Consider the following 115,343-nt stretch of genomic DNA (forward strand, 5'->3'; position numbering starts at 1 on the left):
CGATCGAGAACGAGACGTCGGCGAGCGCCCGCTTCAGACCATAGGAATGGCCGACACCGGCAATTTCGAGCGCCGCCACCCCATCTCCTGGTCCGCTTGTCCTCACATGCTGCACGCCGGCTCGCTCCTTGTCGTCGAGGATAGTCTAGCACACCGAAAATCTGGCACACCGGAAGTCTGGCGCACCGGGAGTCTGGCGCCACCGACACTCTGGCGCACCGGCCCGATCGCGCAGATCCCCGCTTTCCGGTCATCCTACTTGATCGTGATCGTGCCTTTCATGCCTTTGTCGGCGAGGTCGGGCACCGACCATGTGTAGATGCCGGGTCGCACCGTGGTGAACTGTACCTGGATGGTGCCGTCGGCATCGAATTCGAGCCATGCGGGCGCGCCGTTCATGTGCACTTCGAGATCGTTGATGACGATCTGGTTGTTCCACACATTGCGGAACAGGTCGGTATGGAACTTGTACTCCAGCCCGCCCGCCGCGGTGATCTTCCAGCGATAGCCCTGGCCGGCGATCAGCTGGAAATCCTTCTGGTTGGCGGTGAACTGGTCTTCCTTGGTGCCGAGGATAAGTTCCGGCACGTCCTTGCTGGCCCGGGTTGCCTTCTCGGCTTCGGGGCTGGCCTCTGTTTTGGTCGCCGTGGCGGCTGCTGCGTCATCGTCATCGCCGTCGTTGTCTTGCGCCCAGACCTGGCCCTGCGTGAGTGCCATGCCCACCAATGCCGCGAAAGCGACTGCCCGAAATTTCCGCATGATTTCCTGCCCTTCTGCTGCTTTTCTGTCTGTTTGATTCAATTAGGTTGATTCAATCGGGTGAGTTGCTTCAATTAGGCGAGACGACGACGCCCCACGGCAGCGCGCCGACGGTGACCGACTGCACCGGCTCGTCCGTCGCCACGTCGATGAAGGTGATGTCGTTCGACACGCCGTTGGTCGAGATGATGGTTTTCTGGTCCGGGGTGAAGGCGAGCTGCCAGACGCGTTGGCCGACCAGCACGTATTTCTCGACCTCGTACGTCTGCGTATTGATCACCGCGACGCGATTGGCCGGCCCGAGCGCCACATAGGCTTTCTTGCCGTCGGCGGTGATGCGCACACCGACCGGCTGGATGGATTCGGCCCTCAGGCCTGATATCTCGAAGGTGATCTTCTGGACGACTTCGCGCGTTTGATTGTCGATCACCGAAACCGTGCCACCGATCTCGGCACTCACCCAGGCCTGCTTGCCGTCGGGCGTGAACTCGACGAAGCGCGGACGCGCATCCACCAGCACGTTGTCGGTGATCTCGTGGGACGACGTATCGATGAAATGCGCCATGTTCGTCGTTTCCGACGTGTTGACCATGGTCTTTCCGTCCGGGCTGATGCCCATGCCTTCCGGCTCGACGCCGACCGGGATTTCGGCCAGCACCTTCTTGCCTTCTATGTCGATGACGGTGACGAGATTGTCGTCCTCATTGGCGACGTAGAGCGTCTTGCCGTCAGGCGAGAGCACGAAGAGCTCCGGGTCGGGCCCGGAAGGCAAGGTATCGACGATCTCCAGGGTTGCCGTGTCGATCACCTCGATCGAATCATCGTCGCTGGCGCAGAGATAAATGTGCTTGCCGTCATGCGAGATGGTGATGCCGCGCGGACGCTGCCCGACATTGACGGTCTTGACCACTTGCATCGTCGCGGTGTCGACGACGGTCATCGTGTTGTCTTTCTCGTTGGAAATATAGGCCATGTAGGCCGACGCCGGACCGGCCATGAAGCCAGTGGCCAGAATGGCGAGCGCGTAAGCTCCTCTGTGCACTGAAATTCCCTCCCAATTGGTTCTACTTAAGCACGCATTTCGTTTCCGGCTCATCGACCCCGAGCGTATCGAGCTCGGATACCTGGTGCAAAAAACCTTCCTGCGGCGATGTCGAGACGACCGACCTGTTGTCGCCAAGGAAGATCGGCTGCCGCAACTGCTGGTTCCACTTGCGGAAGGTCAGTTTCTGCCCCTTGAAAGCAGCGATCGAAAAACCGTCGGAGCGGATGAAGTCGGCCATCTTCTTGGGGTCGGCGCCCTGTGTGCGGGTCGCCGCCTCGCCGAGGATGCGCACCGCGGTCCACGCCGCCATATCCTTCGACACCATGCGGCGGCCATTTGCCTTGGCGAAGCGGTTCTGGATCTGGGTGCCGCCCCATTGCTCGCTGGCCGGATGCCAGGCCGACGGGGCGAGGCCGGCAGTGCCGGCGACCGGCCGCGGAATCCAGGTGCGGAACGGCACGTAGGTGCCGAACACCTCGCTTTCGTCGGCGACCAGCAACACATCGTGCTCCGGCAGGTCCTGGGTGAAGACAGGCATCTGCCGCTGGATCTGGACGACGCCGGAATCGGTCCGCCGTGCCGTGCCGGTATCCTTGAATTCCTTTTCGCCGACGATCTCGCCGCCGAAGCGCGTTGCCGCACGGCGCAGCGCCTCGGCAAAGAGCTGGTCGCGCTCGTGCGAGCCGTAGATCAGCACCCAGCGCCGCCATTGCTTCCAGATGAGATATTGCGCCAGCCCGTCGGCCAGCATGCTGCGCGTCGGGATGGTGTGGAAGATGTTGGCGCGGCATTCCTCCTCGCGAAGACTGTCGTCGGTGGCGCCGGCATTGAAGATCAACACGCCGTTGTCGCGGGCAAGATCGGCGATCGACAGCAATTGCCTGGCCGAGAGGTCCGCGACCACATAGCGGTCGCCCTTGGCGATCATGTCCTTAAAGGCCGGAACGACATCCGCGTCCGGCTTTACCTCGGCCACGTCGAGGCTGAATTTCTGGCCGAGGAAGCTGCCGGTCGTGTTGTTGTCGGCAATCGCCACATTGCCGCCGGCAACGCCCTCATCGCGCGGCGGGACATCGAGCACCGACAAGGCCAGCTGCGGCGCATAAGCGCGCAAATAGCCTATCCTGATTTCGGTTATCTTTTTTTCCGGCTTGGCCTTTGCGGCCGGCTGCTCGCCGGTCGCCTCCTGGGCCAGCGCCCCCGGAACGTTGACGGTCAGGGAAAAAAAGCACAAAAAGGCCGCGAGAGTGCCCGGCACCGCGCTCGTCATCGATAAAAATTACCCGTTCTTGCGCTAAAGTCCGATTGTTGTCGGACCGGCGCGAAGTCAAGGTGCCCGTGATGAGCTTAGCTGACCGGCAAAATTTATCAAACCCCGAAAGTGGACTTCCCGCGTCTGCTTTAATGCCATGCCTTGTCGCCCGAACGGCGACCGGGCGGATTTCGGTATTCGGGCCCGAGAGCGTCCTGTCCCTCCTGCCGGAGAAAATCCAATGACCAGAATGCTGGGCAGCGTCACCGGCGTCGACGAGGCGGAGATCGCGCTTTCAGGCGGCGTCGACATCGTCGACCTGAAGAATCCAAAGGCGGGAGCGCTGGGTGCGGTATCCACCCAAACCATCAGCCGGACGATTTCGCTGATTGCCGGCCGGGCGCCGATCAGCGCGGTCTGCGGCGACCTGCCGATGGAACCCGAAACGATCCGCGCCAAGGCCGAAGAGATCGCTGCCACCGGCGTCGATTACGTCAAGATAGGCTTCTTTCCGTCGGCAAATGCCGCCGCTTGTGCGGAGGCGCTCGAGCCGCTCGCCGCGCGAACGAAGCTGATCGCCGTGCTTTTCGCCGATCTGGCGCCGGATTTCGAGCTTTTGCCGCTGTTTGCCAAACATCGCTTCCATGGCGCCATGGTCGACACCGCGAACAAGGCAAACGGCCGGCTGCTCGACCATCTGCCGCCCGAGCATATCCCTGCATTCGTCGATCGAGCCAAATCGCTCGGTCTGATGGTTGGCCTGAGCGGATCGCTGGAAGCCCCCGATATTCCGCGGCTTTTGCCTTTCGCTCCCGATTTTCTCGGTTTTCGCGGGGCGCTGTGCGGCCAATCCGGTCGCGCGGGCTCGATCAGCGCCGAGGCGGTTGCGCAGATCCGCGAATTGGTTCCGGAAGAATCCCGTGCCGGCGGGCCGTCGAGCGTCGACTACCGGCTGCTGGCGGCGAGGGGCTATTCGCCGGGCACCGATCCGACACTGGGCACCGACAAAATCTTCGTGCGGGATTTTGTCCTGCCGGTCCAGATCGGCGCTTACAGCTTCGAGCACGGCCATACGCAGAAGGTGCGTTTCGATGTGACCGCCGACGTGCTGCAGGTCACCGACCATCCCGAAGACATGCGCCATGTGTTCTCCTACGACATCATCATGGACGGCATTCGCACCATCGTCGCGCGGGGCCACGTCCAGCTTAGCGAGGCTCTGGCCGAGCAGGTGGCGACGTACATTCTGGAGAACCCGCGTGTCGTGCGCGTCACGGTCAGGGTTGAAAAACTCGAACTCGGCCCGGGCGGCGTCGGCGTCGAGATCGAACGCAAGCGCCAATCGGCAGGCCGCGGCGTTGCTTCCGGCCCCGCCGGTCGAAAAGACCAAAGCGCTGTTTCCCAGCCGCGACAGGAAAGGCCCGAGGCCAGGCGCGCCGTGGTCAAGCCGATCGTCGTCAAACTGGGCGGCAGCACGGTCCATGCGGCGGAAATGGCGCGCTGGATCGCGGCGCTGGCGGGGTCCACGCTGCCGATCGTCATCGTGCCCGGCGGCGGCTTCTTCGCCGACCAGGTGCGCGAGACGCAGATGCGCATGGATTTTTCCGACACCGCCGCCCACGCGATGGCGATCCTCGCCATGGAGCAGTTCGGCCAAATCATCCTCGACCGGGACGATAGGCTGGTGCCGGCTCGGTCGCTGGAAGAACTGTTGCAAGCCTTGGGGGCCGGGAAGGTCCCGGTGTGGCTGCCGTCATCCTTGGCCCTGCCGGCGCCGGACATTCCGGCCTCCTGGGACATTACCTCCGATTCCCTAGCCGCATGGCTTGCCGGCAAGCTCGGCGCGAAGGCGCTGCTGCTGATCAAGCAGACCGGCGCATTCTTCGGCAGCGACACGATCGACAGCCTGGCAGTCAGAGGCATCGTCGACGCTGGCTTTGCCGCCATGCTGCCCGACGGCGTCGATGTCCATCTCGCCGGTCCGAAAGATGCAGCCGAAGCCGGGGCGCTGCTCACGGCGGGCAAGCTGCCCGGCATCGCGATCGCGGCCCCGACCCGGCCGGCAAGAAAAGCAGGGTAGGCGATGGCGAAGCTGCATACGCCGCGCTGGGCATGGGTTCTGACCGGTTCCGGTCATTTTTTTACGGAGAGCTTCGCGCTCATTCACCAACTCGAACATTGCGATGTCTTCGTCTCGAGAGCCGCCAACGAAGTGCTGCGCATGTACAAGCTCAAGCTCGATTTTCCGGAGACGACGCGCGTGCTGCATGACAAGACGGCGAGCGCGATCCCGGTCGGCGAATTCTATCACGGCGTCTATCACACGGTCGTGGTGGCGCCGGCCAGTTCCAACACGGTCGCCAAATGCGTGCACGGCATTTCCGACACGCTCGCCACCAATGTCTTTGCCCAGGCGGGGAAATGCCGGGTGCCGGCCATCGTCTTTGCCTGCGACACCGCGCCGGAACTCGAAACCATGGCGCCGCACGGTCTGGTCAAGGTCTATCCGCGCAGGATCGACCTGGAGAATACCAGACAGCTGAAGAGCTTCGAGCGAACCGAGGTGGTCGAGTCGCTCGCCGAACTCGAAGCCTCGGTCAGACGGCGCCACGCCGAACTTGCAAGCCATGGCTGAGCGGCTGGCGTTTCTTACCGGCCATCTGGCCAAGGTCCGGCTGGAAAGGCTGCTGGCCGGGTTGGGCGAAACCGAATTTGCGTGGGAGATCATCGACATCGGCGTCAAGGTCGCGGCGCTGATGAGCGAAGACATCATCAAGCGGCGGCTCAGCCTGACGGACGGCACCGACCGCGTCATCCTGCCCGGCCGCTATCGCGGGGACATCGAGCATCTGTCGAGCCATTTCGGCGTGCCCTTCGTACGCGGGCCCGACGAGATCGCCGATCTGCCGGCCTTTCTCGGCCGGGCGGGCGAGCCGCCCGATCTTTCGCGTCACGACATGCGCATCTTTGCCGAAATCGTCGATGCGCCGATGTTGTCGATCGAGGCGCTGGTGGCGAGGGCACGGACGCTGGCTGCGGCCGGCGCCGACGTCATCGATCTCGGCTGCCTGCCGGAAACGCCGTTTCCATTGCTGGAACAGGCCGTGCGCGAGCTGAAGGCGCAGGGATTTCTGGTCAGTGTCGATTCGGCCAGCACGGACGAACTGTCGATCGGCGCCCGCGCCGGCGCGGACTATCTGCTCAGCCTCGATGAGAACACGCTGCCGCTAGCCTTCGACCACAAGGCGGTACCGGTGCTGATCCCGTCTACCCCAGGCGATTTGGATTCGCTCGGCCGGGCCGTCGAAGCGGCGCAAAAGGCCGGCATCGCCTTCATCGCCGATCCCGTGCTCGACCCGATCCATTTCGGCTTTGCCGCCTCACTCGGGCGCTTCATCGAGGCGCGCCGCCGCTGGCCCGAGGTCGAACTGCTGATGGGCACCGGCAATCTCACCGAATTGACCGACGCCGACAGTTCCGGCGTTACCGCCGTTCTGGCCGGGCTCTGCTCGGAACTTCAGATCCGGAACGTGCTTGCCGTGCATGTCAGCCCACACACGCTGCGAACGATCGAGGAGCACGATATTGCCCGCCGTATCCTGTTTGCCGCGAAGAACGACGGTGCGCCGCCGCGGAGTTATCATCCGGGGCTCCTGCAGGTTCACGACCGCAAGCCCTTCACGGCCTCGACCGGGGATATCGATGCATTGGCGGCCGAGGTGCGCGACGCCAACTTCCGCATCATGACCGCCGAAGACGGCATCCATGTCTTCAACAGCAAGGGGCATGCGGTTGCCACGGATGCATTCGAACTTTTTGCCGGGCTTGGCGTTGAGGCGGACGGCGCGCACGCGTTCTATCTCGGCGCTGAACTGATGAAGGCCGAGATCGCGTGGCGCCTCGGCAAGCGCTATGTGCAGGACGAGCCGCTCGCATGGGGCGTGGCCGTGCCGGCTCCGGAAACCGACCGCACCCGTCTTGCGGAGGCGGGCCACACGCTTCGCGCGAAGAAAGAGCGCTAAACCATGCCGTACATTCGCGAATCGATCATCACCACCGTCAACAAGGCCGGCGACGTCCACATCGCGCCGATCGGCATTATCGCCGAGAAGGACGGCTGGGTCATCGCGCCGTTCCGGCCGTCGGTGACGCTCGACAATCTCGCCGAAGTGCCGTTCGCCATCGCCAATTACACCGACGACGTGCGCATCTTTGCCGGCTGCCTGACCGGCCGCAAGCATTGGCCAACGGTTGCGGTTGACGGGTTTGCGGTGCCGCGGCTCGAGGCGGCGCTGGGGCATTCGGTCCTCGAAGTCGAAACTGTCGATGACGATGCTATGCGACCCCGCCATTTCTGCCGCGTGGTGCAGGAGGAAACGCATGCGCCGTTCACCGGCCTCAACCGCGCCAAGGCGGCGGTGCTGGAACTGGCCATACTGGTCAGCCGGCTCGGCATGCTGCCGCGCGACAAGATCGAGGCGGAAATCGCCTATCTTTCGATCGCCGTGGAAAAGACCGCAGGCGAGGGCGAAAAGGAAGCCTGGGGCTGGCTGATGCAGCGCGTCGGCGATCACTTGGCGAGCGAGGATGCCAGCGGCGAGGATGCGCGGGGGTGAGCCGGATAGGCTGAACCTGGGTAAGCGTCCGGACTGACGCGTTTTAGGACACGGTGGCGGTGGCGCTGATCTCAAACGGCGGTGTTCGACCCCTTGCGGTCATCGAGCCCGGTATGCACGATGACCGGAGTAGGCCGGATGAGGTCCGTCCGTTTATGGCGTCCAGGGGAGCGATAGCGGACGTTCAACCTGCGAAGCCCAATGTCTCGGCTGTGCTCTTTCGAGACCTTCGACATGGCTTCAAGTGCTATCACTTCCGGCCCATAGCCGACATTGACCGTTTCCCTCTTGTACAGCGCTTCGCCTAGCCAAAGCGGCCATTCGCGTCTACATTTGGCAAGAAAATGCCACGACACGCCGAAGCGACGGGTGTGCCTCCTGCATCAAGGAAACGAAAGCCGGCGCCATCAACAGGTTGGTGGCTGCGCCCCCAGTGCCGAAGGCTTCCGCCATCGTATCCAGCAGTTGCGAACGGATGATGCAGCCGGCCCGCCAGATCTCGGCGATGACCGGCATCGGCAGGTTCCAGTTGAATTCTTTCGACGCGCCGCTCATCACCGCGAAGCCTTGCGCATAGGCGGCGATCTTGCCGGCAAACAGCGCCAACTCGAGATCCCCGAACAGGGCGTCCCTGTCGCCGGAGATTTTGCCCACGCCGCCGCCATAGGCCTTTTCGGCGACCAGCCGCTCGTCCTTGATCGACGACAGCACGCGCGCCGCCACCGCCGCCTCAGAACCTGACCGACCATCGCTGCGCGCCAACTACCGCAACCCTGCCGCTGGAGACCTTTATGGCTGGGAGTTGAAAGGATGGGAGAGAGCTGAGTGTCCGGGTGGATGGTCCGCTCGCATGCTCTCGGCGCTGAAAGTTGCAGGCTGCCGCTCCGATAGCGGAGATTGCTGACAGGAGATTCGCCAGATCAGAATCAAGCTCGCCTTCCGTCATCCACTCTTTGGATGATAAAAGGTGCTGGGAGACGAGAAGGTCAGTTAACAAGGCGAACTGAAATTCGCCGAAGATCGGAGAATGTGCATGTCGAAGACCGATACAGTCAACGCATGCGGTGAAGTCGCCAAATGATAGGCGGTTGTTTCAGGCCGGGGGCGGGCGGTTGGCTTGCCATTGCGCTCCTGGCCCTCTTGCCTGACGGTCCGGCCTTCGCTTTTGAAAGCCCGGATGAAATTAGCGCAGCGAATCCCCTGAACTGCGGAGCACCTGACGATTATTCCGGGTCGAGCGAATGGGTCAGCAACTTCAGCATCAGCGACAAGCGTCAAACCGTCGGTCCGGTCTTTCAGCAAACTAGAAGCAACGTTCTTGATCGTAGGGTTGCGCTTCTACAGAGCGTACTCACGGACAAATCTGTTTACGCCTCAGCGATTGATGGAGTGTTTGGTTCGCAGACAGCAAGCGCTGTGAAGTCCTTCCAGAGCACATATGGGATACCCGTTGACGGCACAGTGGGGATGCAGACCGGTAATGCACTCGGGCTGCCATTTTGGGAGGCGAACAAAGCGCGCAGTCTAGCCCCGCCATTTCGCGACGATGCGAAATATCCTGAAGGTACTGAATTCAACTTCAGAAGTCTGGTCGGGATTGGCAATTTCTTTAGCAGCCTGCCGGACGCTGACTATAGTTCCTCAAATGCGCTTACTCGGAGGGCCCTTCGAACAAACAATCCCGGCGCCATCAACATCTCGAAATGGCAGCGAGACAGCATGAGAGGATATGTGGGTTGCACTCTGCCAGACCGGTACGGCAACCAAACTGCCATTTATGAAACCCCAGAGCATGGAGTAGCTGCTTGGGGTTTTCTCCTCCGCAAGATTTATTTCCAGGGAAACAAGGCTAAGGTCACCGTCGGCGACATTGTGGATAAGTATAGAGGCGACAATTCCCGCGATCCTTATATTGACGGATATAAGAAATATTCGGATGGCAAATTGGTCGAAGATTATGAAGTCGACCTGTATAGCAATCGTGAACTGGCGCGGCTGGCCATTGCCGCCTACTCGCACGAACTCGGCTCCTGGTATCCTCTCACGGACAAACAGCTTCTGGCAGGCTTTTCAATTACCGATGATTATATTGACTCGGGCGTCAATGACGAAGTCATCGTGTCTTCTGAAGAGATGGATCCGGATCTCTATGTAAAACGTCCTGATAGCGAAGGTCCGGCACAGTCGACGGGCTTAACCGCGGCTCAGTTGAGAACGGCCGATGCAAAGGTACAGGCCGGCCTACAGGAGCTCGTCGATACAGAAGATGGACCTCCCGGCGCGATCGCCACGCTCTACCGCGACGGTCGCATGACCGTACTCACAGCGGGGCGCGCCGATGTCATATCGGGTGAGGCGCTGGGGGTCGACCAATATATGCGCATCGCCAGCATCTCAAAAGCATTCAACGGCGCCATTGCCCTGCACCTCGTCCAGAAGGGCCGGCTCGGCCTCGACGACACCATCGGCCAGCACCTGCCTGATCTGCCGGCGGCATGGTCGGCCGTCACGGTCCGCCAGATGCTGAACCACACCAGCGGCCTGCCCGACTACTTGCAGTCCAAGGGCTTGGCCGAGCAGGTCGCGACAAATCCTCAAGGCTACGTGCAGCCCATTGAGATCATCGGCTGGGTCCGCAACGACCCGCTCGAGTTTACGCCCGGCACCCAGTATACCTACTCCAACACGGACAACGTCGTCGTCGGGCTGATCGCCGAGGCGGTCACAGGAACGCCCTACGGGACGCTGCTGAAGAACATCGCGTTTGGTCCTGCCGCCCTCGCCCGGACGAGTTTCCCGACGCGCGACATCGCGCTGCCTGCGCCCGCCATCCACGGCTATATCGTCGCGCCCGGATCCGAGCCGAAAGACGTCACGACCTTCGTCAGCCCAAGCGGTGCGTGGGCGTCGGGCGCGATCGTGTCGACGCCTGATGATTTGTCGACGTTCATACGGGCAGAACTCGGACTGAAGTTCTTCGGCGCTGTCGAGCAGATTGAACAGATGAAGTTCGTGGCCGGCAATTCCAGTCCGCCCGGACCCGGGACGAACGAGGCCGGTCTCGGACTGTTCCGCTACACCACGCCGTGCGGTGTCGTTTATGGCCACACCGGCAGTTTCCCGGGCTACACGCAGTGGGCGGCGTCAACCGCCGACGGGACGCGCTCGGTCACCACCACGCTGAACATCGCTGAGCCGGCTGGCGCTTTGATCGAACGCTTGCGGGAGGTTCAGGCTCAGGCGGTCTGCGCTTTGTTGGGGCACTGACGGGTATGCTATCGCGGGATGACGGACCCCAACATATTTGCTAATTTGCTAAATTGAGTTTCGAGCAATCGTTGATTTTCCCTACCACGACATGTCAGCGAGTTTGATTGATGCCTCTTCGTAAGGCGCTGTCCCAGTGGTTCGACGCAGTACGTCGCGTGTCCATCTGTCTTGCAATCAGTGCCTTCATGGTCGGACCGAGCCTTAGCCAGACGATCCCCGAGCAGATCGATTCGGTGGTTTCGGATCAGAACGAGATCATCCGACGCTATTCCGCTCCGAGGAAGCCCGGCACGATGGACCTGTCAGTTCCGGATGCACGCAAGGCAACGACCTCGGAACAAGCCGAAAAAACAATGTTCACCTTGAGGTCGATAACCGTTCGAGGCGCGGTGACGGTGTCTAGCGCTACGCTGGAGCAAGCGTGGGCCGCGCAGCTGAACAAAAAGATAAGCGCCGCCGACCTTTACGCCATCGCCGAGCGGATCGACGAGATCTACCAGAAGGCCGGATATTTCTCGTGGGCCGTCGTTCCCGAGCAGGACTTTTCATCCGGCAACGTCGTCATCGTTCTCTACGAATCCTATGTGCGCCGGGTCACCATCAACAGCGCCATCCCTGATATCGAGCGGCGTTTGAAACCTTACATCGATCGCATCGTCGCCATGCGGCCAATCCGGATCAAGGAGGCCGAGCGCGTGCTGTTGCTGATGAGCGATCTTGGCGGCCTGACCATCGAAGGCACTTTCATTCGGCCCGAAACGCCCTCCGCCGGCGGTGATCTGAAACTCGACATTGGCTTCAAGCGGGCCGGTGCAAACGCTATAGTCGATAATCTCGGCAGCGATGCCGTCGGCCCATATCAGCTGGCCGGCACCGGCACCTTCAACGATGCGCTCAGGCTGTTCGATGTGGCGAACATCGCCGTGGTGACCATTCCGGACAGTCCCGAGGAGTTGAAGTTCGTGCTGGCTTCGCACGATGTCCCGATCGGGTATGACGGACTGCATGTAGGATACAGCGTGGGTTACGTCTCTTCCCAGCCGGGCGCCGACCTCAAGCCGCTCGATCTCGACATAGCCTCTACGTTCGGCAGCGCGTATGCCAACTACCCACTGCTGCGGACAATCGATCACAGTCTATTTGGCCGCCTTGAATTGAACTTCAAGAACAACTCGCTGGCTTTGGGCGGCGTAACGCAGACGGACGAGGACCTCCGATGGCTGGCGGCGTCCTTTAAGTATGTCGGCGAGCTGGAGAACGGCGCCGTCGCGCTGACAGGTACTTTCGGCCAAGGCCTCGACGGCCTTGGCGCGAGCAGCAGCACCGATCCGCTCGCACCGCGTCCAGGCGTTCCTGATGACTACAGGTATTTTCGGGGCGACCTCGACCTTACCAAGGAGATCGCTTCGCTGGCCGTCGCCCACCTCCGAGTGGCAGCCCAATATGCGCCGACGGCGGTGCCATCGTCAGTCCAGTTGGTGCTCGGCGGCGATCCCTATGGCCTGGCTTTCGATGGCTCGGCGGCTTCAGGCGATAGCGGGATAGCGGCCTCGCTAGAATTGGGACGCAACATCGAACTCCCGGAGGCTTTGCCGATCTCAAATCTAAACGTGTTTGCTTTTGTCGATTACGGTGCGGTCTGGAACCACGATACGGGCGTGGATTACATCGAGGCGGAACTCGGCTCGGCCGGAATAGGGGCGAGGGCTGCGTTCGGGCAACACCTCAATGCAAGGGCGCTTGTTGCGGTACCGTTCAGAGATAACCAGGGTCTGACTGATACCGGCACGCGTTTTTTGTTCCAGCTAATCAGCTCGTATTAGAGCAATTCCAAGAAAAGTGTGAAACGGTTTTCCGTCCGGAATTGCGCTCTAGGTGGCGTAGCTCCCGCCTGAACTGCCCTTATCTCGGCGCGAGTTGCGCGACGAGACCATTCGTTGCTGCGACCATCGCTGTGAACCCGCCGACACTGAACTGATTGATCGACGCGAAGACACCGACACCGCGCGTTGGCGCCAACACCACGTAACTGAACTGCCCCTGCAGGCCGCCGGTCTTGTTGAGCATCATGGGTTTGTCCTTGTCGGCCAGCACTCCGACCCAGCCAAGCGTCATCGTTCCCATCGGCCCCGCATCGTCGATCCCGATGACCGGCGAGAGACCGTCGCGCCAGAGCCAGCCCGCATGGTCGACGGTACGCTCTGCATCGCTGGCCGCATCCTTGCCAAGGTGCCAGGCCATGAACTTCATCATGTCGGCGGCGGAGGTGTAGAGCCCGCCCGCGCATCCGATCGTTTCCGGCGAAGGAACGAGGGGCAACGGCGTGCCGTCGAAGAAATGGCCCTGCATGGTCCGCGCCGCATCGCCTTCCGCCAGGTTGAGCTTGGTGTCGGTCAGCTGGCGGGGCGTGAGCACCCGCTCGGCCAGCAGATCGCCGTAGGACTTGCCACCGGCATTGGCGAGCGCGAGGCCGAGCAGATCGTAACCCCAGTTCGAGTAAAAGGCACCCGTGCCCGGAGGGAAAAGATAGGGGTCTGGCTTCGCAAGCTCAGCGCGGCTGAGGTCGAAGGTATTGCCGCCGAACGGGTCGTCCGGCGTGCCGCCTGTCTGGTTCGGCACCTCGCGCGGCAGGCCGGATGCCTGCGTCACCAGATCGATGAGCCTGAGCGTTCGTCCCTCGCGCTCAGGCACGGTCCAGTCCTTCCCGAGGTGTTTGGCAAGGGGATCGGCCGCGCCGATGGTGCCATCCACGATCATCGAGCCCATCAGATCGCCGCAGAAGGTCTTGGAGATCGAGGCTATCCGCATCAGCGTATGTTCGTCGGGCGCCTGCCCCGAGCCCTTGCGGATTTCGCCGAAGCCGGCGAAGGCCGTCTCGCCGTTGCGAACCGCGGCGATAACGAGGCCAGGAGCGCCCGAGCCGAGGAAGGCGATACCGCCGGCAAATCCCACGGCTTCCTCAAGCAGACGATCTTCGGCGGTTGCGACATGAGGAGCCGCAAGGACGCAGGCGGCCGTGAAGCAGGGGATGAGCAAGCGCCTGTAGCCTGAACCGGTCATTGGGATGTCCTCGATGAGAAATCTGATTGTGAAAATGATAGACGCGGTCAGCGGGGCGCGAGCTGGTAGATCAGTTGGTTTACTGCATGCACCATTGCTTCAAAGCCCCCGGCGCTGAACTGGTTGATCGCCGCAAAGACGCCGACGCCGCGCGTCGGCGCGATGGCAACATATGTAAACATGCCTTGTCGTCCTCCGGATTTGTGAAGCACCAGCGGATGATTGCCGGCGGCCTCCACGACAACCCAACCCAGTGCCATTGCATCCATCGGCGCGCCGCCGTCGTCGAGGCCCAGCGCCGGAGAGAGCCCATCCCTCCGAACCAGGCTGGCGTGGTCGATGACGCGGCGTGCATCGTCCTCAGACCCGCCTTGAGCCAGGTGCCAGGCGATCCACTTCAGCATATCGTTGGGCGTCGTATAGAGCCCCGAGGCGCATTCCATCGTCATCGGTGTCGGCACGAACGGAAGCGGCGTGCCGTCGAAGTTATGCCCCTGCATCAGCCGGCCCTCGTCACCAGGTCGCGGATTGAAGACCGTGTCCACCATCCCGCGTGGCCGCAACACGCGCTCCTCCAAGACGGTAGCGTATGGCTTGCCAGCCGCTCCGCCGATCGCCAGTCCCAGGAGGTCGAAGCCCAGGTTCGAATAGAGCGCGCCGGTTCCGGGAGGAAACAGAAACGGCTTCCCGTTCATGGCGGCGATCATCGCTTCCTTCGTGTGGCCGGCGTAGGGATCGTTGGGTGTTCCACCTGCCTGCGCCATCTCGCGCGGCAGGCCGGAGGTCTGCGTCGCGAGGTCGATGATCCTTAGGGTCCGCCCATCCTTCTCCGGCACTACGAATCCGTCAGGCAGGTGCGTCTGAACCGCGTCGGTCAGGCCGATCTCTCCTTTTACCAACAAACTGGCGAGAGCGTCTCCGCAAAAGGCCTTCGAAATGGACGCCACTCGCATCATTGTGTCGGCAGTCGGCTCTGTGCCGGATCCGCGGACCGTTTCGCCGAAACCGGCAAACGCCGTCTCGCCGTTGCGAACGCCGGCGATCACCAGACCCGGCGCGCCTGAACTCACAAAAGCGAATGTACCGGTGAATTCGACCGATTCGTCCAGCAGCCGATCGGCGTTTGCAGGACTTGCGCAGGTAAGGACGGCAGCGGCAAGGAAAAGACGTAAGGGTATTGTGCGGGTGGCGGTCATCGGCTTCGAGCTCACCATTTCGGAAATCAGGGCGGACCGTCCACCGCCTTTTTACAAGGCGATCACTGTGGCCAGTCAACGACGGAAAGGTCAAGCGGCAGCACGTTTTCCAGCTTCTGGGGCGGGACGCGCGGCGTAAGCGTCAGCGGCGATCCGGTCGCTTCCGCCTTGTCGAAATCTTCGGTCCCTGCCTCGTCGACCGCGGTGATGGTAAAGCTGTCGAATACGTAGGGGAGGCCGTCCGAGGCCAACGGAGAAGCGCTGTCCATGACATGCAGGTGCAAATGCGGCGCCTGACTGTTCCCGGTATTGCCGACTTCGCCAATCTGATCGCCGCGGCGCACCTTGTCGCCGATCTTCACCTTCACGCTGCCCGGCCGCATGTGGGCGTAGTTGACGAACAAGCCCGAGCCGATGTCGAGCACGACGAAGTTTCCGTCGGCCTCGTCAATCGGCAGGTTGGCGGGCAGCGCACCGGGCACTTGGTCCTGCAAGTCGTCGCGCGTCCCGACCACGGTGCCGTCGGCAACGGCAAGGATGGGCTTGCCATAGATGTGGTAGTTCGCAGGAACCTTAAGGTCGCCCACGACCAGCGTGTTGTTGTCGTCGATTTGCTCCCAGTCGATAGCGAAACGCTGGGCAAGGTAGAACTTGCCGTCGAGCGACAGCAGGGCGCGGACATGACGGATGGAATCGCAGCAGCCGTCAGCCGCGACATAACCCTTGCCGCGCAAAGGCGGCCCAAGAGCCACTGGCGCCGTCGCAACCACGGCACCCTCGCCAATCGTCACCGTCATGTCGGCGCCGATGACCGCGAAAAACGCCGTGATCTCGTGGGTGATGCGAGCCGGAACCGCCGCGCCGTCCGCAAGCACGACATGCAGAAAGATGACGGCGAACTGATAGGCGGCCAGCTCGCCGGTTTCGTTGCCGCGGCTTGCGCCCGGCGTGACGCGCGTGGCCAATTCATCCGGGCCGAGTTCTGCAAGCGGTGCTCCGCTGTCGGCCTCGACGACCTCGAGCTTCTCGAAACGGACATTGCCGCCGGTGACGTTCGTCACTGCAAGTTCGTAGACGATGTGAAGCCTGCCGTCGGAGCCTGGAACCACATGCGGGGGAGCGATGATCTCCGCAACGAGCGGCGTGAGCTTCGGATTGTCGCTGGCAGCGTGCACTCCGGATGGAAATGTTGCCAACAACAGTACAAAGGTCGAAAAGAACCAAATCGGAACCCGCATTCGAACGCGCCCTCCTCTGCACACGTTGACGTTGCGACGTGAGGTTACGACAATGAAGGCCGGGAGCCAAGGTGGCGTGCGGCACATGGAAGTTTCGCGGACCTGGGGCAACCGCGGCCTCAAGTGCTATCGCCGGCATGTCTGCTTTACGGGGACAAAGCTGCCTACGGTCTCCGCAATAAAGATGTCGGCTTTTTGGTGAATGGACGGACCGCATGAACGACTATCTTCGGCGCGAACCGGACATGCGCCGAGCGGGTGCCGAACGTCGGGTTCCACCCTGTTGCGAGCTTGCGCGGGGTCCGATTTTGGATGCGCTGGTACGGGTTGAGACCTTCAAGCCGGGGCAGTATCTCGTCTCCCGATTGATCGGATGGCCACAGCGCCTACAATTGAGATCCCGCCAACAGCGCCACCGCTGACGCGGGTGCTACGCTGCTCGCTTCGCCGCGAACGGCGTCATCTGCGGGAATGATCTCGGCAAAATCGACGAAGCGGCGTTCCATGCGTTCGGCCAGCCGCCTGATCTGCCAGCGGCCGGTTCCGGCGCCGACGATCGGCGCGTTCGGAGCAAGGGGGCCGGCAACCAGGGATGCCGCATCGTGGATCTTGCGCAACTGCTGCTCGCTGAACCAGCGCGCGACTTCACGCCATTCCGGCGGCGTCAGGTCGCCGGCGTCGCGGCCGATCATGCGCGCCAGCCGCGCGGTCGAACCGTCGACCGTCTTTTCCTTACCGTCGGCGGTAGCGTGCCTGTCGTCCTTCTCGTCGAGCACCCCCAGGATGCGGTGCGCGTCGGCGATCGAGGCGAAATATTCGTTCATCAGCGGTGTCAGCCTGCCGCGGACGGGGGCCGACGAGGCCACACCGAACAGGAACGTCCTGGTGAAGCCGGTGTAGACCAGTTCGCCGGTCAGCAGCCGTCCGGCATCGGTGTAGCCGTCATTGGCGATGGCGCCATTCTTGACGGCGAGAATGTCGGTGGTGGTGGAGCCCATATCGACGAACAGGGCATCGCCGGCGCGTTTGGCCACCAGCGACGCTGTCGCGTGCCAGTTGGCGGAGGCGACATCGGTGCTCAGCTGCGCTGCCTGCTCGACTCCAACAAAGCCGAACGGCCCGGCATAGATCAGTTTCTCGCCTGGGAACCGGCTTGAAATTTCATCCAGTAGAGCTGCGACGCCGGCATCGCGGGACGGAAAGATGTCAGCCAGTTCGCCGGTCATGGTGAATGCGTTGAGATCGGCGCCCGCATAAATCGGAGCCGCTTCCTCGAATGCCGAGGCCAGCTTGTCGAGCCCGAGCCAAAGCGGCGTGGCGATCGTTACGGCCTTGACGATGCGGCCGTCTTGCGCGCGCGTCACCTTCAGATGCGCGCCACCGATATCGAAGCCGGCAACGATGCTCTTTCTTTTTTCCACACTTCAAGCTTTCATCACAGTTGGACAGGGCAGTTGGTCAGCGAGAAAAGCGTTGCGTATCATTCCGGTTCTCGACCTGAAAGGCGGCGAAGTGGTCCGCGCCCAACAAGGAAAACGCGATCGCTACAGGCCGATCGTTACGCCGCTCAGCCAAAGTTCGGATGTCGTCGCGGTCGCCGAGGGCCTGCGCGGACTTTATCCTTTTCCGACCTTCTATATCGCCGACCTCGATGCCATCGAAGGCGGAACGCCAAACAGCGGCGCGCTTGCCCGGCTGAAGGCGATGGCGGAGCCGCCGGAGCTTTGGGTCGATGCCGGCATCGCCGACGAGAAAACCCTTGCGGCAGCACTCGCCGAGCCCTGGCTTTACCCGGTCCTGGGTTCCGAATCGCAGCGAGACGACGCGCTGTTCCGGCGTTTTCGCGATCATCCCGACCTTATCCTGTCGCTGGATTTCTTCGACGACGGATTTCGCGGTCCGGCATCATTTCTCGACGAGCCGGAGTTTTGGCCGCAAAAGGTGATCGTCATGACTTTGGCCAGGGTCGGCTCCGCCTCCGGTCCCGATTTCACGCGGCTCGAGGCGATCAAGGCGAAGGCCGGAAGCCGCTCCGTGATCGCGGCCGGCGGGGTGCGCAACGAGGCTGACATTCGCGCCCTTTCGTCACTCGGTATCACTGCTGCGCTGGTCGCGACCTCGCTGCATGACGGCACGCTTACGCCGAAGCACCTCGCAACGCTTGGCGCCTGACATTTGCATGACCTCTGACTTCGGCCTCGGAAACTGGGCCTTGGATCTAGAGCGGCGGACTCTCAGTCGATCGTCGCGCCGCTCTATCTCTTTGTTTTTGCGCAATTCCCCAAGGAAAGCGCTACGCGTTTTTCCTGGGAAAACCGTTTCACACTTTTCCTGGAATTGCTCTAAAAGCCCAGTAGCTTTTTCAGTCGGCGCAACAGACCATCCGGCTCCGCGGAGGGTTTTGCCTGTGCGGGGCTGTCTCTTGTCTAAGCCGCGAACGGATGCTTCACCTGGTCCCGCTTGGCCGTGGCCTCGGCGGCCGTCGGCGTTCCCGAGACCGCGCGCTGGATGGCTTCCTTCGTCGCTTCGTAATTGTACTTCTGGATCTTGGCGTCGTCCGCCGCGTCCCAATGGATGAAAACGCCGACGCAGATGAACAGATCGTCCGCCTCGCTGGCGGGAATGATGTCCTCGGCGACGGCGTCCTGCACGGCCTTCGCAACCGCATGCTGGGCCGGGCCGAACATCTGCACCGCCTGCTTGGCGCCTTTGATCGTGACCTTGTTGAACATCACGGTGTTGGGCTTGCACTGAAGATTGGGTGCGATCACCGCCAAAAGGGAGGTAAAGCCGTCCTTGTTGTTGGTAAGTGCGTTGCAAAATGCCGTTTCGACCGCGCTCCCCCGCGGGCCGATGAGCAGGTCGACATGCGCCACTTCGTTGCCGTCTCCTACCAGCGATTCACCGACCATTACTTTCGAGATCTTTGCCATGCCAATTTTCCTCCAAGACACAGTTAAGGTGTCCAAAGACGCCGCAACCGAGCGAGCGCTCGATGGACAGCTATCCTTGTTGGCAGCGTCCGGATTGTCCGGACCGGTTGGCTGGATAGCCGCGGAAGCCCAGCTCCCGCTCATAGAAGTCAACCACCAACGCTGCGATTATGCAAGGCGAACGCCGAGGAGGTGGACTAAAAGAGTAGCCACGGTCAGATCGGCCGAGGTGCCGGGGTTGAGCTTGCCCGCCTTCAGCCGGCGATCGAGCTCCATGAGCAGATGAATGCGTGATGCTTCGTCGTCGTTGGCATGGAGCGCCGCCTGAACGGCAAGCGCCTCTTGCCGCGCCTGATTTGCGGCTTCGGCTCCGTGGTTGCGCACGACATGGCTATCGGGGAAGCCGGCGAGAAACGCCATATAGGCGAACACCGTCGGCCACATGCCGCCTTCCCCGCGGGCCAACGCCGCTTCGAGAGCCGCAAGCCCGACGTCGAACACGTCGCCGAAACCGGTGACATACTGGCGGGCGATCATGTCGCGGTCGGCCGCCTCCCGCATGGCTTCGAGCAGATGAACCTTCGGCTCCTGGCGCACGTCGTTCGCGGCCTCGCCAAGGCCGCCCGGCGCGGCCGCGACGATCGCTTCGAACACGGCCCTGGTGTCATCCATGCTCATCGCGCGCAGCACCGCGTCGAGATTGTCGTGCAGCCGACCGTCGTGCAGTGGGGCGCCCGTCATTTCGGCGGCGTATAGCAGAGGTCCTGACAGAAGGATGATACCGAGATTGGTGTTGGTCGCGACCGCCAGACGTGTCGCGCGGACCGCTTCCAGCATGCGCTGTCCGACCGGCAGGCGAGGATCGGTCAGCGGCCCGGACGAAACCTCTGCGCTCATCATGAACTGGGCGGCGGACATGCCGTGCCCGTCGGCGAACAGATGGACATTGCCGGGCTTCAGCGCCTCGATCTCCATCCGGCAGGCATCCTTGTAGGCAGCCCGGAGGCGTTCTCGCAAAAGCGCCATGCTACCGGCTCGTCACGAATTCGCCGGCGCGGTGAGGCGATAGGGGCGCGCCGCCGCCGTTTCGGTGCGATCAGCCAGGAATTTCAGCAGTGCGTCGGCAATCGCATCGGCGATGTTCACCGCGACGACCGATTGCAGCCCGGACCAGGCCGGCATGCTGTTGACCTCCAGCACGAACAGCTTGCCGTCGGCCGCCGGCACGATATCGACGCCGGCGAAATCCGCTGACATAGCGGCGGCGGCGGCGCTTGCCAGCGCCGCCAGTTCAGTTTCGCCATGCCCCGAGATTTGCTCGGGCACTGCCCCGCGATTGATATTGGTGATCCAGTCGTCGCCACGGCGGCTCATCATCGCCAGGACTTCGCCGGCGCAGACGAAAACCCGAAAATCGCGGAAAGGGGGGCCGGGACGCGGCACGTAATGCTGGAGATAGTAGACGCTGTTCACCTCGTCCTCGGCGGGGAGATCGGACAGTGTTTCGATCAGCCTGATGCCGCGGCCCTGCGCGCCGAAAAGCGGCTTCAGCACCAGCGGCGTGAACGGCAGTTCGCGTTCAGCGATCGCTTCGGCCTGGGCACGTCCCTCGACCGCGAATGTCGGCGGCGTCGGCAGGCCGGCATTCTTCAGGAGGAAGGTCGTCATCGACTTGTCGACGCAGCGTTCTATCGCCTGTGCGGAATTCCACACCGGTACAGAGAGTTTGGCGAATGCGTGCAGCACGCCGAGGCGCCGGGTGACCGCTTCGAACGATCCGGCGGCGATCGAACGGACCAGCACGGCGTCCGGCAGTGCGCCGTCGAAGCCGGGGATCGACAATCCGCTCGGGCTGCCGGTGTCGAATTCGATCGCCGCCAGCGGCACGGTTGCGACCACGGCGCCCCGCCGGTCCAGCCTTGCCGCCAAGCCCTTGGCGCGGGTGTCCGAAACATCGCTGACGATCAGGATGCGGGGGATCATGTGGCGCCTCGGATAACGATATACCAAAAGCCCGGGCGAGCGGCCTGGCAAGCGGATGCCAGATGGGTCCGTTGTACAGCCATGGCCTAACCGAGGCTCCGTTCGAGCATCTGCAGGTCACGCTCGCCGGCGCGAAACGTATCGCCCGTGTCGATCGCCGTGACGATCACTTCGGCCGGGCTGAACAGCAGCGGATCGATGGCATAGAAATCACCGTTGAACCGCTTGAAGATCTCGGCGAAGGGGTGGCCGTGATCCCGCGAGGCGCGGCTCGGCAGTCGCTCCGCGAGTTCGCTGGCGTCTTTCGACGAGCCTTTTACGAAGAGCTGAACGCTGCCGCCATAGATGATGGCGTCGTTGGTTCTGCCCATGGCGGTCAGGAAATCCGGATGCGGGGCGGGGATCGGGGCGGTGCCGATGCCGTCGACGATGTGGTCCAGCGGAAATTTGAGATCGTTGCTCTTGTGCAAGGCGACTTCGAGCGCGCGTGCAACGATCTGCACGCTGCCGGCAAGGCTCTGTGTCGGCGCATAGAGGAAGGTGAGCTTTTCGGTCGGCAGTCCGGTCGCCTTGCCGACCTTCTCGACGATCGCCTGGGGCGGCGGTTCGGCCGTCTCCAGGATAAGCACGGCGGATGACGCGGTGTCGCGATAGGAAAGCACTTCGAACAGCGGTTCGACGCGGGCGCGCGCCCGCGCCGGTCCCGATCCCATGGCGAAATAGCCCTGGCTCGACAGGTTCCAGCCCGCATACTGGCTGCCCAGGCAGGCAAGCACCGGCTGCGAAGACCGTACTTCGATGGTGAGCGGCCATTTCTGCGACGCGCGGTCCATGCAGACCGAAATGCTGCCGAGACCGCCCATCGCGGCCTCCGCCATGCGCAGTCCGGCCTCGACGCCGCCGGCGGCCTTGGCGCCGGCATCGATCAGGCACTCGCCCAGAGGGCCTCTGGACACGGCGATACGCAGGCGTTCGGCGTCGCCGATCATGCCGTCGACGATGCGTTGCGCATTGTCGTTCAGGAATGCCGAACCATCTTTCATGTCCGGTCTCCTTCCCATTGATGTTGCAATCGGTTGGCTTGGTCCTTGATGAGCCGCCTGGTCAAATCGGCACTCGGACCGCGCGCGAAGATGGTGCAGACAGGATCCCCGGCGATCAGACGGGTGCCGGGCGACTGATGGTCCGCAGTCCATTCAGGCCAGGCAATCGATGGAAACTGGGCGATCGGCGCCGCCGCGTAGGTCACCATCGACGCCATCGAATCGACGAAGCGTGGCAGGCGGTAAGCCTTGCCTGCCGCGGCGCGCAGATGCGCTTCGATCAGAGGCGCGTCGGCATCGTCGAAAATGTCGAGCGTGGCGCCTGGTCTTGGATTGATCTCGATAAGCTTGTAGCCGTCCGCTGCGCGAATGAGATCGGCGCTGCACAATCCAGCCAGGCCGGCGCGGCGCGTCAGACCTGAAAGCCAGTCGCCGATCATCGCCGCCTGCGTGCGGTCGAAGCGTCGCAACCGCACGGCGCCGCCATAGCGATAGGGCGCTGCCGGGGCAGGCGACGCCCACTGTTGGCTGAAGCCGACGATATCAGCGGTTTGGCCGTTGGCGACGAACAGGGCCGAGATGCTGCGGCCGGCAACGAAACGCTGGAAATAACGGCCGCCAGGAGCCTCGCTCTGTAATACCGGGCTTTCCCCGGTGGCCCGCCTGATATGCGTGCCGCCCGCGGCTCCCGCGGTCTTGACCACCCAATTCTCAGGATCCGGCGGCCGGTCCCACCGGAATTCCGGATGCGGGATGCCGAGTTCGGAGCAATCGGCGGCCAACAATTGCGGGTCCTTGATCCTGCTGATCGCGGCACCGCTATTGCCGGCGAGGGGAAAATGGCGCGCGACCTCGTCTACGGTCTGCGTCATCCGCTCGAAGCCCGAGCCCAGGACAATGGCGGCCGGTTGGTCGTCTCCAGCCAATTGCCGAAGCGTCTCGATGATGCGCTCGCCGTCGATGCCGCCTTGCAGGTCGCCCGGCAGCAACGTCGCGCGTTCGGCGAGCGCGACGGTGTCGGTGTCGCAAAAGAAATCGGCGACCAGCGGACGATAGCCGGCCTGGCGCGCGGCGGCAGCCAGCGCCCGGCCTGAAATCGCCGCGATCAAGAGAGATCCGGCGTTATTTGGCAATCTCGCGTGCAAGGGAAAACGCTTCCTGGAAATCGAGCGTGATGGTTTTTTCGGCTTCGATCATTCGTTTGAAGAGGCCGAATTCGACCTTATATTTCACGTTGCCGATGGCAAGCGGACCAATGCCGACAGCGTTTGTCGCTTCGATCGGATCGCCATTGGCGTTGACGGCTACGCCTTCGATGCCGGCCGGCGGGACCGCATTGACGTCGGCGGCAATAAGCAGGCCGTCGCCTTTCAACTGGGCTTTCGAGACCACCTGGACGCCGGCCTTGGCGCAAGCCAGGATTACTTCGCTCGCCTCGACCAGCTTGATCTTGCGGGCGTCGCTCGACCCGTCAGCCGCGTCTACGTCGATCTTGAATCGGCTTTTGATCTCTGCCGCGATCTGCTCGACCCTTTCGATGCCGTCATGGCCGACAAGCGTGACCCGGGCGCCCTCCCTGGCGGCGATGACGGCGGTGCAGAAGCCGACGACACCGGTGGCGCCGAAAACCGCGATCCTGGTGTCTTTCAGCCCACGCTCGAATTTTTTCTCCAGCGCTTTTTCGACCTTGGCCACCATCGCCGCGGCGGTGGTGAACGAGCCGGCCGGGTCAGCGAATACCGAAACCTGGAAGGGCGGCACCATCGCCTTTCCAGCTGCGTCGAACATGTCGAGCGCCAGCGAGGCATCCTTGCCGGCGATGAAGATGCCGGTATCGACGCCCGCATCGGGCGGCCGCGAAAAGATCGCGTCCTGCACGAGGCCTGTCACCTCGCCGAGGCTTACATCGACATAAGGGACGACGGCGTCGAAGCCTGCATCGAGCGCCATATTCACGTCGAAAGGGCTCATGTGTTTCAACGGCGTCAGCATATGCAGGATATGTTTGCGGGCCATTTCTCGCCTTTCTGCCATTTCTCGCCTGTCAGCTTGAACGTGATCGCGTTGCCGACCCGTCAGCTGCCGACGAGATCAAGTCTGGTCGAATTGATCTTCGCGCCGGAATTCCTGCCCTTGACGATCCTGATCTCGATGCCGTCTTCAACCGTCTGCTGAACGGTGCTGACGAACCCGACTGCTGCCTCCTGCGATGGGGCAAAGGCAAATCCTGTCGGTCCCCACGAGCTCTGGCCGATGCCGACGGCGCCTGATTCATTGAGAGCATGGGCCACCCTCTCGACCCGCTTGGAGGTGAAAACGCCGCCTTGCGCCGGGGCGAAATGGGTGCCGATCAGCATCTGGATCGCGGCCACGGCGGCGCCGAAGGCTGGAAGGTCGTGTTCGACCAGAGCCGGCATGATGCCCATCAGCACCCGCCGGCAGATCTCGCCGCTGCCGGCAGCCGGGAAGGGCGGCAGCGAACGAAACGCCGCGATTTCGTCATCGCCGTGCAGTCCATGCCCGGCATGGTCGAGGATCAGGATGACGCGCCACTCTTCCGGAAACGGCAATCGCGCCACGACCGGCGGCGGCCTGCCGCTGTCGTCCTTGCCGGCGTCGACAATGACACCGCCGCTGTCGAAACTGGCGATGCCGATGCCGGATCGTCCGCCGCGATCGAGCAGGGTCGCGTCGCCGCCGACATCGAGAGGCAGTTTGTGGAGCGTGCGCAGCGCCGAGGCGACGGCAAGGGCAATCTGCGTGCCGGAGCCCAGGCCGGCATGGCTCGGGATCGACTGCTCGACCACCAGACGATGTTGGCTGCGAATGCCAAGATGGCTGCAGAGCGTCGACAAATGCTGGCTGGCGCGACGGCTCTCGGTGCCTTCGACAATGGTCTCGCTGGACCGCGACAGGGTAACGACTGTTTCGGGTTCGCTTAGAGGTAGCCCGACGCTGCCAAAGCGGCGGCCGGTATCGCCGTTGAGATCGAGGAAACCAAGGTGCAGGCGGGCGGGCACTCGTATGGTAACAGAATTCGACATCTACCCCCCGATGGGTGCATCATAGACGCATCATGGAAGTTTAGGTGCCCATCGCCATGATAGCTGTTTTCGTCGAAGGGGCAAGCCGGAGAGAGTGCATTCGTTTTATCTTCTTTGGCCCTGGTGCGAAAACGGACCGGGCAATTCGCGGAGATCGAGATGAGCGAGACGCTTAAGGAAAAGGTCTATTCTGAAGCCGAGATTGCCGAGCGGCTCGAGAAGGAGCTGCCGAAATGGTGCTACGAGAACGGCTGGATCCGACGCAAATACAAAACCCACAGCTGGAAATCGACGCTGATGGTCATCAACACGGTCGGCCATCTCGCCGAGGCGGCGTGGCACCATCCCGACATCACGGCGTCCTATGCCTGGGTCGAGGTGCGCCTGATGAACCACGCAGCCAAGGGCATCACCGACAAAGACTTCGAGTTGGCCAAGAAGATCGAGGATGTCGTCCAGTGGCAGCCGGCCAAGGAAGGCGGCGCGCTGGAAGGCACTCCGCCGACCGATCAGCGCTTCGCTTACATCAAATATGATTAAGCGCGGTCGGAATTTGTTGATAGCATATGAAAAACATTCGCTAATCTGCCGACAGGCGGGGTTCACGGCCAATTCAGTTTCGTCTAGGATCAGGCCGGCACCAGAAAGTAGCGTAGTGAATGGCGGTTGCTTGGATCGGCAACCGGGAAACGCTGGTCGAGCGCGCGGCTGCACATGCCGCCGCGCTGTTGGGGTCAAGCCGGTGCCCGGTCTTCAGCTTGGATACGGATATACACGGCACCAGGGCGGCAATCGCGCTGGCTGAGCGGGTTGGCGCGGCATACGATCATGCCGACGGCGCGGCAGTTTCCCGGGAGACCGCGCTTTTTACCGACAAAGGCGCGATGACGGTTGCACCCGGCGAGACGCGCCGGCGCGCCGATGTCGTGGTGATTGTGGGCGAACTCCCGCAGATCCATCATGAATTTGTCGGCGAACTCTCGGCCACGGTTCCCGATCTCTCGGCCCCCGATCTCTCGGCCAAGAATCAGCGCGAATTCTTTCTGGTCGGGTCGAACGGGACGTCTGCGCCGCCGTTGAGTAACGGGCGGGCGGCGACGCTCCTGTCCTGCGGCGAGGCAAGCCTCGGCGCGACGCTGGCAGCGCTGAGGACGCAGTGCAGGGGACGTCAGACATCGCAACCGGTGTCTAATTTCGACGATTTCGCCAAAGCCCTGGAGGGTGCGCATTTTCCCGTCTTTCTATTTTCTGGCGACGCGACCGAAGGCCTGGCGCTGGAGATGCTGCAAGGACTGATCACTGACCTCAACCGCAAGTCGCGCGCATCCGGCCTTCATCTGCCGGCGAGTGAAAACGGCTGGGGAAGCGCGCTCGCCTCGACCTGGATGACGGGTTTTCCGTTGCGCACGGGCTTTGCGCGCGGCTTCCCGGAATTCGACCCCTGGCGTTACGATGTCGGCCGCATGATCGCTGCCGGCGAAGCCGACCTGCACCTGCGGATCTCCTCCTCGATCGTCCAGCCGCAGAAGAAAAAGAACCGCATGGCGCTGATCGCCTTGGCGAAGACACAGGAGCCGGTCGCGGGCGCTGCGGTCACCATTGCCATCGGCGAAGCGGGCGTCGACCACGAGGCGGTGGTCTATTCCAGCCGCACCGGTTCGCTGCGGTCGGTCGATGCGCGAGCGGCGTCCGAACTGCCTTCTGTTGCGACTGTTATCCGCCTGGTTGCCAGTCATGTCTCCGCCGGGACGGCATTGCCATGCTGACGAAAATTGCGGGCGGCGACATCATCGATCCCGTCAATGGGCGTCTCGGCAAGGGCGACCTCTGGATCGGGGACGACAAGATCGTTGCGGCGCCGGCGGGGGGCACTGCCGACCGGACCATCGACGCTGCCGGCTGCATCGTGATGGCGGGCGCCATCGACATCCATTCCCACATCGGCGGCGGCAACGTGAATACAGCACGGCTGCTCCTGCCCGAGCAGCATGCCGCGCATCAGGCGCGGCCAGCAACGACGCCGCTCTCCAATGCCGGCTGGTCGACGTTCCAGACCGGCTGTCTCTACGCCAAAATGGGTTTCACCACGGTCGTCGAGCCGGCGATGTCGCCGGGAGCCGCCCTTCACACCCATCTCGAACTGGCCGACATCCCGATCATCGACAAGGCGACGCTCGCCATTCTCGGCAACGACGATTTCCTGCTGTCGATGATCCGCGACGACGCTTCCTCTCAAATGATCGAGGACTATGTCGCCTGGACCGTCTCCTCGACGCGGGCGCTTGGGGTCAAGGTGATCAACGCCGGTGCGGCGGCGGCCTTCAAGGAAAACGTCCGCACCTTCTCGCTGGACGATGTGGTGCCTTCCTATGGCGTCAGCTCGCGCAAGATCGTCAAGACGCTGCAGGCGGCCGTCGATAGTCTTGGCGTCCCACATCCTCTGCATGTCCATTGCAACAATCTGGGCAGCCCAGGATCGGCGGATACTGCGGCAGCGACGATCGCGGCGGCGGAAGGGTTGCCGATGCACCTCGCCCATCTCCAGTTCTACGGCTACGGCACGGAAGGCAAGCGCAGGTTTTCCTCGGCCGCGGCGCGTCTTGCTGAACTGGTCAACGCGACGCCGGAGGTCACCATCGACATTGGCCAGGTTATGTTCGGTCAGACGGTCACTGTCTCCTCCGACGTGATGCGGCAGTTTTCGGCGCGTGGCAGTGCGAGCCCGAAGAAATCCGTCATTCATGACGGCGACGGTAACGGCGGCGGCGTCGTGCCCTACAGCTATGGCAAGGATTTCTATGGCGCGATGCAGTGGGCGATCGGGCTCGAGCTTTTTCTCCTGATCGACGATCCCTGGCGTGTCTTCTTCACCACCGATCATCCCAATGGCGCGCCGTTTACCGCCTATCCGGCCCTGTTCGAGCTGCTGATGAGCCGGGAAGCGCGCGCCGAAGCGATTGCCGGACTTCCAAAATCCGTCATGGCGCGTTCCACCCTGGCCACAATCGATCGCGAATACACGTTCGAGGACATTGCCATCATGACGCGCGCGGCCCCAGCCAAGCTGCTCGGGCTGACAGACCGGGGCCATCTCGGCGCCGGCGCCATAGCCGATATCGCTGTCTACCGCAGGGACGGAAACATAGCGAAAATGCTCGGGCAGGCGGCGTATGTGTTCAAGGATGGCGATCTCGTCGTGCAGGATGGGGAAATCACCCATTACCGTTGGGGCAAGGCGCTCAGGCTCAAACCGTCGCCGGACAAGGCCATGGTGCGGCGGCTGGAAGACTATCACCAGCAACGCTATGGCCTGTCGCTGGACTGGTTCAATTTCCCAGAGTCCGCGATCGCGCGCGAACAGCCATTCGGCGAGGTTTCATGCCGAACGTAAGCGTAAATGGCATCGTGATCGACGATACCTTTGCCGAGGCGTTCGGTATGCGCGCGACCGCCATCATCATCACGGCGCCGAACCGGAAATGGGCGCGCCAGGCGGCGATCACCATGACCGGCTTTGCCACTTCGGTGATCGGCTGCGGCTGCGAAGCGGCAATCGATGTCGAACTGCCGCCATCGGCCACACCGGATGGCCGGCCCGGCTGCCGCGTGATGATTTTTGCGATGGGAACCGACGAACTGCAGAAACAACTGCTCAATCGCGTCGGCCAATGTGTCTTGACTTCGCCGGGTTCGGCCTGCTTCGCCGGGTTGGAGGGCAGCGCCGAGCTGAAGCTCGGTTCGGCGCTGCGTTATTTCGGCGACGGCTGGCAGATTTCCAAGAAACTCGGCGGCAGGCATTTTTGGCGCGTTCCCGTCATGGACGGCGAATTCCTGTGCGAAGCGACGACCGGGCTGACGAAGGATGCCGTCGGCGGCGGTAATTTCTTTGTCATGGCTGAAAGCAGCGCCAAGGCCTTGCTTGCCGCCGAGGCCGCGGTTGCCGCGATAGGCCTGGTGCCCGGCGCGATCGTGCCATTTCCGGGCGGCATTGCCCGTTCGGGTTCCAAGATCGGCGGTAAATACAAGGGCATGATCGCCTCGGCCAACGAAGCCTACGCGCCGACGCTGCGCGGCGTCGTCAGGAGCGAGCTCGGTCCCGACATCAACGCCGTCCTGGAGATCGTCATCGACGGCGAGACCAACGATGCCGTTGCCGCCGCGATGAAGGCCGGCATCAAGGCGGTCATCGAGCTGGGGCCGAAGAGCGGCGCGGTTCGCATCGGCGCCGGTAATTACGGCGGCAAGCTCGGCAAATTCATCTATTCGCTGAAGGATATGCTGCCATGAAGGCGCTGACCTTCACCCTTGTCGCCGAACCGCCCGAGCGCCTCGACCTGTCGCTGCTGACGCCGGAGCGGCTTGCCGGGATCGAAAGGCGCGACATCGAAAGAATCCAGATCGGCATGTCGAAGCATGGATCGAAGGTCGGCGATATTTTTCGCGTCGCCGGCAACGATCCGCTGGACATCGTGTTCGAAGGCGGCAGCGCGCGCCTTGATCGGGTGGCGGAAGGCATGCGAGGCGGTTCGGTTCGCGTCATCGGCAATGCCGGCGCCCAGGCCGGGCGCGTCATGCGCGGCGGCAAGCTGACGATCGAAGGCAATGCGGGGCCGCATGCCGGCTCCGGCATGCGCGGCGGCAGGCTTGAAATAACAGGCAACGCCGGCGATCACCTCGCTGCGCCGCTTGCCGGGGAGCTGGCCGGCATGAATGGCGGCGTGCTGATCGTCAGGGGCAAAGCCGGCGCTTTTGCCGCTGACCGCATGCGGCGTGGCCTGATCGCGGTGCTGAAAGGCTCGGGCGACAATGCCGGCAGCCGCATGATCGCCGGCACGCTGGTGGTGGCCGGCGGCACCGGCGAGATGCCCGGCTATCTGATGCGTCGCGGTTCGATCCTGCTCGATCGCGCGCCGAAAAGCCTGTCGCCGAGCTTCGTCGAATGCGGCGCGCCGGAGAGCGTCTTCGCCGCCGTCATCGATCGCCATCTGATCGCGGAAGGTATTTTGAAACGGCCGCTTCTGGGCAATGCCCCGCAAAAATATGGCGGCGATAATTCGGTGCTTGGAATGGGTGAGGTTCTTTTCCCTCGCTGAGGCGTACAGCTACGATCGATCGCCTATCTTGATCGGCTCCGTCCCGCCACAGGATTTCGCTCATCTAGTTCTGCTTACCTTCTACCTGCCCCGCCGCCAAAATCCGGGTTTCGCTTTTGCAGTTCCTAGACTTCTACATTTTCGGATATGATCAGATCGACCGGACACCCACTTGTTCCGGTCGGGAGGCAATTCTTGGGGAACCTAGGCAACCCGAACAGGGCCACCGACGGCGTTCCGATCACACGGCGTGATCTGATTGCGGCCGCTGTTTCGGGTGCGGCGATCGTATTCGCCCCCGTTGCCCTCGGCGCCGAAGAAGAGAGTTTCAAATTCGGCCTGACGCCGGTCTTCCTCTCGAACGATCTCGAATTGCTTGGCCATCTGCGCAGCTATCTGGGCGCCAGGATCGGTGGCCGGATCGAGCTCGTCACGCGCCGCACATATCAGGAAATCACAGCGCTGCTGGTTTCCGGGCAGATTCAGTCGGCGTGGATCTGCGGCTATCCATACGTGCAGTTCAAGGCCGATCTCGACCTTGTCGCAACTCCGGTCTGGCACGGCGAGCCGCTCTACCAGTCGTACCTGATCTCTTCGGCTGGTCGTGACGTGGATGACTGGATCGGGTTGAAGGGCGACGTCCATGCGTTCTCGGATCCTGATTCAAATTCGGGGTTTCTGGTGACGCGGGCACTGCTTGCGGAGAACCGCCAGCTGCCCGGCAGTTTCTTCGCGCGAAGCTTCTTCACTTACGGACATCGAAACGTCATCAGGGCGGTCGCCTCGGGCCTCGCTCAGTCGGGCAGCGTAGACGGCTACGTCTACGAGGTCATGCGCGAGACCGAGCCGGATCTGGTGAAGCAGACAAGGATCGTCCGCAAGTCGGAATGGCTGGGCTTTCCGCCAATAGCGTCGCCGAAGTCCGCCTCCAACGATCGACGCGTCAAGGCATTGCAGCAGGCTTTGATTTCCATGCAGGATGACGCCGAAGGTCGGAAAGTCCTTGCCCTGCTTCGTCTGGACGGATTCGTGGCAACCGATCCGTCGCTCTTCGACGCGATTGCGGACAAAGTGGAAACCGTGAGGCAGTTTGGATGAAACTGCTCCGGCGTTTCCGATCGATTCCCGTCTCGTACCGCGTGCCGGTCTTTGTCGCTTTGCTTATGGTGGTCATCAGTGCAGCCATTTCCGAGCGAGTGCTCGACCGGCTGTCGCGGACACAGGAAAGCTTCCTCAACGGCCTTGCCGAAACATATCTGGATGGTCTTTCATCGGCGGTCGTGCCGGCCGTGTTGCGGGCGGACGTCTGGGAGGTGTTCGACGCGCTCGACAGATCCTCGGCGTCCTATGAATCCCTCGCTCCGATCGAAACCGTGGTGACCGGCTCAGATGGCAAGGTACTCGCAGCGAGCGATCCGAACCGGATCGCGACTTTTTCCGAGTTGTCGGCGGATTACCTCAATCGCTATGGTCCCGATGTCGTGACGATCAACAAGGCCAAGTTGACCGGGTTCGCCCACCGCGATCTCGTCTATCAGGGTCAGCCAATAGGGACGATCCACGCCACATTCGACGTTTCGCACCTCTTTGCCGAGCGGCGTGAGATTCTGGTCACGCTGCTCATTACCAATGGCGTGCTTGCGGCTTCGTTTGCGCTGGGCGGGTTCATGCTGGTGAGACAGATGATCGGCCCTATGCGGGTGCTGGAGGATCACATGCGCTCCGCAGCGCATGGCGCTGCCGAACCAATCTCATCCAGGGAAATCCCGGCCTGGGATTCCGAAGTCGCGGGCCTGTTCCGCGGCTATAACGCCCTCGTTCATGCCGAGCGTGAGCGCGCGAACTTCGCCATGCAGCTCGCCGAGGAAGAGAAGCTGTCGAGCCTCGGGCGCCTCGCTTCCGGCATGGCGCATGAGATCAACAATCCGCTTGGCGGCCTGTTCAACGCATTGGACACGTTGAAGACCCATGGCGAAACCCCCGGTGTTCGCGACACATCGATCAGCTTGATAGAGCGCGGCCTTGCGGGCATTCGGGACGTGGTGGAGGCCGCGCTCGCGACTTATCGGCCAGAACGATCGCAGCGCCCCATGACTGCTACCGATCTGGATGATGTCCGTCTGTTGCTCAAGCCGGAATTGCGCCGGAAGCGGCAGCGGCTTGATTGGGGCGTCGAATGGAACGGCGAGCCGGAACTGCCCATCCGAGGCGGTCCGGTCCGTCAGGCGGTCCTCAATCTCCTCCTCAACGCAAGCGCCGTCACTCCTGAAGACGGGGTGGTTTCGCTGAAGGCGACGAGCTGGGAAGACCGGTTGCATATCGAAATTGGCGACCAGGGCTCCGGAATGCCGTCCGACATCGCGGGGATTCTCATCGATCAGGATCCCGGTCCCGCCTTACGCTCGGGGCGTGGGCTCGGCCTCTGGATGATCCGCCGCGTGGTTGACGACCTCGGCGGACGTGCCAGTATCGCACCCAAAAGAGGCGGAGGGACGGCGGTCACGCTCACAATTCCCTTCGACAGAAAGGACGCTCAAGCCCATGCCGCCTGACCGCGCCCGGATAGGCCTTGTCGAGGACGATCCCGTCATGGGAGGCTCGATCGTCCAGCGCCTCGAGCTCGAGGGCTGGCGAGTGACGTGGTGGCAGTCGGGGCGAGATGCCATCTCCGGAATTGAGGGCCTCCGCGATTCCCTCGATCTGGTGATTTGTGACGTCCGCCTCCCGGATATTTCCGGCGAAGTGGTTTTCGGCGAGCTTGCCAATTTGCCGAATTCCCCACCCTTTATCTTCGTGACCGGCCATGGCGAGATTGACCAAGCTGTCCGGTTGATGCGATCCGGCGCGGTCGATTTCATGACCAAGCCGTTCGCGATGGATGAATTCCTGCGACGCATCGATGCCGGGCGGCGGACGACGCATAACCAGCTTCGCCTCAAGGGCTATTTCCTCGGCGAGTCCCCGGCCATCCAGCATGCTGAAGATCTGCTGCGTCGTTACGCGGGCCACGATCTGCCTGTGCTGATCACCGGCGAGACCGGATCCGGGAAAGAGGTCGCGGCCCGCCTGCTTCATGAGGTTTCGGCTCGGCGCCTGGAGCCGTTCATCGCCGTGAACTGTGCGGCTATTCCCGCCGAACTGCTCGAAAGCGAGATTTTCGGCCACGAAAAAGGGGCGTTTACCGGTGCGCAACAGCGGCACCTCGGATACGCCGAGCGGGCCGGAAAGGGCACGTTGTTCCTGGATGAGATCGGCGATATGCCAATCCCGCTCCAGGCAAAACTGCTCAGGCTCATAGAGGATGGCAGTTTCAATCGCGTAGGGGGCGAGACGCCCTGCACGTTTCGAGCACGGGTCGTTTCGGCCACTCATCGCGACCTTGGCCAACGCGAGGGGGACCAACGCGACGGGCCGTCGCGCTTCCGCGAAGATCTCTATTTTCGACTTGCGGTCCTGCCGGTGACGATTCCACCGCTGCGCGAGCGGCATGAGGACATCACCTGGCTTCTCGACAAGTTCCTCGAGAATGCAGCAACCCGTTCCGATACCCGGATCCGAGGCTTCAGCGCGCTGGCCGAGGAGGCTGCACTTGCCTATCCCTGGCCCGGAAATGTGCGGGAGCTTAGAAACCGCGTTGAGCGGGCGGTGGCGTTGTCGACCAGTGAATGGATCATGCCCGGTGACCTGTTCCCGGAACGGACAACAAAGCCCGGAAGCGCCGCATTCGCCCCGCTGGCCGACGTTCGCGATGCCGCGGAGCGGCGGCAGATAGAGCGCGCGCTGGACGAAACCGGCGGTCAAATCGCAAAGGCAGCCGGGCTGCTGGCGATCTCCCGAACGACGCTTTGGGAGAAGATGACGCGGCTAGGCGTCGCCGATCGGGCGCGTTCGACTTCCTGAACCTTCGGCGTGCAGCATGTCCGAATTCCCGAACGTGCAGGCTCCATGGCGCTGCCTTTCCAGCAGTTTCTCGAATGAAATCGGCGGCTTCTGGGTTGGCACGGGCGTTGCCAGGCCGCTTGCGACGATTTCGCCAAGGGGAGGAATGCATGGATCGCTGCAACAAGCTGGTCGACGTCGGCCGCCGTCAATTTCTAAGAGGAGGAGCGTTCGCCGCCGCCGGCGTGGCCACCGCTGTGGCGCTGCCGGCGCAAGCTCAGGTCAAGGCTGCACCCGGCCTGGCACTGGTCGAATACCCGTCGAACAAATTGGCCAATATAGCCGATTTAAAACCAAACGAGCCTTTCGATGTCGGCTATCCCGATGAGAACGCGCCCGGTGTGCTGCTGAAACTTGGAATGAAAGTGGAAGGTGGCGCCGGTCCTGACGGCGACATCGTCGGGTTCTCGACCACATGTCCTCACAAGGGCTTCCCGCTCAACTACAACGCCGACGACCACTCGTTCAATTGCCCTGGCCACTATTCGCGCTTCGATGCCGATGCCGGCGGGCAACAGATATGGGGGCAGTCGACCGCTAACCTGCCGCAATACGCGCTCCGCATCGACGACAAGGGCGACATCTATGCCGAGGGCGTGGATGAGCTGCTCTACGGCCGTCTGAGTAACGTACTTTAAGGGAGGATCGGATCATGGCTTACAAACGTCACATCGACCGCCTGCCGATCATTCCGGCGGATGCGAAGAAACACAACGTCACCTGCCACTATTGCATCGTCGGCTGCGGCTATCACGCCTACACCTGGCCGACCAACAAGCAGGGCGGCACTGATGCCACGTCAAACGTATTCGGCGTCAATCTCGCCGAGCAGCAGGCCGCCGAAACCGACGCCTGGTACGCGCCTTCGATGTACAACATCGTCAAACAGGACGGTAAGGACGTCCACATCGTCATCAAGCCGGATCACGAATGCGAAGTGAACTCCGGCCTCGGTTCGGTGCGCGGCGCCCGCATGGGCGAGCTGCGCTACTCGACGGCCCGCGGGTCGCAGCAGCAACGGCTGACCGACCCGATGGTCTGGCGGTACGGCCAGATGCAACCGACCTCATGGGAGGATGCCCTCGATCTCGTTGCGCGTGTCACGGCTGCAGTCGTCAAGGAACAGGGCGAAGATGGGCTGTTCGTCTCCGTCTTCGATCACGGCGGCTCGGCCGGCGGCTACGAAAACACCTGGGGCACTGGAAAACTCTATTTCGGCTCCATGAAGGTGAAGAACATCCGCATCCACAACAGGCCGGCCTACAATTCCGAGGTCCATGCGACCCGCGATATGGGCGTCGGTGAGCTGAACAACTGCTACGAGGACGCAGAGCTGGCCGATACGCTCGTCTCGGTCGGCAACAATCCGCTGGAGACGCAGACCAACTATTTCCTGAACCACTGGGTGCCGAACCTGCGTGGCACTTCGATGCAGAAAAAACAGGCGCAGCTTCCGGACGAACCGCATGCCAACGGGCGCATCATCTTCGTCGATCCGCGCCGCACCGTATCGGTCAACGCGGCCGAAGCCGAAGCGGGCAAGGAAAACGTCATGCACCTTGCCATCAATTCCGGCACGGACATGGTGCTGTTCAATGCCTGGCTGACCGAGATTGCGGACAAGGGCTGGGTCGACAGGGCCTTTATCGACGCATCGACCACCGATTTCGACAAGGCGCTCGCCGCCAACAAAACCACGCTCGAGGACGCGGCGAAAATCACCGGGCTGACTGTCGAGCAGATCCGTCAGTCGGCGGCATGGATCGCCGAGCCCAAGGAAGGTAAGCGTCGACGCACCATGTTTGCCTACGAGAAGGGCCTGATCTGGGGCAACGACAACTATCGCACCAACGCCGCGCTGGTGAACGTCGCGCTCGCCACCGGCAATGTCGGTCGCGAGGGTGGCGGTTGCGTGCGCATGGGCGGTCACCAGGAAGGCTATGTGCGTCCCTCCGATGCGCATGTCGGCCGGCCCGCCGCCTATGTCGACAAGCTCCTGATCGAGGGCAAGGGCGGCGTCCATCACATCTGGGCCTGCGACCACTACAAGACCACGCTGAACGCCCACCAGTTCAACATGGTCTACAAGATGCGCACGGACATCGTGAAGGATGCGATGAGCAAGGTGCCGTATGGCGACCGGCAGGCGATGGTCGACGCCATTCTGGCTGCCATCAAGGCCGGCGGCCTGTTCTCGGTCGATGTCGACATCATCCCTTCGAAGATCGGGGCAGCGAGCCATGTCTGGCTGCCGGCTGCGGAATCAGGCGAGATGAACCTGACGTCGATGAACGGTGAACGTCGAATGCGTCTCGTCGAGCGCTATATGGACCCGCCCGGCAATGCCAGGCCGGACTGCCTCATCGCGGCCGGGCTTGCCCAGCATATGGAGAAGGCCCTGCGTGACATGGGCGACAATGCCTATGCCGACCAATTCAAGGGCTACGACTGGAAGACCGAGGAAGACGCCTTCATGGACGGCTACAACAAAAATGCCGGAGGAGGCGAGTTCGTCACCTATGAGCGCCTGAAGGCCATGGGCAATAACGGGTTTCAGGAGCCCGCCACAGGTTTTGAAGGCGGAAAGATCATCGGCACCAAGCGTCTCTATACCGACGGCAAGTTCGGGACAAAGGACGGCAAGGCGACCTTCATGGAGGCGCAATGGCGCGGCCTGCAGGCGCCGGGCAAGGAGGAGCAGAAGAAGAACAATAAATACCTCATCAACAACGGGCGCGCGAACCAGGTCTGGCAGAACGCCTTCCTCGACCAGGAGAGCGAATTCGTGATGGATCGCTGGCCTTATCCGTTCATCGAGATGAGCCCGGACGACATGAGCGAACTCGGCGTGAAGAATGGCGACCTCGTCGAGGTTTACAATGAGAGCGGCTCAACCCAGGCGATGGTCTACCCGACGCCGACCGCCAGAAAGGGCGAGACTTTCATGCTGTTCGGATTCCCGACCGGCGTGCAGGGCAACGTCATCAACGCCGGCACGAATGAGCTGATCCTGCCGAACTACAAGCAGACCTGGGCAAACATCCGGAAAATCTCGGATGCGCCGGAAGGCGTGAAGCACCTGTCGTTCAAGTCGCAGGAATATCAGTCCGTCTGAGGCGGCTCGCGCACGCATCAGGCTGTCGATGCCGCCGACCAACGCCATGAGGCAGCGGGGGGTCTCGAGCTTCCGTCGAGCGCCACGGCGGAGCCTCCGAGGCGCGCAAAACCCAGTGCGATCGCCAGGCCGACCGCAGACCTCACGGCTGCGTCGGCCGCGTGGCGGCGGCCAGCGCGTCGATGTCGTCGTGGAGCGCCTGGCTGTGGTGGTAGAGCCGGTCGAAAACGGGTTGGGTGCCGACAAATCGGCGCATTACGATATGGAAGAGCCGATCGGCGTCCCGTTCCAGGAAACCGCCGTCTTTCTGGAAACCGGCGGCCGCATCGGCGGTCGCATCCGTAGAGAGCCGTCCGCGTGACTTTCGCTAATTCTCCTCGACGAACACCTCTTCGCGCTTCTTCTTGATCCCGGGCAGGAAGACGATGACGAGCACGGCGAGTGCGACGAAGAGCAGGCCGGCGCTGATCGGTCTCGTGAGGAAGGTGCTCGGGTCGCCGCGCGAGAGAATCATGGCACGGCGCAGGTTTTCCTCGAGCAGCGGGCCGAGCACGAAGCCGAGCAGCAGCGGCGCCGGTTCGCAGCGCAGCTTGGTCAGGAGGTAGCCGAGGAAGCCGAAGAAGGCGACGGCGTAGAGGTCGTAGATGTTGGTGTTGACGCTGTAAACGCCGATCGAGCAGAACGCCATGATGATCGGGAAGAGCACGTAGTAGGGGATCGTCAGCAGCTTCACCCAAAGCCCGATCAGCGGCAGGTTCAAGACGATCAGCATCAGATTGCCGATCCACATCGAGGCTATGATGCCCCAAAACAGCGCCGGCTGTTCGGTCGCGACATTGGGGCCGGGCACGATGCCCTGGATGATCATCGCGCCGATCATCAGCGCCATGACCGGGTTGGCCGGAATGCCGAGCGTCAGCATCGGGATGAAGGAGGTCTGGGCGCCGGCATTGTTGGCCGATTCCGGTCCGGCGACGCCTTCGATGGCGCCCTTGCCGAATTCCCCCGGGTTTTTCGACACGCGCTTTTCGACCGTGTAGGAGGCAAAGGCTGCAAGGATCGCGCCGCCTCCCGGCAGGATGCCGAGCGCCGAACCGATGATGGTTCCGCGCACGATGGGCGCCGCCATGCGCCGGAAGTCCTCGCGGGTCGGCATCAGGCCGGAGACCTTTCGGATCATCACGGAGCGCTCGTGCTCGTTTTCGAGGTTGCGCAATATCTCGGCGACGCCGAAGACGCCGACCGCCACCGCGACGAAATTCAGCCCGTCGGCATATTCGCGGATGCCGAGCGTGAAGCGCGGCGCGCCGGTGTAGATGTCGGTGCCGACAAGGCCGAGCAGCAGGCCGAGCACGACCATCGCCAGCGCTTTGACAATCGAGCCGTGGGCGAGCGCGACGGACGAGACGAGGCCGACGACCATCAGCGAAAAATACTCGGCGGCGCCGAATTGCAGCGCGATCGCCGTCAGCGGCGGAGCGAAGATGGCGACGAGGAAGGTCGACACGGTACCGGCGAAGAACGAGCCTATTGCAGCGATCGCGAGCGCCGCCCCGGCGCGGCCGTTCCTGGCCATCTGATAGCCGTCGATTGCGGTGACGGCGGAGGAGGATTCGCCGGGCATGTTGATGAGGATGGCGGTGGTCGAGCCGCCATATTGCGCGCCGTAATAGATGCCGGCGAGCATGATGAGGGAGGAAACCGGGTCGCCGATCTGAAAGGTGATCGGCAACAGCATGGCGATGGTCGCGGTGGCGCCAATGCCGGGCAGGACGCCGATCAATGTGCCGAGAAGGACGCCGATCAGGCAGAAACCCAGGTTTGCCAGCGTCGTTGCCGTCGAAAAGCCAAGCGCCAGGTTGTCGAGGAGTTCCATATTCATCGCCTCACAATACGAGCCATGGCGGCAGCCATGGGCCGAAGCGCCGGAACGGCAGGCCGAGCGCGTAGCTGAAGACGAGGAACGCAAACAGGGTGAGGCTGGCGGACAGTACGAGCGCGGTCAGCGGCCTCATGCGGCCGCTGGCAAAGGATGCGATCAGCGCCGTCAGGAAGATCGAAGGGATGAAGCCGAGGCCTCGCACTGTCAGGCCGAAGAAGATCGGGGCAGGCAGGATGAACAGCATGCCGCGCCAAGCTATATGCCCGATCGGCTCGCTCTCGAAGCGCACCGCGTCGACGAGGATGACGGCGCCGAGCAGGATAAGCACGATCGCCAGGACCAGCGGGAAATAGCCCGGCCCCATGCGGAAGGCGGTGCCGATTTCGAGACCGAGCGACTGAGCTGCGAAAAATCCGCCGAGAAAGATGAACAGCACAGCGCATACGCCGTTGGTCGTGTCGATCGTGAAAGGCTTCATGACGTCCTCCCAGGCCGGCGCCGCGGGCACGCCGGTACAGTGCGAAAGCGGGCCGAAGCGGAAACGGGGCGCTGGTGGCGCCCCGCTCAAATCTCAGTCGGCGTACTGGCCGGCGGCTTCGATAATCGGCTTCCAGCGCGCAATCTCGCTTTCCAGCTTGGCCTTCAATGCGGCCGGTGTCGCGTCCGCGTCGGACGACGGCTTGGTGCCGAGCTCGGCGAAGCGGGCGACGACATTCTGGTCTTTCAGCGCGACCTGAAGCGATTTCGACAGGCGATCGGTGACCTCGGCCGGCGTGCCCTTGGGCGCGTAGAGGCCGTGCCAGATGCCGACCTGCACCTCCGGGAGACCGGCTTCCGTCGTCGTCGGCAAATCTGGCAGCACATCGAGGCGTTGCGGCGAGGTGACGGCGTAGGCCTTGATCGTGCCGCCCTGGATTTGCTTGGTGGTGTTGGTCGTCTGGTCGCACATGATGTCGACCTGGCCGCCGAGGAGATCGGTCATGGCCGGACCGGTGCCCTTGTAGGGCACGGTGACCAGCGGCGTGCCGATCGCGCTCATGAACAGCATGCCGCACAGGTGCGAAGCCGCACCTATGCCGGCATTGGCGACGGTGACGGTATCCTTATTGGCCTTGGCGTAGTCGACCAGCCCTTTCAGATCCGTCGGCTCGAGGTCCTTGCGGGCGACGATGGTCATCGGCACATCTGTGACGAGGCCGACATATTCGAAGCCGTTCAGCGTGTCGTATGCGAGCTTTCGGTATAGCGTAGCACTGGTCGCCATGCCGATGTGATGGAGGAGCAGCGTATAGCCGTCCGGCTCCGCGTTGGCGACGCGACCGGCGCCCAGTGTGCCGCCGGCGCCGCCGACATTCTCGACGATGACCTGCTGGCCGAGATCCTTCGACATGGCCTCAGCGACGAGGCGCGTGACCGTGTCGGTCGGTCCGCCGGCCGAAAACGGCACCACGACGGTGATGGTGCGTTCGGGATAGGTCTGCGCGCCCGCGGCGAACGGATAGAGCGTGACGGCTGCGGCGGCGGCCAGAGCGACGGCGAATTTTCTCATCGTGATTTCCTCCCAGGATATAAATTCCGGCGTCTAGAGTTCCTCTCAATACCGGCTGTGGATTGAGCAATAACTAGCGCAAGCTAGCGGATTGCAATCGGACTCAAACCGCAAACTGCGATTTATGCACAATCGGAGGCGCAAAATGGGTGGAAAGCTGACATCGTGCCGTAGGCGGTTGCCCGATGGTCGAAAGCCGATAGCCATGCCCGGCGTGCTGCGAATCAAGCCGACGTCGACTTGCGAATGGCATGTTCGACGCCGCGGAGTTCGGCCAATCCCTTAAGCCGGCCGATCGCCGGATAGCCGGGTTGGGCGCCTCGCGTCAGGTCGTCGAGGATATCCTGGCCATGGTCGGGGCGCATCGGGATGATGGCGTCCGCGCGGCCTTCCTTCTTGCGCCGCGCTTCCTCTTGGAGCAGCGCCGCCACCACCGCGACCATGTCGGTGTCGCCGGCAAGATGCTCATCCTCGTGGAACGAGCAGGGGGTGCCGGCTACTTCCTTGCGCACATTGCGCAGATGCGCGAAGTGGATTTTTGGCCCGATCCGCCCGATCATGCCGGGGAGATCATTGTCGGGTCTTGCGCCGAGTGATCCCGTGCACAGTGTCGCCCCGTTGGCCGGGCTATCGACTGCGTCCAGAATGTACCTGTAGTCGGCCTCGGCCGACATGACGCGCGGCAGGCCCAGCAGCGGAAACGGCGGATCGTCCGGATGGCAGCAGAGACGCAGGCCGAGGCGCTCTGCCGTAGGCACGACCTCCGCCAGGAAGTCGACGAAATGCCGGCGCAGGGTTGTTGCGTCGATGCGGTCATAATTTGACAGTTGAGCCGCGAGACCTTGGAGAGACGTGTCTTCGGTCGAGCCGGGCAGGCCGGAATTAACGTTTCTTGCCAGCGCCTTGCGCGCAAAATCATCCATCTGCGCGTATCGCCGCCCCGCCTCGGAGACGATCTCCGGCGTGTAATCGCCGAGCGCCCCCTGGCGTTTCAGGATATGGATGTCGAATGCGGCGAAGTCGATCAGATCGAAGCGCATGGTGGTGCCGCCGTGCGGCAGGCGCCAGGCAAGATCGGTGCGGGTCCAATCGAGGACGGGCATGAAATTATAGCAGATGACCGAAATGCCGGCCCGCGCCAGGTTTTCCAGTGATGTCCTGTAGTTTTCTATGTGGCTGCGCCATTCGCCGACCTGCGTCTTGATCGCTTCGGAAACCGGCAGGCTCTCGACAATCTCCCAACTGAGATCACTTGCGCTTCCATCCGGCAAAGACGCGACTTCGCGCTGACGCCTTTCGATTTCGGCGGGCAGCCAGACGGCGCCATGAGGAACGTGGTGAAGGGCCGAGACGATACCTTGCGCACCGGCTTGACGCGCGTCCGCGATGGTCACCTTGTCGACCGGGCCGAACCAACGCCATACATGTCTCATTCGAACGCTCCGTTAGAAAGAATCGCCATGCGGCTGCACGCCCGCGCTTCCCGCCGCGGCGGGGTCCGCTGCTCCTCTTTCAGAGGCTGCTATCAGATTCCGATGCGTCTGACACCCATCCTGCTCGGGCCTGTGCCGACCAATGGTGATGCATTGGTGCTGACCGGTCGGCACGAATGGCGATGCCGGCATCGACCTGGCATCAATGAGCGTCAGCGAAATTCCTGGCTAGAGCAGCGCTTCGTATAGATCGCCGATCTTTTCAACCTCGAAATCTGCTGCCCTGCTCTTCAGGAGGGCGGCGGAAGTGGGGTGGTCAAGCATCTCAGCCATCGCCTTTGCCAGCGCCTCGGAATCGCCGACCGGCACCAAGGCGCCGAAACGACCGTCATCGAGAATCTCGCGCGGGCCATGCGGCGCATCTGTGGAGACCACGGGGACCCCGGCAGCCATGGCCTCGACCAGCACATTGCCAAAGCCCTCGCTCGTGGAGGAAAGGACGAACAGATCGGCTGCGGCGTAACAGGCGGCGGGATCGTTGACGTAGCCGGCAAAGAGCACATCCGCGCCTATGCCGAGTTCCTGGGCATAGGCGCGCAGCTCGGCAGCCAACGGACCTTCGCCGAAGATGGCAAGCCGGGCGCGGCGGCCGGCGCGCAGGGTAGCGAAAGCCTGGAGCAAGGCCCGATGATCCTTGACCCGCACCAGGCGACCGGCGCTGGCAATGACCGGGCCATCGCCCATCGTCGCCAACTCTGCCTGCCAGGCATAGGATTGTCCCTGGAGCGCCGCGGCCGGCGGCAGCGGGTTGTTGATGACGACGACCTTGGATTTGGGGAAACCGCGGGCCGCAATATCGCGGCCGACGCCCACTGAGACGGCGATGGCCTTGGTTGCGCGCGCCGCAACCAGCGCGGAAAGCCAGACCGCTATTCTCGCGCCGAGGCTGCTGGAAGGCAGTGAGGCCGCGGCGTGGAAGCTTGGAAAGAACCGCGCTCGGCTTCGCGCCAGAAGAAGCGCCAGCGTCACGACCAGATTGGCAAATTCCGGCGCGCTATAGACCGCATGGGGACCAAGGCGGTTGAACAAACGTGCGCTTCGCACGATGCCTTTCAGCGTCTCCCACTTGCCGTAGCCTTCGCCCCGGATGGGAAGGTTGAAATCGACCAGATGCACGTCAGGGGAGCGCAGCGCGGCGTTGGGTCCTTCCGCGTTCCAGGTAAAAAGTGTGACATCGTGCCCACGCGACGCCAATTCATTTGCCATGAGGACGAAGACACGCTCGGCGCCGCCGCCCCTGAGGCTGGCAATGTGAAAGACAACGCGCTTCGCCATGCCTGGATTCAGGCTTGGCCGACGGCAATGCCCGGTCGGTCCGGCGGCTGGCGCATGTCGCGCCAGATGCCCATGGCAATGGCGAGCAGCATGCCCAGAGCAAAGCCGGCGAAAGCCCCCAGGCCTGCCATCAGAGGGGTGCGGGGCGGCCACGAGCGCCCGTTCGGCGGCACTGCGGTGGAAATTACCTGTACATTCGTGGTGTCGATCTGCTCGCGTTCGGCGATCTGGCGTGCGCGAGACAGGAAGCTTTCATAGACCGCCCTCTTCGAGGCGGCATCGCGTTCAAGCTCACGTAAGGCGACCTGGGACTCGCTGTCGGTGAAAACATTGCTCTTCAGATCGTTCATCTTGGCGCTGAGAGAAGCCAATGACGCGTTGGCCTTATCCAAGTTGGCTTTTGCCGTGCCGACCGTGCGGGCGAACTCCGCCCTGAGTTGAGAACTGACGGTTTCGAACTCGGTCCTGAGCCTGACGATCGTCGGGTGGCGCGGACCAAAGGTCATGGACTGTGAATCGATTTGCTGCCGCAGGCCGTTTGCCTTGTCGCGCAATGCTGCGAGTGCTGCCGAATCCGCGGGGTCAGGATTGGCTCCATTGACACCGGAGGCAATCAAGGCGTCGTAGCTTGCCTGCGCAGCGATGACGCGCGATTGCGCCTCTCCAATTTCGCTGTTGAGCTGCGTCATCGTCTGCGAACTGACGAGCTGGCCATTGCTGGAGGACAGGTTATGGCTGCGCCTGTAGTTCTCGACCTGCTCTTCGGCCGCCTGCACGTCGCGCTTGAGCTGGCCGAGCCGGGCGTCAAGAGCAGCTGCGGCGCGGCCGGCTCCGGCAGCTTCGGCCTTGGCCAATTCCTCCTGGAAAGCTTTCACTATGGCTTGCGAGATCAGGATCGCCTTGCCGGAGGTTTCTGCCGATACCGAGAGCGTCGTAACGAACGACATTTCGTCTGCAGTGACGTTGACCCGCTCCGCCAGGTTTTTCTGGGCGATAAGCTTCGGATCGGGTTTGCCGCCACTCGCTCCAACAGCAGGCGTGGAGGCGCTCTGGTCCGGGTCGAAAAACTCCGGATCGTTGGTCAGGCCGAGCTCGTCCACTACCCGCGCAAGCACGTTGCCCGAGGTCAAGATACGCTGCTTGCTGCGCGCGTTGAGCAGTTGGCTGTCGACCTGGCCCGGTTGCGAGTAGAGATCGTTTTCCACGACCTGCAAATTGGCGGGATTGATGAGGACTTCCGTCGTGACCGTATAACGTTGTTTGCTCAACAATCCATAGGCGGCGCCGACGACGCCGCCGGCCACTGCCAGCACGCATGCCAAGACGAGCCCGGCACGCAGCCAGACAAACAGGCGCCGAAAATCGAGCTCGAGGAAATCGCCGATCTTGTCAAGCGTCACCGTCGGGACGGGTTCGGGCGTGTGCGGGGTGACAGGGGCGGAGGTGCGTGCCATAACGGGGGCATCCTGTTGCAGCCTTGCCCTGCTGGCGCGCCGCGCATTGGCGATCCGCTCGAGCGCGCTGATATCGGAATCCGCTGCAGAGGGAGGGGTTGTGCCGGAAGCGGCGGACATGGTGCCAACTCTTGTTATCTTGCTATGCGGCCAGCACTACAGAAAGATCGTTAACATCTCATTTTCCAAGAATGACGATAGAATACCACCACTTGGACGGCCCGCCGAGCTTGATTTGGCTGGGATCGGAGATCTCTGCGAAGCCTTGCTTTATACCCCACGTCCTGTTGGTAGCGGCAGTCGGACGGTCGTGCCGCAGCGGGTAGCGTGTTGTTGCATGTGGCCGGCCTCAGGGCGGTCCGCATATTCGGAATGTTTTGCCGTCGCACGTTAGATTTGGCGAACGGCCAAGCGCCACTCGAAGAAATCTCACTTACCGGCCAAGTGTGAGTGATTGTCATGAAGTCGGTAACACGCACTTAACGGCCCGCCTGTATTTGAAAAGACGGTAATGCCTTTTGAAGCACTGACCGCGGCCTACAGGATGGCGTCAGTCGCCTGCGGGAGAGGAATGTGCAGAAGTTCTATTCGGTCCAGTATCTTCGCGCCTGCGCCGCGTTGCTGGTTCTGTTCGCACACGCTTTTTCTTACCAGATCGGCATAGACAATCCGATTATCGTGACTGCGGGTCGCCTTGGCGTTATTCTGTTCTTCGTCATTAGCGGCTTCATAATGGTCTACATTACGGGAAATGGCCCTTTCTCTGCGCCAACCTTCCTGAAACGCCGGGCGATCCGGATCATCCCCCTCTACTGGCTTTTCACAAGCCTCGCCGCACTTCTGGCAGCCGTTGCACCAAGTCTGTTCCAGACGACCGTCTTTACATGGCCCCACTATCTCCAGTCGCTCTTCTTCGTCGTCCACCAAGCGCCCGAACGAGATGGCGTCAGCCCAATTCTCTCACTCGGCTGGACGCTCAATTATGAGGCCTATTTCTATATCGCCTTCGCGGTGCTCGCATTCCTGTCCGTAACGTCGCGCGCATTTGTGCTGACGGTCTTTTTCATTGCGATGTGGCTGGCCGGGCTGTTGATGGCTCCCGCCAACCCTGTTCTCCAGTTCTATCTGAACGCTTCTCCGGTGGCGTTCGTCATCGGCATGTGGATAGGCCGGCGCTATCTAGACGGCGGCTTCGCTTCCGATACACGCCATGCCTGGCTACTCGGGCTTACGGCCGCGGCAGGCGTAGCGCTTGCATTCGTCGATGACGGCACGTCGCTCATGACCCAGATCAGCTTCGCGGGGCAGGTAATGTGGGCAGCCAGCCTGCTTCATCTTAGCCTCATTCTGGAACCGAAACTCAAGCACTGGAGCCTGCTCGAAGAGCTCGGCAACGCCTCCTACGCGCTCTACCTGTCGCATATCTTCGTGATTGGCGCCGTGGCCTACTTAGCCAAGCGCACCATCGGCCACGAACATCCGGCAACGGTGTTTCTGGTTTCGGTGGTCAGCATCGTGACGGCCTGCATCGCTAGCCTGGTGATCCACCATATGATCGAGAAGCCGATTCTTCTCGTTCTGAACGGCAGACGAAGGGTTAGGAACGCACCGGTTCCTTACGCTGCCACCGGTAACAAATAAGAAGACCGTGCAACGCCTGCGCTGCGTTGATATCCGGGCTGGCCGTTAACGTCTCATTTTCCAAGTTGGCATATTTTGCCGACATACGCCGCGTCCGTTCGGCGGTCCGTTGAAATGGATCTCGTTGGCCGGAATGCCGTTTGAATACCTTCACTTGGATGGGCCATGAGCTATCCCGCTGCCGTATCGGAACGGTTGTCGTCCAGCCAGACGCGCCGCCAGAACGCGCTGTCGCTTCTGTTCTTCCTATGCGCAGCCTTCGCGTTCCTGCTCCGCTTCACGGTTTCACCGCAGATTATGAACACGGTCGTCGACTATACCGCCGACGGTGGTTCGTTCTACGAGAAACTGCATTTCGGCACCTATGCTATCTTTCTGCTGCTTGCTGTCGTCCTTTTCAGCCGACCGTTTCTGCTGCGGGGCGACGAAATCGGGATATTTAAAGCGCTGCTGCGCTACTCGGTGCTGATTTTCGCGCTTGTGCCCTATCTGTTCATTACCGGTCGTGCAGGCTCTTCCGGGTTCGTCATCGATACTTATCTGGTGGCGGGCGCCGCAGGCCTTTTGATGCTGGCCTTGAATGCGGATTCGCGGCGGGCGCTGGGCGACCTCGTGCTTGGAATGGTAATCCTCAGCGCTGTGATCGGCACGATCGAGGCGGTGACCCAACATCGATTCCTGCCTTACGGTCTCAACGAACTGCAGTTCAGGCCAATAGGCCTGTCGCCGCACCCGCTGGCATTGGGCGCGCTCTGCGCCACGGTCATCGGATTCGTACCGCTGGCACGCTGGCGTATATGGGTGCGGGTGGTGTCGATCCTTGTGTTGCTCCTGGGTTGTGCCGCATCAGGCGCTCGCGCCGCCCTGATACTCGCGGCCATGGAAACCCTCATACTGCTGATGTTCGTGCCCTGGCCGCGCCTGACGCTCAAGCACCAGCGGCAAGCCAAGTCTGTCGTGCTGCTGTTCGCCGTGGCGGCTGGCGCGGTGCTGGTGGCCGTACTGTTTTCGGGCGGGCTGCTGAACCGGTTCAGCAACACGATCTTCGATGAAAATTTCATGGCGCGCGTGACGATCTACCAGGTGTTCGGACTTGTCAGTTGGAAAGACATCCTGTTCGGCATGAACGGCGACGAGCTGCTGAAGATCGTCAACGAGAAGCTGCATCTGCCCTTTATCGAGAGCGCGCCGGTGGTTATCATTATGCTCTTCGGCTTGCCGATAGCCGTGCTCTTTATCGTGCTGATATTCTGGTTCATTTTTCGGCTGCTGCGCGGCGCGCCGCTGCCGGCATGGATCGGCACCATGACTTTCCTGCTTGCTGCGCTGTCGAACAACGCGCTCTCGTCAAAATCGCCGGAGATTACGATCCTCGTCGTGCTGCTTCTTGCCTATAGGAACGCGCTGTATAGAAAGCAGCCGAACAGCACATCTTCGGCCATGCTTGCATCCGAGCCGAAACTGAATCGGCCGGGATAAGCTCGGGCTCCAGACGTATCAGCCGGCGCTATCCACAACCTCGACATTGCCTGCACGGTTGAGCGTGTGAATGCCCGCGCGGGCCCATGCCGTCCCCGGGCCGATCGGGCGGGGCGGCGCAAAACGCACATCGCGATCGTCAAGCCGGTCCAGCCGCATCAAGCCCAGACCACCGCCATAGGCTCTCGACCCGTTTTGGACCGGCAGCACCAGGGCGTCACCCTGGCGAATAAAGGCACCGCCGGGCCGAGCGGCTGAGTGATCGACGGCGATTGGATTGAGCGCATGCGCAACCCAGGGCCCGCGCAGCGAGGGCGCGGAATAGACCGTCATCGTGTCCGACGCGCTGCCATAACCGAACCGCTCCGTCCCCAACAGCCAGAAGCGGCCATCCGATTCGAGCAGCGTGGCGTCATTGAAATCCTTGTCCGTCATCAGCACGGTGTCGCGTATCCAGCGATCCGGAAATTGCGCGGCACGGTAGAGCACAAGCTCGCGCGCCGCCGCACTTTCAGGAATCATGAAAATCTCGCCGGCGTGAGCGAACACCTGCGGATAGGACAAATGGTGCGCTTCCTCCAGCACCACCCTCGGTACGCCGAAGCTGCCATCGTCACCCAGTTCGGCGACGGAAATCACGCCGCGACCGGTGGCGTAGGGAAATTCCTCGACGAACAGATAGTGGCGGCCATCGCGTTCGATGACGAATGGATCGGCGTAGAACCGCTGGCCATCGTCCGAAAGGACGGTGAACGGCGTGCCGTCGAGTTGCCCGGTTTCGGCGACGCCGGGCCCTTCGATCAGCCGATAGGCAACCTGCCAATAGAAGGGGCGCCGTCTCAGTCTGAGTTTTTGCACGGCGCGATCGACCAACCCCTTGGAGAAAAAGGGCAGATAGTGCCTGACAAAACCGCTGTTCTTCAGGATCGGCGCCGGGCTATCGGCGATTGGCACTAGTTCGCCCGCGCGAAAACGGGCGACGCTTTGCGCAACCAGCGAGATGGCCCCGGCGAGCAGGTCATTGCAGCTACGAGACAGCCAGAGCCGGTCGCCGAGCATCGGTCGCCCGCGGGCGACTACGACGCCATCGAGGCGAACGGCAAGCTCGGGCAATCGCCCGCTCGCCAGCATCTCGGCCACCCCCGCGGGAAAGGTGCTGCGGCCGCAAAATTCGAGCGTCAGAACCGGCGTGCCCGGGCGTGCAAAAGTGCCGGTGAGATCGATTACGAGGTCGGCTGGGCCAGCAACGCCGGACGGCAACGGCTCGGAGGGGCTTGCCAGCGAGGGACCGAAGCGTCGGCTCTCGATACCAAGCAGACTATCCAGTCCGCGTGCGATCGGCGCAGGCGTGGGCGCGCGGCAAGTCGAAACCACGTGACCAGCTGCGTTCAGCCGCACCAGAAGCTCATTTTCCCAGCGCCGAGATCCGGCAATGTGGCCGATGATTAAAATATTAGTCAATCGAATATGTTCTTTTTCAAGACTACTCTGCCAGAGTACCTATCGGTTTAGGCTTTCATAAGAGTTACCTAGGGAACACGGGCTTGGCTGTTAATCATATATTAAGATTTGACGTCACGAAGGCGGCTTCTGCCGCTATTATAGCTCTTGTGGCGAATAATCAGCAGGTCGCGATGCCCTCCGGCGACCAGGATCGGCAATGAACGTCCTTTCACATCCAAAACTGCCGTCCAGGCAAAAACTGCTGATCGTGTTCGGCACGAGGCCGGAGGCGCTCAAATGCTTTCCGGTGGTACGTGCCGCGCTCGCCCATCCAGGTTTTATCACCGAGACATGCATCACCGGCCAGCATCGCGAGATGGTCGACCAAGTCATCGAACTGACCGGCCTGCCGGTGCATCACGATCTCAACATCATGCAACCCGGCCAGACATTGTTCGACGTGACCTCGCGTGTCCTGCTGGGCATGGCCGACGTGCTGGAGAAGGCGAAGCCCGATATCGTCCTCGTGCAAGGCGATACGACCACGGCGATGACTGCGGCTTTGGCTGCCTTCTACAAGCGCATTCCGGTCGCCCATATCGAGGCAGGATTGCGCAGCCACGATATCAACTCTCCCTTTCCGGAGGAACTGAACCGCAAGATTGCTGGCGACATTGCCACTTGGCACTTTGCACCGACAATCCAGGCGCGCGACAACCTCGTCGCCGAAGGAAAAGCTGAAAACACCATCTTCGTGACCGGCAACACGGTGATCGACACGCTGTTGCATTTTTCAAGCGCGATCGACGCCGACAGGCTGATGAACGCGAAGCTCGCCGCCCATTTCCCCTTCCTAGACCCCGCCAAGAAAATGATCCTCGTCACCGGTCATCGGCGCGAGAATTTCGACGGCGGCATCCAGCGAATCTGCACGGCGTTGAAGGGATTGGCGGCACGCGGAGACGTGCAGATCGTCTATCCCGTCCATCCAAATCCAAATGTGCGCTCGGTGGTCAACGCGGAGCTGGAAGGGGTGCCGAACATCTATCTGGTCGAGCCGCAGGACTATCTGCCGTTTCTGTACCTGCAGAAGCACAGCTATCTGGTGCTTACGGACAGCGGCGGCGTGCAGGAAGAAGCGCCTTCGCTCGGCAAACCGGTGCTGGTGATGCGCGAAAACACCGAGCGGCCGGAGGGCATCGTGGCCGGTACCGCCCGTCTCGTCGGCACCGATGTCGAAAAAATCCTGTCCAACGCCAATCGCCTGCTCGACGATCAGGCCGCCTATCGCGGCATGGCGGAACGACATAACCCATATGGCGATGGCCGGGCCAGTAACCGGATTGTTGAGGAACTGCTGCATCATGGCTGAGATCAAGACCGTCTCCGTAATCGGCATGGGCTATATCGGCCTGCCGACCTGTGCCATTTTCGCTAGCCGCGGGCTTGATGTCATTGGCGTCGACGTCAACGAAGCGGTGGTCGAGAAGGTCAATCGCGGCGAAATCCACATCGTCGAGCCGGACCTCGATGGTTTGATCCAGAAGGTTGTGGCCAACGGCAAGCTCAGGGCTTTCGGCACGCCGCAGCCGGCGGATGCGTTTATCATCGCCGTGCCGACCCCGATGACTCATGACCATAAGCCTGATGTGAGCTATGTGCTCGCGGCGGCACGAAGCATCGCCTCCGTGCTGAAGCGGGGAGATCTCGTGGTGCTGGAATCGACGTCGCCGGTCGGCACGACGCGCGTCATGACGGCACTGCTTGCCGACTTGCGGCCCGATCTCAAATTTCCCCTCCTGCATGGCGAGGAGGCCGATGTCCTGGTCGCCTATTCGCCCGAGCGCGTGTTGCCGGGAAAGGTCCTGACCGAACTGATCAACAACGATCGCTCGATCGGCGGGCTGTCGCGCAAGTCCTCGGAACGGACCGCGGCACTCTATTCAACCTTCGTTGCCGGCGACCTGTTCATGACCCAGGCCGAAAGTGCCGAACTGGTGAAGCTGACCGAGAATGCGTTCCGCGACGTCAATATCGCCTTTGCCAACGAGCTTGCGGCAGTGTGCCAGGATCTATCGCTCAACGTCTGGGAGGTGATCGATCTCGCCAACCGGCATCCCCGCGTGAACATCCTCCAGCCGAGCCCGGGCGTCGGCGGCCACTGCATTGCGGTCGATCCGTATTTCATCATCGACGCCGCGCCTAACAGCACGCGGCTGATGGCTTCGGCACGCCGGATCAATTCCGAGCGGCCCTTGTCGGTGGTCAGGGATATCGAAGCCCTGCTGGACCCGTCCCGCAAGCAGACCATCGCCTGTCTTGGCCTCAGCTTCAAAGCCAATATCGACGATATGCGCGAGAGCCCGGCTGTCGAGGTGGTGAAGCTTCTGTCAGATATTCCCAACCTGAAGATCATCGCGGCTGAGCCCAACACGCATAGGCTGCCGCATGAGCTCGAGGGCAAAGGCATCGTCTTCACCGATGCACTTTCCGCCATCGACCAATGCGACATCGTCGTCCTGCTGGTCGACCATCGGCAGTTCAATCTGGTGGATCCCGAAGCGCTCAAGGACAAGAAGCTCATCGACACAAGAGGTTTGTGGACCTGGCGCAAGGCACGCAAGCCCGACGCCCGCATCGAAGGCAAGAAGTCGGCGATCGAACGTCTGGCACTTCCCGCAGGTGCAGAGGAGGCTGCATGAACGCGCACGACCCAGGATGGGCGCAGCATCGCCTGTTGGCGTCGCGTCGCCGGGAGTTTCTCGGCGCGCCGATCCATGCGCTGACCATGGCCGAGACGCTGGCCATCGCCGATGAGGCGATGACCCTGCGGCGGCCGCTGCATCACGTGGTCGTGAACGTCGCCAAGCTTGTCAGCATGCGCAACAATACCGAGCTGCGGGAGGATGTTGCGACGGCGGATGTGATCAACGTCGACGGCAAGGGTGTGCTTTGGGGTGCGCGTCTTTGCGGTGTGGCGCTGCCGGAGCGGGTAGCCGGCGTCGACATCATGGTCAATCTGTTGAGCCTCTGCGCGAAGCGCGGCTTCAGACCCTTCCTGCTGGGGGCCGAACAGCACGTTCTCGACGCGGTGAAAAGGCGGCTTGCCAAGGATCACCCGAGCCTGGTGCTCGCCGGCATGCGCAATGGCTATTTCAAGCCGGAAGACGAGGCCACAATCGTCGAGGCTATCAACGCCTCGGGCGCCGACTGCCTGTTGGTGGCGATGCCGACGCCGCGCAAGGAGCGCTTTCTCAAGCGCTATCGTGATGAACTCACTCCAAGTTTCGTCATGGGCGTGGGCGGCAGTTTCGACGTCTATGGCGGCAAGGTTGCCCGGGCGCCGAAGCTGGTTCAAGCGGCCGGTCTGGAGTGGTTGTTTCGCGTAGCCCAGGAGCCGCGACGCTTGTGGCGCCGCTACTACGATACCAACACTGCCTACGCAGCGCTGCTGTACCGGGAGTTCTGGGACAGTCGGGGACGCCGAAAGGCCGGCCTATAGGGAGGCATGACTGCGGCTCCGGCAAATTCAAAATGCCGTCGCCGGTCTATGCGGGCCGTAGCCGCGCCCATAATTTAGCTGCGAATTGCATCGCGGCGGCGGGATAAAACAGCCAGGTCAGCCCGAAGAAAACCGCTGCGCCGGCGGCGCCGCCTGCGACTAGCGAGACGATGGCCGGCATGTCGCCGAATAGAGCGCTGGCAAGGCTGGCGGCCAGCCCGGTGCTGACCGAGATGACGATCGAAACGCCGATGTCGCGCCATGGCACCGGCACCGGCGTGAGCCGTTCGCTGATGATGATACAGGCTACAAGGCCGACCAGCGATCCGCCCGCCAGCGCCAAAGCAGCACCGACCTCCGCCATCGAAGGGATCAACAGCACGGACAGTGCGATTGTCGCCACCGAGCCGAAGGAATTGGCTATGATCAGCAGCCACGGCCGCTTGTGCGCGTGCACCACGGTGCCATAGACGAAACTGGCGAGGTTGGCACACAGCACGCTGAAGGCGATGATCGGAAAGAGCAGGCCGAAGCGGCCGTGATATTCCGATGGCAGCAGGAGCTGCGTGATATCGCTGCTGAGTGCGACCAGCATGGCTGCAACCGGCAGGCAAAGGCGGATCATCAAGGCCATCAATTGCGACAGCAGCCGGCCCGATGCTGCAGGCCCGTCTTCATCGAACCGGCTGACCACCTCGGGAAAAGCGCCCATGTTGATGGAATTGGCGACCATATCGATCGGTTGACGGGCCAGTGCATAGGCCGCGGCAAAAATCGCCACTGCGCCGGCATCGTAGTAGATCTTGAGGAATAAACGCTCCGCGCTGTGCAGGCCGAAACCTACGAGCGCCATGATGACCAGGGGCACGCCGAGGACGAAGAACTCCTTCTGGGTGAAGCGTGGCGGACCGGCAACGACACGTCGGGATGCCATGATGCCCGCCACGATACCGGCGATCAGCACGCCAAGGCTCGAGCCGAGCGATACCGTCAGAAAGGAATCTCGAAACAGGACGACGGCGCCGATCGGCAGCGCGAGTTGCAGCACGGCGCGCAGGAACTCGAGCATCGAGTAGACCGAATGACGCTGCTGCATCTGCAGCACCGTCAACGCGAAGCGGCCGACGGAACCGGCGATCAGGTAGCTGCAGACCGCGATCGCGAACTCGACCCAGCGCTCCGGCACGATCACGGCCGACGCGGCCACGGATACGATCAGCGCCAGCGCCGTGCTGGCAAGCAACACCCGTCCGGCCAGCATCAGGCTGCCGCGACTGATGTCGCCTTTGCCGCCAAGCCTGAGCAGAGCGATGCGCAGCCAGTTGGTGACGGCGACGTCGGTCATTTCGCCGACCGTCACCACCAGGGTCAGCAGGCCGTACTCGGTCTGGTCGATCAGCCGAGTCACAATGACCAGCAGGAGCAGCGCGGAGATCCGCGTCAGCAGGATCGCCGGGGCATAGATGAGCGTGGAGCGGAGCAGCAAAGGGTTTTCCCCGGAAATTCACCTTCGATTAACCGTCGACCGGCGGAAAATCCAGCGCGATGACGGTAAAGGGTGAACAGATTCAGTTTGAACTAACGTATTCGTCGTACACCTCATCTGAAACCTTTGCTTTGTCGTTCCGAAATCGAGTCATGCTGCAGCGTCTCGTTCACAATCGAAAAGTGCATGTCCTTGTCGCGACGCCGTCGGGCGTTTCGGGGCAGGGAGGCATCGACCGCATCATGGGGGCGCTGAAGCAGGAGTTCGAACGGCAAAATACCGCCGACATCGATGTACGCTTCCTTGCCAGCCGTGGCCCGGGGCATGTCGGGCTTTCGATCTTCTACATGTTGGGCTTTTGCTTGCAGATGCTTGCGGCGCGTTTGGCGAAGCGCGTCGATGTCGTCCACATCAATTTATCGGTCTCCGGCAGCACCTACCGCAAGATGGTGATCGCCGCCTGCGCGCGGCTTCTGTCGATACCCTATGTCCTGCATTTGCACGGGGCGCAGTATGAGACATTCTGGAAAGACGATCATGGTTTCCTGAGCCGCCGCATCGAAGCTCTGTTCGAGCGTGCCGGTCGGGTGATCGTCCTGGGCGGGCTTTGGCGCGACTTCGTCGCCAGCCGGGCGCCGGGGGCGGCCGGCAATATCGTCATCGTCCCCAATGCAACGGCGGTTCCCTCCCTGGCGCATGTCGGAGGCGGCGAGAATGTGCATATCCTGTTCCTTGGTCGCATCGGCGACCGCAAGGGCGTACCGCAATTGATCGATGCGCTGCACCGCATGAAACCCATCGAGGGCTGGCGCACCACGATCGCCGGCGATGGCGAAGTCGAGGCGGCACGGGTCAGAACGGCCGAACTGGACCTTGCCGAGCGCGTTACCTTTCCAGGCTGGGTCGGGCCCGACGAGGTTGCGTCGCTGATCGCTTCGGCAGACATTCTGGTGCTGCCCTCGTTTGCCGAAAACCTGCCCGTCTCTGTCATCGAAGGCATGGCCGCAGGTCTCGCGGTCGTAACGACACCTGTCGGCGCCGTGGAGGATATCATCACCAACGAGCAATCCGGGTTGCTGGTGCCGCCCGGCGATGTTGCGGCGTTGACCGAGGCGCTGACACGGGTGGTCGAGAATCCGGCATTGAGGGCCAGGCTTGGTGCTGCCGCAATGGCGGTGCATCGCGAGCGGCTTGAGCTTGCCCCGTTTGTCGGCGCGATCTGCGACGTCTGGAGATCGGTCGCGTCAAAGGCTCAACCGGTCAAGCGCTGACGCTGTCCCGTGCAATAATGCGACGCTGATCTGTGCGCGCCGTCGCTTGAGCGCGGCGGGTAAGCCTTACGGGCAGCGGCAGCGATCCCATTGGCGTCACTGCGGCGCTCCAAGCTCGAATTCGCGGTGGAATATCTCTAAATTCAGCAGCGCCCAAATCAGTTTTTCGTGGTCTGCGGCACCGCTGGTGTGCTCCGAGACAATTCGATCTAGGTATTTCGCGCTCAAATAGCTGCGAATGACGGAACGAGAGGAGCAAAGATGGTCGTGCACGTAACTCCTCATCGACCCGCGAAACCATTCGGCGACTGGCACCTTGAACCCGATTTTGCGGCGGTTGAGAATTTTCTCGGGAAGTATGTTGGCCATACTGTTGCGCAAGATCACCTTGCCCTGCCGCCGGCCCACCTTGTAGCGATCAGGCAATGTGCTGACGAACGCAACCAGATCGCGATCGAGGAACGGCATTCTTCCTTCGATTGAACCGGCCATCATCATCCGGTCGCCCCGTTCCAACAGATTGTCGGGCAACCACGATGCCTGATCGAAAAACAGCACGCGGCGAAGATGGGACGCCGTCGCGCTCGACGAGAACGGGAAGTCGTTACGTCTATTGCGGCAGTTGGCCGGCGCACCGATAAGGCGACCGTGTTCCCGCGCCGTCATGGCACCGAACCAGGAGATCATTCGGGTGGCAAAGTCCCTTTCACCCGCGCTTCGGGCAAATGTATCGAACTTGGCCGTTGCACCAGGCATGGCGCGTATCAAAGGGGCGAGGAGATTGTTGTGGAGGAAGGCTGGAACAAGGGACCGGTAGATTCCAGCCAGCGACTCCGCACGGTGTTTGGGATACCCGCCGAGAATCTCGTCCGCCCCTTCGCCTGTGAGCACCATCTTGACGTCCTGCGAGGCTCGCTCCGACATCAGGTAAATTGGAATGTCGGAACTTTGTGAAACTGGCGCCCCCAGGTGGCGGATCAACTTGGGCAGATGGTCAATCAGGTCGTCTGCTTCGATCACCAACTCACTATGATCGGTCTTGAAATGATCGGCGACGCTTCGGGCGAATGGGAGTTCACTGTAAGCCGATTCCCTGAAACCGACCGAAAATGTACGAACGGGCCTGTCGCTGTGCCTGGTCATCAGGGCGACGATTGCCGAGGAGTCGAGCCCTCCGGAGAGAAAGGCGCCAAAGGGCGCATCGCTGCGCATTCTGATCTCGACGGAATGGTCGAGCAGTTGCAGAAATCGTCGCTTGGCGGTTTCGCCGTCGATATCCTCGGTCAGATCCGTTTGATCTGGAGGCGTATAATAGCGCGTTTCCGTCACCGTGCCTTGCGACCAGACGGCATAGCTTCCGGGGTTGAGTTTGCGGATTTGTTTGAAAAGCGTGCGCGGCCCGGGCACGTAACGCCAGTGCAGATACTCGTGCACTGCCTCCAAATCGAGCTGCTGCGCATTCGACTGCGATGACAACAACGCGTTGATCTCTGACGCAAACGACAGCAACTTTCCGCTTTGCATGAGGTAAAGGGGCTTTTTGCCGAAGGGATCCCGGCCGAGGATCAATTCGTGCTTCTCGGCATCCCAGAGCGCAAACGCGAACATGCCGCTCAATCGGTCGAACATGGATAGGTGCCACTGATCATAAGCCCTGAGCAGCACCTCCGTATCGGAGCGTGTTCGAAAATGATGGCCGAGACCGATCAGTTCCTGCCGCAACTCGACATAGTTGTATATCTCGCCGTTGAAAATAATTCGGAGACGGCCGTCGTCGACATGCATCGGCTGATTAGATTCGGGGTTCAAGTCAATAATCGCCAGGCGGCGATGCACCAATGCCAACTGGTTCTCGCCAGTGTTCAAGTCCAAGAACTCGGTGCCTTCGGCATCGGGGCCACGATGCCGCAATGTGTTGGACATTCTTGCGGCCCGATCTTGTGGATTCTTCACTTTCGGCCCGATCCAGCCGGCAATTCCACACATTGTCTCTTCCCTTGGCCGCGTAGTCGCGACGCCATTTACGACGAATGTGTTAAACACTTGATTGCCGGCGGTCCAAATCCGCGAAGAATGGTTCAGAGTCGAGCTTGACTGGCTCGATCCCGAATGAAGTGCGACCGACGGTTGCGGCGGGAGACGAAGGCAGTCCGATCCGGTCCAGTGTGGCGGTGAGAGGATTGGCGTTGCCGCCTGACTGATCCATTCGTGAAGGGGGCAATGGCAGCTATGGCAGGCCCAGTGCCCGCAGCATCTCCGAGTCTGGGACCGCAGGCCCTTCCTGCCGGATGACGCTCATTCCGTAGGGATTGGAGAATTCCCAGACGGACCATGGGATCGCAAAGCGTTCCGCCTGCTGGCGCACCGCCTTGAGATAGCGCAGGCGGTCAGCGTCGAACGCGCCCATGCGGCCGTCCGCAGACATGAGGATGGCGCCGAATTCGCCCATGAAAAGCCGTCGGCTTGGAATGCCATGGGCCCCGGCCCAGTCGACCGCCTGACGGAAGCTCGCCTCGAGTTGGCTCGGACCCCAATTCTGCTCGAAATATCGGGCGATTGCTTGACGCGCCACGACCATGTTCATCACTTGCTCGACCTGGCTCCGGCCCGCGGCGTCCATCTGCGCCTTGAGGGTTTCGGTCACCACTTCGGGCGTACTGCTGTCGGCCGGCCACGGAAGGCCCGAGGCAAAGGTGTTTTCACCGTCGGGCCGCTGATGCGTGAAACTGTGCGGCTCGTACATGTGGAAGCTGTAGTAGAGGTTCGGATCGTCAAAGTCCGGGGTGAGATTGACCAGTCCGGCAATGCTGCCGCCGCAAGCGCCCGTTGCGACGATGGTGAGCTCGCTGCTGACTGCGCGGATATCGCGGACCGTGTCCGCCATGATCCGCTGCCAGTCGTCGCTCCCGCTCGAATCGCAGGGGTAGTAGGCTGGCTCGTTGTAGGGCTCGAGCGCTACCTTGTCGGTGCCAATCTTGACGAGCATGGTGACGACCGACACGACCATTTCGCGGTAGCTGGCAACTCCTTTGCTATCGGCACCGTCATAGATCATCTCCATGCTGTAGGCCGGAACCTGGGTGACGCCGTGCAGGTCGAAAACCACCTTGAGGCCGGCCGACGTGAACCGCTCGACCGCCGCGGCAAGCAGGTCCAGCGCTTGTTGCCGTTTGGCGCCCTCGCTGGCAAGCAGAGGGCCGGGGTCGACACTCAACCGGACGAAGTCGAAGCCCATCGATCGAATGCTTGCGAACGCATCGCCATCACCCCAGTTGGTGAGCGGCCTATCTCCGGCGCGCCATTCCTTCTCGGTGCGGTAGGGCGGCCAACGGTAGGATCCATCATCCTCTATCGGCGACCAGTTGAGCCATCCATGCACGCCAACGCCGCGCTGGAGCGGGATCGGCGCAGCATTGGCTGCAATCGCCATGCCAAGCACCCACGCTGCAACAAACGCAATCCTTAGCATCGTCACCTCCGCATCCTGGTCGGAGATATTAACCGCAGGATCGGAAAAGGAGGATTGCCGTCGCGCGGCTTTTCGACAGCATGGTATATAAGCAACGAAACCTTGGCGGAGCGGGTATGAGAGTCGGCTGGTATATCAACCGGTTGCGCAGCATGGAGCCGGCCGAGGTGTTGCACCGGCTGGGCGAGCAGCGTCGAAGGATCGCTTCGCGCCGCCGCGACGACGGCTGGCAGCGTTATGCTTCGCCCCGATTGCACGCGGTGCTGCCTGGGTGGCGCGATGCTGCGCTGGCTGCGACGCCGGCACAACGGCAAGCCATAGCGTCGGCGGCGCAAAACACGCTTGGCGGCCAGTTTTCCGCACTTGGACGGACATGGCCACAGCGCGACTGCGATCGGCTGTTTCCTCCCGAGCTTTGGCGCCTTGATCCGGTGACCCGCAGGCTTTGGCCAGGCCCAGAGGCCCACACTTTCGATATCGATTTTCGCCATGGCGGCGACCGCGGCGATATAAAATACGTTTGGGAGATCAACCGGCTGCAGCAGTTGCCGCCGCTTGCCGCCCACCTGCTTCTGGCCGGCGACGACCAGTCCCGGATAGCCATCGAGGCGGCGATCGACAGCTGGCATTCAACCAACCCGCCTTTTCGGGGAGTCGGCTGGGCTTCCGGCATCGAAGTCGCGCTGCGGGCCATCAGCTTGATCGTCACCATGGACCTCGTCGGCGACCGACTGGGCGCGGCGACACGGCAGCAAGTGGGTGAAATACTGGCGGCAAGTGCCTATTGGCTGCCGCGGTTTCCCTCCCGGTTTTCCTCTGCCAACAACCATCTCGTCGCAGAACTGGCTGGCGAGTACCTGATCGGTCTGGCGCTGGGGATCAGGGCCGACGCTGCACGTGGCGCTCTCCTGGCCGAGACGCACAAGCAGATTCTCGCCGATGGCGCCGGTGCCGAGCAGACCCCGACATACGCCGCCTTCACGGCCGAACTCATCCTGCTCTGCGCCGCTGCGGCACGCCAGGCGGGGGCGCCGTTTCCTTCGCCCGTCGAAGCGCGCCTGGCCGCCTTTGCCGACTTCGTCGCCTGGCTCCCGCCGGCCGCCGGCTTTGGCGACAACGACGAAGGTCGCGTGCTGACGCTCGGGGGCGAGCGGGGCTATGTCCGATCCGTCGCCGCCGCCATCCACGGCTTTCTGCGGATGCCGGGCAACGCGGCGGAGCCAGACGATTTTCGTGGGCTTTTGTTTGGCACGCCGCCGGAACCGGCGCCGGTGTCGCTTGGGATCAAGACGTTCACGCAAGGCGGGCTCTCCGTCTGGCGCGGTGAGATGAACGGCCGCAGCATCGATCTGACATTCGACCACGGCCCGCTCGGCTATCTCTCGATTGCGGCTCACGGCCATGCCGACGCGCTGTCGCTCACCTTGTGCATCGATGGCGAGCCGGTGCTGGTCGATCCCGGCACCTGGCTCTACGGTTCGGGGGGCGTCTGGCGTGGCTGGTTCCGCTCGACGCCGGCGCATAACACGCTGAATATCGATGGCAAGAGCCAAAGCATCATCGCTGGGGAGTTCAACTGGTCGCACAAGGCAGTTGCGACATTGATGGACAGCGAGCCGGGGACCCATTGGAAGCTGCGCGCGCGGCACGACGGGTATAGAAGCCGCTTCGGTGTCGTCCACCAGCGCACCGTGACGCAGCACGGCGACGGGATTCTCGTGATCGACCAACTGCTCGGCGGCAGGCGCGTGGCCGAGATCGTCTTCCAACTCGCCGCCGGCCTCGATGCCCGCCGGGACGGAGACATGGTCATGGTGCTGCGGAGCGATGAACCGCTGATGGCCATCCGCTTTCCGGACGCTGCGATCGACATCCGCGGCGGCGGCGACGCACCGGGGCAGGGCGGCTGGGTCTCACCGCGTTTTGGCGTCAGGCAGCCAGCCGAACGTATCGCCTGGCGTGGCGAAGTGGGCGAAGACGGAGTTAAGATCCACCTCGCGGCAATCCCCCCGTCGCAAAGGTAGGCATCGGCGTCGCAGCGGAGCGGCCTATCCGGTGTTCCGGCCGTATTCGAGATAATTACGTTGGGACATTTAGCGTTTTGTTACGGTTGACCTGCTAGTCTGGCGCAAATCCGGCATGCTTTGCTCGTTCCAGCCGCAATAGCCGCCTGGTTGCAGGCAACGCGCAGTGGATTTGGCAAGCTTTTTGCTTCGCAGTTCGCCGGATCGCCATTTCACGGCCCAGGAGCCACTGCACCGATGTTTTCTGAAGTCGCCAGAGTGATTGTGGAAAAACTCTCGAACGTCAATCTGCTGACGCTCGGCCTGCTTTTTCTCACGGCGCTGGGCAGCGCGGTGATCGCTTACTGGCGAACTGTCGAGCATAAATCCCTCAGAGACTTTTTCGATTTCGCCTTCCCGGCGGAAGTCATCCTGCACCCGTCGGCGCGAGCGGATGTCCTATTTTGGGTCACGAAACGGCTGATGATGCCTTTCCTGCTCATTCCGGCCGGCGTCACCTTCGTTGCTGCCGTGGGCTATGGGACACACCAGGCAGTCGGTTGGCTGTTCGACATCCATGCCCCGCTCATCGGCGGCCCGGCCGGGCCGGTGACGATCGTCATCTTCACCGCAACCATGCTGATCGCCTACGACATTTCATACTACCTCTACCATGTCGCCCAGCACCATTTCCCGTTCCTGTGGGAATTGCACAAAGTGCACCATTCGGCCGAGGTGATGGTGGGAATAACCAAGGATCGGGTTCACCCGCTGGACGATCTGATGAACCGCATCTGGGATGGCGTTATCCCGGGAATCTGCTTCGGCATCTGGAGCCTGATCGCGCTCGATCCGGTGGAGATCGCCATCTTCGGCATCAACGTCTATGTCATCCGCAACATCCTGATGATGGACTTTGTTCGCCATACCCACTTCAAGATTTCCTTCGGGCCGTTGAACAACATCATCTTGTGTCCGCACTGGCACCAGGTGCACCACAGCATCGACCCTCGCCACTACGACAAGAATTTTGGCCTGCTTTTTTCGTTCTGGGATCGCCTTTTCGGAACGCAGTTTGTCCCGGAGCCGAATGAAGACCTTAAGTTTGGCCTGATCGATCGCGATGTGCGCGATTATCAATCGCTCTTTGGGCTTTACATCCTGCCGCTCAAGAAGATGGGGGGACATGTCGCCGGACTGTTCCAGAGGCGTCCCGATGTCATTGCACAGCCACAGGATCGTTCCCCTTCATGAACACCATTGTTTCGATTGACGCTTCGAGCGCAGAGCGCCTGGAAGTTGTCCGTTCGGCGGAGCGCCTGGCTACGATCGAAGCCGATTGGATGGATCTTTGGCATCGCACCGATGCGCTGATCTTTCAGAGCCATGCCTGGGTTTCGGCATGGTGGAATACCGTAGCGGACCGTGACCAACGCGCGCTGCGGATCGGCCTGGTCTGGAACGGCGACAGGCTCGTTGCTGTCGTTCCCCTGGCGATCGGCAGGCGCAAAGGCCTGCGGTTTCTTGAATGGGCTGCCAACAGCTATACCGATTACGGGGATATTCTGGTTGCTCCGGAATGCTCATTATCTGCCCTGCAGGACGTATGGGCGCGGATCTGTGACGCCGGCGGCTTCGATCTTGCCTTTCTCAATCGTCTCTTGCCGGGTGCGGCGGCACGCAAGATTTTCACTCCGGAGGTCTCACGCGGCATCAAGCTTCGCCCCAACCACAGAGAGGAAGTCAGTTATCGCGTCGCCGGACAGTGGGAGAGCGGAGCCGCGTGGTTCGCAGAGCAGTCGAAAAAGGCGCGGCAGAACTATCGGCGGGGCATCAAGACGTTAGAAGAAGCCGGAAAAATCAAATTTCGCCTGCTTGCGCGCGACGAGCCACTGCAGCCGGTACTGGAGCGGCTCGCTGCCCTGAAGCGCAGATGGCTGGTGCAGCACAAGCGTGAATCCCAACTTTTCGAAGAGGGAGCGCCGGTACTCGCCGCACTCGTCGACGCGCTGGCGCGCGCCGGCTTGCTGCACATTTTCGTACTTGAATGCGATGGCGTGATGGTCGCAGTCTCGATCAACTTCGTCCAGCACCACACCATGATGGCGTTCGTGACCACTTTCGATCCGGATTTCAGCCAAGCGTCGCCGGGCATGGTCCTGATGATGGACTACATAAAGTGGTCGATCGATCACGGGCTGGGTACGGTCGATTTCCTCTGTGGCGCAGAGTCGTTCAAGCACAAGTTCGCAACGCAGGGTGTTATCCTGCAATCCGTTCTTGGGACGCGCACGGCGCAAGGCACGCTCGCTTCCGTTGCTGATGGTATCCGTGAAAGGATCAGGCACGCACGCCAGCGCAAACTGGCACCATCACAAGATGCGGCTTGATTGCGCCAGGCTCGTCAGGTCACAGGCAGCACGAACCGCTCAAAGCGCCGATTGTGTCTGGGAGGGAACGACCCGCCAGACCTTGTTGCCGACATCATCCGCCACGAGCAAGGCGCCACGCCGGTCCACCGCCACTCCCACAGGGCGGCCAAGAGCCTTGTCGTCCTGGCTCAGGAAGCCGGTCAGGATGTCCTGAGGCGGGCCGGAAGGCTTGCCGCCGGTAAACGGCACGAAAATCACCTTGTAGCCGCTGCGCGGCTTGCGATTCCACGAACCATGCTGGCCGACGAAGGCGCCATTCCTGTATTCAGGACCGAACAGGTCGCCCGTGTTGAAGGTCAGTCCCAACGAAGCCGTATGCGCGCCGAGCGCATACTCCGGCTTGATCGCCTTGGCGACGAGGTCGGGCCGCTGCGGCTCGACGCGATCGTCGACATGCTGGCCGTAATAGCTGTAGGGCCAGCCGTAGAAGCCGCCATCCTTCACCGAAGTCATGTAGTCCGGCACCAGGTCGCTGCCGATCTCGTCGCGCTCGTTGACGACGACCCAGAGCTCGCCGTTTTCCGGATTCCAGGACAGGCCGTTGGGATTGCGCAGCCCGGAGGCGAAGAGACGCGTCTGTTTCGAGGCGAGATCGATCTCCAGCACGGCGGCACGGTTCTCCTCTTCCTCCAAGCCGTTCTCTGCGACATTGGAATTGGATCCGACCGTCGCATAGAGCTTCGTCCCGTCCTGCGAGGCGGTCACGTCCTTAGTCCAGTGGTGGTTCCTCCCGGCGGGCAGATCGACGATCTTCTCCGCCGGCGCGGTGATCTCGGTCGCGCCCTCCTGGTAGGGGAAGGCTACAACGGCGTCGGCGTTGGCGACGTAGAGCTTGCCGTTGAGCAGGGTCATGCCGAATGGCGAGAACAGCCCGGTGAGAAAGGCGGTTTTGGTTTCCGCCACCCCGTCGCCATCCTGATCGCGCAGCAAGGAGATGCGATTGGCGCTCGGCGTTTCCGCGCCGGCCTGGCTTTGGAAGAAATCTATGAAGAAGCGGCGTATGCTGAAGCCCTCGTCCGGCTTGGGCGGCGCTGCGCTCTCCGCCACCAGCACGTCGCCGTTCGGCAGCACGTATAGCCAGCGCGGATGGTCGAGCCCGCCAGCGAACTCGTTGACTGCAAATCCCTGGGCCGCTGTCGGCTTCGTGCCCTGCGGCCAGGGATTGGCCTTGGCGACATGGACGGTCGGCAACCACGTCGGATTGGGTTCCGGCAGGGTCGGGTTGGGGCCGTAGCCTTCCGCGACCGGAACTGTCGCCTCTTCGCGGGACAGGAAGAAGACCACTCCGCCGGCTACGACGAAAAGAACGATCAGCACGAGAAGGGCGGTAAGCAACTTTTTCACCAGAACCTCGCAACATCGAAAGAACGCAAACGCGCTTATCGCGTTCCGGTTGCGGCCGGAGCGGCCAATAGGGAGAAATAGGCGGCAAGCGCGCGGATGTCGTCATCCGTCAGCCGCTTCGCGGCATTGGCCATGAGATGGCCGAAGCGTGTTCCACCTCGCTTTCCCGCCCTGAACAGCTCGAGCTGCGCCCCGATGTAGCGCTCAGGCTGGCCAGCGATGGAGGGATAGACCGGGCTGCGGTCCTGTCTTCCATGACAGCCGAGACAGGCGGGCACGCCGGTGTCCCTCATGCCCCTCTCGGCGATTTCCCTACCGCGCCGGACAAGCGCGGGATCGCCGCCGCCGCCGGGGTGCGTCATCGGCAGGGCAGCGAAATGCCTGGCCAGGTCCGGCCAGAACTGAGGCCCCGCCTCAATGGCGGGCAGGCTCATCATCCCGCTTGCCCGGCTTCCCTCGGCGTAGGCGCGCAGGCTTTCAAGGAGATAAGCCTCGCTCTGACCGGCGAGAACGGGTATCGCGGGACCGCGCCCGCGGCCGTCCCCACCGTGGCAGCGGACGCAGTCCGCGAGCGCCTGCGGCAGGGCCGCGGCAACGCCTTCGGGAGGTTCTAGACTTCCTCCATAGGCGAGGTCACGATAGGTGGGTTCGTCCATCGACGGCAGTTCGCGCAGGAAGGCAACCATCGCCCAGACCTCGTCGTCGCGTTCCTGCGTCGGCCAGGCCGGCATGCCGGTGAAACGCACGCCGTGCTTGACGATGCGGAAAAGCTGCGCGTCGGTCCATTCGCCGACGGTTCCGGCAAGGTCGGGCGGTTGCGGCAGCATTCTCGCGACGACAGGAGATCTCGGCTCGCCCGGCGCACCGTGACAGATGGCGCAGCCGCGCGCGAAATGCCCGGCGGCCGGCTGGATCGCATGGCGCGGTAGAGAGTCCGGGACGTCGACGGCAAGCGCATAGGTGCGCACAGCCGATTGCATGGCGAAATGAAGAAACCATTCGGTAATCTTCCAGTGGCCGCTTGAGGCACCGACATTGAAAAAGCCGATCCAGGCCGCCAGCACCACGACGAAGGGCAGAATGGCAAGCGCTATGGCGAGCTTCTTCCAGCTGATATGCATCAGCCTGTCTCCCGTGACGGAGTGGCGAGCATGCGTGCGAAAAGCGTCAAGCCGCCGGCCAGATAGACCGCTGCACCAATCAGAAGCATGATGACGCCGCCAAGCTCCTGATCCTGCTGCGCGGAAAGCGCCACGCCGAAGCAGCTTACCTCGCCTGTGCCGAATAGCGGCCTTGGGGTCAGCGCCAGCAACGCGCCAAGCAAGGTCATATGGATTGAGGTGAGAAGCAGGGCGAAGGCTCCGGCGGCATTGCCTGTGGCATCCGAGCCGCGGCGCGGCAGGCAGGCCAGCCACAAGAACAGCCCAGCGGCGAGAAACGTGGCCTGCTCGATGGCGGTGGCCAACAGCGAGCTTTGCGCCAGAGCCCGCAAGGCGGGCGCGTGCCAGGACCAGACGACGATGAGTTCGACGAGGGAGGCGGGGAGGGCGAGGGCGAACGCCCGGCTTGCATCTGGTGTTTGGCTGAGCGGGAGCCCGATCGCAATCAGCGGCGCAGCAATCGCCACCACTCCCATATGCGCCAGCATGTGCGCCGAGAACGAATCCCGCCAGGTATCGAGCAGCGGTCCGAGCCAGACCAGGGCGAGGACGAAGACGCCCAGGACGAGGCAGGCTCGTCTCACCGGATACACTCCGTCAGGAACAGCGCGGGCATCGCGGTGAAGATCACGGCGATGAAGCTGAGACCCGAGAGCAGCAACGTCGCAAAGCCCTGAAACAGGGTCCGGTCTCGTCTCGTCGGATCGTCATGGGGCGGATCGTCGGCGCCGAAGCCCCATTGCCGCCAGGCGAGCCATGCGGACAGCGCTATCAGTGAGAGGGCGATCATAGTGGCGGCGGCGATTCCAGCGCGCACGGCACTGAAACCCAGTCCGACCAGCTCGGGTTTTGCGCAATAGACCGCCGCACCTATGTAGCAAACGAGGAAATGCGCAGCCCAGACCACGGGTGCGGTGAACAGCGTCCAGAGTGTCTCGATCTGTTTGGGGATGAGCCGCATCGCCGCCTCACATCGCCGCCGGAAAGAGGCCGATGATGCTGAAGGTGATGACGGCGGCGATCAGCAGGAAATGCCAGTAGAGCACCACGTTGCTTAGGTCCATATCATGCTTCTGCATCAGCCGGCCCGCCAGCGAACGTGCCAGGCAATAGGCCTGCATGACCGTGCCGACCGCAGCATGGGCGAGCACCCAGAGCACGAGAATCCACACGATGGCGGGATAGACGTGGCTCGTCGGGTCCATGGCCCACGGTCCGGCCAGGCCTGCGACGGACGCGCCAACGGTCGTTAACAGGGACAGCACCAGCAGGCCCCGCATGGCGGTCGTGGCGCCTCGCCTGTTGAACCTGCGGGCAGCCATCATCAGGCCCCATGCTGCGGCGAACAGGATGGCAGCCGCCAGCGACCAGACTGGGTCAGGCCCGGAAATCCCTGCGGTGAAGTCGGCATGGATCGTCCAGTAGAAGAAATAGCCGAAGACCAGGCTGGCGAAGGCTGTGCCGTCGCCGACCATGGTGATGAACATTGCCCACCAGCCGACCGAATCGGGGCCGGAGGCATAAAGCGGCAGGCTGAGGTCGAGGCCGACATCCTTTGTCGGCTTCTCGGGGATTTCGCCGGTTCCCGTCCAGAGCCAATAGATAACGGCGCAAAAGCAGATGATCGCGGACAGCGCCGTGGCGATCCACCAGTGAAAGGTCAGCGCGATGAAAGTAGCCCCGAGCGAAAGGGCTGAGACGATGGTGACATAGGAGGTGCCGCCGACCCGCAGCACCTGGATGGGTTCGGCGTCGAGCACAGAGGTCACCAATCCCTCGCGCCATCCCTCTTCCGCGTCGGGCAGGTAATAGCGGCCTTCGTTGACCTTGCGCACAAGGTCCTTCTGGTCCCAGAGCGGGTAGCGGCTGCGCACGATCGGTATCGAGCGGACGCCCCAGTTCTCCTCCGGCTCGGAAATCCACTCCAGCGTACCGGCGTTCCATGGGTTGAGCTCGCCGCGCGGCTGCCGGTGTTTCGGCCGGAGCGTGTCGAAGACAACCACCAGCACGCCCGCGGCGAAAACGAAGGCTCCGGCCGTCGAGATCATGTTTAGCCAATCCCAGCCGATTTCCGCCGGATAGGTGAAGACGCGTCGGGGCATGCCACGCAGGCCGCTCAGATGCATGGGGAAGAAGGCGATGTTGAAGCCGCAGAACATCAGCCAGAAGGCGAGTCGCCCCAGCCGGTCGGAGAGTTTCTTCGCGTCTATCAGCGGGTAATAGTAATAAAGGCCGGCTAGGACCGGAAAAAGCATGCCGCCGATCAGCACATAATGCAGGTGCGCGACGACGAAGTAGGTGTCGTGCGCCTGCCAGTCGAAGGGCGCGAGCGCCACCATGACGCCCGTCAGCCCGCCAATGACGAAGATGGCGAGCCCTCCGGCACCGAACAGCATCGGGGTCGAGAAAATCACCCGGCCGGCCAGCATGGTGGCGATGAAGACGAAGATCTGCACACCCGTCGGTATCGCCACCGCCTCTGAGGCAGCCGAGAAGAAAGCCAGCGAGATCTGCGGCAGGCCAGTCGCAAACATGTGATGTACCCACAGGCCGAAGGAGAGGAACCCCGTCCCCACTGCCGCGAGCACGATCCAGGAATAGCCGACGATCGGGCGCTGGGAAAAAGTCGGCACGATCATCGCCATCAGCGCGATCGCCGGCAGGAAGATGATGTAGACCTCCGGATGGCCGAAGATCCAGAACAGATGCTGCCAGAGCAACGGGTCGCCGCCGCGCGCCGCATCGAAGAACGGCCAATCGAACATCCGTTCCATCTCGAACAGGAGGTCGCCGGCGATCAGCGGCGGGAAGGCGAACAGGATCATTCCCGCCACGATCAGCAGGTACCAGGCGAAGAGCGGCATCAGGTTGACGCGCATGCCGGGCGCGCGGCATTTCATGATGCCGACGATGAGTTCGACCGCGGCAGCGATCGAGGCGACTTCGATGAAGGAAAGGCCGAGCAGCCAGATGTCGGCGCCGATGCCGGAGAATTCCTTGTCTGTGGCGAGCGGCGGATACATGAACCAGCCTGACGACGGCGCCGCACCGAAGAAGATCGAGCCGCAGACGAAGATACCGCCGAGGAAAAAGCTCCAAAAACTGAAGGCCCCGAGGCGTGGGAACGGCATCTCGCGCGCACCCAGCATGGGCGGCAGGAGGAAGATCGCGACCGCCTCGAAGATCGGCACCGCGAACAGGAACATCATCACCGTGCCGTGCAGGGTGAAAGCCTGGTTGAAGAAGTCGGCCGACAGGAAGTCGTTGTCGGGCACGGCGAGCTGCAGGCGCATGAGCAGCGCGAGCACGCCGGCGAACAGCATGAAGGCGAAGGCCGTCGAGCCGTACCAGAGGCCGACCTGGAAGTTGTTCACCGAGGCCCAGTAGCGCCAGCCGGTCGGATTGGCCCACACGGCGCGCAGCCGCTCCTCCTGCGCCTTGTATTCTTGCCGTGAACGCTCGTTGACCGCAGCGCTCATTGCAGGCCTCTCAGCCAGACGGCCATCGCGCGAATATCGTCCGGCGGCAACATGTCGAAGGCCGGCATGCTGGAACCTGGTTTGATCCGTTCGGGCCGGGCGATGAAGCGGGCGATGGCGTCTTCGGTATTGGGCAGGATGCCGGCTCCGACGGTGACGCGGGAACCGAGATGCGAGAGATCCGGGCCGATCGTGCCACGCGCATCGGTGCCCGCGACGAAATGGCAGGACCCGCAGCCATGGCGCAGGAACAGCGCGCCGCCGCCCGCGCCTGCCCGTTCCGCGGGAATTGCCTGGGCCGCCAGCCAGGACCGGAATTTGTCGGGCTCCATCGCCACAGCCGAGAATGCCATCAGCGCGTGGGACGTGCCGCAATATTCCGCGCAGGGCCCCCGGAAGACACCGGGTTTCGTGGCCATAAGCGAAAGCCTGTTGGTGCGGCCAGGAATCATGTCCATCTTGCCGCCGAGCGAGGGGATCCAGAAGGAATGGATCACATCGGCGCTTTTCAAGGTTAGTTCGACCCGCTCGCCGACCGGCAGCCTGATCTCGTTGGCGGAAGCGACCGGCGGTCCCTGAGACGGGTGATAGACAATTTCCCACCAGAACTGCTTGCCGGTTATTTCGATCCGCAGCCCGGCGGAACTCGCCTGGGCGAAGGGCCGAAGGCCAGGCATCAGCCACAGTGCATAAGCGAGCAGGGCACAAAGCGTGACCGACGGGAAGATTACGCCGCCCCAAAGGATGATCCTGCTGGCAGACCTTTCGTTCAGCACGCGGCGATTGAATAGGGCTGAATGAAGAAGCAGGCCGACCACGCCCAGCCAGATGACCGCGCCGCCGCTTAGCATTACCCAGAACAGCACGGCTATCTGCTGCGCTTCCTCTCCCGCCGGCTCAAGTGCCGACGGCACGCCGGCAAAGCCGCTCGCGAGCAATAATGACGCAGCGGTCAGGCTGAAGTATGGACCCATTTCCTACCCCTCCGCGGATAAACTGGCGAGAGGGGCGGAAGTTCCGGGCACTGAGCTTTCGAACCAAAGCTGCATTCGCGCCGCTGCTCTCTTTCGGCAATTTTTCGACGAGCGACGAAACAATTGCGCTCGATCCCCGTTTGGCCGTCATGGCGGGATTGCCCATGCCAAAGGAGGCGACGATGAGCGCAACCGGCTTGGAGGTTTTTGATAAAACCCTGCAGACGACAAACATCTGGCTGGACGAGATCATGGCCGATCACGGGCCCGACAGGCGCGTTGCCTGGCATATGCTGGGAGCCGTTTTACGCACCTTACGGGATTGGCTGCAGATCGAGCTGGCTGCCAATCTGGGGGCAGGGCTGCCGCTTCTCATACGCGGAGCCTATTATGACCGGTATCGGCCGCATGATCTGCCAGCCGACAGCCGTTCGTTGGAGGATTTCCTGCAGCGCATCGCCGAGGAGATGAAATCCAGTCGGCCCGTGAATCCCGAGGATGCGGCGAGATCCGTGTTCAAAGTTGTCGCCAGGCATGTCGACCTCGGCCAGTCGGCGAAAGTGCGAGACGCATTGCCGAAGCAGATCCAGGCGCTTTGGCCCGAGAGTGTCGGAGTCTAGCAGCAAGCGGCCTGATTCATTGCTCCGGAAACGACTTGTTCGCAGCTTGTTCGCAGCGGGCTGTTGCGCTCGGCAGGCGCTGGTGGAAGAATGGCCATTCCTTGGAAACGTCTCATTGTGCGAGCGAGTCGCTGGCCGTGTTTCAGACGTTCACGATATCTGTCTGGACCCCTAACATCCGGCCTCAGACGCACTACGTGAAGGTAGGGAACCACAAAGGCTTTCCGACAGTTGAGTGAAGAGGCGACAGCAACCAGACCGGCCGGGGCGAGGATACCATGCGCGAGAACCACTCCGACGTCTTCGATCTGTTTTCGGAGATTTATACGAACGCGGCGCAAGAGGAGATAAGCATCCAGCAATATCTCCTTGCCTGCCGCGAGGATAAATCGATGTACGCCTCGGCGCCCGAACGGATGGTCGAGGCGATTGGCGAACCCACCCTGATCGACACCAGCAAGGATGAGCGGCTCGGCCGCATTTTCGCAAACAGAACAATCAAAGTGTATCCCTCCTTCGCCGAGTTCTATGGCATGGAGGACACGATCGAGCGCATTGCCGGCTATTTCCGCTACGCCTCTCAAGGGCTCGAGGAACGCAAACAGATACTCTATTTGCTCGGCCCGGTCGGTGGCGGCAAGTCCTCGCTCGCCGAACGGCTGAAAAAGCTGATGGAGGAGCGTCCGATCTACACGCTGAAGGTTGGCGGCCAGATCAGCCCGGTTTTCGAATCGCCGCTCGGGCTTTTCCATCCCGATCGCATGGGCGACTTGCTGGAGGACAAATACGGCATCGCTCGGCGCCGGCTGAACGGCCTGATCTCGCCGTGGGCGGCCAAGCGCCTCGACGAACTATCGGGCGACATATCCAAGTTCAGCGTTGTCAAGCTGATGCCGTCGCGGCTGCGCCAGATCGGCATTGCGAAGACCGAGCCGGGCGACGAGAACAACCAGGACGTTTCGGCCCTGGTCGGCAAGGTCGACATAAGACAACTCGAGAATTTCAGCCAGTCCGATCCGGACGCCTATTCCTACAGCGGCGGCCTGAACCGGACCACCCAAGGGTTGCTTGAGTTCGTCGAGATGTTCAAGGCGCCGATCAAGGTCCTCCATCCGTTACTCACCGCTACCCAGGAGGGCAGCTACAACGGCACGGAAAACTTCGGATCTTTCCCTTATCAGGGCATCGTCGTAGCCCATTCCAACGAATCGGAATGGCTGCAGTTCAAGAACAACAAAAACAACGAGGCGTTCCTCGACCGTATCCTGGTGGTCAAGGTGCCGTACTGCCTGCGGGTCACCGAGGAAAGGCAGATCTACGAAAAGCTGCTGCGTGAAAGCGAATTGGCTTCTAGTCCATGTGCTCCGGAAGTGCTGGACATCCTCAGCCGGTTCACCGTCTCGACGCGGCTCGCCGAGCATGACAATTCGCCGCTTTACACGAAGATGCGCGTCTATGACGGCGAGAACCTCAAGGACATAGATCCCAAGGCGAAGTCGGTTCAGGAATACCGCGATGCCGCCGGTGTCGACGAAGGCATGACCGGCGTCAGCACGCGCTTTGCGTTCAAGATCCTGTCGCAGACCTTCAACTACGACACCAATGAAGTGGCCGCCGATCCTGTGCATCTGATGTACATTCTGGAAGAGGCGATCAAGCGTGAGCAGTTCCCGAAGGAAACGGAAGCCGCCTATCTCGACTTCATAAAGTCGGAACTGGCCACGCGTTACGCCGAGTTCATCGGCCATGAGATCCAGAAGGCCTATCTGGAATCCTACAGCGAATACGGCCAGAACCTGTTCGACCGCTACATCGCCTACGCCGATGCCTGGATCGAGGATCAGGACTACAAGGATCCCGATACCGGCCAGATCCTCAATCGCGAGGTGCTGGACAACGAGCTGTCGCAAGTCGAAAAGCCGGCCGGTATCGCCAATCCCAAGGACTTCCGCAACGAGGTCGTGAAATTCACGTTGCGCGCCCGGGCGAGGAACCATGGCCGCAACCCGTCATGGACAAGTTACGAGAAGCTGCGCGAAGTCATCGAGAAGCGGATGTTCGGCCAGGTCGAGGATTTGCTGCCGGTGATCAGCTTCGGCTCCAAGCAGGACAGCGTGACGGAGAAGCGTCATACCGAGTTCGTGCATCGGATGGTTGGACGCGGTTACACCGAACGTCAGGTCCGCCGGCTGGTGGATTGGTACATGCGGGTGAACAAGGCGGGTTAGTCCGGCCGGGATGGTTCCATGCCGATCTTCATCGATCGCCGACTGAACCCGAAGGACAAGAGCCTCGGCAACCGCCAGCGCTTCTTGAAGCGTGCGCGCGAGGAGCTGAAGCGAAGCATCCGCGATCAGATCCGCACCGGCAAGATCGCCGATGTGGATGCCGAGCATGCCGTGTCAATGCCAGCGAGGGGGACAGCCGAGCCAAGCTTCAGCGATGCGAAGGACAGCGGCAAGCGGCAGCATATCCTGCCGGGCAACAAGCATTTCGCCCCAGGCGACCGGGTTCCCAAGCCCGGCCAGGGCGGCGGCGGCGGGTCTCCCGGGAAAACGGTCTCGGAAGACGATTTTCGTTTCGTGCTCTCGCGCGAGGAGGTGCTCGACCTCTTCTTCGAGGACCTCGAACTTCCCGATATGGTCAAGCTCAATCTCAAGGAGATACTTGCATTCAAGCCGCGCCGGGCCGGATTCGCCGCGACCGGTGCCCCGACCAATATCAATGTCGGGCGCACGATGCGAAACAGCCATGGCCGCCGGATTGCGCTCAGGCGTCCCAAGCAAGAGGATGTCGATGCGGTTGCGGAGGAACTGGCAATCCTGGAGGCAGAGCCCCAGGGCGCGGGGATACGCCAGCGCATCACGGCGTTGCGCGAAGAGCTCGAGCGACTTGAGCGCCGCCGCAAGCGGATCGCTTATGTCGACCCCGTCGACATCCGCTTCAACCGTTTCGACAACCGGCCGGTGCCGAATGCCAACGCGGTCATGTTCTGTCTCATGGACGTATCGGGCTCGATGGGCGAACGCGAGAAGGACCTGGCCAAGCGCTTCTTCGTGCTACTGCACCTCTTCCTGAAACGGCGCTACGATCGCACCGACATCGTCTTCATCCGCCATACGCACGAGGCGCAGGAAGTCGACGAGGAAACCTTCTTCTACAATACGCAAAGCGGTGGCACGGTCGTTTCCACGGCACTCGAGGAGATGCACCGCATCATCGAGCAACGCTATCCCAGCAACGAATGGAACATCTATGCCGCCCAAGCATCGGACGGCGACAATTTCGTAACCGATTCCGAGCGCTGCATCGGCCTCATGGACGGCCAGATCATGCGCCTGTGCCAGTATTTCGCCTATGTCGAGATCCTCGACGAACGCGAGAGCCATATTTTCGGCGCCACCGATAATGGAACCTCGCTCTGGCGCGCCTACAGCGCCGTCAACCAGAGATGGCCGAATTTCCAGATGAGCCGTATCGCCAACGCAGCCGACATCTATCCGGTCTTTCGGCAGCTCTTTGCCAGGCAGCCGGCCCTGCAGAAGAGCGCTTGAGGGGACCGATGGCAAACCAGACGAGCAAATTCGGCCAGACGAGCAAATCCAGCCAAACCAGCAAATCAGGTCTGCTCTTTTCAGGGTCCGACTGGGACTTCAAGACGCTGTCGCGCGCCTACGAGACAATCGAGGCGATCGCGATCGAAGAGCTCCACCTCGACGTCTATCCGGTGCAGATGGAGATCATCTCGTCCCAGCAGATGCTCGATGCCTATTCGTCGGTAGGCATGCCGCTGATGTATCGTCACTGGTCCTTCGGCAAGCATTTCCTCTACCAGGAGTTGCTCTATCGCAAGGCGGGCCGGGGTCTGGCCTACGAACTGGTCATCAACTCCAATCCTTGCATCGTCTACCTGATGGAGGAAAACACCATGGCTCTGCAGGCCCTGGTGACGGCCCATGCGGCGCTCGGCCACAATCATTTTTTCAAGAACAATCATCTGTTTCGGCAGTGGACGGATGCCAGCGCGATCCTGAGCTATCTGGATTTCGCCAAGAGTTACATCGCTCGTTGCGAGGAGCGGCACGGCGTGGCCGCGGTGGAGGCGATCCTCGACTCGGCTCACGCGCTGATGGAGCAGGGCGTGTTCAGATATCACCGGCCGCCGAAACTGTCGTCGGAAAGGCAGCGCGAAGGCGTCCGCGAGCGCCTGGAGTATGAAGAGCGTTCCTATAATGATTTGTGGCGCACGCTCCCGCGTTCGAAGAGCGGAGACAATATTGGAGAAAAGGACCCCGGGACGGCGGAGCGGAAGAAAACGCTCAACCTGCCCGAGGAGAACCTGCTCTACTTTCTTGAAAAAAACAGCCTGGTCCTGGAGCCTTGGCAGCGTGAAATCCTCAGGATCGTCCGCATCGTGGCGCAGTACTTTTATCCGCAGCGGCAAACGCAGGTGATGAATGAAGGCTGCGCCACTTTCGTGCACTACACGCTGATGAACACGCTGTTCGATCGCGGTCTGATCAGCGAAGGCGCGATGCTGGAAATCCTGCGCAACCATTCGAACGTGATCTTTCAGCCGGCCTTCGACGATCCGCGTTTTTCCGGCATCAATCCTTATGCCTTGGGCCTCGACATGATGCAGGACATCCAGCGCATATCGACCGAGCCGACCGCCGAGGATCGCGACTGGTTCCCCGATATCGCCGGCAACGGCAATTGGCGCGAGACCCTGCTCGACGCGTGGGCGAACCATCGCGACGAATCTTTCATCCGCCAGTATCTGAGCCCGGCCCTGATGCGTAAATGGCGGTTCTTCATCCTCACCGATGCCGCCAGCGAACCGCATTACGAGGTCGCGTCGATACACGATGAGCGTGGCTACGAAAAGATACGCGCCGGGCTCGCCCACAGCTACGACATCGGCGCGAGCCGGCCGGATATCCAGGTGGTGGATGTGGATCTGCTCGGCGACCGACAGTTGCGACTGGAGCACAAGGTGAAGAACGGCATTACGCTGGAGGAGGCCAATCGCGACGCCACGCTGCGCCATATCCGTCGCCTCTGGGGCTATGAGGTCAGTCTGGCGGCGATCGATGCGCAAACGGGCGTGACGCTTAACGAACGTTCGACCAGCCAAATTGGGGAATGACCAAAACCGGGATGGCCGGCGACGGCGTCTACAGCCGATCGCGGCAAAGTCCGCGCCGTCTCGCCATGCGTCAGCCCAGCCTCTCGTGATCAAGCTTGCTGTGAGTCCGATGTTCCGGCCGTAGGGCCCGGGAAGGTCGGCTGCGTGGGAATCTCGGGTGGCGTAGTGGGAGGAATTTCGACGGGCTGCCTCTCCGGGCTGGGAACCGGATCAGGCGAAGGCGGAGGCACGCCCGGAGGCTCATCCGGCGGAGTTTCCGGTGGAGCGGGCGGCCGGGCAGGCTCAGGATTGGGATTATCCGGTATCGGCACGGGATTGTTCGGATCAGGATCAGGATCGGTCATTTCCGTTTCCTCGAGGAGGATCGCCTGGGATGTTCCCCAAGGAGGATCACCCTGGGATAACAACCATCGTGCCTAACGATGGTTCCCGGCCGTCACTTTCGTTATCTTTACGGGGCCGGGGAGCACTCTATGTACGCTGCGTATTGCGAGGCACGGTTCAGGGAGTAACGGCATGCGCACGTTCATGATTGTCACCCTTCTTCTGGTTGCAATCACAATGGCGCTCTCGCTCGCGCATGCGTTGGAGTTGCCCGGCAAGTTGCGCCTCAAGGAGGCCACCTACAAATCTGTGCAGGCGATCTACTATCCCGGCTTCACTGTCGGCGGGTTTGCCGAGATCGGCGGCATCATTGCACTCGCCATCCTGCTCTACCTGACGCCCTACGCAAGCGCTCGATTCTGGTGGACCTTGGCGGCCCTTGTCTTCTTGGTGGCGGGACATGCGACCTATTGGCTGGTCACGCATCCCGTCAACAATTTCTGGGTGCAGGATATCGCCGTGCCGAAACCAGCCGCGGCATTCTTTTCGATGTTCTCTCGTAAGCAAAGCGGCGACTGGAAAGAACTGCGCAACATCTGGGAGGCTTCGCATGTCGCCAGGGCGGGCCTGGCTATGCTGAGCCTGATCTCGGTTGCCGTCGCCGCGACATTTTTTGCTGGGAGTGAATAGCGCCGAGGAACGGCGGCGCTATTTGTTGGTCCGCATCTTCTGCCTTGGATTGATCCCGCCAAGGGCGTTCGTGTCGTTCTCGACGTCACCTTCGATCGTGTTTTCGCCGTCAAGTACGATTTCGTCGCCTTCCTTGATCGTGCCCTTGGACGTCCCTATTCCAGGATTGTTCCTCAGATCGGCATCGCTCGGTTTTTTCCATTTTGGATGTTTGGTTCCGCTCATAGCACAACTCCTTCGAAAGGGTCCTGCTCTAGAAACAGCAGGGCGCGATGAATGTTCCGGCGAAAGGCAGCCTGATACGGCTCTGATTGCGAGGCGCTAAAGCCCGAATGGATAGGTGTCGGGAACGCCGGTTCCGACATGCTCCGGCCCAAGCGGCGTCACCGCGGCGGTTTCGTCAAACCAGACGAACGCGTCAAATTGCTGGGCAAGAGAAGCATCCGCGTAATGGCTGCGCAGTTCGGTTTCCGGCCGATAGATCACGCCGATGAAGCGCTCCAGCCGCCGCTCCGACAGCCGCTTGCGGAGATCGTCGTCGCGCTTGATGTCGAGCAGGAAACGCGAGACGCCGCAGTCATGGCAAAGCCGCTCGTAGCTATCGCCATGGGAAGGCCGCACCCGTTTGATCTCCATCTCACCGTCCCAGTCGGAGGCCGCGGCGACCGTCCCCGAATGCGTGCTGAGCCCGATCAAGGCAGCCTCGTCGCCGAAACGCTGGCGGCAGAACTGGCCGATGTTCACTTCGTCCCTGACAACCCCCATCTCGGTGTAGCGGGCATCGCCGATGTGGGAATTATGCGCCCAGACGACCGCCTTGGCGTTTGGCCCGCGGGCTTCGATGAGATGCTCGAGCGTCTCGAACATGTGGGTGTCGCGCAGGTTCCAGGACTGCGCGCCGCCATAGTACATGATCCGATAGTAGCGTTCTGCGGAAGCGATCAACCGGGCATTCTGGGTGGCGTCCAGAAAATCGACGCCATCCTGCTGCGCATAGTCGAGCTGCTTGGCAAGCAGTTCGCGGCATTGTTCCAGCACCGCCTCTTCGCATTTCTCGTAGCCGGAGGTGAGTGCGACGCGGCCGTAGGTGGAGGGTTCATTTTGCCAGGGCGTCAGGCAGCCATAGCGTTCCCGTGCGATCTTTGCCGCCTGCGGATCGACCCTGTCGAGATATTGCAGAACCGCGGCGATCGATCCGCCCATATTGTAGATGTCGAGACCATAGAATCCCGCCAGTCGCGACGATATCCTGATCCGTTCATTGTGATATCGCATCCAGTCGACGAATGCCGCAACGTCCGTGTTGCGCCACATCCAGGTGGGAAACCGCTGGAACGGCGGATCGGCGTCGGCCCGTGGCGGCCGGCGGCGGACGTAGCGGTCGACCGCCGCAGCGTCGGGCCAATCGGCCTCGACAGCGACGATGGTGAAGCCATGCTTTTCGATGAGCCTGCGGGTGATCGCAGCGCGGGCCCGGTAGAACTCCGACGTGCCGTGGCTCGCTTCGCCGAGCAAGACGATGCGGCGGTCGCCAAACCGGTCGAACAATTCCCCGAACGCCGGATCGTCGAAATCCGGCAGCGGTTCGGCCGCTGCCGCGATCATCTCCGGCAGGCTGCGCGTGCGCGCGCGTGCGGTCGCACGATCGGTCGCGATACGGCTGCCATTCTCGGGCCAGCCCTGCTCGCCGATGAGCGGCACGAACCGCACGCCGCCGAAATCCTCCTCGCTGTAGGTTGCGGCGCCGGTTCGGGTGACCTTGAGAAGGCGCTGATCATGCGGCTCGTCGCCGACCGGGATGACGAGCCTGCCGCCGACGTCGAGCTGTTCCTGAAGCGCAAGCGGCGCACCGGGTCCGCCGGCGGCGACCAGAATGGCGTCGAAGGGCGCTGCGTCGGGCCAGCCCTTGGTGCCATCGCCGGTGCGGACTTCGATATTGTTATAACCGAGTTCTTCGAACCGCTGTCTCGCCGTCTCGGCCAAGCCAGCGTGGCGTTCGATCGTGTAAACGCGCTCGACGATCCGGCTCATCACGGCAGCCGCGTAGCCTGAACCGGTGCCAACCTCCAGGACATGGTCGCCTGGACCGATCTCTGCCATCTCGATCATCAAGGCGACGATGTAGGGCTGCGATATCGTCTGACCCTCGGCGATCGGCAGCGGCCCATCCTCGTAGGCGAATTCTTCAAAGCCGGGTGCGACGAAAGCCTCGCGCGGAACCTCACGCATCGCATCCAGCACCTCGCGATCACGGATGCCACGGCGGCTGAGATGGACTTCGACCATTCGGTTGCGAGCATCGGGAAGATCGAGCATCTTTTGCTCCTCTTGCAGACTGGTGGCCCCGCCCGATTGTGCCCTCAATCGTGCCAACCGGCGACGATCCCTCGATCGGCGTGCGCTCGGCCCGGCAGCGCTTGATCTCATTTTGGCGGCTCGTCTCCTTAACCGTTGGCGAGCGTCCAGGTTCCTGCAAAAGAGCGACTGGCGGGCGCGACGGCGGCTCCGGCCAACTTATTTCGGCGAAAATCCTTTCTTCGGGCCGATCTCACTCCAGATATCGACGGGCGAACGCATTCTGGAGACGTTTCGATGAATGACGAGGCTCGGACCACCGCACAGCCAACAGGCCTTGACCAGGTCAGTCTCATGGACCGCTATTGGCGCGCCGCGAACTACGTTTCGGTCGGCCAGATATACCTCCTCGACAATCCGCTCCTGCGCGAGCCCTTGAAAGCCGAGCACGTCAAGCCGCGGCTGCTCGGCCATTGGGGCACGACGCCCGGCCTCAACTTCATCTATGTCCATCTGAACCGCGTCATCCGCGAACGTAATCTCGACCTTCTGTTCATCTGCGGCCCCGGTCATGGCGGCCCGGCTATGGTCGCGAACACGTGGCTCGAGGGCACCTACAGCGAGATCTATCCCGAAATCGACCAGGACGAAGACGGGCTGAGAAAACTCTTCCGACAATTCTCCTTCCCTGGTGGGGTACCCAGCCATGCGGCGCCCGAAACGCCCGGCTCGATCCATGAAGGCGGAGAACTGGGTTATGCGCTGGTCCACGCTTTCGGCGCGGCCTTGGACAATCCCGATCTGGTGGTCGCCTGCGTCGTTGGCGACGGCGAAGCGGAGACCGGACCGCTCGCGGCGGCATGGCATTCCAACAAGTTCCTCAACCCGGCATCCGACGGCGCCGTGCTGCCGATCCTGCATCTCAACGGCTACAAGATCGCCAACCCGACGATCCTTGCCCGCATGGATGATGTGGAATTGCGGAGCCTGTTCGCTGGCTACGGCTACGAGCCATTTTTCGTCGAAGGTCACGAGCCGATTCCCATGCATCGGTTGATGGCCACGAAGCTGGACACCGCGCTCGACAGAATCCGCTCGATCCAGAAGCGTGCCCGTGCATCGGACTGGCAGGGAGAGCGCCCGCTGTGGCCGATGATCGTGCTGCGCAGCCCGAAGGGCTGGACCGGACCGAAGGAGGTCGATGGCAAGAAGGTCGAGGATTTCTGGCGCTCGCATCAAGTGCCGGTGTCGAATGCCCGCGGCAACGAGGCGCATCGCAAGATCCTCGAAGACTGGATGCAGAGCTACGAGCCGGGAAAGCTGTTCGACGACAGCGGGCGTCTTCTTCCGGACCTGGCCGCGCTTGCGCCAACCGGGTCCAAGCGCATGGGCGCAATCCCTTATGCCAACGGCGGATTGCTGAAGCGCGACCTGGTGCTTCCCGATTGGAAAGGCCTGGCGCTCGATGTGCCGCGTCCGGGAGGCACCAAAGCCGAGGCGACGCGGGTTCTAGGAAGCTATCTCCGCGACGTCATACGCCTGAATGCGGAGGCCAGGAATTTCCGGCTGATGGGGCCGGATGAGACATCCTCCAACCGCCTCGACGACGTATTCGAGGTTACGGACCGGGTCTGGATGCAGCGGATCGAGCCCTATGACGTCCAGCTCTCCAGGGACGGCCGGGTCATGGAGGTGCTCAGCGAGCATCTCTGCCAAGGTTGGCTGGAGGGCTATCTGCTGACCGGCCGCCACGGTCTGTTCTCCTGTTACGAGGCGTTCATCCACATCGTCGATTCCATGGTCAACCAGCATGCGAAATGGCTGAAGACATCCAGCGAGCTCCCGTGGCGCAAGCCGATCGCTTCACTCAACTATCTGCTGACCTCCCATGTCTGGCGGCAGGATCACAACGGCTTCAGCCATCAGGATCCCGGTTTTGCCGACTTCGTCGCCAACAAGAAGGCCGATACGGTCCGGCTGTATTTCCCGCCGGATGCCAACACGCTGCTCTGGATCACCGATCATTGTCTGAGAACCTATAACCGCATCAACGTGATCACCGCCGGCAAGCAGCAAGCGCCGCAATGGCTGTCTGTCGAAGATGCAGAAACGCATTGCCGGGCGGGGGCAGGGATCTGGGAATGGGCCGGGACGGTTCCGAAGGGTAAGAATCCGGATGTGGTGATGGCCTGCGCCGGCGACGTGCCGACGCTTGAGACACTCGCTGCCACCGACATTCTGCGTTCGGCGCTTCCGGAGCTGAAGGTTCGCGTCGTCAATGTGGTCGACCTGATGACGCTGCAGTCGAATTCAGAGCATCCGCATGGCCTCGCAGATGAGGATTTCGACGCGCTGTTCACCAAAGCCAAGCCGGTCATCTTCGCCTATCACGGCTATCCCTATCTCATCCACCGGCTGACCTACCGACGCGCCAACCATGACAACATGCATGTGCACGGTTTTCGCGAGGAAGGCACCACGACGACGCCGTTCGACATGGTCGTGCTCAATGAACTCGACCGTTTCCACCTGGCGCTTGCCGCGATCAAACACGTGCCGGGGCTCGCCGAACGAGCAGAAGACCTTGCCGCAGAACTGCAAGCGAAGCTGGTGGAGCACAAGGCCTATGTCCGCGAGCATGGCGAAGACATGCCCGAAATTCAGAATTGGAACTGGCCCGAGAACAGTGTGACGAAGGCTCGCGATTGATGCGACAGGCAATTCTTGCACTGAACGCCGGCTCCTCCGGCATCAAGTTCGGACTGTACGACCTCGGACCCTCCGCAGAACTGCAACTCGTCTCGCGTGGTGCGCTGGATCTGGGCGATGCACCGAGGCTCAGCGCGAAAGCGGCCGACGGAACGGTGCAGTGTGATCGGCCGCTTGCCGCAGACGCGCGCAATGCTGGCATCGACGCGTTACTCGACTGGATCGAGAGCGAGCTTGGCGGCAGGAAGCTGGTGGCCGCTGGCCACCGCATCGTGCATGGCGGGCGCGAGTTCGTCGAACCCGTCCGTCTGACGCCTGACGTGATCGACGCCTTGGACAGGCTGACGCCGCTTGCGCCGCTGCACCAGCCTCGCAGTCTCGCGCCGATCCGCACGCTTGCCGCGCTGCGGCCGGACCTGCCGCAGGTCGGGTGCTTCGACACAGCCTTCCATCAGACGATCGATCCGATCGTGAGCCGCTTCGCGCTGCCGCGCAGATACGATGCGGACGGAATCCGCCGCTACGGGTTTCATGGTCTTTCCTACGAATACATCGCCGGGCGGCTCAAGCAGATATCGCCCGCTCTTGCAGCGAAGCGGACGATCGTCGCCCATCTCGGCAACGGAGCGAGCCTGTGCGCGATGCGTGACGGGAGAAGCGTCGATACGACGATGGGCTTTTCCGCGCTCGACGGCCTGGTCATGGGCACGCGTTGCGGTGCCATCGATCCGGGCGTGCTTTTGTACTTCATCCTGGAAAGAGGCGTCTCGGGGGAGGCGCTGCAGCACATGCTCTACGAGGAATCCGGGCTGCTCGGAATATCCGGCATCTCGGGCGACATGCGTAGGCTGGAGGCGAGCGACGACCCCCACGCCCGCGAAGCGGTGGACCTTTTTGCGTTCCGGGCCGCAAGGGAGGCTGCCGCGCTCGCCAACACTTTGGGCGGCCTAGAATGCCTCGTGTTCACCGCCGGCATTGGCGAGCGCTCGGCGCCGGTCCGCAAGGCGATATGCGAAAGGCTCCACTGGCTTGGCGTGGCGATTGACGAGCCGTCCAATGCCTCGCATGCCGGGATCATAAGCCGGCCGGACAGCAAGGTCGAAATACGTGTCGTCGCGACCGACGAGGAGAGCATCATTGCTCGCTACACATGCGTGCAAGGGATTGCTCGCTAGCGCAATCGGCGGCCGCTGTTTCTGTCGCATCGGCCCGAAATCGGAATCGATTTCGGAGAGCACGATGCGCAGATTCAAAGCGCTAGAGCGTACTTTGTGCGTCCAAGTGGACGCACGTCGCTCCAAGATAAGGAACCCTGCGCCGCCGCGGCCGTTTCCCTGTCTGGTTACCAATGCGGGATCCGATAACCACAGGGAGAAATCCAATGGCCGAAACCACCAGCACGGCAGGCGCCTCAAAGGCGGCAAACGAAGCGCAGGATGCGATGAAGAAGCAGATCGCCGAGCTTCGCCGCGAAATCAGCAAAATAAATCGGACCCTTTCCGACCAAGCCGAGGAGGCACAGGGCTGGTACGATAGCGCCACCGAACGGGCCTCGCGCGCAGCCCGGCAATTGCGCAGCCAGGCGCACACCGTGTCTGAAACTGTCCAGCAGAACCCAGGCACGATCTCTTCGGCGATGGTGCTTGGCGGCGTGGTCGGTGTTCTCTTGGGAATTGCGATTGCAAAGAGTTCCGAGCCCGAGCGGCGGTGGTTCTAGCCCGGCCGCGCCTATCGGGTGTCAAGCATGGCTTTTGCGCTGTCGGCATCCGTTACGATCACGGTCGCCAGCCCGGCCCGCGCCACAGCCAGAAGAATGGCATGTTTGTGCATCCCGCCTGACCCAATGATCCGGCAGGGAATGTTGCGGTAGTCGTCGAGTTCCGGCGAAAGCACCTGGCCGTTGAGAGGGTGGTCCACAGGCTTGCCTGCCGCATCGAGATAGCGGCCCAGGAGATCGCCGACAGCGCCTGCGGCGATAAGATCTTGCGCATCCGTTCCCTCAGGCAGGCCGTAACGCACCTGGAGCGATTGCTGCGATACGTCTCCCACGCTGAGATAGGAGACATCCACATCATAGGTGCGGGGGAATATCCTCTGGTACACCGACTGGGAAATGATCGCCTCGCGCGACTGCGGGCTCTCCGCGTAGATCGGCGCCGCGAAATAGCAGCATTGCGCGCCCAGGACCTGCGCGAAGCCGCGGACGATCTCGAATGTGTTGATCTCCAGGCCGCGCGTCAGTCCGCCCATCATGGAGCGCATCTCCATCTGCGGCTCGCTGACGGCCGTCATGTGCCGTACGGTCTCCCGCAACGTCGCTCCCCAGCCGACGCCGATAGAGGCAGGCTTGCGGCTTTGGATAAGCCTATCCAGATAGGCGGCCGCGCCCCGGCCGATGACCGAGTGCACCAGCCCGGGATCGCCGGGCGTCGGCACCACGACGGCATCCTGCAGGCCGAACCGGCTCCGCAGTTCAGCCTCGATCTCGATACTGGCGGCTAGCGGCGAGCTGAAGCCTATACGCACAATCCCTTCCTCAAGTGCTGCGGCGAGAAGCTCGTTGACCCTGCGGCGGGTGAGATGCATCCGCTCGCCGATCTCAGCCTGCGTCAGAGCCTCGACATGATAGAGCCATGCCGCCCTGATCATCAGCTCCTGCTGGTCCATTCGCTCTACCCCTAGTGCCGTGGCCGCTTTTGGTTACAAACGTCACACTGGTGTAGCATTTGTAACTTATAAATTCCCGCTATCTGTTTCCGGCTGATTGGTTGATTTGCTAGCAGGAAAATCATGGCCGTTTCAGCCGGATAGCAGATTAAACAGGAATAGCTCAACTTGGATATATGCTCTGATATGGGCAGGGTTTGCCATGGCTATTTAGAATAAAGCGATATGAATACTTTATATCTGGATACATAAATGCGGATTGTCACAAATAATTCATCTGGCCATTACGAAACAGACACAGTGCTGAACGTAGAACCGGCCAGATTGCTTTGGTCACGACTTGCCATTCTCGCAAAGGAGATTCCGATGGTTTCACTCACTCGGCGCGGCGCGCTTGGTATCCTCGGTGCAACCGCAGGCAGCATGGTGCTGCCGCGCTTTGCGATCGGTCAGGGCGCCCGCCCGTCAGTCACCATCGCCGTGCAGAAGATCACCAACAACAACACGCTCGACATATGGAACGAGCAATCCAATGTCGGCGAGCGGGTGTTCTTCCCCAATTTCTGGGAAGGGCTGATCCTACGCGACTGGATGGGCAACCAAGGCCCGGTTCCCGGCCTCGCGACCGAATGGAAGCGCATCGACGACAAGACCGTCGAGCTCAAGCTGCGCCAGGGCGTGAAGTTTCACAATGGCGATGAGCTAACCGCCGATGACGTGGTGTTCAGCTTCTCGGCCCAGCGCGTTTTCGGCGACACGCAGCCGGTCGGCGGCAAGACGATCTTCGAGGACGACCACAAACCCGCGACATCAAAGGAACTGCCTGCCACGATACCCGGCATCGGCCGCCGGCTGTGGCCTCGGCTCGCCGGCGTCGAGGCGGTGGACAAACACACTGTGCGTTTCCACAACGCGACCTCGGATGTGACGCTGGAGGGCCGCCTCTATGCCTTCGGCAGCCAGATCGCCAACCGTCGTGCCTGGGACGAGGCAGCGAACTATGTCGACTGGGCGCGCAAGCCGGTCACCACCGGCCCCTATTCGGTCGGCGAGTTCAAGCCGGACGTGTCGCTTACTCTCGTCGCCTTCGACGACTATTGGGGCGGGCGCCCGCCGCTCGAGCAGATCCGCTTTGTCGAGGTTCCGGAGGTCGCCTCGCGCGTCAACGGGCTTCTGTCGGGCGAGTATGACTTTGCCTGTGACCTGCCGCCCGACCAGATTCCCGCCGTTCAGGGTGCCCCCGGCTTCGAGGTGCAGGGCTCGACGATTCTCAATCATAGGGTTTCGGTATTCAACACCCAGAATCCGATACTCGAAAACCCGCTGGTGCGCCGCGCCATGACCCATTCCATCGACCGCCAGGCGATCATTGACGCGCTGTGGGCGGGCCAGACGACGGTTCCGGCCGGGCTGCAGTTCCCCTACTATAACGAGATGTTCGTGCAGGGTTGGACGGTGCCGGACTATAATCCCGACCTGGCACGCGAGTTGCTGAAGCAGGCCAATTACAAGGGTGACGCGATCCCCTTCCGCCTCCTCGACAACTACTACACGAACCAGACTGCGAACGGCCAGATCATGGTCGAGATGTGGAACCAGGTCGGTCTCAACGTGCAGATCGAGATGAAGGAAAACTGGGCGCAGATCCACGACCCGGCCGGCGTGAAAGGCGTGCGCGACTGGTCAGCCGGATGCCCGTTCAACGATCCTGTTGGCGGCATTGTCAACCAGTACGGTCCGAATGGCGAAGTCCAGCAGAAGAAGGATTGGACCAATGCCGAGGCCAATCAGATGGCCGCGATCCTGGAAACCGGCACCGACCACGCCGCGCGCAAGAAGGCTTTCGCCCGCATGCTGGAAATCTGCGAGCGCGAGGATCCGGTCTATCAGGTCCTTCACCAGAATGCGGTATTCACCGGTATGAAGTCGTCGCTGAAGTGGAAGGCCGCACCCGCCTTCGCCATGGATTTCCGCTCTTCCAACTGGGCAAGCTGACCGTTCGCCATGAACCCGCTCCGGCAGGGAAACGCCCCCGCCGGAGTTTTTTCTTTTCATGAGGTCCTTCGGGAGAGCGGAAGCGGATGGCGATGACAGCTGCAACGGCCAATCTGGTGGAACTGCGCAACCTGAAAGTCGCCTTCGACGGCGTGCAGGTGCTGCACGGCATCGATCTCGATGTTGCACGCGGCGAGGCGCTCGGCCTGGTCGGGGAATCAGGATGCGGCAAGTCGGTCACATGGCTGGCGGCGCTCGGCCTGCTGCCCGGGAAAGCAAGCGTTACCGGCTCAGTGCGCCTTGAAGGCCGCGAGCTGTGCGGCAGCCCGCGCAGCACGTTGGAGCAGGTGCGGGGCGGGCGGATCGCCATGATCTTCCAGGACCCGTCGAGCTCGCTCAACCCGGTCCTGTCGATCGGCCGCCAGATCACCGAGGCGCTGGCCATTCATCGGGGGCTCCGGGGTGAGGCAGCGAAGACCGAGGCATTGAGGCTGATGGACATGGTCGGCATTCCCGATGCCCGTGGCCGTTTCGATCTCTACACGCATGAATTTTCCGGCGGACAATGCCAGCGCCTGATGATCGCCATGGCGCTGGCTGGCGAACCGGATCTGTTGATCGCGGATGAGCCGACCACCGCGCTCGATGCGACCATTCAGGCCCAGATTCTCGACCTCCTGATCCGGCTGCAGGCCGAGACCGGCATGGCGCTGGTGTTCATCAGCCATGACCTCGGCGCGGTGTCGCAGGTCTGCGAACGGGTTTGCGTGATGTACGCGGGCCGCATCGTAGAGGAGGGTTCGGTCGCGCAGCTGTTTTCCAGCCCTCGCCATCCCTATACGCGCGGCCTGTTCGACGCGATCCCGCGCATCGATGGTCCTCGCCGGCGGCTGATCCCGATACCGGGCACGGTGCCGAACCCGAAGAACCTGCCGACGGGCTGTGCCTTTGGGCCGCGCTGCTCGCGCGTCACCGCTTTCTGCGAGACGTCGCCGCCCTCCCTCCTGCCGCAAAAGGATGGCCGCAAGCTCGCCTGCGCGCACCCGATCGAGGCAGCCGCAGTCGGCAAGGCCGACCGCAGGGTCCCTGAAGATTTGCTGCAATGACGCCTTTGATCGAAGCAAAGGAGCTGGTGCGCATTTACACGCTCAGGCACGGACCCTTCTCCCGTCCCAGCTTTGTTCGCGCTGTGGAGGATGTCTCGCTGTCGGTATTCCCCGGCGAAACGCTAGGCATTGTCGGGGAGTCCGGTTCGGGAAAGTCGACGCTCGGACGAATGCTGCTTGGCATCGATCCGGCGCAGGGTGGCGAGGTGCGCTTCGAAGGGCAGCCGATGCCGCGGCTCGGCGCGCCGCAGTGGCGAGCGCTGCGCGCGAAGATGCAGCTTGTCTATCAGGACCCGCTGGCCGCACTCGACCGCCGGCAGACGATCGCGACCCAGATTGGCGAGCCGCTGGACATCCATCGGATGGGGTCCAGGGAAAGCCGCGCCAGTCGCGTTGAGGAGCTGATGGCGGCCGTCGGCCTGCGCCCCGACCAGGCCGGCAGCTATCCGCATGAGCTTTCCGGCGGGCAGCGCCAGCGGGCGGTGATCGCGCGTGCGCTGGCTGCAAGGCCCAAACTCCTGGTGTGCGACGAGCCGGTCTCCGCGCTTGATGTATCGATCCAGGCGCAGGTGGTGAACATGTTGAGCGACCTGCAGCAAGAGAACGGCATCGCCATGATCTTCATCAGCCACGACCTGAAGGTCGTGCGTAACCTGGCCGACCGTGTCGCCGTCATGTATCTCGGCAGGATCGTCGAGGAAGCCTCCTCCGATGTGATTTTCCAGTCGCCCCGGCATCCCTACACCAAGGCTCTGGTTTCCAGCATGCCGATCCCCGGCAAGAGACTGAAGGGGCGCGTCATCCTGCAGGGCGAGCCGCCCAATCCGGCCGCACGTCCGTCGGGCTGCGCCTTCCATCCCCGGTGCCCCGTCGCCCGCGACGTCTGCCGCACGACAACGCCGGCGCTGCGGCAGATCGAGAAGGGGCGTACCGCCGCCTGCCATGTCGTGGCGGACAACGCCGCGATCGCCGCCTGATGGAGCCCGCATGATCCGTTTCGTTCTCGTGCGCGTTATGAGGGCCGTCATCACCATCCTTGCGGTGATGACCTTCGCCTTCGTCGTGCTGCGCATGTCGGGGGACCCGGCCGAGGTGATGCTGGGGCCGGACGTACCGCAAACCGTCATCGACGCGTTCCGCAAGTCGTGGGGTCTCGACCAACCGGTCTGGATTCAGTATCTGGCTTACCTCAAGTCGATCTTCACCGGCGATTTCGGCGTGTCGATGCGCGATAAGGCTCCCGCGCTGCAACTGGTGCTGGAGCGCGTGCCGGCCACGCTGCAATTGACCGTTCCGGCGCTCATCCTGAAGCTGCTGATCGGAATTCCGGCCGGCGTCTATGCGGCGCTGCACCGCCAGAGCTTCGCCGATCGCGGCGTGATCCTGCTGGCGATCCTCGGCTTCACCATTCCCTCCTTCGTCATGGGCCTGGTGCTGGTGCTGATCTTTTCGGTGACGCTCGGCGTGTTGCCATCCGGCGGGCAGGAGACATGGATGCACGGGATCCTGCCGACGCTCACCATGAGCGTAGGCGGCATAGGCATACTCGCCCGTTTCTCGCGCAGCGCCATGATCGAGGTGATGGGCCAGCCCTATATCCGCACGGCATCGGCCAAGGGGGTGAAATGGCGCGACGTGGTGTGGGGCCATGCGCTGCCCAACGCCGCCGTGCCGATCGTGACCATCGTCGGCTTCATGGTCGGCTCGCTGATCGCCGGCGCGGTGGTGGTGGAATCGATCTTCTCTTGGCCGGGCATCGGCAGGCTGCTGATCGTTTCAGTCAGCAATCGCGACCTCGCTGTCGTCCAGTGCATCCTGCTCGTCGTCGCCGCCACCATGGTGGTGTCGAACCTCGCGGTCGACCTGCTCTACGGCTGGCTCGACCCGCGCCTGCGCTCGCCCGCGAGCCATTGAGGAGAACCGGCATGGCTTCGATCTATCCGGCGACCACACGGCCAAACGCGAGGCAAAGGGCTGGGTTCCTGTCGTCCGTCCGCAGCAACGTACCGCTGAGCGTCGGGCTGGGAATCCTGTGGCTGGCCGCGATGGTGCTGGTTGCCATATTCGCCGATCGCATCCGCCCCTATGGGATCACGCAGATGGATCTCACCAGCCGGCTTTCGCATCCCGGCACGATGAAGCATTTGCTGGGCACCGACGAACTCGGCCGCGACGTGCTCTCGCGCCTCATCCAGTCGATCCGCCTTTCGCTCGTCATCGCCTTCGGGGCGACGCTTCTTTCTGCCGTCTTCGGCACGGCGCTCGGCTTCGCCGCCGCGCAGTTCCGCGGTTTCGTCGAGCATCTGGTGCTGGCACTGGCCGACTTCCAGGCGGCCTTGCCGTTTCTCATCATGTCGCTGGCGGTGCTGGCCTTCTTCGGTTCCTCCATGGTGCTGCTGGTCTGCCTGATGGGCTTCTACGGCTGGGAGCGCTATGCGCGCATCGCGCGGGGCCTTGCCATCTCGGCAGGCGCGCAGGGCTATGCAGCCTCGGTGGTGCAGCTCGGCGCCACGCCGGCGCGGGTTTACCTGCGCCACATCCTGCCCAATGTCGCCTCGACGCTGATCGTTTCGATGACTCTGACCTTTCCTGAGATCATCCTGATGGAAAGCGGGCTGTCCTTCCTCGGCCTCGGCGTCCAGCCGCCGGAGACCAGCCTGGGCAACATGGTCGGCTTCGGCCGCGAATATCTGACCCGCGCGCCATGGATCATGCTGGTGCCCGCCCTGGTCATCATGCTCACCACGCTGTCCATCTCGCTGGTCGGAGACTGGCTGCGCGACAGGCTCGATCCCACGGTGCGGTGAGATGTTCCAGCAATCCGAGGAGACGTCCATGACCTTGATCACTGGCATGACTTTGATCACTAGCATGACTTTGATCACCGGCCATCGCGGCGCCCGCAATCTGTGGCCCGAGAACTCGCTTGCCGGCTTCCGCAACACGCTGGAGCTCGGCGTCGACGCCATCGAATTCGACGTCCACCTGACGGAGGCGGGCGAGCTGGTGGTCATCCATGATGCGACGCTTGAACGCACGACGGAAGGTTTTGGGCTGGTGCGTAAGCTGACGCCGCAGGTGCGGGCAGGCGTAAAGCTAAAAGGCACTGACGAAACCATCCCGACACTGGCGGATGTGCTGGCCGTGCTTTCTTCCAGGGACGGACCGGACCTGCATGTCGAGATCAAGATCGACGAAACCGGCACGCCCTATCCCGACATTGCCCGGCGCGTCGCCGAGGCGCTTCGTCGCTTCGGCGTCGAGGGCAGGACGCATCTGACGTCCTTCGACATTTCGGTTCTGGAAGACTACCGGCGCCACGAGCCTGAGGTCGCGCGCCTCGTCTCCGTCAATGCGGACTGGGCTGAAAGACAGGGCGGCCTGGCTGCATTCCTTGCGCGCGTCGACGGCCTCGTCGACATCGTCGCCATCCACCACGAGCTGATGGAGGCGCAGTGGGAACTGGTCCGAGCCGCACTGCCGCTCGACCGGCTCTGCGTGTGGACCCTGAATGAGGAGCCGACGATCCGCCATTGGCTGGAACGGCGGATCGGCCGCCTGACATCGGACCGCCCGGACCTCGCCATCGCCTTGCGTTCCGAAATGATGACGGCAGCGCCGCTCGAAGCCAATCCGGCCTGATCGCACCGATCGGCCACACAACGATGCCAATCTGGCCCAACGTGGAGACAAGACAAATGAGCAATCTTATCGCAACCGGCTTCAACGCGCAGTCTCGCGACGGCGAGCTGGACAGCCTTGAAGCCGATCTTCGCCGGCTTGAAGATATCGGCGTCGACACCGTCGAGCTTGCGCTCACCAGCATCGATCTTGTCGCGGGTGGCCGCATCATCAGGGAAAGGGCGGACAGGCTCGTGGCCTTGGCCGGAGCGTTCTCCTTCCGCTACATGGTTCATGGCCTTGTCTCCTCCAACTTCATGGACCCAGCGACCTGCAGGTACCAGCTGGAGGCGGCCAAGGCGCTGGTCGAGGTCTGCGACCGGATCGGCGCTGGTATCCTCGTCCAACACGGCGGCTTCCTGCGCGCCGACCAGCCTCTGCTGCGCGCGGATGCGGACCGGCGCGAGCGCGAGGCTCTGTCCGAACTGGCGGAATTCGCCAAACCCTATGGCGTGCGCATCGCGCTGGAGAACATCTTTACCGCTGAGCCGGGGCAATACCGGCAGACGCCGGCGCAGGTGGCCGAGACCGTCAAGGCGGTCAACCATCCCAATCTGGTCGCGCTGATCGACTTCAGTCATGCCTATCTCGAAGCGACCTATCGCGGACTGAATTTCCGCGAACAACTCCGTGCCATGGCGCCGGTGGCCGGGCATCTGCATGTCCACGATTCCTTCGGGCGGCCACAGGGCTTTTACAAACCTTACTTTCTGCAGGAAGCGACTGCGTTGGGTCTCGGCGACCTGCACATGCCGCTCGGCTGGGGCGACATCGCCTGGGAGGAGATTTTCGGCGAGCTGGAGTTCCTGCCGGGAACGGTGCTGATGATGGAGATCGGCGAACGCTACCGCAGCGAGCAGCCAGCCAGCCTCGAACGCGCGAAACGCCTGATGGCGCTGAACGGCACGCGCAGTTCCATGGCAGCCAAGTGATCGGTCATTCATTTGATTTTGGCCTGAAGGACGTTGCAACGGTCGGGACTGTCTGGGTATCGTTGGCATAGGTCGAATTGAGGAGCAGCCGGGCCGGATCGGCCGGCCGGTGATGGCTCGTTTGGCGATAAGGCCAATTGATGGAGAGGACATGCGGCAAGCGCTGATCGTGTGGGGCGGCTGGGACGGACACGAGCCGGAAGAAGGCGCGCGGGTCGTCAAGACGATGCTCGAAGAGGAAGGGTTTGGCGTGCGCGTCGAAACCACGACCGAGATCTTCGCCGACCCAGCGATCGCCGATCTGAGCCTGATCGTCCCGATCTATACGATGGCCAAGCTTGCCAAGAACGAGGAGCTCAACCTGACAAAGGCAGTCGAGGGCGGTGTCGGCCTTGGCGGCTATCACGGCGGCATGTGCGACGCTTTTCGCGAGGCCACGGAATACCAGTTCATGTGCGGCGGCCAGTGGGTGGCCCACCCGGGCAACATCGTCGACTACCAGGTCGACATCACCAGGCGCGACGATCCGATCATGAACGGCATCGACGATTTCTCGTACCGTTCCGAGCAGTATTACATGCATGTGGATCCATCGAACGAGGTGCTGGCGACCACCACCTTCTCCGGCGAGCACGCGTCCTGGATCGAAGGCGTGGTCATGCCGGTCGTCTGGAAGCGCCGGCACGGCAAGGGAAGGGTGTTCTATTCGGCGCTCGGCCACGTCGCCAAGGAGTTCACGGTGCCTGAGATGCGAACGATATTTCGTCGCGGGCTGGTGTGGGCGGCGCGTTGAGGGCGCCGACGATTGGCTACGCGGGGAATCCTTTCACGCCGTCAGATCTGGGTTTAGGAGCCTTGTGAGGGATGGCGTCGAAACCTGAAAACAAAAACCCGCCTCGGCGGCGGGTCATTAGCGCAAATCAGCACCATGAATAAATTCCTAGCATAACTGCCGTCACCTGTCAACTGATTCGCGAGCTCGAGCTCACGTTTCTTGCCGGAGCAAATGCCGAACGCATCATCGGGCAATGCGGCGCAGGGCCAAGGCAGCGACAGTGATGGCCGCTGCCAGAAGTGGCAGCCAGGCTTGCGGATCGCCCATGGCATGGAGCGTCAGGCCGCTGAGCAGCAGCCACAGCAGCGGCATCGGAAACAGCAGTGGCACGGGCCCGCTCGCTGCAAGCAGGACGCCGAGCGTCGCGATCGCCGTCGGGTCCGGCGCGATGCCGAAGATTTCGGCGCTCGCCCATGGCCGCCCGAAGAGCGGCTGCAGCAGGGGATAGACGACGAGGCCAACAGCTATGAGCAGCAGCCCGAACCGCCCTGCGATGTCGCGCCGGTCAAAGGCAAGGCCGCCGTGTGCGCCGCCGATCGTCAGCAGCAATGCCTGCAGGCCGAAGGCCGGCGCGACATAGACGATCGCCCAGTTGATCACGGCATAGCGGCTCCACAGGAAGGACCAGCCGACGGAAGCAAAGAGCGCGGCGAGGATGAGCGCGATCCAGAGACCATGGCGGCGCGGCCGCCTGAGCACGAGCAGGACAATGGCGAGGCCAGCGGCGAGCGTCAGGAGATGCAGCGGCCAGAATGCAGCATTATGCAACTCGAACATGCGCCAGTAGACGCGCGGCGAGAAGAGCAGGAAATCCTCCAGCCGGTAGGTCCACCATTCCGACATCTAAGCAGGTTCCGCAAAAGTGTCCCACGGTTTTGCGACAAGAACCTGCGACAAACAACAGAATCTAAGCAGGCATTCGTGGGCCAGCCCACGACTGCCTGCTTAGAGGTCCCTGAGGTAAGCCGCCATCCGCTCGCGCATGGCCGCGTCGGGGAGGGGACCGGTCGCGGCCATCATGTTCTCACGCACATGGTCGACGCGGGCCGTGGCGGGGATGGCGACCGTCACGGAGGGATGCGAAAGGATGAACTTCAAAATGAACTGCGCCCAGCTCCCGGCACCGATCTCGGCCGCCCAGTCCGGCAGCGTCTCGCCTTCGAGCTGGCGCGTCAGCGCGCCTTGCTGAAACGGCCGGTTGACGATGACGGCCATGCCGCGCTCGGCTGCCAGCGGCAGGAGCCGTTCCTCCGCCTCACGGTCGATGACGTTGTAGGTGAGCTGCACGAAGTCTAGCGGCTGCGCGCGCATGATCTGTTCGCACAAATCGTGCCGCCGCCCTTCGGACGTCGTGATGCCGACATAGCGGATGCGTCCGTCCGCCTTCATGGCGAACAAGGTTTCGAGATGCGCCTCCCAACCGACGAGGTTATGGACCTGCACGAGGTCGAAGCGCGGCACACCCCAGAAGCGGCGCGACTGCTCGATCTGCCCGGCTCCGTCGGTGGCGGAGGAGGTCCAGACCTTCTCGGCCGAAAACAGCGCCTTGGGCTGGCCGAGCTTCTCGAGGCCATAGCCGATCACCGGCTGCGAGGAGCCGTACATGGGCGAGGAATCGATCATGCGGCCGCCTGCCGCGAAGAAGGCCGCGATCACCTCGGCGCATTCGTCGCGCAGCACCGGATCGTCGCCGACATTGAAGGTGATCCAGGTGCCGAGCCCCACTGCGGGGATCATCTCTCCCGAGGAGGGCACGGTCCGCATCACCGGCGTAGGCGGCGCGCCGGGCGCGGTTCCCGGCAACACGAAAGCCGCTCCGGAAGCGGCGGCAGCCTTCACGAATGTCCTGCGGTTGATGATCATCGTCTGCCGTCCTTGTATTCCCGAACCACAAGAATGGTTTCGGAGGCCGGCCTTCGCAAGGCCGATCTACCTGGAGGCGGCCCCTGTCCTGACTTGATGGCGCTGGCGGGCATATTCCACGCAGGCGTCTACCGTGCTGACGCAGAGCGCATCGCGGTGGTTCGTCGTATTGTTGTCGCCGGCGTAGGCGACCTCGGCAACACGGCCATCGACTATTCGAATTTGCGTGTTGCAGTAGCCGCCAGGATTGACATTGACGGATCCTCCGACGGTCGGAATAGCACCCACCGCCAAAGTCGGAATCACGACGTTGAGATTGCCGCGTTGAACGGTACGCTGATAAGTCCAGATTTGGCCTGTTCCGCCCGCATCAGCGGTGGCAGTCGGAAAGCCGGCGCACATTCGAACGTCCGCCTCGCTAAGACCGACCATCTCTTTGCGGGCTGCCGCCGTCGTAGCGTCTTCCTTCGAGATGGTCGACGTGTCGTCAGGGGCGACGCAGGAAGACACGATGAAACTGCCGGCCAAGAGAACGAGAAGGACAGGCTTTCGGATGCTGGAAAATATCATACCGACTGTGATGATTTACGCTGGCCCCGACATCCTAGTTAGGCAAGCGGACAATCGAGTCAACCTGCACAACTTCACGATGTCGTTGTCGCGTCGCTCGCTTGGACATTGACAGCTGCTATCGGGTTGTGGGGCGATCTTGTGAGACGCCGGGTTTCAACCGAGACGCTGGCTTTGCATCGAGGTACTGGCTTTGCAGCAGAGCCTTGCAGAAGATAGGAGCAATTGCCGTGACTAGTACCGACCTCTCCGACATCTACCGGGACTACATTGCCTGCCTGAACGAGCAGGACTGGCCGAAGCTGGGACGGTTCGTTCATGATGAAGCGATCCACAACGGCCGGCCGATCGGACTATCCGGCTATCGCGAGATGCTGGAGAAAGACTTCGAGCAAATCCCGGACCTTTATTTCAACATCCAGATGCTTGTTTCCGATCCGCCTTACATAGCGAGCCGGTTGGGCTTCGATTGCACGCCAAAGGGAACGTTCCTGGGCCTCGATGTGAACGGGAAGAGGGTCTCCTTTGCCGAGAATGTGTTCTATGAATTTCGCGGCGAGAAGATCGTGCAAGTATGGTCGGTTATAGACAAGGCGGCCATCGAAGCGCAGCTCGATGGATTCCGAGCCTAGCCCTGTTGCTTGCGCCAGGCCTGGTATTCCTCCTCCACCTCCTTCGTCAGCGGGAGTACTTCCTGAGGTCGCCGCCCTACGACAGCCGGTAGCGCGCGAATTCCTCCTATTCGACATGCTCGCTCGCGCTTTCGATGAGTTTCGGCGCCAGCGCGATCGGCACGACGACGCCGTCATCGTCGGCAACGACGATATCGCCAGGCATGACCAGCGCGTTGCCGCAGGCGATCGGCACATTGACGGCGAAGGGGATGATGTTCGTCTGCGTGGTAATTGGGCGTGACGCCCTTTACCCAGATTCCGATGTCGAGCTCCTTGGCTCCCGGGGTTTATTTTGTTTGAAGTCTCGGCTTCTCAAGGAGGCCAATGGAACCACAACCTGCTGCTGGGGTTCTACTTCCAAGGAAGGAGATCGCCATGAATGGTAGGTTGCAAGACAAGGTCGCGATCGTAACGGGCGGCGGAACCGGCATCGGCGAAGCGATCTGCCTCAAATTCGCGCGCGAGGGCGCCAAAATTGTCGTCAACGGTCTGCCCGATGACCCGATTGAGGACATTGTCGCTGAAATTCTGGACGATGGCGGCGACGCAATCGCCTTTGCAGCCGACGTCTCCGATGAAGCTCAGGCGCGCGATTGCGTGGTTGCTGCGGTGGACCGATTCGGTCGGCTGGACGTGCTCATCAACAATGCAGGCGTTCTGCTCGTCAACGCCGAAACTGATGACATGCCAATCGACAAGTTCGACGAGCATATCCGCTGCAATGTTCGCTCGGCGTTCCTGATGACGAAATACGCCTTGCCCTATCTCCGCAAAACCCGCGGCACCATCATCAGCGCCGGCTCGGAAGGCGGCGTCAACGGCCAGCCGCGGAACACTGTCTATGGCGGTACCAAAGGTTTCCTGCACGCTTTCATGAAAGGCGTCGCCGTCGAGCAGGCGCAATACGGCGTGCGCGCCAATTGCGTCAGCCCGGGCCCGATCGATACAGCTTGGACGCACAAGGAAACTGGTGCTGTCGATGAGGAAGTCGAGAAGGCGCTGATCACGGCCGTGCCTTTCGGCCGTCGCGGTACGCCGGAGGAAGTTGCCAACGTCTATGCGTTCTTAGCCTCGGACGAAGCGAGCTACGTCACTGGCGCCGTCTGGCTGGTCGATGGCGGCATCACGCCGGCCAAGGGCGCGGTCGGCGCGATGGCGAAGGGCGAGGTCACCGCGCCGCCGCCTATCACGCTTGGCCTGCACCATTCGCATGACGGCAACCGCAACAAAGACATCATGAAAATCCAATAGCATACCCACTTCCGCCCCTCCGAACTTCGTTGCCGTGCGCGCGTTCGCGGCATGGGCCGATCTGCCTGAATGCATGAACGCTGCGGCGGTGGATCGATTGGGGAAGCAGCACCCGGAAAGTCGCCTTTCAGTCTTTTCCTATCCGGCCCTGACGATCCGAAATCCTTCGAGCTCTGCGACGATCGGCAGACCCTTCCATCGTTCTATGTCGTGCAGCACGATCAGTTGCCCAAGATCGCCGCCGATCTCGGTGTTGATGCGGTCGATGGTCTTCAGCTGCTCCCAGACGCTGCCAACGGCATTGTTCAGCGGCGCGTAGACACCGTCGTGATTGTGTCCGGTGATCTGGCGCTTCGAATAGACACAGTCGCCGGAGATGACCAGTCTGCCTCGCGCGGACTGGACGATGACGAACTGCTGCCCGATCGTGTGGCCGCTGCCCAGCCGCACATGGACGCCCGGCAGCACATCGTCCTTGTCGCCGTCGATCAGCGAGACGCGGTGATCGACCGATGCATCGAGGGCGGCGCGCAGCGTATCGGGATCAATGATCGCAGTGAGATACCCGAAGCGCGGCGGCAATGCGATCGCCTCATACCAGGAGAGCAATTCGCTTTTCTGGATGTGGAGATTTGCGTTCGGGAACTCGGCGATCGATCCCATATGGTCGAAATGCGCATGGGTCACAAAAATGTCGGTGATACCGCCGGGCCCGATGCCAAGCTCGGCCAGCATGCGGACCGGAGAAACCCAGTAGGGAATGCCAAATCTCAGCGAGAAGGCGTCGCTCGATTCCTGGATGAAGCCGGTGTCGACCAGCACGTTGCGGTCGCCGCGCCGCAGCAGGACGAAGGAGAAGGGAAGATCGACCTTGCCGTCGTCATACATGCCGGCGACGAGATCCACCCAGGGCTGCTGCCGCGATCGGGCGAATTCGATGACATAGACCTCCCAAGGCGTGGTTTCGTTTGTCATCGCTTTCTCCTTCAGCGTTCCGCCAGCGAGCGGCCAAGGCTTGCCATGCCCACGGCAATGATCAGGATGGCGCCCTGCAGCACATATTGCGAGAAGGTCGGGGCGCCGAAGATGTTGAGGCCATTGAAGCCGAAGGCAATGATGAGGGCGCCGACCAGCGTGCCAAGCACGTGGAATTCGCCGTCACGCAAAGTTGCCGAGCCAAGGAACACTGCCGCGAACGCGGTGAGCAGGTAGGAGTCGGCAGCACTTGCCGTGCCGCTGCCGAGCCGCGAGGCAAGCAGTATACCGGTGAGAGCGGCGCACATTCCCGAAATGACGAAGCCGAGGATCTTGATGCGATCGACATTCACCCCGGCAAGGCGGGCTGCCACGGCATTGCCGCCGACGGCCTGGATCTCCTGGCCGAGCGGCGTCCGCTCGACCAGGAGCCAAAGTCCGCCGAGAACGAGGATCATGACGATGATGTTGTTGGGGATACCGAACAGCCAGCGACCTAGGGAGAGCTGGAGAAACGCCTCCGGCACGCCGGCCACAATGGGAACGCCGGCGGAATAGGCGAAGGCGAGGCCAGTCAGGATGGTGCCGACGCCGAGCGTCGCAATAACCGAATTGACCTTTACCTTGGTGACGATGAAGCCGTTGACGAGGCCGATCACCGCGCCCAATGCGATGACGATGACCACCGCAAGCGGGATCGGCAGCTTGTCGTGGACGACAAGGCCGGTGATCAGAATGCCGTGCAGGCTGGCGGCGAAGCCTATGGACAGGTCGAGTTCGCCGACGACCACGGCAAGCGTCAGCCCGCCGGCAATGATCATGGCCAGCGAGGCCTGGTTCAGCACATTGGTGAAATTGCCCACGGTGGGAAAGGCTCCCGGCGACAGGATCGAAAATGTGACGATCATCGCCAGAAGTCCGATGATTGTTCCGTAGCGGGCAAAGATACCGAGCGCCGCCTTGGCTCCGGGCGACAGACGCCGGGCGCTAATCGCAACATCGCTCATGCGGGATGATCCTCCATCTGGGCTTCCGGTTCGAGATAGCTTGCTTCGACGATCGCCTTTCGCGACACCGCCGGACCGGTCAGCTCGCGAACGATGCGGCCTTCCGCCATCACCAGAACGCGGTCGCATAGCTCGGGCAGCTCGTCCGGTTCCGATGAAATCACCAGAACCGCCATTCCGGCCTCGGCTTGCTGGCGGATCAGCCGGTGGATCTCGGCGCGCGCTCCGATATCGACGCCTCGCGTCGGCTCGTCGAGGATCAGCACTTGCGGCGTGCGCTGGAGCCAGCGGCCGATCGCCACCTTCTGCTGATTACCGCCACTGAGACGGCCAACGGGCGTGCTTGCGTTGCGCGCCTTTATCGATAGCGACCGGATCATCTCGCCGGCCATGGACGTGCGGGCGCGGCGGTTCATCAGCGGCAGGTAGCGGCCGTGCACCAGCTTGTCGAGATTAGCGATGCCCAAATTGAAGGCGATGCTCTTGGAGAGAAAAAGCGCTTCCGCCCGGCGTTCTTCCGGGACCAGCCCGAGCCCGGCCTGGACGGCCGCTGCAGGGGAGGCGGGCGCATAGGGCCGGTTCGCCAGCATCATCTCGCCACTGTCCGGCCGGTCCGCCCCGAAAAGCAGCCGGGCGAGTTCGGTTCGCCCGGCGCCGACAAGGCCGCCGATGCCCAGCACTTCGCCGGCGTGGAGCTGAAGGCTGACGCCGCGGACTTTTGGCGCCCGAGTCAGCTTCTTTGCTTCCATCACCACATCGCCGCGAGCCCGTGTGGTGGCTGTCCTTTGAACGTCCCGAATTGCGCCGCCAACGATCGCCTCGACCAGCGCAGGGCGATTGAGTGCGTCTCCGGCGAACTCGGCGACGGAGCGGCCGTCGCGAAAGACCGACACGCGCGTGCACAGGTTCAGGATCTCGTCCAGCCGGTGCGAGATGTAGAGCACCGCCACCCCTGACGCGGAAAGATCGCGCACGATCGCAAACAGCCGTTCCGCCTCGCTGGCGGCAAGCGATGCCGTCGGCTCGTCCATGACAATCAGCCGCGCCTTGCGCACCAGGGCGCGGCAAATGTTGATCAGCCATATCTCAGCCGTCGACAGGCCCTTTACGCCGGCGTTGAGCGGTGCCGATATGCCGACGCGCCTGGCGATGGGTGCTACGTCGCGCGCGATCGCGCGCCAATCGGTCAGCCCAAAGCGCGTTTTCTTCGGCACGCCCAGCATGATGTTCTGCAGCACGGTCATGCCCGGTACAAAAGCGAGTTCCTGATGAATGAAGCTCATGCCGAGCTCGGTCGCCCGCTGCGGCGTGCCAATCTCCTGGCTGTGGCCGTCGAGTTCGAGACGACCGGCATCGGGGTGGTTCAACCCGGCCAGGATCCGGATGAAGGTCGACTTGCCCGCTCCGTTGGCGCCGACGAGCCCGTGGACTTCACCTGATGCAATGTCGAGCGATACGCCCTTCAACGCCTGTGTGCCGCCGAAGGCCTTTGCGATATCGCGCGCGACCAGGAACGGGGTCGCCATCTCGGCGCCGCCTGGCTGCGGCGCATTCCTTGTCAACATCGCCTCCAAACCAAGCCCTACTTTATGGCTTCCGGGTGGTCCTTGAGAAAGGCATCGGCAGTTTCCTTGGTCACCAGCACGGCCGGAACCTCGGCTGCCTTGGCTTGCCATGCGCCGCCTGCATCCTTGATGTCCTTCAGCATCTTGACCATGTTGTAGCCTTCGGTGAAGCTGTCCTGCCAGGCCGTCGCGGTCATGAAGCCGTTCTTGATGTTCTCCAGCGCCTGGGCATTGCCATTGATGCCGTAAACGAGGACGTCGTCGCGCCCCTGGGCGCGCAGTGAACCGATGGCGCCGATCGCCGGGTCGTCCCAGCATCCCCAGATCGCCAGGTTTTCCTTGCCGGCCGGATGCGAGGCCAGCCAGGCATTGGCGTATTGGGCGCCGTCCTCGAAATAGCCGGGAATGCGCACTTCGTTCTTGGTGACGGTGATGTCAGGGTGTTTGGCGACGATCTCGTCCATGACGACTTCGCGGTTCCGGCAGACTTCGCCGGTCCGGTAGGTGAGGGCCAATATCGACCCCTTGCCACCCATTTTTTCGACCATGAGATCGACGACCGGTATCGCCATAGGGCCGCCCGAGCCGTTGGTGGCGGCAACGGTCGAGCCAAGCCCGCCGCCCCAGGTCACCACGGGTATGCCAGCGTCGCCCGCGGCAGCCAGGCCCGCGCCGATCGACGAATAGGGGAACACCATGTCGATGATCGCATGCGCCCTGAGCTGCGCGAAATTCTGGATCGCCGCATTCGCCTGGTCGGCGCTGCCGGCGGCATCGACGACATTGGTCTTCCAGCCGAGCTCGTCGGCGGCCTTCGTGGCGCCCTGGATGTAGCGGACATTGTTGGCTTCGGTGGCGCTGATAGACACGATACCAAGCAGCGGCTTGTCCTGCGCGGCAGCGCCGGGCGTCGCCAGCGAGAGCGCCCCAACGGCGATGATGCAAGCTAGATTTCTCATGGTTCTCCTCCCTTCGTTTGATCTGCCGCCAGAGCCTCTTGTCAGCTAACCGTTTCGCTAACGTCCTGCAAAATGCGGTTCAATGCAAGCATGAATCCGCTGGACACAGCCATAAATCTGAACCAGACTTCAGCGAAACGATTAGCTATCAGGGCAAAATGGCCACTATAAAAGACGTTGCCAGGAAGGCAGGCGTGTCGACCGCTACGGTTTCGGCCGTGATGAACGATACTGCCTTTGTCAGCCCTGTGCTGAGGGCTCGCGTCGTCACCGCCATTCGCGAACTGCGCTATGAGCCGTCGCTGGCTGCCCGTAACCTGCGTCGCAGCCGCAGCCAGTTGATCGCCCTTGCGGTGGCCGACCTGTCGAACCCGTTTTATGCACGCATCGTCTGGTCGGCGGAGGCGGCCGTCGCGGCGTGGGGCTATTCGCTCGTTCTCTTCAACAGCGATGAAAAGCCTGACGCGGAACGGCGCATCCTGTCGCGTATTCGCACTCTCGGTTGCGACGGAATGGTTCTGGTTCCGGTGGGCGCGGCAAATCAATACCAGCCGCATGAGTTCGACGGCATGGCGACCGTTCTTCTGGGGCGAGCGATCGAAGGCAACAGCGCCGATACGGTGACCATCGATAATCGGGAGGCGGGCAGGCAGGCCGTCGATTACCTGCTCGACCTCGGGCATCGCCGCATCGGCTCGATTACCGGCCCGATGCAACTGTCGACCAGCAAGGGCCGGCTTGACGGCATGATCGATGCGATGGCCGCGCGCGGACTTGCGCCGCAGCCCGGTCATGTCAGGTCCGGCGAGTTTCGCGAAGAAGCCGCCTATTCGGTCGCTCGCGATATGATGGGGTCGCCCGATCGCCCGACGGCGATCTATGTCGCCAACGGCGTCATGGCGATCGGCGTGATGCGGGCCGTTGCCGATCTGGGCCTGCGCTGTCCGCAAGACATCTCGATCGCCTCGACGGACACGGTCGCCGGCGCCGGCGGCTTGAAGCCTCGACTTACGAGGACGGAGCACCCCATTGCCGATATGACCAATGAAGCGCTGCGCCTGCTCGTCGATCGTATCGAGGAAAGGGTGTCGGAGCCCGTGCGCAGCATCGTTTTCCAGCCGGCGCTGATCGTCGGGGAAAGCTGCATGCCGCTCGGCAGGAATGCGGGCTGACGGATTCTTGGCGGTCGGCCGCGGGATATCAGTCGCTCTACCAGGCGCCGAGATGTAAGCGCGAGGACCTGGAAATCACACGAGCGCTCGGACACAGCGTTTCTGGAAGTGTGCGGCGCCGTCAGGCAGGCCCTGACCCGGTGTTGCTGGAGCGCCCTGCCGATCAAACGCTTTCGAGATAAGTCTCGAGCTCGAAGTCGCTGACATTGAGCGCGAACGTATTCAGCTCCTGCCGTTTGCAGGCGATGAAGGAGTCGCGCAGGGTGGCCGGAAATATCTCCGCCACATGCGGGCCGCTGTCGAAGCTGGCGATCGCGGAGGCCCAGTCAGGCGGCAGCTTGGCCGGTTGAAGTCCTTTGCCGTCTCTGCCCGCCGGATCGCCAGGCGACAATTGTCTTTCGATGCCGGTGAGTGCGGCGCCCAGTATTGCCGCAAGCACCAGGTACGGGTTGGCGTCCGCACCGGCGACGCGATGTTCGATCCGGCGTGCGCTCGACGGCCCGCCGGGAATGCGGATCGCAACCATACGGTTCTCGTAGCCCCAGGCAACCGCGGTCGGCGCATAGGATCTGGGGCGCAGCCTGCGGTAGGAGTTGAAGTGCGGCGCGAACACCAGCGTGCTTTCAGCCATGGCGGCGAGCAGACCGCCGACGGCATGGCGCATGACGTCCGAACCCTGATCTGTGCCGTCATCGAAGACATTGCGGCCTTCGGCGTCGGTCAGGCTGAAATGGACGTGAAAGCCGTTGCCGGCGCGGTCGCCATAGGGCTTTGCCATGAAGCAGGCGGCAAAGCCGTGCTTGCGAGCTATGCCCTTGACTGTGCGCTTGAACAGCACGGCATCGTCGGCGGCGCGCAAGGCGTCGGCGACATGGTTCAGGTTGATCTCGAACTGGCCGACGCCGTTCTCGGCGATCGCGGTGTCGACCGGAATGTCTTGCATGCGGCAGGCGTCGTAGACATCGTGGATGAAGCCTTCGAAGTCGTCGATCTCGTCGATCGACAGGGCTGCATCGGAATCGAGACGACGCCCGGTTATCGGCGAGACGGGTCCGACCGGCCGCTGCGATTGCGGGTCGACCAGATAGAATTCCAGTTCCGTAGCAGCGACCGGGGTCAGGCCCAGAGCCTTGTAGCGATCGAGGATACGGGCCAGCGCCCGCCGCGGATCACCGAGAAACGGCGCACCGTTCTCGTCGGCAAGCCAGAGCGGGACAAGTGCGGTCGGATGTGCCGTCCAGCTCACCGGCAGGATGCCGCGCCCCGTCCACTGGCAAAGGCCGTCGGCGTCGCCGTTGCCGAAAACCAGCGTGTTGTTCTCGATATCCTCGCCCCAGATGTCGAGCCCAACCAGCGAATAGGGCATGCGCAGCTTGCCCTCCAGCGCCTTTCGTGCCTGCTCGACGGGTATGCGCTTGCCGCGCATGATGCCGTTGAGGTCGCACACCGCAGCCCTCAGGCTGTGGATGTCGTCCCTGCTTTCAAGCCAATTCAGAACGTCCGTGATTGCATCGCCCAATTTCAACCCCTGATTCCGAAGGTGCCGTAGCCCTGCTCGGTTACGATATCTCTTATAGAAAGCTTGTGAGTTTGTGGAAGCAGCTCTGGCGGTCACCAGAGGATTTCCGTTATTTTTTCAATTCACTAGCTGGGATATCGGGAGGCATTTCAAGACCAATTGCGCGATTTGCGATCGCAATATAGTAGTACGGTCGGGGAAAGCCAAGCGGCATTTGAACCGCCGTCTATGATGATCAACGAGATGGATGGACGGTTTCGCATGGATCAGGAGGTCGTGGCGGTTAGCGAGGCGGTTTGCGCCGCCTGGTGACTGCTCTCGACAGTGCTTCCCGGGTCGTCAGTTCCGGGTTTCCGGAAACTTGACGTGCTGCAAGAGATGCGTCGCGCCGTCGTTTATGTCGCGCACGATGGCGGCCCGCGCGCGCGGGCCGTCCTGCACTTCGATCGCGGCGACGGCTTCCTCGTGGTAATCGATATCGAGAATGGCGGCGAGATTGTCCTCGAAACCGGTGGTCAGGTTCCGGAGAAACGGACCGACCTGCATCCATACCGTCTCGATCAGGAAGATCATCTGCTCATTGCCGCAGTGGCGATAGATCGAGAACTTGAAGTTGTAGTTCTTGCGCAGATAGTCGTCGATGTCGCCCTTGCGGGCTGCCAGGGTCAGCTCCGTGCAATGACGACGGATCGCCCGCAGATTGTTGCCATTGATCAGCCTTGCGGCAAGCTCGGTCGCGGAACCTTCGAGGATCGTTCGCACCTCGGTCAGCTGCGAGAATCTTTCGGCCGAGATGACCGGCACCTCCACGCTGCCGTTCGGCATCGGGCTCAGCGCACGCAGCGCCTGCAGCCGCATGAAGGCGCTGCGCACCGGCATGTCGCTGGTGCCGAGTTCCTTGGCGAGCTTGCGGGAGGTCAGTTTCTGGCCGGGGGCAAACTGGCCCGACATCAATGCTCTGACCAGTTCCAGATAGACTTTCTCATGCAGGGGCACGGTGTCGACGGCGGTCAACCCGAAATGCGTTTTATCGGCCATTGGCGGTGCGCTACTTCATTCGTTCTGAAATCTACGCAGCTGGCTACATCTGCCGCTAGAAATGATGGCTGGCCGAACGCGGCATGAAGGCCGAAGTCAGCGATTTTTCAAGCACATGATAGACGCTTCAACCGCAACGCTGCAAGCCGCGTCGTCGCCGCTCTCCCGGTTGCGCCCGGCAAATGCCGCGACGGCGCGCGGCGGCTGGACACCGGCTCGCGTCCGCTCCAGCAAGGTTCGGCGTTACGCGATGTAAAATACGTACTTCGCCGGTATCCAAGATAAATAAATGCTTTTCAGTCGCACAAAATGATGGAACAATGAAATTGAGACTGGGGAAAATTCGATGCGCAAGGTCAGCGGACATGGCAAGCGCCTGTCCTATTACGATTTCGGCCACACGACGGTGTATGCCTCCCGCTTCGACCAGCGCTTTCCCTATTGTGCCTATGTGCCCGAAGACTATGACGAGGACGGCGACAAGACCTATCCGCTGGCGGTCATCGTGCATGGCACCGAACGCGGCATGCTCGCCTACCGGGATGCCTTTGCCGACTTCGCCGAGCAGAACGGCGTGATCGTGCTTGCCCCGCTCTTCCCGGCGAGTATCTGTTTTCCGGGCGACCTTTCCTCCTACAAGATGCTGCGCGAGGGCGACCTCCACTACGATGCCGTGATGCTCGACATGGTCGAAGAAATGCGCGAGCGCTACCGCATCCGCGGCGACCGGGTGCTGATGTATGGCTTCTCCGGCGGCGGTCATTTCACCCATCGTTTCCTGTTCCTCCATCCCGAACGTCTGCTGGCTGCATCGATCGGCGCGCCTGGTGTCGTGACCCTGCTCGACTTCGATCATGATTTCTGGGTCGGGTTGCGCGACTTCGAGAAAGTGTTCGGCAAGAAGGTCGACCTCGACGCCATGCGCAAGGTCGCCGTGCAGATGGTGATCGGTGGTGACGATCTCCAAACCTGGGAGATCACCATCACTCCGGACGATGCCTGGTGGATGCCCGGCGCCGATCTTGCCGGCGCAACCCGCAACGACCGGATCAGGTCGCTGAAGGGCAGCCTTGAGAGACACGGCGTCGAGGTGCAGCTGGATGTCGTGCCCGGCATCGCCCACGACGACCGTGAGCTCATCGCCAAGGTCAAGGACTTCTTTGCGCGGACATTGAATGCCGCGTCCGCCTGAAAAACTGCAGTCAACAAAACTGGAGATAAAAATGGGAACAAGATCGGGAATGGGAAGGCGATTGGTCGGGGTGCTGGCGGCAATCGCCATGATAGCCTGCGCGCTGTCGGCGGTGGCGCAGGAGCAGCCGAAAACCGGCGGCACGCTCAAGGTCCGTATCAACGCCGACATCCGCGCCACCGACGGTCTCAATCGCGATGCAAACACCGACACGGTGCTGCACCAGATCTTCGAGACGCTGGTGGCCTACCGCGCCGATCTCACGGTCGGCCCGGCGCTTGCCGAATCCTGGAAAGTGTCGGACGACGGCAAGACCTACACCTTCATGCTTCGCGACGGCGCGGCTTTCCACAATGGCGACGCCGTGACCTCATCGGACGTCAAATGGAACTGGGACCGCCGCATGGACGCAGCCAACCAGTGGTTCTGCATTCCGTTCTTCGACGGCAGCCAGGGCCTCAAGGTAGAGCTGGTGGCGACGCCTGATCCACGCACCGTCGTCTTCACGCTCCACACACCGAACGCGCTCTTTCTGGCGCAGCTCGCCAATGTGCAATGCAATGGCTGGGTCGCCAGCCCTAAGAATGTCGGCGCCGACGGCAAGTGGATCGCCGACAGCGCCATCGGCAGCGGCCCCTTCAAGCTGAAAGAGTGGGTCAAGGGCCAGTATGTCGCGCTCGAACGCTTTGCCGATTACAAGCCGGTGAAGGAGGCGCCGAGCGGTTTTGCCGGCAGCCGTGAGGCCTATGTCGACGAGGTGCGCTTCATGGTCATTCCCGACACGGCGGCATCGGAAACCGCGCTGTTTGCCGGCGAGCTCGATGTCCTGCCCGATCTTGAATCGTCCCGTGTCGAGGAAGCCAAGTCGCGGGGCATGACGGTGCTGTCGACGCAAGGCCTATCGTGGACGGCGATCCTGCTGCAGACGAAGGACCCGCTGCTGTCCAACGTCAAGATACGTCAGGCGCTGGCGCATGCCGCCGACATCAACCAGATCGCCGCCGCTCGCACCAACGGTGTCGCTGCCGGCGACCCCTCCGCCGTCGCCCAGGCGAGCTCGTTCTTCGACGGTGATTTCCTCAAATGGCCGGAATACGACCCGGTCAAGGCCAAGGCACTGCTGGACGAGGCCGGCTACAAGGGCGAGCCGATCAAGATCCAGACCAACACCCGCTACCAGGGGATGTATGAGAACGCCGTACTGCTGCAGGCGATGCTGACGGCCGCGGGCTTCAACGCCCAGCTCGAAGTGCTGGATTGGGCGGCACAGCTCGACAATTACCTTGCCGGCAAGTTCCAGATGCAGTCATTCGGCTATTCGGCTCGTCTCGATCCATCGCTGATGTATGGCGTCATCCTCGGCGACAAGGCGACCGATCCGACGGCGCAGTGGGACAGCAAGGAGGCCCTCGACCTCTACACGAAGTCGATGGCCACGACCGACCCCGGGCAACGCAAGGCGTTGTTCAAGCAGCTCCATGCTCTTATGGCAAAGGATGTGCCGATCCTTGGCCTTTATTACGAGCCATCCGTCGACGCCGTATCGCCGAAGGTGAAGGGCTATTCGGTATGGCCGGCGGCAAACCCCCGCGTATGGGGCGTCTGGAAAAGCGAATAGACTGGCGGTTCTCTGTCGCTCGAAAGATCGGAGGCGTGTTGCCTCCGATCTTTCGTTTGCAGGGGTGGAAGGAGACTAAACTCACCAGCTCTCGGACGGCGCGTGTGCGCCAGGAGCCGACGCTTGGCGCTGCGGAAACGACCGTCCCAATCTAGGGCCGAAGCGGACTGGCAGCTTCGCCCTCGGGCTTACGCGATGCTCGCAACGGTCTACTACGACGCCTACATTGCGAGCAACGACGGGAAGTACGCATATTGGTACCTGCGACCCAACATGCTTGACCCGAGCATCACTCCCCTGTTCGCAGTGCCGGCACATCCCAGTTATCCGTCGAACCACTCCACGCTCTCGACCGCCAGATGCGAGGTCCTGGCATACCTGTTTCCCGACCATGCCGACTTCATCCGCAAGGTTGGCAAAGAGGCCGGCGATTCGCGCGTCTGGGCCGGCATCCACTACGAGATAGACAACAAGGCCGGTGCCGCACTCGGCAGAGCGGTCGCGGAGAAATTCATCGAGCGGGCGAGAAAGGACGGAGCAGACTAACGGAAGGAGAGGACAGCTGCTCGACCCGTTCGGAACCTTCTTTGCCGATCGCCGGTCGAGGCCAAGGGTAGAACGGATGGTGCGCAGACGAGCCGTGTCGCCGTCATTGCGCCACGGTCTTGCGCGAGCCCGCACCATCGGCGAAACGGCGGTCGATCAGCATCGCCGCATCGAGAAGGGCGCGCGTATAGGCGTGGCGCGGACGGTCGAAGACGTCGTCGCGGTCGCCGATCTCGACGATCCTTCCGTCCTGCATGACGGCGACCCGGTCGGCAACCTGCTCGACCGCGCCCAAATCATGCGAGACGAAGAGGCAGGCGAAACCGTAGCGTTCCTGCAACGACCGGATCAGCAGCAGGATCTGTTTTTGCACCGTCATGTCCAGCGCCGAAACCGGTTCGTCGGCGACGACGAAGGCCGGTCGCCTGACGATCGCCCGCGCGATCGCGACGCGCTGGCGCTGACCGCCCGACAGCTGATGCGGGAAACGCTCGAGAAGGTCGCGCGACAGCCCCACCTCCTCGATAACCTCATTCATGCGCGCGGTTCGCCGCTTGCGATCCAATTCGGTGTCGAGCTTCAACGGCTCGGTGACGATCTCGGCAATGGACTGGCGAGGATCGAGCGAGGAGTAGGGATCCTGAAAGACGATCTGCATGTCGCGACGCTGCGCACGCGCGTCAGCGGATCGGTCATTTGCAATCGCCTTGCCAAGAAACGAAATCGTTCCACCGGACGGCCTGACCAGGCCGACAATGGCGCGGCCGAGCGTCGTCTTGCCGGAGCCCGACGCGCCGACCAACGCCAGGGTTTCGCCACGCCGGACGGTCAGGTCGACGCCGTCGACGGCGCGCTTGCGCTCCGCCCGCGCAAACAGTCTCGGACGGCCCGGATAGTCGATGAAGACATTGCTGATCTCGACCAGAGGTGGGCCGTTGATGGCTTTTCTCGATCCGCCGGCGCTGCGCTTGGGAAGCGCATCGACCAACCGCCTTGTATAGTCGTGCTGCGGTGCGTGAAGGACCTGGATGCTGCTGCCCTGTTCGACCGCCTTGCCCTCGCACATCACCGTCACGCTGTTCACATAGTGCGACACCATGCCGAGGTCGTGGCTGATCAGCAGGACGGCGGTTCCATTCTCCCGCGTCAGCTCCACCATGAGGTCGAGCACGTCGCGCTGCACCAGCGTGTCGAGCGCCGTGGTCGGCTCGTCGGCGATCAGCAGGCGCGGCTTGAGCAGCATGACCGATGCCAGCATGATGCGTTGGCGCATGCCGCCCGAGAATTCATGCGGATAGGCCGCAAGGCATTTGCCGGGATCCTTGATCTGGATTCTCTCCAGCATCGCCAGCGAGCGATCTTTTATCTCGGCGCGCGACATATCGCGATGCAGGCGAAGCCCTTCCGCCATCTGCTCGCCGATGGTGACAGCGGGATTGAGCGAGACCATCGGCTCCTGGAAGACCATGCCGATCTCAGCACCGCGGATCCGGCGTAGCGCCTTTGGGGCAATGCCGATGAGCTCCTGTCCTTCGAAGCGGATGCTGCTGTCCGGGGTCGTGACCAGCGGGGCAGGGAGCAGGTTCAAGATCGAGCGGGCCGCCATCGTCTTGCCCGAACCGGATTCACCGACCAGCGCCAGCATGTCACCGGAAGCGAGATCGAAACTCAGCTCGTCGACGATCCGCTTACCCAGCGGTCCGACCGAGATCGACAGGTTGCGCACTGAAAGCATCATGTTCTTGTCCGCTGTCGGCACGAGCATGTTTTCAGCACCTACATCTTCGGGTCGAGCCAGTCGCGCACCGCGTCGCCCAGCATGTTGATGCCGAGCAGCGTGATCGAGATGCAGAGACCGGGCAGGATGATCAAATGCGGCGCCTGGCCGATATAAGGCCTTGCCGTCGACAGCATGTTGCCCCAGCTCGGCGCCGGAGGCGGGACGCCCAAGCCCAGAAAGCTCAGCGCGCTTTCCGACAGGATGATCCAGCCGAACATGGTGGTGGCGAGCACGATGATCGGGGCGACGCAGTTGGGCAGCACATGCCGCGCCATGGTGATGATCTCGCTGTTGCCCATCACGCGCGACGCCTCGACATATTCCCGCTCGCGAATGGACATCACGGACGCCCGCACCACGCGCACCACGATCGGCATGTAGGCAAGGCCGAGCGCAAGGATGATGCCTTCGCGGCTGGCGCCGATCACCGCCATCAGGCCAAGCGCCAGGAGCAGGCCCGGAAAGGCGAGGAAGGCGTCGTTGACCATCATGATGACGCGATCGACCCAGCCCCGCAGGAAACCTGCGAGAACGCCGAATACGGTGCCGGTGATCAATGCGAAGACAACGGTTGCAAAAGCGATCCAGGCGCTGGTACGCGCGCCGCTGGCGAGGCGGCTGAGCACGTCGCGTCCGAACTCGTCGGCGCCGAGCAGATGCAGAGGCGAGGGCCCGCTGAGGCGCGACGGCAGATCGAGCTTGAGCGGATCGTAGGGAGCGATCCACGGGCCGAACACGGCCAGAAGGATCAATGTTCCGGTAACGGCGATCCCGAAGATCGCGTTGAATTTCAGACCGGGCCGGCCGAGCGCACGGGCGATCATGCGGTGACCCTCGGATCGAGCAGCGGATAGACGAGGTCGACGAGCAGATTGACCGCGACGTAGATGAAGGCGACGAACAGCATCGATCCCTGAACGACGGGATAGTCGCGGGCATAGATGGCGTCGACCAGCAGCCGGCCGAGGCCGGGAATGGTGAAGACGGTCTCGATGACGACGATGCTGGAAAGCAGGCTGCCGAGCACGAAGCCGATCAGGGTCAAGGTGGGCGCGAAGGCATTCTTGAAGGCGTGGCGCCACATCACGGCGCTTTCCGAAAGTCCCTTTGCTCGCGCATGGGTGATGTATTCCAGTCGCGCCACTTCGATCGTGCTGGCCCTGGCCATGCGCGCTATCGGGCCGGACTCGACGAGCACCAGGGTGATCACCGGCAGGATCACATACAGGGCGGCTTGCGCGAAGTCGCGGCTGAAGGGCACGTAGCCGACGATCGGCAGCCAGCCGAGGTAAAGACCGAAGATCAGCATCAGCATCAGCCCCAGCCAGAAACTGGGAATCGAGAGCAGGAAGGTCGAGGTGGCGACGACGGCGATATCGCGCAGGCTGTCCTGCTTCCAGGCGGCCAGCATGCCGGCGGGCACGGCGATCGCCGAAGCGACAAGCACGGCCAGGAAAACGATGGTCGAGGAAACGGCGAAACGGTCGAGGATCAGCGGCAGCACCTCTTGTCCGCTGCCGATCGAGTGCCCGAAATCACCTGTAAGGACGTTGCCGACCCAGATCAGATATTGCACCACCACGGGCTGGTCGAGCCCCATCTGGTGCTGCATGGCTTCGACCTGTCCAGGCTGTGCGAGGTCTCCCAGCATCAAGGTCGCGGGATCGCCCGGGATGAAGCGCATCATCACGAAGACCGCGACCGACACCAGGATAAGTGTCGGTATGGCGCTGGCAATGCGGGTCAGGACAAAGCGGACCATCGTTTCTCCTGCGCTGATATAGAAGATGTCTCCCGTGCCGGCACCGGCTTCTCCACCCGCTCGAGGACCGCCTCGTCCATCGTGAGTTCATAGCGGGTGAACTCGCGGTTTTCAGCCGGCATGGGAGCAATCTCCATGACGCCGGCGGCTGGTTCGAAGACGATCATAGCAACTGTCGCCGACAGATTGCCGCCTTCTTTCTTGACCACTGGGCGGCACACGCTGAACGGCGAGGCGAAATCGTCGAACAGCGCCTCCTTCAGATCGCCGCTCGTGATATCGCCATGCCGCGCCGACAAGTGCCGGCGCACGCGGTGGTCGCGATAGAGGCTGTCCGGCACATCGCGAAGCCCGGTTTCACGCAGCTTGGACAGCGCCACCGGGCTCTGCCAGTGATTGGCATGGACGATCATGTCCTTGTCCGGATAGATCGCAAACGCCTCGTCCGGCGCGCATTCGAGATCGACCGTGAACCCTTCGGCGGTGCTAAGGATCATGTTGTTGGAGCCGGATTTCGGCGTTGTCGCCACCACCCTGATGGCGTGAGAGAAATGCTTCGCCTCGAGAGCCCGGCGCCGGATGAAGGGAAGCGGGATTCCGATCTCGCGATAATCGCGATCCGATTCGAGATAGTTCGCGGTGATGCCGATGCCGGCCGCGTTGAAACCGCTGCGCGCCAGTCCGCCGGCTTCGGTGAAGGTGAGGAGGTCCGGCCCGTCCGTTCGCCGGATGCGCAGCACCACCGACGTCTCGGCGCATTCCGCCTTCCAGTCCCAGTTCTGGCCATGAATGAGCCTGCCGTGCCGGGTTGCCTCCGGCAAGATCGCCGCGCCCGTGCACCCGTCGGGCTCGTCGTCGGAAATGCCTTTCTCGCGCCGGGCAAGCTGCAGGATCTCCGTCCGCGCATTGACCAGGATAATCGAGGACAGATCGACGTTGGCGCCTGACGCGATCCCTTCCATTTCCTCGACGAGATCGGGCGCCCATTGCCGAAGGCGCGGCAGGAACATCTGGGAAAACCGCCCGACATCGTCCGGCCTGAAGCCAAAACGGTCGAGTTGCCCGGCGTAGAGCGCCACCGAAGCGTCGATGCGCCCGCGCGCCTGTTCGCCGTAGGCCATGCCGCGCGCTTTCGGCGTTCCTGCGATTTCGATAAGTGGAAAAGGTGTGACTGTTGTCATTGAAGGGAAAGCCTCAAACTCGTATGAGTCCGGATAGTAATGCATTTTGATTGAATGAAAAGCAGGAAAATTCGATAGATTGCCAGTTCGAACTGCGTAGCGCATATCTATAATGCGAACGCCTGAGGAAGTGCATATGAACGAAACGATAATCGGCCGGCCGCCACGCAGCGAGGCAGCCAGTCCGCTGCAGATAGATCTGGCACGGCGGATTCTGGAGCGGATCAGGGATTCGGGCTGGACGGTCGGAACCCGCGTCTCGGTGCCCGACCTTGCCCGCACGTTCGGCGTTTCGCGCTCTCCCGTCAGCGCAGCGCTGGAACTGCTCGTCGCCCAAGGCATCTTGAGCCCATTCGAGACGAGGGGGCTGCAACTGGCGCGCGATGTCGCCGATCTCGACCCGGAGGATATCCTGCCAAGTTCTCCGCTCGAGGAGCTTTACCGCAGGATGATGCGAGAGCGCGCGCTCGGCCAACTGCCCCAGGAGGTGTCCGAGGCGGAATTGATGCCGCGCTACCAGGTGTCACGCGGTGTCGTGCGCAAGCTTTTGCTTCGCTTTGCCGCCGAAGGCCTGGTGCAGCGCCTGCCTGGGCATGGCTGGCGCTTCGCCGACACGCTTGTCGGCGAAGATGCCTACCGGGAAAGCTATGAATTCCGGATGGCCGTCGAATGTGCGGCGCTGCGGTCGCCCATGTTCAATGCGGATCCGCAGCAACTGGTGCCGGTCCGGCGCGCTCACGAGCGCA

Annotated in this window: 98 protein-coding genes and 1 pseudogene (2 of these 99 running past the window's edge); 50 read left to right on the forward strand and 49 right to left on the reverse strand. The window is 62.2% G+C overall.

Annotation, left to right across the window (positions count from 1 at the left end):
• The 4 genes from AC0L26_RS19105 to AC0L26_RS19120 form a co-directional block, all read right to left on the reverse strand.
• Positions 1-79 carry the 5' end (the start) of an ATP-binding cassette domain-containing protein gene (locus AC0L26_RS19105; protein WP_473633947.1) on the reverse strand. 674 nt of this gene lie to the left of the window's left edge, so only the first 79 of its 753 coding nucleotides appear in the window; the start codon lies at positions 77-79; its stop codon lies off the left edge, out of view.
• 176 nt (positions 80-255) lie between these two features.
• On the reverse strand, positions 256-759 hold the full coding sequence (locus AC0L26_RS19110) for a cupredoxin domain-containing protein (RefSeq protein ID WP_354487370.1): 504 nt from the start codon (positions 757-759) through the stop codon (positions 256-258).
• A gap of 70 nt (positions 760-829) precedes the next feature.
• On the reverse strand, positions 830-1,855 hold the full coding sequence (locus AC0L26_RS19115; RefSeq protein ID WP_473633948.1) for a YVTN family beta-propeller repeat protein: 1,026 nt from the start codon (positions 1,853-1,855) through the stop codon (positions 830-832).
• Complete coding sequence (locus AC0L26_RS19120) at positions 1,824-3,074, reverse strand: ABC transporter substrate-binding protein (protein WP_473633949.1); 1,251 nt, start codon at positions 3,072-3,074, stop codon at positions 1,824-1,826. The genes AC0L26_RS19115 and AC0L26_RS19120 overlap by 32 nt, the downstream gene beginning before the upstream one ends.
• Before the next feature lie 223 nt (positions 3,075-3,297).
• Here AC0L26_RS19120 and AC0L26_RS19125 point away from each other — a divergent pair, with 223 nt between their 5' ends.
• The 4 genes from AC0L26_RS19125 to AC0L26_RS19140 are packed head-to-tail and all read left to right on the forward strand — an operon-like array spanning position 3,298 to position 7,672.
• A complete protein-coding gene (locus AC0L26_RS19125) occupies positions 3,298-5,136 on the forward strand; it encodes a (5-formylfuran-3-yl)methyl phosphate synthase (RefSeq protein ID WP_473633950.1) in 1,839 nt (612 codons plus the stop codon).
• Positions 5,137-5,139: 3 nt separating this feature from the next.
• On the forward strand, positions 5,140-5,691 hold the full coding sequence (locus tag AC0L26_RS19130; protein WP_473633951.1) for a flavoprotein: 552 nt from the start codon (positions 5,140-5,142) through the stop codon (positions 5,689-5,691).
• On the forward strand, positions 5,684-7,078 hold the full coding sequence (locus AC0L26_RS19135) for a DUF6513 domain-containing protein (RefSeq protein WP_473633952.1): 1,395 nt from the start codon (positions 5,684-5,686) through the stop codon (positions 7,076-7,078). Before AC0L26_RS19130 ends, AC0L26_RS19135 begins: the two co-directional genes overlap by 8 nt.
• A gap of 3 nt (positions 7,079-7,081) precedes the next feature.
• A complete protein-coding gene (locus AC0L26_RS19140) occupies positions 7,082-7,672 on the forward strand; it encodes a DUF447 domain-containing protein (RefSeq protein ID WP_473633953.1) in 591 nt (196 codons plus the stop codon).
• Between the two features lie 345 nt (positions 7,673-8,017).
• Here AC0L26_RS19140 and AC0L26_RS19145 read toward each other — a convergent pair.
• A pseudogene (locus tag AC0L26_RS19145) lies at positions 8,018-8,404 on the reverse strand (NADP-dependent phosphogluconate dehydrogenase); the annotation flags it as partial.
• Between the two features lie 345 nt (positions 8,405-8,749).
• Between AC0L26_RS19145 and AC0L26_RS19150 the strand changes: the two are divergent.
• Positions 8,750-10,939, forward strand: a complete 2,190-nt coding sequence (locus AC0L26_RS19150) for a serine hydrolase (protein WP_473633954.1) — start codon at positions 8,750-8,752, stop codon at positions 10,937-10,939.
• A gap of 110 nt (positions 10,940-11,049) precedes the next feature.
• Positions 11,050-12,765, forward strand: coding sequence for a ShlB/FhaC/HecB family hemolysin secretion/activation protein (locus AC0L26_RS19155; protein WP_473633955.1), 1,716 nt, complete (start codon positions 11,050-11,052; stop codon positions 12,763-12,765).
• 79 nt (positions 12,766-12,844) lie between these two features.
• On the opposite strand, the gene ampH (AC0L26_RS19160) is transcribed toward AC0L26_RS19155, so the two are convergent.
• The 4 genes from ampH (AC0L26_RS19160) to AC0L26_RS19175 all read right to left on the reverse strand — a co-directional run bounded on the left by ampH (AC0L26_RS19160) (position 12,845) and on the right by AC0L26_RS19175 (position 17,857).
• On the reverse strand, positions 12,845-14,002 hold the full coding sequence (ampH, locus tag AC0L26_RS19160; protein WP_473633956.1) for a D-alanyl-D-alanine-carboxypeptidase/endopeptidase AmpH: 1,158 nt from the start codon (positions 14,000-14,002) through the stop codon (positions 12,845-12,847).
• 47 nt (positions 14,003-14,049) lie between these two features.
• A complete protein-coding gene (gene ampH, locus AC0L26_RS19165; protein WP_473633957.1) occupies positions 14,050-15,198 on the reverse strand; it encodes a D-alanyl-D-alanine-carboxypeptidase/endopeptidase AmpH in 1,149 nt (382 codons plus the stop codon).
• A 62-nt stretch (positions 15,199-15,260) separates the two neighbouring features.
• On the reverse strand, positions 15,261-16,436 hold the full coding sequence (locus tag AC0L26_RS19170; RefSeq protein WP_473633958.1) for a M23 family metallopeptidase: 1,176 nt from the start codon (positions 16,434-16,436) through the stop codon (positions 15,261-15,263).
• Positions 16,437-16,822: 386 nt separating this feature from the next.
• Complete coding sequence (locus AC0L26_RS19175) at positions 16,823-17,857, reverse strand: hydantoinase/oxoprolinase family protein (RefSeq protein ID WP_473633959.1); 1,035 nt, start codon at positions 17,855-17,857, stop codon at positions 16,823-16,825.
• Between the two features lie 52 nt (positions 17,858-17,909).
• Between AC0L26_RS19175 and AC0L26_RS19180 the strand changes: the two genes are divergently transcribed.
• Positions 17,910-18,608, forward strand: coding sequence for a HisA/HisF-related TIM barrel protein (locus AC0L26_RS19180; RefSeq protein ID WP_473633960.1), 699 nt, complete (start codon positions 17,910-17,912; stop codon positions 18,606-18,608).
• A 254-nt stretch (positions 18,609-18,862) separates the two neighbouring features.
• Here AC0L26_RS19180 and fae read toward each other — a convergent pair whose 3' ends face one another.
• From fae to AC0L26_RS19215, 7 genes are all read right to left on the reverse strand, one after another.
• A complete protein-coding gene (fae, locus tag AC0L26_RS19185; protein ID WP_473453914.1) occupies positions 18,863-19,369 on the reverse strand; it encodes a formaldehyde-activating enzyme in 507 nt (168 codons plus the stop codon).
• 168 nt (positions 19,370-19,537) lie between these two features.
• The gene (locus tag AC0L26_RS19190) at positions 19,538-20,395 is read right to left on the reverse strand and encodes a triphosphoribosyl-dephospho-CoA synthase (RefSeq protein WP_473633961.1); all 858 of its coding nucleotides are present in this window, start codon (positions 20,393-20,395) and stop codon (positions 19,538-19,540) included.
• A 12-nt stretch (positions 20,396-20,407) separates the two neighbouring features.
• Positions 20,408-21,352, reverse strand: a complete 945-nt coding sequence (locus tag AC0L26_RS19195) for an ATP-grasp domain-containing protein (RefSeq protein ID WP_473633962.1) — start codon at positions 21,350-21,352, stop codon at positions 20,408-20,410.
• Between the two features lie 86 nt (positions 21,353-21,438).
• Entirely contained in the window at positions 21,439-22,395 is a 957-nt protein-coding gene (gene mch / locus AC0L26_RS19200; protein WP_473633963.1) for a methenyltetrahydromethanopterin cyclohydrolase, read from the reverse strand.
• Entirely contained in the window at positions 22,392-23,504 is a 1,113-nt protein-coding gene (locus AC0L26_RS19205; RefSeq protein ID WP_473633964.1) for an ATP-grasp domain-containing protein, read from the reverse strand. The genes mch and AC0L26_RS19205 overlap by 4 nt, the downstream gene beginning before the upstream one ends.
• 13 nt (positions 23,505-23,517) lie before the next feature.
• A complete protein-coding gene (locus AC0L26_RS19210; protein WP_473633965.1) occupies positions 23,518-24,411 on the reverse strand; it encodes an NAD(P)-dependent methylenetetrahydromethanopterin dehydrogenase in 894 nt (297 codons plus the stop codon).
• 59 nt (positions 24,412-24,470) lie between these two features.
• The gene (locus AC0L26_RS19215; RefSeq protein WP_473633966.1) at positions 24,471-25,439 is read right to left on the reverse strand and encodes a beta-ribofuranosylaminobenzene 5'-phosphate synthase family protein; all 969 of its coding nucleotides are present in this window, start codon (positions 25,437-25,439) and stop codon (positions 24,471-24,473) included.
• A 159-nt stretch (positions 25,440-25,598) separates the two neighbouring features.
• Between AC0L26_RS19215 and AC0L26_RS19220 the strand changes: the two genes are divergently transcribed.
• The 11 genes from AC0L26_RS19220 (at position 25,599) to AC0L26_RS19270 (ending at position 37,947) form a co-directional block, all read left to right on the forward strand.
• Positions 25,599-25,979 (forward strand): 4a-hydroxytetrahydrobiopterin dehydratase, encoded by a 381-nt coding sequence (locus AC0L26_RS19220; protein ID WP_473633967.1) that lies wholly within the window; start codon positions 25,599-25,601, stop codon positions 25,977-25,979.
• Positions 25,980-26,098: 119 nt separating this feature from the next.
• Positions 26,099-27,205, forward strand: a complete 1,107-nt coding sequence (locus AC0L26_RS19225) for a tungsten formylmethanofuran dehydrogenase (RefSeq protein ID WP_473633968.1) — start codon at positions 26,099-26,101, stop codon at positions 27,203-27,205.
• A complete protein-coding gene (locus AC0L26_RS19230; protein ID WP_473633969.1) occupies positions 27,199-28,830 on the forward strand; it encodes a formylmethanofuran dehydrogenase subunit A in 1,632 nt (543 codons plus the stop codon). Before AC0L26_RS19225 ends, AC0L26_RS19230 begins: the two co-directional genes overlap by 7 nt.
• Complete coding sequence (gene fhcD, locus AC0L26_RS19235) at positions 28,818-29,726, forward strand: formylmethanofuran--tetrahydromethanopterin N-formyltransferase (RefSeq protein ID WP_473633970.1); 909 nt, start codon at positions 28,818-28,820, stop codon at positions 29,724-29,726. The genes AC0L26_RS19230 and fhcD overlap by 13 nt, the downstream gene beginning before the upstream one ends.
• Positions 29,723-30,532 (forward strand): formylmethanofuran dehydrogenase subunit C, encoded by an 810-nt coding sequence (locus AC0L26_RS19240; protein ID WP_473633971.1) that lies wholly within the window; start codon positions 29,723-29,725, stop codon positions 30,530-30,532. The genes fhcD and AC0L26_RS19240 overlap by 4 nt, the downstream gene beginning before the upstream one ends.
• Positions 30,533-30,727: 195 nt before the next feature.
• A complete protein-coding gene (locus tag AC0L26_RS19245; RefSeq protein WP_473633972.1) occupies positions 30,728-31,630 on the forward strand; it encodes a substrate-binding domain-containing protein in 903 nt (300 codons plus the stop codon).
• A complete protein-coding gene (locus AC0L26_RS19250; RefSeq protein ID WP_473633973.1) occupies positions 31,627-33,084 on the forward strand; it encodes a sensor histidine kinase in 1,458 nt (485 codons plus the stop codon). The genes AC0L26_RS19245 and AC0L26_RS19250 overlap by 4 nt, the downstream gene beginning before the upstream one ends.
• Positions 33,074-34,432 (forward strand): sigma-54-dependent transcriptional regulator, encoded by a 1,359-nt coding sequence (locus AC0L26_RS19255; protein WP_473633974.1) that lies wholly within the window; start codon positions 33,074-33,076, stop codon positions 34,430-34,432. Before AC0L26_RS19250 ends, AC0L26_RS19255 begins: the two co-directional genes overlap by 11 nt.
• 149 nt (positions 34,433-34,581) lie before the next feature.
• Positions 34,582-35,109: an arsenate reductase (azurin) small subunit gene (locus AC0L26_RS19260; RefSeq protein ID WP_473633975.1), complete on the forward strand. Its 528-nt coding sequence runs from the start codon at positions 34,582-34,584 to the stop codon at positions 35,107-35,109.
• 14 nt (positions 35,110-35,123) lie between these two features.
• Positions 35,124-37,586 carry an arsenate reductase (azurin) large subunit gene (locus tag AC0L26_RS19265; RefSeq protein ID WP_473633976.1) on the forward strand — a complete coding sequence of 821 codons (2,463 nt, stop codon included), beginning with the start codon at positions 35,124-35,126 and terminating at the stop codon, positions 37,584-37,586.
• A 115-nt stretch (positions 37,587-37,701) separates the two neighbouring features.
• A complete protein-coding gene (locus AC0L26_RS19270) occupies positions 37,702-37,947 on the forward strand; it encodes a hypothetical protein (RefSeq protein ID WP_473634125.1) in 246 nt (81 codons plus the stop codon).
• A gap of 6 nt (positions 37,948-37,953) precedes the next feature.
• On the opposite strand, the gene AC0L26_RS19275 is transcribed toward AC0L26_RS19270, so the two are convergent.
• From AC0L26_RS19275 to AC0L26_RS19300, 6 genes are all read right to left on the reverse strand, one after another.
• Positions 37,954-39,462 (reverse strand): tripartite tricarboxylate transporter permease, encoded by a 1,509-nt coding sequence (locus tag AC0L26_RS19275; protein WP_473633977.1) that lies wholly within the window; start codon positions 39,460-39,462, stop codon positions 37,954-37,956.
• 10 nt (positions 39,463-39,472) lie between these two features.
• Entirely contained in the window at positions 39,473-39,946 is a 474-nt protein-coding gene (locus AC0L26_RS19280) for a tripartite tricarboxylate transporter TctB family protein (protein WP_354487425.1), read from the reverse strand.
• Positions 39,947-40,039: 93 nt separating this feature from the next.
• Positions 40,040-41,017: a tripartite tricarboxylate transporter substrate-binding protein gene (locus tag AC0L26_RS19285; protein ID WP_473633978.1), complete on the reverse strand. Its 978-nt coding sequence runs from the start codon at positions 41,015-41,017 to the stop codon at positions 40,040-40,042.
• 224 nt (positions 41,018-41,241) lie between these two features.
• On the reverse strand, positions 41,242-42,450 hold the full coding sequence (gene uxuA, locus AC0L26_RS19290) for a mannonate dehydratase (RefSeq protein ID WP_473633979.1): 1,209 nt from the start codon (positions 42,448-42,450) through the stop codon (positions 41,242-41,244).
• A gap of 228 nt (positions 42,451-42,678) precedes the next feature.
• Positions 42,679-43,785 (reverse strand): glycosyltransferase, encoded by a 1,107-nt coding sequence (locus AC0L26_RS19295; RefSeq protein ID WP_473633980.1) that lies wholly within the window; start codon positions 43,783-43,785, stop codon positions 42,679-42,681.
• An 8-nt stretch (positions 43,786-43,793) separates the two neighbouring features.
• Positions 43,794-45,359 (reverse strand): GumC family protein, encoded by a 1,566-nt coding sequence (locus AC0L26_RS19300; protein ID WP_473633981.1) that lies wholly within the window; start codon positions 45,357-45,359, stop codon positions 43,794-43,796.
• Between the two features lie 453 nt (positions 45,360-45,812).
• Between AC0L26_RS19300 and AC0L26_RS19305 the strand changes: the two genes are divergently transcribed.
• On the forward strand, positions 45,813-46,880 hold the full coding sequence (locus AC0L26_RS19305; RefSeq protein ID WP_473633982.1) for an acyltransferase family protein: 1,068 nt from the start codon (positions 45,813-45,815) through the stop codon (positions 46,878-46,880).
• Positions 46,881-47,045: 165 nt separating this feature from the next.
• Positions 47,046-48,359 (forward strand): VpsF family polysaccharide biosynthesis protein, encoded by a 1,314-nt coding sequence (locus AC0L26_RS19310; RefSeq protein WP_473633983.1) that lies wholly within the window; start codon positions 47,046-47,048, stop codon positions 48,357-48,359.
• An 18-nt stretch (positions 48,360-48,377) separates the two neighbouring features.
• On the opposite strand, the gene AC0L26_RS19315 is transcribed toward AC0L26_RS19310, so the two are convergent.
• A complete protein-coding gene (locus tag AC0L26_RS19315) occupies positions 48,378-49,820 on the reverse strand; it encodes a glucosamine inositolphosphorylceramide transferase family protein (RefSeq protein ID WP_473633984.1) in 1,443 nt (480 codons plus the stop codon).
• 199 nt (positions 49,821-50,019) lie between these two features.
• Here AC0L26_RS19315 and wecB point away from each other — a divergent pair, with 199 nt between their 5' ends.
• The 3 genes from wecB to AC0L26_RS19330 are packed head-to-tail and all read left to right on the forward strand — an operon-like array spanning position 50,020 to position 53,304.
• Entirely contained in the window at positions 50,020-51,174 is a 1,155-nt protein-coding gene (gene wecB, locus AC0L26_RS19320; RefSeq protein ID WP_473633985.1) for a non-hydrolyzing UDP-N-acetylglucosamine 2-epimerase, read from the forward strand.
• Positions 51,167-52,504 (forward strand): UDP-N-acetyl-D-mannosamine dehydrogenase, encoded by a 1,338-nt coding sequence (gene wecC / locus AC0L26_RS19325; protein ID WP_473633986.1) that lies wholly within the window; start codon positions 51,167-51,169, stop codon positions 52,502-52,504. Before wecB ends, wecC begins: the two co-directional genes overlap by 8 nt.
• Entirely contained in the window at positions 52,501-53,304 is an 804-nt protein-coding gene (locus tag AC0L26_RS19330; RefSeq protein WP_473633987.1) for a WecB/TagA/CpsF family glycosyltransferase, read from the forward strand. Before wecC ends, AC0L26_RS19330 begins: the two co-directional genes overlap by 4 nt.
• 46 nt (positions 53,305-53,350) lie before the next feature.
• On the opposite strand, the gene AC0L26_RS19335 is transcribed toward AC0L26_RS19330, so the two are convergent.
• Positions 53,351-54,790 (reverse strand): lipopolysaccharide biosynthesis protein, encoded by a 1,440-nt coding sequence (locus AC0L26_RS19335; RefSeq protein WP_473633988.1) that lies wholly within the window; start codon positions 54,788-54,790, stop codon positions 53,351-53,353.
• Positions 54,791-54,942: 152 nt separating this feature from the next.
• Between AC0L26_RS19335 and AC0L26_RS19340 the strand changes: the two genes are divergently transcribed.
• A complete protein-coding gene (locus AC0L26_RS19340; protein ID WP_473633989.1) occupies positions 54,943-56,061 on the forward strand; it encodes a glycosyltransferase family 4 protein in 1,119 nt (372 codons plus the stop codon).
• A 96-nt stretch (positions 56,062-56,157) separates the two neighbouring features.
• On the opposite strand, the gene asnB is transcribed toward AC0L26_RS19340, so the two are convergent.
• Both asnB and AC0L26_RS19350 read right to left on the reverse strand, forming a co-directional pair.
• Positions 56,158-58,047: an asparagine synthase (glutamine-hydrolyzing) gene (gene asnB / locus AC0L26_RS19345; RefSeq protein ID WP_473633990.1), complete on the reverse strand. Its 1,890-nt coding sequence runs from the start codon at positions 58,045-58,047 to the stop codon at positions 56,158-56,160.
• A gap of 241 nt (positions 58,048-58,288) precedes the next feature.
• Complete coding sequence (locus AC0L26_RS19350; RefSeq protein ID WP_473633991.1) at positions 58,289-59,530, reverse strand: glycoside hydrolase family 5 protein; 1,242 nt, start codon at positions 59,528-59,530, stop codon at positions 58,289-58,291.
• 116 nt (positions 59,531-59,646) lie between these two features.
• On the opposite strand from AC0L26_RS19350, the gene AC0L26_RS19355 reads away from it, so the two are divergent.
• The 3 genes from AC0L26_RS19355 (at position 59,647) to AC0L26_RS19365 (ending at position 63,923) form a co-directional block, all read left to right on the forward strand.
• The gene (locus AC0L26_RS19355; RefSeq protein WP_473633992.1) at positions 59,647-61,554 is read left to right on the forward strand and encodes a heparinase II/III family protein; all 1,908 of its coding nucleotides are present in this window, start codon (positions 59,647-59,649) and stop codon (positions 61,552-61,554) included.
• Positions 61,555-61,791: 237 nt separating this feature from the next.
• The gene (locus AC0L26_RS19360; protein ID WP_473633993.1) at positions 61,792-62,787 is read left to right on the forward strand and encodes a sterol desaturase family protein; all 996 of its coding nucleotides are present in this window, start codon (positions 61,792-61,794) and stop codon (positions 62,785-62,787) included.
• Positions 62,784-63,923, forward strand: coding sequence for a GNAT family N-acetyltransferase (locus tag AC0L26_RS19365; protein WP_473633994.1), 1,140 nt, complete (start codon positions 62,784-62,786; stop codon positions 63,921-63,923). Before AC0L26_RS19360 ends, AC0L26_RS19365 begins: the two co-directional genes overlap by 4 nt.
• Before the next feature lie 39 nt (positions 63,924-63,962).
• On the opposite strand, the gene AC0L26_RS19370 is transcribed toward AC0L26_RS19365, so the two are convergent.
• The 6 genes from AC0L26_RS19370 to coxB form a co-directional block, all read right to left on the reverse strand.
• Positions 63,963-65,249: a PQQ-dependent sugar dehydrogenase gene (locus AC0L26_RS19370; protein WP_473634122.1), complete on the reverse strand. Its 1,287-nt coding sequence runs from the start codon at positions 65,247-65,249 to the stop codon at positions 63,963-63,965.
• 95 nt (positions 65,250-65,344) lie between these two features.
• A complete protein-coding gene (locus AC0L26_RS19375; RefSeq protein WP_473633995.1) occupies positions 65,345-66,430 on the reverse strand; it encodes a c-type cytochrome in 1,086 nt (361 codons plus the stop codon).
• The gene (locus AC0L26_RS19380; RefSeq protein WP_473633996.1) at positions 66,430-67,053 is read right to left on the reverse strand and encodes a cytochrome c oxidase assembly protein; all 624 of its coding nucleotides are present in this window, start codon (positions 67,051-67,053) and stop codon (positions 66,430-66,432) included. Before AC0L26_RS19380 ends, AC0L26_RS19375 begins: the two co-directional genes overlap by 1 nt.
• The gene (locus AC0L26_RS19385; protein WP_473633997.1) at positions 67,050-67,430 is read right to left on the reverse strand and encodes a hypothetical protein; all 381 of its coding nucleotides are present in this window, start codon (positions 67,428-67,430) and stop codon (positions 67,050-67,052) included. Before AC0L26_RS19385 ends, AC0L26_RS19380 begins: the two co-directional genes overlap by 4 nt.
• Positions 67,431-67,437: 7 nt before the next feature.
• Positions 67,438-69,948 (reverse strand): cytochrome c oxidase subunit I, encoded by a 2,511-nt coding sequence (gene ctaD / locus AC0L26_RS19390; protein WP_473633998.1) that lies wholly within the window; start codon positions 69,946-69,948, stop codon positions 67,438-67,440.
• Positions 69,945-70,922: a cytochrome c oxidase subunit II gene (coxB, locus tag AC0L26_RS19395; RefSeq protein ID WP_352931259.1), complete on the reverse strand. Its 978-nt coding sequence runs from the start codon at positions 70,920-70,922 to the stop codon at positions 69,945-69,947. Before coxB ends, ctaD begins: the two co-directional genes overlap by 4 nt.
• Positions 70,923-71,104: 182 nt before the next feature.
• On the opposite strand from coxB, the gene AC0L26_RS19400 reads away from it, so the two are divergent.
• The 5 genes from AC0L26_RS19400 (at position 71,105) to AC0L26_RS19420 (ending at position 77,705) form a co-directional block, all read left to right on the forward strand.
• Entirely contained in the window at positions 71,105-71,542 is a 438-nt protein-coding gene (locus AC0L26_RS19400; protein ID WP_473633999.1) for a DUF2267 domain-containing protein, read from the forward strand.
• Positions 71,543-71,820: 278 nt separating this feature from the next.
• Complete coding sequence (locus AC0L26_RS19405) at positions 71,821-73,770, forward strand: PrkA family serine protein kinase (protein WP_352931263.1); 1,950 nt, start codon at positions 71,821-71,823, stop codon at positions 73,768-73,770.
• 18 nt (positions 73,771-73,788) lie between these two features.
• A complete protein-coding gene (locus AC0L26_RS19410) occupies positions 73,789-75,096 on the forward strand; it encodes a YeaH/YhbH family protein (RefSeq protein WP_473634000.1) in 1,308 nt (435 codons plus the stop codon).
• Between the two features lie 8 nt (positions 75,097-75,104).
• On the forward strand, positions 75,105-76,691 hold the full coding sequence (locus AC0L26_RS19415) for a SpoVR family protein (RefSeq protein ID WP_473634001.1): 1,587 nt from the start codon (positions 75,105-75,107) through the stop codon (positions 76,689-76,691).
• A gap of 516 nt (positions 76,692-77,207) precedes the next feature.
• Complete coding sequence (locus tag AC0L26_RS19420; protein ID WP_473634002.1) at positions 77,208-77,705, forward strand: DUF1772 domain-containing protein; 498 nt, start codon at positions 77,208-77,210, stop codon at positions 77,703-77,705.
• Between the two features lie 18 nt (positions 77,706-77,723).
• Here the strand turns inward: AC0L26_RS19420 and AC0L26_RS19425 are convergent, their stop codons facing one another.
• Both AC0L26_RS19425 and AC0L26_RS19430 read right to left on the reverse strand, forming a co-directional pair.
• The gene (locus AC0L26_RS19425; RefSeq protein WP_352931271.1) at positions 77,724-77,930 is read right to left on the reverse strand and encodes a hypothetical protein; all 207 of its coding nucleotides are present in this window, start codon (positions 77,928-77,930) and stop codon (positions 77,724-77,726) included.
• Positions 77,931-78,026: 96 nt separating this feature from the next.
• Positions 78,027-80,021 carry a protein-L-isoaspartate(D-aspartate) O-methyltransferase gene (locus tag AC0L26_RS19430; RefSeq protein ID WP_473634003.1) on the reverse strand — a complete coding sequence of 665 codons (1,995 nt, stop codon included), beginning with the start codon at positions 80,019-80,021 and terminating at the stop codon, positions 78,027-78,029.
• 276 nt (positions 80,022-80,297) lie between these two features.
• On the opposite strand from AC0L26_RS19430, the gene AC0L26_RS19435 reads away from it, so the two are divergent.
• From AC0L26_RS19435 to AC0L26_RS19445, 3 genes are all read left to right on the forward strand, one after another.
• A complete protein-coding gene (locus AC0L26_RS19435; RefSeq protein WP_473634004.1) occupies positions 80,298-82,709 on the forward strand; it encodes a phosphoketolase family protein in 2,412 nt (803 codons plus the stop codon).
• Positions 82,709-83,884: an acetate/propionate family kinase gene (locus AC0L26_RS19440; protein WP_473634005.1), complete on the forward strand. Its 1,176-nt coding sequence runs from the start codon at positions 82,709-82,711 to the stop codon at positions 83,882-83,884. Before AC0L26_RS19435 ends, AC0L26_RS19440 begins: the two co-directional genes overlap by 1 nt.
• A gap of 206 nt (positions 83,885-84,090) precedes the next feature.
• Entirely contained in the window at positions 84,091-84,426 is a 336-nt protein-coding gene (locus AC0L26_RS19445; RefSeq protein ID WP_473634006.1) for a hypothetical protein, read from the forward strand.
• A gap of 11 nt (positions 84,427-84,437) precedes the next feature.
• On the opposite strand, the gene AC0L26_RS19450 is transcribed toward AC0L26_RS19445, so the two are convergent.
• On the reverse strand, positions 84,438-85,376 hold the full coding sequence (locus AC0L26_RS19450) for a sugar-binding transcriptional regulator (RefSeq protein WP_473634007.1): 939 nt from the start codon (positions 85,374-85,376) through the stop codon (positions 84,438-84,440).
• Positions 85,377-85,742: 366 nt separating this feature from the next.
• Between AC0L26_RS19450 and AC0L26_RS19455 the strand changes: the two genes are divergently transcribed.
• The 8 genes from AC0L26_RS19455 (at position 85,743) to AC0L26_RS19490 (ending at position 93,883) form a co-directional block, all read left to right on the forward strand.
• On the forward strand, positions 85,743-87,371 hold the full coding sequence (locus AC0L26_RS19455; protein WP_473634008.1) for an ABC transporter substrate-binding protein: 1,629 nt from the start codon (positions 85,743-85,745) through the stop codon (positions 87,369-87,371).
• Between the two features lie 92 nt (positions 87,372-87,463).
• Positions 87,464-88,477, forward strand: coding sequence for an ABC transporter ATP-binding protein (locus tag AC0L26_RS19460; protein WP_473634009.1), 1,014 nt, complete (start codon positions 87,464-87,466; stop codon positions 88,475-88,477).
• Positions 88,474-89,454: an ABC transporter ATP-binding protein gene (locus tag AC0L26_RS19465; RefSeq protein ID WP_473634010.1), complete on the forward strand. Its 981-nt coding sequence runs from the start codon at positions 88,474-88,476 to the stop codon at positions 89,452-89,454. The genes AC0L26_RS19460 and AC0L26_RS19465 overlap by 4 nt, the downstream gene beginning before the upstream one ends.
• Positions 89,455-89,464: 10 nt before the next feature.
• A complete protein-coding gene (locus AC0L26_RS19470) occupies positions 89,465-90,391 on the forward strand; it encodes an ABC transporter permease (RefSeq protein WP_473634011.1) in 927 nt (308 codons plus the stop codon).
• An 11-nt stretch (positions 90,392-90,402) separates the two neighbouring features.
• Positions 90,403-91,284, forward strand: coding sequence for an ABC transporter permease (locus tag AC0L26_RS19475; protein ID WP_473634012.1), 882 nt, complete (start codon positions 90,403-90,405; stop codon positions 91,282-91,284).
• 64 nt (positions 91,285-91,348) lie between these two features.
• Positions 91,349-92,119, forward strand: coding sequence for a glycerophosphodiester phosphodiesterase family protein (locus AC0L26_RS19480; protein ID WP_473634123.1), 771 nt, complete (start codon positions 91,349-91,351; stop codon positions 92,117-92,119).
• Between the two features lie 56 nt (positions 92,120-92,175).
• A complete protein-coding gene (locus AC0L26_RS19485; protein WP_473634013.1) occupies positions 92,176-93,090 on the forward strand; it encodes a TIM barrel protein in 915 nt (304 codons plus the stop codon).
• Positions 93,091-93,241: 151 nt separating this feature from the next.
• The gene (locus tag AC0L26_RS19490) at positions 93,242-93,883 is read left to right on the forward strand and encodes a ThuA domain-containing protein (RefSeq protein WP_473634014.1); all 642 of its coding nucleotides are present in this window, start codon (positions 93,242-93,244) and stop codon (positions 93,881-93,883) included.
• 225 nt (positions 93,884-94,108) lie between these two features.
• On the opposite strand, the gene AC0L26_RS19495 is transcribed toward AC0L26_RS19490, so the two are convergent.
• From AC0L26_RS19495 to AC0L26_RS19505, 3 genes are all read right to left on the reverse strand, one after another.
• Complete coding sequence (locus AC0L26_RS19495) at positions 94,109-94,768, reverse strand: DUF6064 family protein (protein ID WP_473634015.1); 660 nt, start codon at positions 94,766-94,768, stop codon at positions 94,109-94,111.
• Between the two features lie 102 nt (positions 94,769-94,870).
• Positions 94,871-95,788, reverse strand: coding sequence for an aldo/keto reductase (locus tag AC0L26_RS19500; RefSeq protein WP_473634016.1), 918 nt, complete (start codon positions 95,786-95,788; stop codon positions 94,871-94,873).
• 66 nt (positions 95,789-95,854) lie between these two features.
• Entirely contained in the window at positions 95,855-96,190 is a 336-nt protein-coding gene (locus AC0L26_RS19505; RefSeq protein ID WP_473634017.1) for a hypothetical protein, read from the reverse strand.
• Positions 96,191-96,588: 398 nt separating this feature from the next.
• On the opposite strand from AC0L26_RS19505, the gene AC0L26_RS19510 reads away from it, so the two are divergent.
• Complete coding sequence (locus tag AC0L26_RS19510; RefSeq protein ID WP_473634018.1) at positions 96,589-96,990, forward strand: ester cyclase; 402 nt, start codon at positions 96,589-96,591, stop codon at positions 96,988-96,990.
• A gap of 106 nt (positions 96,991-97,096) precedes the next feature.
• Here AC0L26_RS19510 and AC0L26_RS19515 read toward each other — a convergent pair whose 3' ends face one another.
• Positions 97,097-97,225, reverse strand: coding sequence for an RraA family protein (locus AC0L26_RS19515; RefSeq protein ID WP_473634019.1), 129 nt, complete (start codon positions 97,223-97,225; stop codon positions 97,097-97,099).
• Between the two features lie 182 nt (positions 97,226-97,407).
• Between AC0L26_RS19515 and AC0L26_RS19520 the strand changes: the two genes are divergently transcribed.
• On the forward strand, positions 97,408-98,283 hold the full coding sequence (locus AC0L26_RS19520; RefSeq protein ID WP_473634020.1) for an SDR family NAD(P)-dependent oxidoreductase: 876 nt from the start codon (positions 97,408-97,410) through the stop codon (positions 98,281-98,283).
• A gap of 138 nt (positions 98,284-98,421) precedes the next feature.
• Here the strand turns inward: AC0L26_RS19520 and AC0L26_RS19525 are convergent, their stop codons facing one another.
• From AC0L26_RS19525 to AC0L26_RS19540, 4 genes are read right to left on the reverse strand one after another with little or no spacing between them, the layout of a single operon-like run.
• Positions 98,422-99,258: an N-acyl homoserine lactonase family protein gene (locus AC0L26_RS19525; RefSeq protein WP_473634021.1), complete on the reverse strand. Its 837-nt coding sequence runs from the start codon at positions 99,256-99,258 to the stop codon at positions 98,422-98,424.
• A gap of 11 nt (positions 99,259-99,269) precedes the next feature.
• Entirely contained in the window at positions 99,270-100,265 is a 996-nt protein-coding gene (locus AC0L26_RS19530; protein WP_352931309.1) for an ABC transporter permease, read from the reverse strand.
• Positions 100,262-101,830 (reverse strand): sugar ABC transporter ATP-binding protein, encoded by a 1,569-nt coding sequence (locus AC0L26_RS19535; RefSeq protein WP_473634022.1) that lies wholly within the window; start codon positions 101,828-101,830, stop codon positions 100,262-100,264. Before AC0L26_RS19535 ends, AC0L26_RS19530 begins: the two co-directional genes overlap by 4 nt.
• A gap of 17 nt (positions 101,831-101,847) precedes the next feature.
• Positions 101,848-102,789, reverse strand: a complete 942-nt coding sequence (locus AC0L26_RS19540; protein WP_473634023.1) for a sugar ABC transporter substrate-binding protein — start codon at positions 102,787-102,789, stop codon at positions 101,848-101,850.
• 158 nt (positions 102,790-102,947) lie between these two features.
• Here AC0L26_RS19540 and AC0L26_RS19545 point away from each other — a divergent pair, with 158 nt between their 5' ends.
• On the forward strand, positions 102,948-103,961 hold the full coding sequence (locus tag AC0L26_RS19545) for a LacI family DNA-binding transcriptional regulator (RefSeq protein ID WP_473634024.1): 1,014 nt from the start codon (positions 102,948-102,950) through the stop codon (positions 103,959-103,961).
• A 163-nt stretch (positions 103,962-104,124) separates the two neighbouring features.
• On the opposite strand, the gene AC0L26_RS19550 is transcribed toward AC0L26_RS19545, so the two are convergent.
• On the reverse strand, positions 104,125-105,480 hold the full coding sequence (locus tag AC0L26_RS19550) for a glutamine synthetase family protein (protein WP_473634025.1): 1,356 nt from the start codon (positions 105,478-105,480) through the stop codon (positions 104,125-104,127).
• A gap of 339 nt (positions 105,481-105,819) precedes the next feature.
• Positions 105,820-106,518, reverse strand: a complete 699-nt coding sequence (locus AC0L26_RS19555) for a GntR family transcriptional regulator (protein WP_473634026.1) — start codon at positions 106,516-106,518, stop codon at positions 105,820-105,822.
• A gap of 346 nt (positions 106,519-106,864) precedes the next feature.
• On the opposite strand from AC0L26_RS19555, the gene AC0L26_RS19560 reads away from it, so the two are divergent.
• The 3 genes from AC0L26_RS19560 (at position 106,865) to AC0L26_RS19570 (ending at position 109,874) form a co-directional block, all read left to right on the forward strand.
• Positions 106,865-107,710 (forward strand): alpha/beta hydrolase, encoded by an 846-nt coding sequence (locus AC0L26_RS19560; protein ID WP_473634027.1) that lies wholly within the window; start codon positions 106,865-106,867, stop codon positions 107,708-107,710.
• Between the two features lie 31 nt (positions 107,711-107,741).
• Complete coding sequence (locus AC0L26_RS19565; RefSeq protein ID WP_473634028.1) at positions 107,742-109,328, forward strand: ABC transporter substrate-binding protein; 1,587 nt, start codon at positions 107,742-107,744, stop codon at positions 109,326-109,328.
• Positions 109,329-109,523: 195 nt separating this feature from the next.
• The gene (locus AC0L26_RS19570; protein WP_473634029.1) at positions 109,524-109,874 is read left to right on the forward strand and encodes a phosphatase PAP2 family protein; all 351 of its coding nucleotides are present in this window, start codon (positions 109,524-109,526) and stop codon (positions 109,872-109,874) included.
• Positions 109,875-109,977: 103 nt separating this feature from the next.
• Here AC0L26_RS19570 and AC0L26_RS19575 read toward each other — a convergent pair whose 3' ends face one another.
• Genes AC0L26_RS19575 through AC0L26_RS19590 form a run of 4 tightly spaced genes read right to left on the reverse strand, consistent with a single transcriptional unit; the run spans position 109,978 to position 114,597 of the window.
• Positions 109,978-111,612 (reverse strand): ABC transporter ATP-binding protein, encoded by a 1,635-nt coding sequence (locus AC0L26_RS19575; protein WP_473634030.1) that lies wholly within the window; start codon positions 111,610-111,612, stop codon positions 109,978-109,980.
• A 38-nt stretch (positions 111,613-111,650) separates the two neighbouring features.
• Positions 111,651-112,478: an ABC transporter permease gene (locus tag AC0L26_RS19580; RefSeq protein ID WP_473634031.1), complete on the reverse strand. Its 828-nt coding sequence runs from the start codon at positions 112,476-112,478 to the stop codon at positions 111,651-111,653.
• Positions 112,475-113,416 carry an ABC transporter permease gene (locus AC0L26_RS19585; protein WP_473634032.1) on the reverse strand — a complete coding sequence of 314 codons (942 nt, stop codon included), beginning with the start codon at positions 113,414-113,416 and terminating at the stop codon, positions 112,475-112,477. Before AC0L26_RS19585 ends, AC0L26_RS19580 begins: the two co-directional genes overlap by 4 nt.
• Entirely contained in the window at positions 113,398-114,597 is a 1,200-nt protein-coding gene (locus tag AC0L26_RS19590) for a C45 family autoproteolytic acyltransferase/hydolase (protein WP_473634033.1), read from the reverse strand. Before AC0L26_RS19590 ends, AC0L26_RS19585 begins: the two co-directional genes overlap by 19 nt.
• Before the next feature lie 136 nt (positions 114,598-114,733).
• On the opposite strand from AC0L26_RS19590, the gene AC0L26_RS19595 reads away from it, so the two are divergent.
• Positions 114,734-115,343, forward strand: partial view of a GntR family transcriptional regulator gene (locus AC0L26_RS19595; RefSeq protein WP_473634035.1) — the 5' portion only. It continues 323 nt past the right edge of the window; 610 of the gene's 933 nt are visible here — the first part of the coding sequence; it begins with the start codon at positions 114,734-114,736; the stop codon falls past the right edge of the window.

This window comes from Mesorhizobium sp. WSM4823, assembly GCF_055811195.1.

What these genes read in the sequence shown, in the direction of transcription:
- AC0L26_RS19110 (WP_354487370.1), bottom strand. Translation starts at nt 759, where the DNA reads ATGCGGAAATTTCGGGCAGTCGCTTTCGCGGCATTGGTGGGCATGGCA.
- AC0L26_RS19115 (WP_473633948.1), bottom strand. Translation starts at nt 1,855, where the DNA reads ATGAGCCGGAAACGAAATGCGTGCTTAAGTAGAACCAATTGGGAGGGA.
- AC0L26_RS19120 (WP_473633949.1), bottom strand. Translation starts at nt 3,074, where the DNA reads ATGACGAGCGCGGTGCCGGGCACTCTCGCGGCCTTTTTGTGCTTTTTT.
- AC0L26_RS19125 (WP_473633950.1), top strand. Translation starts at nt 3,298, where the DNA reads ATGACCAGAATGCTGGGCAGCGTCACCGGCGTCGACGAGGCGGAGATC.
- AC0L26_RS19130 (WP_473633951.1), top strand. Translation starts at nt 5,140, where the DNA reads ATGGCGAAGCTGCATACGCCGCGCTGGGCATGGGTTCTGACCGGTTCC.
- AC0L26_RS19135 (WP_473633952.1), top strand. Translation starts at nt 5,684, where the DNA reads ATGGCTGAGCGGCTGGCGTTTCTTACCGGCCATCTGGCCAAGGTCCGG.
- AC0L26_RS19140 (WP_473633953.1), top strand. Translation starts at nt 7,082, where the DNA reads ATGCCGTACATTCGCGAATCGATCATCACCACCGTCAACAAGGCCGGC.
- AC0L26_RS19150 (WP_473633954.1), top strand. Translation starts at nt 8,750, where the DNA reads ATGATAGGCGGTTGTTTCAGGCCGGGGGCGGGCGGTTGGCTTGCCATT.
- AC0L26_RS19155 (WP_473633955.1), top strand. Translation starts at nt 11,050, where the DNA reads ATGCCTCTTCGTAAGGCGCTGTCCCAGTGGTTCGACGCAGTACGTCGC.
- ampH (WP_473633956.1), bottom strand. Translation starts at nt 14,002, where the DNA reads ATGACCGGTTCAGGCTACAGGCGCTTGCTCATCCCCTGCTTCACGGCC.
- ampH (WP_473633957.1), bottom strand. Translation starts at nt 15,198, where the DNA reads ATGACCGCCACCCGCACAATACCCTTACGTCTTTTCCTTGCCGCTGCC.
- AC0L26_RS19170 (WP_473633958.1), bottom strand. Translation starts at nt 16,436, where the DNA reads ATGCGGGTTCCGATTTGGTTCTTTTCGACCTTTGTACTGTTGTTGGCA.
- fae (WP_473453914.1), bottom strand. Translation starts at nt 19,369, where the DNA reads ATGGCAAAGATCTCGAAAGTAATGGTCGGTGAATCGCTGGTAGGAGAC.
- AC0L26_RS19190 (WP_473633961.1), bottom strand. Translation starts at nt 20,395, where the DNA reads ATGGCGCTTTTGCGAGAACGCCTCCGGGCTGCCTACAAGGATGCCTGC.
- AC0L26_RS19195 (WP_473633962.1), bottom strand. Translation starts at nt 21,352, where the DNA reads ATGATCCCCCGCATCCTGATCGTCAGCGATGTTTCGGACACCCGCGCC.
- mch (WP_473633963.1), bottom strand. Translation starts at nt 22,395, where the DNA reads ATGAAAGATGGTTCGGCATTCCTGAACGACAATGCGCAACGCATCGTC.
- AC0L26_RS19210 (WP_473633965.1), bottom strand. Translation starts at nt 24,411, where the DNA reads ATGGCCCGCAAACATATCCTGCATATGCTGACGCCGTTGAAACACATG.
- AC0L26_RS19215 (WP_473633966.1), bottom strand. Translation starts at nt 25,439, where the DNA reads ATGTCGAATTCTGTTACCATACGAGTGCCCGCCCGCCTGCACCTTGGT.
- AC0L26_RS19220 (WP_473633967.1), top strand. Translation starts at nt 25,599, where the DNA reads ATGAGCGAGACGCTTAAGGAAAAGGTCTATTCTGAAGCCGAGATTGCC.
- AC0L26_RS19225 (WP_473633968.1), top strand. Translation starts at nt 26,099, where the DNA reads ATGGCGGTTGCTTGGATCGGCAACCGGGAAACGCTGGTCGAGCGCGCG.
- AC0L26_RS19230 (WP_473633969.1), top strand. Translation starts at nt 27,199, where the DNA reads ATGCTGACGAAAATTGCGGGCGGCGACATCATCGATCCCGTCAATGGG.
- fhcD (WP_473633970.1), top strand. Translation starts at nt 28,818, where the DNA reads ATGCCGAACGTAAGCGTAAATGGCATCGTGATCGACGATACCTTTGCC.
- AC0L26_RS19240 (WP_473633971.1), top strand. Translation starts at nt 29,723, where the DNA reads ATGAAGGCGCTGACCTTCACCCTTGTCGCCGAACCGCCCGAGCGCCTC.
- AC0L26_RS19250 (WP_473633973.1), top strand. Translation starts at nt 31,627, where the DNA reads ATGAAACTGCTCCGGCGTTTCCGATCGATTCCCGTCTCGTACCGCGTG.
- AC0L26_RS19255 (WP_473633974.1), top strand. Translation starts at nt 33,074, where the DNA reads ATGCCGCCTGACCGCGCCCGGATAGGCCTTGTCGAGGACGATCCCGTC.
- AC0L26_RS19260 (WP_473633975.1), top strand. Translation starts at nt 34,582, where the DNA reads ATGGATCGCTGCAACAAGCTGGTCGACGTCGGCCGCCGTCAATTTCTA.
- AC0L26_RS19265 (WP_473633976.1), top strand. Translation starts at nt 35,124, where the DNA reads ATGGCTTACAAACGTCACATCGACCGCCTGCCGATCATTCCGGCGGAT.
- AC0L26_RS19275 (WP_473633977.1), bottom strand. Translation starts at nt 39,462, where the DNA reads ATGGAACTCCTCGACAACCTGGCGCTTGGCTTTTCGACGGCAACGACG.
- AC0L26_RS19280 (WP_354487425.1), bottom strand. Translation starts at nt 39,946, where the DNA reads ATGAAGCCTTTCACGATCGACACGACCAACGGCGTATGCGCTGTGCTG.
- AC0L26_RS19285 (WP_473633978.1), bottom strand. Translation starts at nt 41,017, where the DNA reads ATGAGAAAATTCGCCGTCGCTCTGGCCGCCGCCGCAGCCGTCACGCTC.
- uxuA (WP_473633979.1), bottom strand. Translation starts at nt 42,450, where the DNA reads ATGAGACATGTATGGCGTTGGTTCGGCCCGGTCGACAAGGTGACCATC.
- AC0L26_RS19295 (WP_473633980.1), bottom strand. Translation starts at nt 43,785, where the DNA reads ATGGCGAAGCGCGTTGTCTTTCACATTGCCAGCCTCAGGGGCGGCGGC.
- AC0L26_RS19300 (WP_473633981.1), bottom strand. Translation starts at nt 45,359, where the DNA reads ATGTCCGCCGCTTCCGGCACAACCCCTCCCTCTGCAGCGGATTCCGAT.
- AC0L26_RS19310 (WP_473633983.1), top strand. Translation starts at nt 47,046, where the DNA reads ATGAGCTATCCCGCTGCCGTATCGGAACGGTTGTCGTCCAGCCAGACG.
- wecB (WP_473633985.1), top strand. Translation starts at nt 50,020, where the DNA reads ATGAACGTCCTTTCACATCCAAAACTGCCGTCCAGGCAAAAACTGCTG.
- wecC (WP_473633986.1), top strand. Translation starts at nt 51,167, where the DNA reads ATGGCTGAGATCAAGACCGTCTCCGTAATCGGCATGGGCTATATCGGC.
- AC0L26_RS19330 (WP_473633987.1), top strand. Translation starts at nt 52,501, where the DNA reads ATGAACGCGCACGACCCAGGATGGGCGCAGCATCGCCTGTTGGCGTCG.
- AC0L26_RS19340 (WP_473633989.1), top strand. Translation starts at nt 54,943, where the DNA reads ATGCTGCAGCGTCTCGTTCACAATCGAAAAGTGCATGTCCTTGTCGCG.
- asnB (WP_473633990.1), bottom strand. Translation starts at nt 58,047, where the DNA reads ATGTGTGGAATTGCCGGCTGGATCGGGCCGAAAGTGAAGAATCCACAA.
- AC0L26_RS19350 (WP_473633991.1), bottom strand. Translation starts at nt 59,530, where the DNA reads ATGCTAAGGATTGCGTTTGTTGCAGCGTGGGTGCTTGGCATGGCGATT.
- AC0L26_RS19355 (WP_473633992.1), top strand. Translation starts at nt 59,647, where the DNA reads ATGAGAGTCGGCTGGTATATCAACCGGTTGCGCAGCATGGAGCCGGCC.
- AC0L26_RS19360 (WP_473633993.1), top strand. Translation starts at nt 61,792, where the DNA reads ATGTTTTCTGAAGTCGCCAGAGTGATTGTGGAAAAACTCTCGAACGTC.
- AC0L26_RS19365 (WP_473633994.1), top strand. Translation starts at nt 62,784, where the DNA reads ATGAACACCATTGTTTCGATTGACGCTTCGAGCGCAGAGCGCCTGGAA.
- AC0L26_RS19375 (WP_473633995.1), bottom strand. Translation starts at nt 66,430, where the DNA reads ATGCATATCAGCTGGAAGAAGCTCGCCATAGCGCTTGCCATTCTGCCC.
- AC0L26_RS19385 (WP_473633997.1), bottom strand. Translation starts at nt 67,430, where the DNA reads ATGCGGCTCATCCCCAAACAGATCGAGACACTCTGGACGCTGTTCACC.
- ctaD (WP_473633998.1), bottom strand. Translation starts at nt 69,948, where the DNA reads ATGAGCGCTGCGGTCAACGAGCGTTCACGGCAAGAATACAAGGCGCAG.
- coxB (WP_352931259.1), bottom strand. Translation starts at nt 70,922, where the DNA reads ATGGGTCCATACTTCAGCCTGACCGCTGCGTCATTATTGCTCGCGAGC.
- AC0L26_RS19400 (WP_473633999.1), top strand. Translation starts at nt 71,105, where the DNA reads ATGAGCGCAACCGGCTTGGAGGTTTTTGATAAAACCCTGCAGACGACA.
- AC0L26_RS19405 (WP_352931263.1), top strand. Translation starts at nt 71,821, where the DNA reads ATGCGCGAGAACCACTCCGACGTCTTCGATCTGTTTTCGGAGATTTAT.
- AC0L26_RS19410 (WP_473634000.1), top strand. Translation starts at nt 73,789, where the DNA reads ATGCCGATCTTCATCGATCGCCGACTGAACCCGAAGGACAAGAGCCTC.
- AC0L26_RS19415 (WP_473634001.1), top strand. Translation starts at nt 75,105, where the DNA reads ATGGCAAACCAGACGAGCAAATTCGGCCAGACGAGCAAATCCAGCCAA.
- AC0L26_RS19420 (WP_473634002.1), top strand. Translation starts at nt 77,208, where the DNA reads ATGCGCACGTTCATGATTGTCACCCTTCTTCTGGTTGCAATCACAATG.
- AC0L26_RS19425 (WP_352931271.1), bottom strand. Translation starts at nt 77,930, where the DNA reads ATGAGCGGAACCAAACATCCAAAATGGAAAAAACCGAGCGATGCCGAT.
- AC0L26_RS19430 (WP_473634003.1), bottom strand. Translation starts at nt 80,021, where the DNA reads ATGCTCGATCTTCCCGATGCTCGCAACCGAATGGTCGAAGTCCATCTC.
- AC0L26_RS19435 (WP_473634004.1), top strand. Translation starts at nt 80,298, where the DNA reads ATGAATGACGAGGCTCGGACCACCGCACAGCCAACAGGCCTTGACCAG.
- AC0L26_RS19440 (WP_473634005.1), top strand. Translation starts at nt 82,709, where the DNA reads ATGCGACAGGCAATTCTTGCACTGAACGCCGGCTCCTCCGGCATCAAG.
- AC0L26_RS19445 (WP_473634006.1), top strand. Translation starts at nt 84,091, where the DNA reads ATGGCCGAAACCACCAGCACGGCAGGCGCCTCAAAGGCGGCAAACGAA.
- AC0L26_RS19450 (WP_473634007.1), bottom strand. Translation starts at nt 85,376, where the DNA reads ATGGACCAGCAGGAGCTGATGATCAGGGCGGCATGGCTCTATCATGTC.
- AC0L26_RS19455 (WP_473634008.1), top strand. Translation starts at nt 85,743, where the DNA reads ATGGTTTCACTCACTCGGCGCGGCGCGCTTGGTATCCTCGGTGCAACC.
- AC0L26_RS19460 (WP_473634009.1), top strand. Translation starts at nt 87,464, where the DNA reads ATGACAGCTGCAACGGCCAATCTGGTGGAACTGCGCAACCTGAAAGTC.
- AC0L26_RS19465 (WP_473634010.1), top strand. Translation starts at nt 88,474, where the DNA reads ATGACGCCTTTGATCGAAGCAAAGGAGCTGGTGCGCATTTACACGCTC.
- AC0L26_RS19470 (WP_473634011.1), top strand. Translation starts at nt 89,465, where the DNA reads ATGATCCGTTTCGTTCTCGTGCGCGTTATGAGGGCCGTCATCACCATC.
- AC0L26_RS19475 (WP_473634012.1), top strand. Translation starts at nt 90,403, where the DNA reads ATGGCTTCGATCTATCCGGCGACCACACGGCCAAACGCGAGGCAAAGG.
- AC0L26_RS19480 (WP_473634123.1), top strand. Translation starts at nt 91,349, where the DNA reads ATGACTTTGATCACCGGCCATCGCGGCGCCCGCAATCTGTGGCCCGAG.
- AC0L26_RS19485 (WP_473634013.1), top strand. Translation starts at nt 92,176, where the DNA reads ATGAGCAATCTTATCGCAACCGGCTTCAACGCGCAGTCTCGCGACGGC.
- AC0L26_RS19490 (WP_473634014.1), top strand. Translation starts at nt 93,242, where the DNA reads ATGCGGCAAGCGCTGATCGTGTGGGGCGGCTGGGACGGACACGAGCCG.
- AC0L26_RS19495 (WP_473634015.1), bottom strand. Translation starts at nt 94,768, where the DNA reads ATGTCGGAATGGTGGACCTACCGGCTGGAGGATTTCCTGCTCTTCTCG.
- AC0L26_RS19500 (WP_473634016.1), bottom strand. Translation starts at nt 95,788, where the DNA reads ATGATCATCAACCGCAGGACATTCGTGAAGGCTGCCGCCGCTTCCGGA.
- AC0L26_RS19505 (WP_473634017.1), bottom strand. Translation starts at nt 96,190, where the DNA reads ATGTGCGCCGGCTTTCCGACTGCCACCGCTGATGCGGGCGGAACAGGC.
- AC0L26_RS19520 (WP_473634020.1), top strand. Translation starts at nt 97,408, where the DNA reads ATGAATGGTAGGTTGCAAGACAAGGTCGCGATCGTAACGGGCGGCGGA.
- AC0L26_RS19525 (WP_473634021.1), bottom strand. Translation starts at nt 99,258, where the DNA reads ATGACAAACGAAACCACGCCTTGGGAGGTCTATGTCATCGAATTCGCC.
- AC0L26_RS19530 (WP_352931309.1), bottom strand. Translation starts at nt 100,265, where the DNA reads ATGAGCGATGTTGCGATTAGCGCCCGGCGTCTGTCGCCCGGAGCCAAG.
- AC0L26_RS19535 (WP_473634022.1), bottom strand. Translation starts at nt 101,830, where the DNA reads ATGTTGACAAGGAATGCGCCGCAGCCAGGCGGCGCCGAGATGGCGACC.
- AC0L26_RS19540 (WP_473634023.1), bottom strand. Translation starts at nt 102,789, where the DNA reads ATGAGAAATCTAGCTTGCATCATCGCCGTTGGGGCGCTCTCGCTGGCG.
- AC0L26_RS19545 (WP_473634024.1), top strand. Translation starts at nt 102,948, where the DNA reads ATGGCCACTATAAAAGACGTTGCCAGGAAGGCAGGCGTGTCGACCGCT.
- AC0L26_RS19555 (WP_473634026.1), bottom strand. Translation starts at nt 106,518, where the DNA reads ATGGCCGATAAAACGCATTTCGGGTTGACCGCCGTCGACACCGTGCCC.
- AC0L26_RS19560 (WP_473634027.1), top strand. Translation starts at nt 106,865, where the DNA reads ATGCGCAAGGTCAGCGGACATGGCAAGCGCCTGTCCTATTACGATTTC.
- AC0L26_RS19565 (WP_473634028.1), top strand. Translation starts at nt 107,742, where the DNA reads ATGGGAACAAGATCGGGAATGGGAAGGCGATTGGTCGGGGTGCTGGCG.
- AC0L26_RS19570 (WP_473634029.1), top strand. Translation starts at nt 109,524, where the DNA reads ATGCTCGCAACGGTCTACTACGACGCCTACATTGCGAGCAACGACGGG.
- AC0L26_RS19575 (WP_473634030.1), bottom strand. Translation starts at nt 111,612, where the DNA reads ATGATGCTTTCAGTGCGCAACCTGTCGATCTCGGTCGGACCGCTGGGT.
- AC0L26_RS19580 (WP_473634031.1), bottom strand. Translation starts at nt 112,478, where the DNA reads ATGATCGCCCGTGCGCTCGGCCGGCCCGGTCTGAAATTCAACGCGATC.
- AC0L26_RS19585 (WP_473634032.1), bottom strand. Translation starts at nt 113,416, where the DNA reads ATGGTCCGCTTTGTCCTGACCCGCATTGCCAGCGCCATACCGACACTT.
- AC0L26_RS19590 (WP_473634033.1), bottom strand. Translation starts at nt 114,597, where the DNA reads ATGACAACAGTCACACCTTTTCCACTTATCGAAATCGCAGGAACGCCG.